52 protein-coding genes and 1 pseudogene (2 of these 53 cut by a window edge) are annotated in these 115,343 nt (G+C 71.6%); 32 read left to right on the top strand and 21 right to left on the bottom strand.

Going from position 1 to position 115,343, the window contains the following annotated elements; genetic code table 11:
* Together ABEA87_RS20230 and ABEA87_RS20225 are read right to left on the bottom strand one after the other, a co-directional pair.
* Nucleotides 1-794, bottom strand: the beginning of a protein-coding gene (locus ABEA87_RS20230; protein ID WP_345631679.1) for a VIT domain-containing protein. Its footprint begins 1,816 nt before the window's first position; only the first 794 of its 2,610 coding nucleotides appear in the window; the start codon lies at nucleotides 792-794; the stop codon falls past the left edge of the window.
* On the bottom strand, nucleotides 781-1,638 hold the full coding sequence (locus tag ABEA87_RS20225; protein WP_345631677.1) for a helix-turn-helix domain-containing protein: 858 nt from the start codon (nucleotides 1,636-1,638) through the stop codon (nucleotides 781-783). The genes ABEA87_RS20230 and ABEA87_RS20225 overlap by 14 nt, the downstream gene beginning before the upstream one ends.
* A gap of 77 nt (nucleotides 1,639-1,715) precedes the next feature.
* Between ABEA87_RS20225 and ABEA87_RS20220 the strand changes: the two genes are divergently transcribed.
* Complete coding sequence (locus ABEA87_RS20220; protein WP_345631675.1) at nucleotides 1,716-2,696, top strand: aldo/keto reductase; 981 nt, start codon at nucleotides 1,716-1,718, stop codon at nucleotides 2,694-2,696.
* A 50-nt stretch (nucleotides 2,697-2,746) separates the two neighbouring features.
* Here the strand turns inward: ABEA87_RS20220 and ABEA87_RS20215 are convergent, their stop codons facing one another.
* The 3 genes from ABEA87_RS20215 to ABEA87_RS20205 all read right to left on the bottom strand — a co-directional run bounded on the left by ABEA87_RS20215 (nucleotide 2,747) and on the right by ABEA87_RS20205 (nucleotide 7,541).
* A complete protein-coding gene (locus tag ABEA87_RS20215) occupies nucleotides 2,747-4,552 on the bottom strand; it encodes an ABC transporter ATP-binding protein (RefSeq protein WP_345631674.1) in 1,806 nt (601 codons plus the stop codon).
* Nucleotides 4,549-6,426 carry an ABC transporter ATP-binding protein gene (locus ABEA87_RS20210; protein WP_345631672.1) on the bottom strand — a complete coding sequence of 626 codons (1,878 nt, stop codon included), beginning with the start codon at nucleotides 6,424-6,426 and terminating at the stop codon, nucleotides 4,549-4,551. Before ABEA87_RS20210 ends, ABEA87_RS20215 begins: the two co-directional genes overlap by 4 nt.
* 119 nt (nucleotides 6,427-6,545) lie before the next feature.
* Nucleotides 6,546-7,541 carry a transcriptional regulator gene (locus tag ABEA87_RS20205; RefSeq protein ID WP_345631670.1) on the bottom strand — a complete coding sequence of 332 codons (996 nt, stop codon included), beginning with the start codon at nucleotides 7,539-7,541 and terminating at the stop codon, nucleotides 6,546-6,548.
* Nucleotides 7,542-7,651: 110 nt separating this feature from the next.
* Between ABEA87_RS20205 and ABEA87_RS20200 the strand changes: the two genes are divergently transcribed.
* Complete coding sequence (locus ABEA87_RS20200; RefSeq protein ID WP_345631668.1) at nucleotides 7,652-8,077, top strand: pyridoxamine 5'-phosphate oxidase family protein; 426 nt, start codon at nucleotides 7,652-7,654, stop codon at nucleotides 8,075-8,077.
* Between the two features lie 30 nt (nucleotides 8,078-8,107).
* Here ABEA87_RS20200 and ABEA87_RS20195 read toward each other — a convergent pair whose 3' ends face one another.
* A complete protein-coding gene (locus tag ABEA87_RS20195; RefSeq protein ID WP_345631666.1) occupies nucleotides 8,108-8,554 on the bottom strand; it encodes a nitroreductase family deazaflavin-dependent oxidoreductase in 447 nt (148 codons plus the stop codon).
* 73 nt (nucleotides 8,555-8,627) lie between these two features.
* Between ABEA87_RS20195 and ABEA87_RS20190 the strand changes: the two genes are divergently transcribed.
* Complete coding sequence (locus tag ABEA87_RS20190; RefSeq protein ID WP_345631665.1) at nucleotides 8,628-9,101, top strand: MarR family winged helix-turn-helix transcriptional regulator; 474 nt, start codon at nucleotides 8,628-8,630, stop codon at nucleotides 9,099-9,101.
* Nucleotides 9,102-9,116: 15 nt separating this feature from the next.
* On the opposite strand, the gene ABEA87_RS20185 is transcribed toward ABEA87_RS20190, so the two are convergent.
* The gene (locus ABEA87_RS20185; RefSeq protein WP_425570916.1) at nucleotides 9,117-10,127 is read right to left on the bottom strand and encodes an SDR family oxidoreductase; all 1,011 of its coding nucleotides are present in this window, start codon (nucleotides 10,125-10,127) and stop codon (nucleotides 9,117-9,119) included.
* Between the two features lie 82 nt (nucleotides 10,128-10,209).
* Here ABEA87_RS20185 and ABEA87_RS20180 point away from each other — a divergent pair.
* The 3 genes and pseudogenes from ABEA87_RS20180 to ABEA87_RS20170 form a co-directional block, all read left to right on the top strand.
* Nucleotides 10,210-11,193: pseudogene (locus tag ABEA87_RS20180) on the top strand (DNA topoisomerase IB); the annotation flags it as partial.
* Nucleotides 11,194-11,357: 164 nt separating this feature from the next.
* Nucleotides 11,358-12,089, top strand: coding sequence for an MgtC/SapB family protein (locus ABEA87_RS20175; RefSeq protein WP_345631660.1), 732 nt, complete (start codon nucleotides 11,358-11,360; stop codon nucleotides 12,087-12,089).
* 29 nt (nucleotides 12,090-12,118) lie between these two features.
* On the top strand, nucleotides 12,119-12,646 hold the full coding sequence (locus ABEA87_RS20170) for a DUF5709 domain-containing protein (RefSeq protein ID WP_345631658.1): 528 nt from the start codon (nucleotides 12,119-12,121) through the stop codon (nucleotides 12,644-12,646).
* 70 nt (nucleotides 12,647-12,716) lie between these two features.
* Here ABEA87_RS20170 and ABEA87_RS20165 read toward each other — a convergent pair whose 3' ends face one another.
* Both ABEA87_RS20165 and ABEA87_RS42665 read right to left on the bottom strand, forming a co-directional pair.
* Complete coding sequence (locus ABEA87_RS20165) at nucleotides 12,717-15,827, bottom strand: GH92 family glycosyl hydrolase (protein WP_345631656.1); 3,111 nt, start codon at nucleotides 15,825-15,827, stop codon at nucleotides 12,717-12,719.
* Between the two features lie 133 nt (nucleotides 15,828-15,960).
* The gene (locus ABEA87_RS42665; protein WP_425570915.1) at nucleotides 15,961-16,830 is read right to left on the bottom strand and encodes a winged helix-turn-helix domain-containing protein; all 870 of its coding nucleotides are present in this window, start codon (nucleotides 16,828-16,830) and stop codon (nucleotides 15,961-15,963) included.
* 348 nt (nucleotides 16,831-17,178) lie between these two features.
* Between ABEA87_RS42665 and ABEA87_RS20155 the strand changes: the two genes are divergently transcribed.
* The 12 genes from ABEA87_RS20155 (at nucleotide 17,179) to ABEA87_RS20100 (ending at nucleotide 28,704) form a co-directional block, all read left to right on the top strand.
* A complete protein-coding gene (locus ABEA87_RS20155) occupies nucleotides 17,179-18,156 on the top strand; it encodes a Gfo/Idh/MocA family protein (protein WP_345631654.1) in 978 nt (325 codons plus the stop codon).
* A 71-nt stretch (nucleotides 18,157-18,227) separates the two neighbouring features.
* Nucleotides 18,228-19,052: an SAM-dependent methyltransferase gene (locus tag ABEA87_RS20150; RefSeq protein WP_345631652.1), complete on the top strand. Its 825-nt coding sequence runs from the start codon at nucleotides 18,228-18,230 to the stop codon at nucleotides 19,050-19,052.
* Between the two features lie 233 nt (nucleotides 19,053-19,285).
* Entirely contained in the window at nucleotides 19,286-20,110 is an 825-nt protein-coding gene (locus tag ABEA87_RS20145) for an SAM-dependent methyltransferase (RefSeq protein WP_345631739.1), read from the top strand.
* Between the two features lie 479 nt (nucleotides 20,111-20,589).
* Nucleotides 20,590-21,402: an SAM-dependent methyltransferase gene (locus ABEA87_RS20140; RefSeq protein ID WP_345631737.1), complete on the top strand. Its 813-nt coding sequence runs from the start codon at nucleotides 20,590-20,592 to the stop codon at nucleotides 21,400-21,402.
* A gap of 246 nt (nucleotides 21,403-21,648) precedes the next feature.
* The gene (locus tag ABEA87_RS20135; protein WP_345631735.1) at nucleotides 21,649-22,458 is read left to right on the top strand and encodes an SAM-dependent methyltransferase; all 810 of its coding nucleotides are present in this window, start codon (nucleotides 21,649-21,651) and stop codon (nucleotides 22,456-22,458) included.
* A 100-nt stretch (nucleotides 22,459-22,558) separates the two neighbouring features.
* Nucleotides 22,559-23,551, top strand: coding sequence for an L-glyceraldehyde 3-phosphate reductase (gene mgrA / locus ABEA87_RS20130; RefSeq protein WP_345631651.1), 993 nt, complete (start codon nucleotides 22,559-22,561; stop codon nucleotides 23,549-23,551).
* Nucleotides 23,548-24,480, top strand: coding sequence for an NADP-dependent oxidoreductase (locus ABEA87_RS20125; RefSeq protein WP_345631650.1), 933 nt, complete (start codon nucleotides 23,548-23,550; stop codon nucleotides 24,478-24,480). Before mgrA ends, ABEA87_RS20125 begins: the two co-directional genes overlap by 4 nt.
* Nucleotides 24,477-25,103 carry a nucleoside/nucleotide kinase family protein gene (locus tag ABEA87_RS20120; protein WP_345631648.1) on the top strand — a complete coding sequence of 209 codons (627 nt, stop codon included), beginning with the start codon at nucleotides 24,477-24,479 and terminating at the stop codon, nucleotides 25,101-25,103. The genes ABEA87_RS20125 and ABEA87_RS20120 overlap by 4 nt, the downstream gene beginning before the upstream one ends.
* A gap of 253 nt (nucleotides 25,104-25,356) precedes the next feature.
* Nucleotides 25,357-26,121 carry a hypothetical protein gene (locus tag ABEA87_RS20115; RefSeq protein ID WP_345631646.1) on the top strand — a complete coding sequence of 255 codons (765 nt, stop codon included), beginning with the start codon at nucleotides 25,357-25,359 and terminating at the stop codon, nucleotides 26,119-26,121.
* Nucleotides 26,122-26,185: 64 nt separating this feature from the next.
* Complete coding sequence (locus tag ABEA87_RS20110; protein WP_345631644.1) at nucleotides 26,186-26,680, top strand: hypothetical protein; 495 nt, start codon at nucleotides 26,186-26,188, stop codon at nucleotides 26,678-26,680.
* 11 nt (nucleotides 26,681-26,691) lie between these two features.
* On the top strand, nucleotides 26,692-28,002 hold the full coding sequence (locus tag ABEA87_RS20105; RefSeq protein ID WP_345631643.1) for a cellulose binding domain-containing protein: 1,311 nt from the start codon (nucleotides 26,692-26,694) through the stop codon (nucleotides 28,000-28,002).
* A gap of 195 nt (nucleotides 28,003-28,197) precedes the next feature.
* Nucleotides 28,198-28,704, top strand: a complete 507-nt coding sequence (locus ABEA87_RS20100) for an RICIN domain-containing protein (RefSeq protein WP_345631642.1) — start codon at nucleotides 28,198-28,200, stop codon at nucleotides 28,702-28,704.
* A gap of 171 nt (nucleotides 28,705-28,875) precedes the next feature.
* Here ABEA87_RS20100 and ABEA87_RS20095 read toward each other — a convergent pair whose 3' ends face one another.
* Both ABEA87_RS20095 and ABEA87_RS20090 read right to left on the bottom strand, forming a co-directional pair.
* Nucleotides 28,876-29,610: a PIG-L deacetylase family protein gene (locus tag ABEA87_RS20095; RefSeq protein ID WP_345631640.1), complete on the bottom strand. Its 735-nt coding sequence runs from the start codon at nucleotides 29,608-29,610 to the stop codon at nucleotides 28,876-28,878.
* 67 nt (nucleotides 29,611-29,677) lie between these two features.
* Nucleotides 29,678-30,634: a hypothetical protein gene (locus ABEA87_RS20090; protein ID WP_345631638.1), complete on the bottom strand. Its 957-nt coding sequence runs from the start codon at nucleotides 30,632-30,634 to the stop codon at nucleotides 29,678-29,680.
* A gap of 200 nt (nucleotides 30,635-30,834) precedes the next feature.
* On the opposite strand from ABEA87_RS20090, the gene ABEA87_RS20085 reads away from it, so the two are divergent.
* The 5 genes from ABEA87_RS20085 to ABEA87_RS20065 are packed head-to-tail and all read left to right on the top strand — an operon-like array spanning nucleotide 30,835 to nucleotide 36,141.
* The gene (locus ABEA87_RS20085; protein WP_345631637.1) at nucleotides 30,835-32,478 is read left to right on the top strand and encodes an N-acyl-D-amino-acid deacylase family protein; all 1,644 of its coding nucleotides are present in this window, start codon (nucleotides 30,835-30,837) and stop codon (nucleotides 32,476-32,478) included.
* Nucleotides 32,475-33,293 (top strand): IclR family transcriptional regulator, encoded by an 819-nt coding sequence (locus ABEA87_RS20080; protein WP_345631636.1) that lies wholly within the window; start codon nucleotides 32,475-32,477, stop codon nucleotides 33,291-33,293. The genes ABEA87_RS20085 and ABEA87_RS20080 overlap by 4 nt, the downstream gene beginning before the upstream one ends.
* Nucleotides 33,290-34,477 carry a type III PLP-dependent enzyme domain-containing protein gene (locus ABEA87_RS20075; RefSeq protein ID WP_345631634.1) on the top strand — a complete coding sequence of 396 codons (1,188 nt, stop codon included), beginning with the start codon at nucleotides 33,290-33,292 and terminating at the stop codon, nucleotides 34,475-34,477. The genes ABEA87_RS20080 and ABEA87_RS20075 overlap by 4 nt, the downstream gene beginning before the upstream one ends.
* Before the next feature lie 45 nt (nucleotides 34,478-34,522).
* Nucleotides 34,523-35,161: a bifunctional 4-hydroxy-2-oxoglutarate aldolase/2-dehydro-3-deoxy-phosphogluconate aldolase gene (locus ABEA87_RS20070; protein ID WP_345631632.1), complete on the top strand. Its 639-nt coding sequence runs from the start codon at nucleotides 34,523-34,525 to the stop codon at nucleotides 35,159-35,161.
* Nucleotides 35,158-36,141: a sugar kinase gene (locus ABEA87_RS20065; protein ID WP_345631630.1), complete on the top strand. Its 984-nt coding sequence runs from the start codon at nucleotides 35,158-35,160 to the stop codon at nucleotides 36,139-36,141. The genes ABEA87_RS20070 and ABEA87_RS20065 overlap by 4 nt, the downstream gene beginning before the upstream one ends.
* A 129-nt stretch (nucleotides 36,142-36,270) precedes the next feature.
* Here ABEA87_RS20065 and ABEA87_RS20060 read toward each other — a convergent pair whose 3' ends face one another.
* Nucleotides 36,271-36,585 carry a type II toxin-antitoxin system PemK/MazF family toxin gene (locus ABEA87_RS20060; RefSeq protein WP_345631628.1) on the bottom strand — a complete coding sequence of 105 codons (315 nt, stop codon included), beginning with the start codon at nucleotides 36,583-36,585 and terminating at the stop codon, nucleotides 36,271-36,273.
* Nucleotides 36,582-36,830, bottom strand: a complete 249-nt coding sequence (locus ABEA87_RS20055; RefSeq protein WP_345631626.1) for a hypothetical protein — start codon at nucleotides 36,828-36,830, stop codon at nucleotides 36,582-36,584. Before ABEA87_RS20055 ends, ABEA87_RS20060 begins: the two co-directional genes overlap by 4 nt.
* Before the next feature lie 407 nt (nucleotides 36,831-37,237).
* Between ABEA87_RS20055 and ABEA87_RS20050 the strand changes: the two genes are divergently transcribed.
* From ABEA87_RS20050 to ABEA87_RS20040, 3 genes are all read left to right on the top strand, one after another.
* Entirely contained in the window at nucleotides 37,238-39,346 is a 2,109-nt protein-coding gene (locus tag ABEA87_RS20050) for a hypothetical protein (protein ID WP_345631624.1), read from the top strand.
* A gap of 281 nt (nucleotides 39,347-39,627) precedes the next feature.
* Nucleotides 39,628-41,043, top strand: a complete 1,416-nt coding sequence (locus ABEA87_RS20045; protein ID WP_345631622.1) for a cytochrome P450 — start codon at nucleotides 39,628-39,630, stop codon at nucleotides 41,041-41,043.
* Between the two features lie 175 nt (nucleotides 41,044-41,218).
* The gene (locus tag ABEA87_RS20040; RefSeq protein WP_345631620.1) at nucleotides 41,219-42,325 is read left to right on the top strand and encodes a terpene synthase family protein; all 1,107 of its coding nucleotides are present in this window, start codon (nucleotides 41,219-41,221) and stop codon (nucleotides 42,323-42,325) included.
* 159 nt (nucleotides 42,326-42,484) lie between these two features.
* On the opposite strand, the gene ABEA87_RS20035 is transcribed toward ABEA87_RS20040, so the two are convergent.
* The 4 genes from ABEA87_RS20035 to ABEA87_RS20020 are packed head-to-tail and all read right to left on the bottom strand — an operon-like array spanning nucleotide 42,485 to nucleotide 49,575.
* Nucleotides 42,485-44,818 carry a DUF3488 and transglutaminase-like domain-containing protein gene (locus ABEA87_RS20035; RefSeq protein ID WP_345631618.1) on the bottom strand — a complete coding sequence of 778 codons (2,334 nt, stop codon included), beginning with the start codon at nucleotides 44,816-44,818 and terminating at the stop codon, nucleotides 42,485-42,487.
* Nucleotides 44,815-45,957, bottom strand: coding sequence for a DUF58 domain-containing protein (locus ABEA87_RS20030; RefSeq protein WP_345631616.1), 1,143 nt, complete (start codon nucleotides 45,955-45,957; stop codon nucleotides 44,815-44,817). The genes ABEA87_RS20035 and ABEA87_RS20030 overlap by 4 nt, the downstream gene beginning before the upstream one ends.
* A 10-nt stretch (nucleotides 45,958-45,967) precedes the next feature.
* Complete coding sequence (locus ABEA87_RS20025) at nucleotides 45,968-46,939, bottom strand: AAA family ATPase (protein ID WP_425570914.1); 972 nt, start codon at nucleotides 46,937-46,939, stop codon at nucleotides 45,968-45,970.
* A gap of 14 nt (nucleotides 46,940-46,953) precedes the next feature.
* On the bottom strand, nucleotides 46,954-49,575 hold the full coding sequence (locus ABEA87_RS20020) for a fibronectin type III domain-containing protein (protein WP_345631612.1): 2,622 nt from the start codon (nucleotides 49,573-49,575) through the stop codon (nucleotides 46,954-46,956).
* 240 nt (nucleotides 49,576-49,815) lie between these two features.
* On the opposite strand from ABEA87_RS20020, the gene ABEA87_RS20015 reads away from it, so the two are divergent.
* Nucleotides 49,816-51,051 carry a type VII secretion protein EccE gene (locus tag ABEA87_RS20015; RefSeq protein ID WP_345631610.1) on the top strand — a complete coding sequence of 412 codons (1,236 nt, stop codon included), beginning with the start codon at nucleotides 49,816-49,818 and terminating at the stop codon, nucleotides 51,049-51,051.
* Nucleotides 51,052-51,157: 106 nt separating this feature from the next.
* On the opposite strand, the gene ABEA87_RS20010 is transcribed toward ABEA87_RS20015, so the two are convergent.
* Complete coding sequence (locus ABEA87_RS20010) at nucleotides 51,158-51,490, bottom strand: hypothetical protein (protein ID WP_345631609.1); 333 nt, start codon at nucleotides 51,488-51,490, stop codon at nucleotides 51,158-51,160.
* Here ABEA87_RS20010 and ABEA87_RS20005 point away from each other — a divergent pair.
* On the top strand, nucleotides 51,489-52,430 hold the full coding sequence (locus ABEA87_RS20005) for a hypothetical protein (protein ID WP_345631607.1): 942 nt from the start codon (nucleotides 51,489-51,491) through the stop codon (nucleotides 52,428-52,430). The two genes, ABEA87_RS20010 and ABEA87_RS20005, sit on opposite strands and share 2 nt — an antisense overlap.
* 66 nt (nucleotides 52,431-52,496) lie before the next feature.
* On the opposite strand, the gene eccCa is transcribed toward ABEA87_RS20005, so the two are convergent.
* Nucleotides 52,497-56,459 carry a type VII secretion protein EccCa gene (eccCa, locus tag ABEA87_RS20000; protein WP_345631605.1) on the bottom strand — a complete coding sequence of 1,321 codons (3,963 nt, stop codon included), beginning with the start codon at nucleotides 56,457-56,459 and terminating at the stop codon, nucleotides 52,497-52,499.
* 194 nt (nucleotides 56,460-56,653) lie between these two features.
* Between eccCa and eccD the strand changes: the two genes are divergently transcribed.
* From eccD to ABEA87_RS19980, 4 genes are all read left to right on the top strand, one after another.
* The gene (gene eccD, locus ABEA87_RS19995; protein ID WP_345631603.1) at nucleotides 56,654-58,057 is read left to right on the top strand and encodes a type VII secretion integral membrane protein EccD; all 1,404 of its coding nucleotides are present in this window, start codon (nucleotides 56,654-56,656) and stop codon (nucleotides 58,055-58,057) included.
* A gap of 7 nt (nucleotides 58,058-58,064) precedes the next feature.
* Nucleotides 58,065-59,486 (top strand): type VII secretion protein EccB, encoded by a 1,422-nt coding sequence (gene eccB / locus ABEA87_RS19990; protein WP_345631601.1) that lies wholly within the window; start codon nucleotides 58,065-58,067, stop codon nucleotides 59,484-59,486.
* 145 nt (nucleotides 59,487-59,631) lie between these two features.
* On the top strand, nucleotides 59,632-59,988 hold the full coding sequence (locus ABEA87_RS19985) for a WXG100 family type VII secretion target (RefSeq protein ID WP_345631599.1): 357 nt from the start codon (nucleotides 59,632-59,634) through the stop codon (nucleotides 59,986-59,988).
* Nucleotide 59,989: 1 nt separating this feature from the next.
* Nucleotides 59,990-60,286: a WXG100 family type VII secretion target gene (locus ABEA87_RS19980; RefSeq protein WP_345631597.1), complete on the top strand. Its 297-nt coding sequence runs from the start codon at nucleotides 59,990-59,992 to the stop codon at nucleotides 60,284-60,286.
* A 92-nt stretch (nucleotides 60,287-60,378) separates the two neighbouring features.
* On the opposite strand, the gene ABEA87_RS19975 is transcribed toward ABEA87_RS19980, so the two are convergent.
* Together ABEA87_RS19975 and add are read right to left on the bottom strand one after the other, a co-directional pair.
* The gene (locus ABEA87_RS19975; RefSeq protein WP_345631595.1) at nucleotides 60,379-61,713 is read right to left on the bottom strand and encodes a S8 family serine peptidase; all 1,335 of its coding nucleotides are present in this window, start codon (nucleotides 61,711-61,713) and stop codon (nucleotides 60,379-60,381) included.
* 116 nt (nucleotides 61,714-61,829) lie between these two features.
* A protein-coding gene (gene add / locus ABEA87_RS19970) for an adenosine deaminase (RefSeq protein WP_345631593.1) crosses the window boundary here: on the bottom strand, nucleotides 61,830-115,343 show its 3' portion. 1,014 nt of this gene lie beyond the right edge of the window; only the last 53,514 of its 54,528 coding nucleotides appear in the window; its start codon lies beyond the right edge, outside the window; it ends in the stop codon at nucleotides 61,830-61,832.

Genomic DNA, 115,343 nt, shown 5'->3' with positions numbered 1-115,343 from the left:
GTCAACGCCAGGGCCGAGGCCGACTCGTCGTAGGTCAGCCGCAGGATGAAGTCCCGGTTCACCCGCTCGCCCGGCCGGACCCGCACCACTGCGTCTGATTCGCTGACGGCGTGCAGGCTGGAGGCGAGCGCGCGCACCGGCAGGCCGGCCGGGTCGAGCCGCACCTCGATGGACAGGTCGACCGGGTTGGGGAAGCCCGGCAGCAGCACCGGCGGGGTGATCCGGGAGGCGTCCGGTACGGCGGCGGTGTCCGGCGCGTACCCGTCGCCCACCGGCTCGCCGGGCAGCGGCGCACCGGGGATGTAGCGGGGCGCGACCACGAGCGGGAAGCGGAACTCCGCCTGGCCGTCGGCGAAGGACAGCGGCCCGGCCAGCGTGAGCGCCACGGTCACCTGCTCGCCGGGCAGGATGTTGCCGACCCGCAGGGTGAACACGTCCGGCCGCTCCTCCTCGGCGATCGAGGCCCGCTGCCCGGCCGCGATGGCCTCGTCGTACCTCTGCCGGGCGCTGGCCCGCTCCTCCAGCACGCCCTCGATGACCCGGTCCCCCGCGGTCATCCTCAGCCCGGTCAGCGCGGCGCGATCCGGCAGCGGGAACACATAGGTGGCCTCCAGCGGGACGTCGTGCGGGTTGCGGAAGCCCTGGATCAGCTCGATCCCGGCGGTCAGCCCGGTGATGGTCGCCCGCAGGTCGAGGCGGTGCAGTGGCAGGTTGCCCCGCTCGGTGCGCAGCGCGCCGAAGCCGTCGTCCTCGCGACCGGCCGGGACGTCTCGCAGGTCATCAATGGTCGTCATTGCTGGGCTCCTCGGGTGTCAGCAGGCCACGCTCCGCCAGGAGGCGCAGCAGCGGCTGGGCGGCGGCGGTGATGTCGGCGAGGTCTCGGGAGGACGGGGCGGACGGCAGGTCCAGCGCGACGCCGGCCGGCAGCACCACGCGGTATCGCAGCTCGGTGGCCTCGGAGCCAGCTGGCAGGCCGGCTGGCGGGGTGGCTGGCAGGCCGGCTGGCGGGGTGGCCCAGAACCGGTCGCGCCGGGCGGGTCCGCCTCGGGGCGTCGGGCCGGGTGCGCGCGCCGGCGGGGCCGGCGGTGCCGGACGTGGGGTGCGCGCCGGCAGCGGGGCGAAGATCGCAGGAGCCGCCGAACCGGGCCGCACCGGCTGCTCCCCCTCGTCCAGAGTCGCCGGCGGAACCGGTGCGGGTGCGGACGGCCGGGCCACGGGCGACCCCGGAGGCAGGGGCGATGCCGGATGCGCAGGCGACGGCGACGGCGAGTGCGCGGGCGCCGCCGGAGGCAGCGACACCGGCGGCGGGGACGCCGGCGGGCGGCCGGGGATGCGCGCGACCCGGCGCAGCGCGGCGTCCGTGGCACCGGCCAGCTCGGCCTGGATCTCGGCCAGGGCCAGCCCCTGCGCCTGGCGCCGCTTGACCGCGACCACCTGCAGCAGGTGGCGCTCGCCGTAGAGGGCGGTCCGGCCGCGGAACCGGGCCGGCCGGTCGAGCAGGCCGATCGTCGTATACCACCGGATGGCGCGGGCGTCGGGCACCTCGCGGACTCGGCCGTTGGGCGCGCGGACCTCGTCCGCGGCCAGGGCATCCGCCACCCGCCGCACCAGTTCCTCCAGCGTCCATTCATCGGTCACCCGGTCATCGTGACACTGTCATATGACACTGTCAACGTCTGCCCCGAGCCGGAGTCGATCTCCGGTAGGCTCGCGGCGTGGAGCAGCGGACTTTCGGCCGTACCGGCCGCCAGGTGAGTGTGATCGGACTCGGCGCATGGCAACTAGGCGCTGACTGGGGCGAGGTGGACGAGGACGACGCGCTCGCCACTCTGTCCGAGGCCGTCGACGCGGGGGTGAACCTCATCGACACCGCCGACGTCTACGGCGACGGGCGCAGCGAGCGGCTGATCGGCCGGTTCCTGCGCGAGCGCGGCGGCGACATCACGGTCGCCACCAAGATGGGCCGGCGGGTGGCGCAGGTGCCCGAGCACTACACCCTCGACAACTTCCGGGCCTGGAACGACCGGTCCCGCGAGAACCTGGGCGTGGACACCCTCGACCTGGTCCAGCTGCACTGCCCGCCCACGTCGGTGTACTCGACCGACGCGGTGTACGACGCGCTGGACACGCTGGTGGCCGAGAAGCGGATCGCCGCGTACGGGGTGAGCGTGGAGACCAGGGCCGAGGCGCTGGCCGCCATCGCACGGCCGGGCGTGGCCACGGTGCAGATCATCCTGAACATGCTGCGGCTCGGGCCGCTGGCCGAGGTGCTGCCGGCGGCGCGCGAGGCCGGCGTGGGCATCCTCGCCCGGGTACCGCTGGCCAGCGGGCTGCTGTCCGGCCGGTACGACGAGCACACCACGTTCGCCGAGAACGACCACCGCAACTTCAACCGGCACGGTGAGGCGTTCGACGTCGGCGAGACCTTCTCCGGCGTGGACTTCGCCACCGGCCTGGAGGCTGTACGCCGGCTGTCCCCGCTGATCCCGGCGGGCGCCACCATGGCGCAGTTCGCGCTGCGCTGGATCGTGGACCAGCCGGGGGTCAGCGTGGTCATCCCGGGTGCCCGCAACCCGCAGCAGGCCCGGGCCAACGCCGAGGCCGCGAACCTGGCGCCGATCACCGCCGAGGCGGCGGCCACCGTGCGGCAGGTGTACGACGAGCTGATCGCCCCCCAGATCGCCGACCGCTGGTGAACCGCGGCCCGGCCGGACCGGGGTTTCTCCCGCCCGGCCGGGCCGACGCGTCACCGGTAGGCGCGGGCCTGCAGTTCGTGCAGTTCGGCGTACAGGCCGCCGGCCCGCACCAGGGTGTCGTGGTCACCGATCTCGACGATCCGGCCACCCGCCAGGACGATGACGAGGTCGGCCATGGTGGCGGTGGTGAACCGGTGTGACACCAGAAGGGTGACGGGCCGGTCGGCCGGGCCGGCGGACCTGACCTGTCGGGCGATGGTGTCGAACAGGGCGTGCTCGGTGAGCGCGTCGAGCGCCGCGGTGGGCTCGTCGAAGACCGCGACCAGCGGCCGGTCCCGCATGAACGCCCTACCCAGCGCCAGCTTCTGCCACTGGCCGCCGGACAGGTCGACGCCACCCCAGGCGGTACCGAGCTGGGTGCGCAGCCCCCGCGGCGGCAGGTCGGCCAGTTCGTCCGCGCCGGCCCGGCGCAGCGCCCCGGTGACCGCCTCCGGGTCGGCGACCCGCGGCAGGTCGCCGAGGCCGACGGATTCGTCGAGGGTGAACTCGAACCGGACGAAGTCCTGGAACGCCGGCCCGATCCGCCGCTGCCAGCCGGCCGCGTCGATGGTGGCGAGGTCGGCGCCGTCGACCCGGATCGCGCCGCCGGTCGGCCGGTAGAGCCCGAGCAGCAACTTGAGCAGGGTGGTCTTGCCCGATCCGTTCTCGCCGACCAGGGCGACGACCGAGCCGGCCGGAAGGTGCGCGCTGACGCCGTCGAGTACCAGCGCGTCGGTGCCCGGGTACCGGAAGGTGACGCCGTCCAGGTCGATGCCGTCGCGCAGCCGGGCCGGCGGTGGCGTGGCCTGGCCCGGGGGCGGGGTGGCGGTGGCCGCGTAGTCGGTGAGCCAGGCCAGCCGCCCGGCCGCGGACAGCACCCGGTTCAGGTAGCTGGCGTACTGCACGGCCGAGGCCAGCTGACCGTTGATGAGCGCGGCGAGCGACAGGGTCAGCACCAGGGTTCCCACGGTGGCCCTGCCGTGTGCCGCGGCCACGAGCACGAGCAGCACGGCCGCCACGTACCCGCCGGCGAACACCACGGCGGCCCCGGTGCTGGCGGCCAGCCCGCGCAGCGCCGCCCGCCGGCCGTCGCGCTCCATCCGCTCGCTGATCGCCCGGTGCCGGGCCAGCAGCTCGTCGATCAGGCCATAGACGCGCAGTTCCTTACCGGCCGACGGAGATGACGCGACCCGGTAGAGGTGGTTACGCAGCCGGGAGTCGGAGGCACCACGCTCGCGGGCGCGCTGGGCGAGTCCGGCCGAGTACCGGTTGGCCAGCAGCGCGGGGAGCCCGAACAGCGGCAGCAGGGCCAGGATCGGATCCAGGGTGGCGAGGATGGCCACCGCACCGGCCAGGGACGCCACCACCCGGAGGTTCAGCACCGCCGCGTTGAGCATGCCGGCCAGCGCGCTGCGCTCCTGCCGGATGAGGGTCAGCTGGTCGGCGTACTGGCGGCGTTCATGGTGCTCGATGGTCGGGATGGCCCCGGCCAGGTGCATGAGTCGGCCATCGATGTACCGGCCGGCCCGTTCGGAGACCGCGGTGGTCAGCTGCAGGTACCCGCGCCCGAGCAGCGCGGCGAGCCCGGCCGCACCGGCCATCAATCCGGCGGCCCCTATCGCCCGTCCGGTCTCGTGGTGCAGCGCGGCGTCGGTGATCAGCTTGGTGCCGTACGCGGCGGCGAGCGTGGCCCCGGTGGCCGCGAGCTGGCAGACGAACAGCGCGGTGGCGTGCCAGGGAGCGGCCCGGAAGCACACACCGAACAGGGTGCGTGCCCGCCGCCACCAGCCCGCGGGCGCGATGACCGGCTCGGTCATGATGCGGCCGGGGCGGACTGGGCGGACTGGGCGGCGAACATCTCGGCGTACCGGCCGCCGCGGCCGAGCAGGTCGGCGTGCGAACCGAGTTCGGCGACCTGACCGCCGTCGAGCACGCAGATCAGGTCGGCCCGGCGCACGGTGGCGAACCGGTGGGAGATCAGGATGGTGGTCACCGCCCGGGTGATGTCGAGGAACTGGTCGTAGAAGGCCGCCTCGGCGCGGATGTCGAGGTTCGCGGTGGGCTCGTCGAGGATGAGCAGCCGGGCTCCGGCGTCGACGGCCAGCAGCGCCCGCGCCAGCGCGACCCGCTGCCACTGCCCGCCGGACAGCTCCCCGCCCCCGTCGAAATGCCGGGCCAGCGGCGAATCCCAGCCGCGCGGCAGCGCCCGCAGCGCGTCCAGAATCCCGGCGCGCGCGGCGGCGTCCTCGATCGCGGCGCCGTCCCCGGCCAGGCGGAGCGCCCCAAACCCGATGTTGTCCCGGGCGGGCAGCTCGTAGCGGGCGAAGTCCTGGAACACCGCGGCGATGCCGCGCTGCCACCGGTACGGATCGAGGGCCCGCAGGTCGATCCCACCGGCGGTGATCGTGCCGGCATCGGGATCGTAGAAGCGGCAGAGCAACTTGATCAGAGTGGTCTTGCCGGCGCCGTTGACGCCCACGATCGCCAGCGACCGGCCCGCCGGGACGGTCAGGTCCAGCCCGTCGAGCACCGGCCGGTCGGCGCCGGGGTAGCCGAACCGCACGCCGCGCAGGACCAGCTCCAAGCCGTCGCCGGCCGGCGGCCCCTCGCCGGCCCGGTCGCCGTCGACCGGCTCAGGCACCGCCTTTTCGCGCGCCACCGCTGCCCGGGCCGCGCGCTCCACCGCCGTCACCGCGGGCAGCCCGGACAGGCCGTACTCGATCTGGAAGTCCTGCTGGCCCCGGGCGTTCAGCGAGGCGGCGAGCGTGACGGCCCGCAGGAAGACCACCAGCGCGCCGAGCCCGATGGCGTGCCGGAGCGCCGCGCCGGCCAGCAGCGCGTAGGCGGCGAAGTTCACCGCCACGACGCCGCCCAGCGCAGCGGCGAAGGCTCGGCGGCGGCCGTGCCGCGCGGCCCAGACCTTCTCCATCGCGGAGTCCCACTCGGCGCGGAACCGGTCGCCCAGCCAGCCGGTGAGCCCGAACAGCCGGACCTCCTTGGCCGGCCCCGGCGTCAGCACCAGGTCGCGCAGGTATCCCGCCCGGCGCATCAGCGCGGTCTGCCGGGCCACCACCTGGGTCTGCGCCAGGTAGCCGCGCCGGCTCTCACGGCCCCACCACACGTTCACGGCGAGCAGCGCGACCGCCAGCCACCAGTGGAAGAAGCCCACCACCACGATGCCGACCCCGCTGGTCAGGCTCTGGCCGGCGCGGGTGGCCAGGCCGGCGACCGCGCCGCCCGGGGTGTAGCCGCCGGCGCCGACCCCGGCCACCCGGGACAGCAGGTCGCGCACCGAGGGGTCGTCCAGGTGGGCGACGCCCGAGGGACCGTTGACCGCGCGGATGGCGCGGCGCTGCAGCGACCCGTCCACCCGCGCGCCCAGCGAGGTCGCGAGGGCGGCCGACAGCCGGGACCCTAGCTGCCCGGCCAGGAACAGCGCGGCCAGCTCCACGGCGGCCAGCACCGCCCGGTGGCCCGCCGGTGAGCCCAGGCCGCCTCGCGCGGCGGCCACCAGCTCGGTGGCCAGCCGGCCGGAGACCAGCACTGCCGCCGCAGGGGCGAGGCCGCTGATCACGATGGCGGCGGCCAGCCCGGCGACCGAGCCGCGCCCGGCGTCGGGCAGCAGCCGCAGCACGGCCAGCCGCGACGAGCCGCGCGCCCGCTCCCCCAGCCCGCGCAGCCGGTCCCTCACGCCACGAGCGTGGCCTCGCGCGCCGCGCGGCCGTTCCCCATCGCCATCGCCCCGAGGATGGTCCTTCCCGCCCCGTGGCCGGCCGGTGCCGGGGTTCCCGCCGCGCGGGGTCGGCGGCGTCATGACGGACTGTCGATCCCGAGCGCGACCGGGGTGGCATCCGCCCGCGGTACCACGGCGTCGTGCGGCGGCGCCGAGTCCTCCGCCGATACAGTGGCGTCGCCGGCCAGCCGGAGGGCGATCGGTTCCTCGGGTGCCAGCACGCGGAACTGGTCCCGGGCCAGCACCGCGGCCCGGTTCTCCACCAGGTGCGCGGCCTCGGAGACCCAGACGCAGGCCACGAACGGCCGCTGCGCCAGCCACACCACTGCCGAGGCCGCACCGTTCGCGCCGCCCGCGTCGAACCGGTACGCGCGGGCCTTGAGGAGGCCGGGCACGTGCGCCGTGGATTCGTCCAATGTGGACAGTATTGCGCGCGGGCCCAACGGGTCGCCCAGCTCGACCAGCAGTACGGCGGCCCGCCCGATCCCGTCCGGGTCCCGCCACCGGCGCACGTAACCGTCGCGCAGGTGGTGGCTCAGAAACGCCATCCGCTGCGCCTCGTAGCCCGGCCAGGGCCCGAAGCCCTCGGGCACCCGGAACCCGTCGCCCATCGGCCCCTCGGCCTCGACCGAGTAGCCGGCGTAGGTGTTCCGCAGGATCAGCTCCGCGCACCGGCCGGCCCGCGGCGGCGCGGCGGACGGCTTGAGAAGCGGCGCGACGAAGCCCGCGCTCCCGGCGGCGACCGAGGCGGCCCCGCCGCCGGCCGGATCGGGGCCCAGCGCGGCGGCCAGCACCGCCACCACGGCGCGCTCGGCGTCGACGGCGGCGCGCCCGGCGCCGGTCAGCGAGGCCCAGGTGCGTGGGCGCCGCTGCTCAAAGGTCTTCTCCACCAGCACATACCCCGCTTCCTCCAGCACCCGAAGGTGGCGGCCGAGCCCGCCGTCGGACTGGCCCAGCGTGTCGCGCAGGTCGGTGAAGCTGATCCGGTCGCACCGACTCAGCAGGGCCAGCACTCCCAGCCGGACGCGCTGGTGCGCCAGCTCGTCGATCCGCTGCGTCGGATGGGGTGACACGGACAGCTCTCCTCACGAAAGAACTCTCGGAACGAGAGCATCGTAGGACGCGCCGGCCCCGCCGCGCCAGAGCCCGGGCGGGTCACCCCGGCGAGGCATAGACTTCGGCGATGCCGCTGAACCTCGATGAGCGCCAGCGCTTCCTGGCCCAGCCGCACATCGCCGCGCTGTCGGTGACGGCCGGCGATCACCACGGGCCGCTGAGCGTGCCGATCTGGTTCCAGTACACGCCGGGCGGCGAGGCCTGGATCATGACGGGCGCCGCGTCGCCCAAGGCCCGGCTCATCGCCGCGTCCGGCCGCTTCACGCTGATGGTGCAGCGGCTCGCGCCGACGATGCGGTACGTCAGCGTGGAGGGGCCGGTGACCCGGACGGTGCCGGCGACCGACGCGCTGCTGCACGAGATCAGCGCGCGGTACCTGCCGGCGGAGAAGGTCGCGCCCTACGTCGAGGTGGCCAAGGCCGAGCACGGCGAGCAGGTGGTCATCTACCTCCGCCCGGAGCGCTGGCTGTCGGCCGATCTCGGCGCGGTCTGACCCCGCCGGCTCGGCCCACCCCGCCCGTTCTCAGGGGCGCCGGTCGAGCAGCACGACGGGGATCTCCCGCGCCGTGGCCGCCTGGTAGGCCACGAAGTTGGGGCTGTCGGCGACGATCCGTTCGATCAGCGCGTCACGCTGCTCGCCGGTGGTGAGCACGGCCGTTGCGGCGAACGTCTCGGCGCCCACCTCGACCGTCACCGCGGGGTGCGCGGTCAGGTTGTGGAACCAGTCCGGGTGCCGGTGCGCTCCCGCGTTCGCGGCCACGACGACGTAGCGCGCGCCGTCGGGCAGGTAGCGCAGCGCGGTGGTACGCGGCCGGCCGGTCCTGGCCCCGGTCGTGGTGAGCAGGAGCAGCGGCATGCCCGCGAAGTGCCCCCCGACCGTGCCGGCGTTGGCCCGGAACTCGTCGATCACCTGCCGCTGGCGCTCGGACCAAGCGGTGCGGTCGGACCTGGCAAGTGTGCCGTCGCCCATCGCGCGACTCCCTCATTTAATAGTGGTGTACCACCACTATATAGCGATCCGCGCCGGCTGGGATGATCGGCCTATGCGCGTACCCGACGACCTGCCCGAACCCGGCGACGAGCGACTGCGGCTGGTGCTCGAGGCGGACCTCGCCCTGCTGGCCACCGCCGCCCGCCTGCGCCAGCACTGGGCCGCCCACGCGGCGGCGGTGGGCCTGTCCACCGCCCAGGTGAAGGTCCTGCTGCTGCTGGCGCCGGGCGAGTCCGTCCCGATGCGCGGCCTGGCCGCCCGGCTCGACTACGACGCGTCGAACCTGAGCACCCTGGTGGACCGCCTCCAGCGGCGCGGGATCGTCGAGCGTCGCGCCGATCCCGCCGACCGGCGGATCAAGGGCCTCGCGCTCACCGCCGAGGGCGAGCGGGTACGGGCCGACTTCTGGCGCGGCCTGACCGGGGATCCGGGGCCGCTCGCCCCGCTCGGCGAGGACGACCTCCGGACGCTGGCCGCACTGCTCGGCACCGCGGAGGCGCCCGCCGGAGGGGTCAGCACCGTCTGACCGGGCAGCGACCGATCAGCGCCGCTTCAGCCCGGCAGCGGCGGCGGTCGCCGCGGCGGCCAGCCCGGCGACCCCGGCCGCGATCAGGCCGTGGTGCTGCGAGGCCCAGAGCTGGACGCTACGGGAGGTGGACCGGTCGTCGAACCGGCCGTGCGCCCCGTAGTCCGGGCCGTTCTCGTCGTCGACCGGGTGCCACAGGTTGGCCGGCTGGTCGTCCTCGCGCCGCGGCTTGTCCTGCTGCGAGGAGTACCCGGTCCGGGCCAGGTACCGGTCGAGGATGCCCGGCGCCACCGCATTGGCCAGCAGCGTTCCCGCCGTGGAGCCGCCGATCCAGTACTCGCGACGGCGCGGGTGGTCGGCGGCGTACGCGATGCCCCGGGCGGCGACCTCCGGTTGGTAGATCGGCGGTACCGGCTGGGCCTTGTTGGTCAGCCGCGACTTGACCCAGTCGAACTGCGGGGTGTTCACGGCCGGCAGCTGCACCATGGTCACCCGTACCGCGCTCTTGTCGTGCAGCAGCTCGCAGCGCAGCGACTCGTTGAAGCCCTGGATCGCGTGCTTGGCGCCGCAGTACGCGCTCTGCAGCGGGATGCCCCGGTAGGCCAGGGCGGAGCCGACCTGCACGATCGTGCCGTGATCGCGGGGCAGCATGCGGTCCAGCGCCGCCCGGGTGCCGTACACGTAGCCGAGGTAGGTGACCTCGGTGATGCGCCGGAACTCGGCGGGCGTGATCTGGGTGAACGGCGCGAACACCGACGAGAACGCGTCATTGATCCAGACGTCGATCGGGCCCAGTTTCTCCTCGATCATCGAGGCCGCCCCGTCCACCGCGTCGTAGTCGGCCACGTCGACCTCGATGGCCAGCGGGGTGCCGCCGGCCTCCATCACGTCCTCGGCGGCCCCGTCCAGTCCGTCGGCGCCGCGGGCGAGCAGCGCCACCTTGTCGCCCCGCCCGGCAAAAAGCCGCGCGACCGCCCGGCCCACCCCGCCACTGGCCCCGGTCACCACGATCACCCGTTGCGACACGTCCGCTCCTTCACCTCGAATGCCCTGCGCGTACCCAGTACCCGATGATTCGAGGCTGAAATCCTCGGGTACTGCTCGCGCCATGCGCCTGCGACGCAGCGCACCGGATGGCCCCGGCTACCGCCGCCGCCGGCGCGGATCCGGCTTCAGCTACGTCGATCAGCACGATCGACCGCTGACCGACCCCGCGGAGCTGGACCGGTGTCGTGCCCTGGTTATCCCGCCCGCGTGGCGCGATGTCTGGATCTGTCCCGATCCGGCGGGGCACATCCAGGCGGTGGGCACCGACGCGGCGGGCCGGCGCCAGTACCTGTACCACCCGCACTGGCGGCTGCGCCGGGACCGGCGCAAGTTCGATCGGGTGCTGGCGGTGGCCGCCCGGCTGCCCCGGCTGCGCCGGCGGGTCCGCGCCGACCTCGCCGACCGGGAGCTGACCCGGCGCCGGGCGCTGGCGCTGGCCGCCCGGCTGATCGACCTCGGCCTGTTCCGGGTCGGCGGGGACGAGTACGCCGACGGTGAGGACGCCACGTACGGCGTGGCCACGCTGGAGGCAGGGCACGTCACCCTCAACGGGGACACCGCGCACTTCCGGTACCGGGCCAAGGGCGGGATCCCTCGCGAGATCACCATCACCGACCCCCGGGTCTCGGCGACCATCCGGGCGCTGCGCCGCTACCGGCAGCGCAACCAGCGGCTGCTGGCGTACCGCAGCGGCAGCAGGTGGGCCGAGATCCGCAGCGGCGACGTCAACGAGTACCTGCGCGCCGCCAGCGGCGGCGAGATGACCGCCAAGGATCTGCGTACCTGGCACGCGACGGTGCTGGCCGCGTCCGCCCTGGCCCGGCTCGGGCTGCCCTCCTCGCCGACCGGGGCGCGCCGGACGGTGGCCCGGGTGATGCGGGAGGTGTCCGCGGAGCTGGGCAACACCCCGGCCGTGCTCCGCGCGTCGTACGTCGACCCGCGCGTGGTGGACCTGTTCCACCGGGGAACCACCATCGAACCGTCGCGGAGCCGCCGGACCGGCCCGGCGGCCGAGTCGGCGGTGCTCGACCTGTTGAGCGGTGCCGCGACCCGCATGCCCGGAGCGGCGGCAGCCTCCCGTTCGGCCGGAGCGGCGGCAGCCTCCCGTTCGGCCGGCGCGACGGGGGCCTCCCGTTCGGCCGGGGCGACGGCGGCGGCCCGGCGCGGCCGGCGCACCGCCTCGGGCCGCTCCGCCCCGGAGCGGTCGCGTTGACCGGGACCGGGCTGCTGCTCAGCGCGCCCGGGCTGACCACGCTGGCCGTCGACGGCGAGTCCCCGCGGGAACGCCCGCTGGAGGTGGTGGTCCGGCTGCTGGTCGCGTTCGTGCTGAGCTACGCACTCGGGTACGAACGGGAGCTACGCGGCTCACCGGCCGGTGAGCGCACCTTCGCGCTCATCGGGGTCGGTACCGCGCTGGTGGGCGTGCTGGCCGGGCACGGCAGCCCCAACGCCCTGGTGGGTGCCGTCACCGGTGTCGGGTTCATCGGCGGCGGCCTGGTGTTCCGGGTGGCCACCCAGGAAGGCGACGTGCTGCGCGGCATCACCACGGCCGCGGCGATCTTCGCGACCGCGACGATCGGCTCCGCGTGCGGCGAGGGCTTCCTGGTCGCCGCCACGGTCGGCTGCGCCCTGCTGCTGCTGGTGCTCGAATTCGGCCGGATACCCGGGCTGAAAATCCTCGACGCGCGCCGCTGGGCGGACCGGTTCGACGACGACCTGGAGTATCGGGGCCTGCCGGTCAAGGAGGGCGTGGACCCGGCGTCCGACCGAGGGCCGGGGCCGACGAAGGCCAAGCCCGCACAGGATCCGGGCGGCGACGGGCAGGGCAGCGGCGGACAGGGCAGCGGCGGCGGAGAGAGCGGCGACCGACAGGGCGGCGAGAATCCCGGCAATCCCGAAACCACCGACCGCGGCGGTGATGATCGCGGCCGGGGGGGTTGACCGGCCCGCCCCCGGGTACCCAACCGGACATGCGTACCGACGACACCTACCCTCGCAAGCTCGTCGACCCCGCCGCGGACGGCATCCCCGAGGTCGCCGACGACGACTCGACCGCCTACGACGAGGTCGACTCGCGCTCGGGGCGCATCGCCGAGGGCGAGGATTCGATGGCGCTGCCCGGCGACCGCGAGGACGGCCCGATGGCCCTGGACGAGTTCGGCCTCACCCCCGACGAACAGCTCGCCGGGCAGGACCTGGAGTCCCGGCTGGCCCGGGAGGAGCCCGAGGTGACCGAGGCCGGGCTGCCCACCACCCACTTCCAGGACAGCGACGCGGAATCACCGGACCCGCAGACGGGATCGCAGGTGTCGATGTACGACCGGCCGGGGCTGGACCCGCTCCAGGAGGGCCGGGTGGGCCGCATCGTCCAGCCGGACGAGGGCGGATACAACGACACCGAGAGCGACCAGATCGGCTACGACGCGGGCGCCGCGGGCGGTGGCGCCGCCGCCGAGGAGGCCGCGATGCACCAGTTCCGGGACGACCAGGTGACGTAGCGCCCAGCCGGTGGCTGACAGTTCTACCGGCCGGGGCGCCGTGGCGCGGCGCCCCGGCCGGTTCATCGGGTCAGGACGGCAGGTGCCACTGCTGGTTCGTGGCGCTCGAGCAGTCCCAGATTTCCAGCTGCGTGCCGTTGGCCGTGTTGCCGCCGGGCACGTCCAGGCAGCGGCCCGAGTTCGGGTTCAGCAGCGTCCCGCCTGACTGCGGCGACCAGACCTGCGCGCCGGTGTTGTTGCAGGTGTAGAGCTGGACCAGCGTGCCGTTGGCCGTGCCGCTGCTGGTCACGTCCATGCACTTGCCCAGCGCGGACAGGCTGCCGTTGGAATTGACCGTCCAGGTCTGCGCACCGGTGTTGTTGCAGTCGTAGAGCTGGACGTGCGTGCCGTCGGTCGTCCCGCTGTTGGCCACGTCGACGCACTTGCCGGCCAGGCCGGTGATCGGACCGGTCCCGGTGCCACCGCCGGTGCCGGTGCCACCGCCCGAGGCGTACACCTCCAGCTCGTAGATGCGGGCGGCGTTGTTGCCGTTGTTGGTGGGGGTGGTGGTGGTCAGCCGCACGTACCGGGCCGACCGGGCGGCGATCGGGTTGTAGGTGCGGCTGGCGCGGGATCCGGTCACCGTGACGGCCGTGCTCCAGGTGCTGTTGTCGGTACTGGTGGCGATCGTGTACGCGCCGGTGTTCCAGCCGGTCGACTCGCCACCGAGGCCGGCGTGCTTGACCACGAACGAGCCGACGGTCCGCGCCGAGCCCAAATCGACGGTCAGCGACGCGTTCGCCGTCGTGGAGCACCACTTGCTGTTGTTGGCCAGGGATCCGTCCACCGCGTTGGCGCTGCCCTCGGTCGACGCGCACGCCGTCGAGGCGGTGGTCGGCCGGCCCAGCGCCAGGTTCGTGCCCAGGTTCGGCGCGGCCGGTGGCTGCGCGGCCCCGTCGGGGAACGAGGGCGGCACGTCGGAGGCGCCGGTGCCCCACGAACTCGGCGAGGCGCCCATCGTGTACGACAGGGTGCCACCGGCCGCCAGGTCCGGGTAGCGCACGTAGTTGTGCGTGGTACCCGCACCGTTGACCGACAGCGACTGCACGTACGAACCGGAGCCGCTGGCCGTGATCGTCACGTTGCCGCTCGCGCGCTGGATCAGGATGGACGGGAACGACGGCCCGTGCAGCGCGAGGGTGTCCGCGCCCGGGGTGGCCGGGTACATGCCCATCGCGGCCCACACGTACCAGGCCGAGGTGGCGCCCAGGTCGTCGTTGCCGGGCAGCCCGCCGGCCGCGGTGTTGAAGCCCTGGCTCATCACCTTGTGTACCGCGTCGGCGGTGCCGGCCGGGTCACCGGCGAAGTTGTACGCCCACGGCACCCCGTGCTCGGGTTCGTTGCCGATGTAGAAGTACGGCGTGGTGAGGCCGCCGTTGACCTGGGTGAAGTGCTGGTTGAGCCGCTGGACGGCGGTGGGCGCGCCGCCCATCAGGTTGATCAGGCCGGAGAAGTCGTAGGTGACCATCCAGGTGTACTGGGCCGGGTTGCCCTCGGTGTACCCGCTGTTGCTGGCCGGGTTGACCGGCCACGCCCAGGAGCCGTCACTGTTGTGCGGGCTGACGTAGGAGGAGTCCGGGTTGAAGGTGTTCTGCCAGTACTGCGCCCGGGTCGAGTAGGTGTTGTAGAGGCTGGTGTTGCCCAGCGCCTTGGCGAACTGGGCGATGGCGAAGTCGGACGCGGAGTATTCCAGGGAGTCCGAGGGGTCCTCGCCGATGTAGTGCTTGGACAGGTACTCGCTCTCCCGTCCCCGCATCGAGCTGCCCTGCGTGGTGCCGCCGTTGCTGGACTTGTCCATCAGGGACAGTGCGGTGGCGGTGTCGAAGTTGCGCACCCCGAACTGGTACGCGCTGTCCACGATGATCGGTCCGGGATCGCCGGTCATGACGAAGTCCTCGGCGTTCTCCTGCGACCACTTGGGCAGCAGGCCGCCCTGCTGGCCGTCGAGCACCATGGACTTCACCACATCGGTCATCACGTCGGGCGCCACGAACGCGACCAGCGCCGACCAGGAACGGTAGATGTCCCAGCCGGAGTAGTTCTGGTAGACGGTCATGCCGCTGGCGGTGTGGGTGGTGTGGTCGAAGCCGGAGTACTGGCCGTTCACATCGCTGGCCACGTTCGGGCTCTGGAACACGTGGTACAGCGCCGTGTAGAACTTCTGCAGGTCGGCGGTCGCGCCGCCGGAGACCTGGACCCGGTTGAGCATGGTGTTCCAGGTGGTGTTCGCGTTGGCCCGTACGGTGTCGAACGGCGCCTGCTCGGCGGCGAGGTTGGCCTGCGCCCCGGCCACGCTCACGTAGGACAGCGCGATGGTGGCCTGCACGGTCGAGTTGCCGGTGGTGTCGAAGGTGACGTACGCGCCGGTGTTGGTGCCGCTGGTCGACCCGGAGCCGGCCGAGACGGTACCGCCGCTCCAGGTGCCGTGCGCGGCGGGCGCCCGGTCGAACTGGATGGCGAAGTAGATCGGGTACGTCTTGGACGAGCCGCAGAACCCGCCCGCCGTGGTGTTGCCGGTGACCGTCGAGCCGCTGATCGTCACCGAGCCGCTGCGGCTGCCGGTGGCGCTGCGACTGGTGTTGATGAGCAGCGTCGCGCTGGTGGTGGCGGGGTAGGTCAGCCGGGCCACCCCGGTGCGCGTGGTGGCCGCGAGCTCGACCGTCGTCGAGTACTTGTCCAGCCGGTTCTTGTAGTAGCCCGGCGCGGCGGACTCGTTGGCCTTGGTGTACCCGGACGCGTAGCTGGTCCACCCGGTGCCGGGCGAGGTGCCGATGCCGCCGGTGATGGGCAGCAGGTTCAGGTCCTCGTTGTTGGGGCAGCCGGCACCGTCGAAGTGCGTCAGGCTGAAGTCCTCGATGCTGGTGTCCGCGAACCGGTAGCCCGACGGGGACGCGGTCGGGGTGTCCGGGCTGAACTGCACCATGCCGAAGGGCACCTCGGCACCGGGGTAGGTGCTGCCGCCGGCGCCGCCCGGTACTGGGTTCGGGGCGTTGCTGTCGTCGGTACCGATGAACGGGTTGACGTACTGGGTGAGGTTGAGCGTGGCGGCGTGTGCCGCGGTGCCGGTGGCGGCCAGCCCGGCGACCACGAGCAGACCGGTGGACAGGGCACTGAGCAGGGCACGGGTCGGGCTTCGGGACATGTCGACCTCCTCAGGGAGCGACCGTTGACAACGTTGTCTCGAACCGACCGAAGCTCCCCCGGTTCGTCGCTGTGGGAGACAACGTTGACATCGATCTGTATCGACATATAAATAGTGGAGGTGATCGATGGTGTCAAGTACGGGCGGGCGCACCGTCCAGCACCGCCACCTGGCCGGCGTCGTCCAGCCGGTACCCGACGCCCCGCACGGTCGAGATGACCGGCCCCGGCTCGCCCAGCTTCATCCTCAGCCGGCGCACGTGCACGTCCACGGTGCGCTGGCCGCTGACCAGTTCGTACCCCCAGACCTGGCTCAGCAGTTGGGAGCGGCTGAACACCCGGCGCGGGTGCCGGCACAGAAAGGCCAGCAGGTCGTACTCGCGGCGGGTCAGCCGGATCGGCGCGCCGGCGCGCAGCACCATCCGAGAGTCGAGGTGGACGTGCAGGGAGGGACCGGGCGCGACGGCGCTCCCGGTCGCGCTGGCCCCCACCGCGCCGGCGGTAGCGACGGCACCGATCGGGTTGGCGGGGTCGGCGGCATCGGCCGGACCCCCGGGCGCCGTGGCGACCGAGGGGGCGCCGGTTGACAGGAGAGCGACGGCGGCGGGCGCGGCGCCGGACGCCGCCGCAATTGACGCGCCGGCCGGCGCCTCGTTGACGGCGCCGGTCCGCGCCTGGTTGGGTGCGCCGGTCCGCGCCTCGTTGCGTGCGCCGGTCGGCGCGAGGGTCACGGCGGCCGAGCCGGCGAGCCCGCGCAGGCTCTCGATGAACCCTGCCACCTCCGGCGGTATCGACCCGCCGGGCAGGTCGATCCGCACGGTGACCGCTATCGAGGCGGCCGGTGCCGCCGACTCATCCGGCGCGGAATCCGGCGCGCGGCGCGCATCGGGCTCGCCGGCAGCCGCGCCGCCGGGGCCCCACGCACCATGGCGGGCGGCGGTCAGCGCGCGGCGCGGGCGCGGGTGGACGGTGATGCTCAACGGGGATGGGACGGTTGCCAACACGATGAACTCCAACGGTGCCAAGGGCGCCGGCCGGGCCGGCAGCCCGAGCCGGCCGGCGGCCACCGGGGCAGGTGGCCTCACGAGGCCGAACGGCCACGGGACTGGGCGGCCAGGGAAAGGGGCAGCTACGAAGGGCGGGCGGTCAGGGAGTGCGAGAGGCCCGGACCGGACAGGCGCCGTCGAAGTGCTGCCCGCGACGGGAAATCCACATTGGATCCAGCAGCGCCGAGCTCATGGCCCCATCGTACCAGCAAAACCCATCGGAATAGTAGGTTTATTCGCGATCGGCGGTCCGAGTTCACGCGAGGCGCGCACCGGGTGCCGGCCTGACGGCGGTAGATTTCCGGCGTGACGACTCTACGGTTCGGTGTGCTGGGCGCGGCCCGGATCGCCCCGGCGGCACTGATCAAACCGGCCCGGGCGGTGCCCGACGCGATGGTGGCCGCCGTCGCCGCCCGGGATCCCGAGCGCGCCCGGGCGTTCGCCGCCCGGCACTCGATCCCCCGCGTTCATCCGGACTACGACCAACTGCTCGCGGACCCCGAATTGGACGCGGTCTACATCCCGACCCCCAACGGGCTGCACGCCCGGTGGACGCTCGCCGCGCTCGCGGCGGGCAAGCACGTGCTGTGCGAGAAGCCGCTGACCTCCAACGAGGACCAGGCGCGCGAGGTGGCCGACGCGGCGGACGCGGCCGGCCTCGTGGTGATGGAGGCGTTCCACTACCGGTACCACCCGGTGATGGCCCGGGTGCGCGGGCTGATCGACGAGGGCGCCATCGGCGCGGTGCGGCACGTGCGCGCCACGATGTGCTTCCCGCTGCCCCGGTTCTCCGACATCCGGTACCGGCTGGATCTGGCCGGCGGCGCCATGATGGACGCGGGCTGCTACGCGGTCAACGCGCTGCGCCTGATCGGCGGCGAGCCCAAGGTCAGTTCGGCGCGCGCCACCCTGCGCTCCCCCGGCGTCGACCGGGCGATGACCGCCCGGCTCGACTTTCCCGATGGCGCGACCGGCGAGCTGATCGCCAGCCTGTGGTCCCGGCACCTGCTCGGGCTGTCCCTGCGAGTCACCGGCGACGCGGGCTGGCTGCGCGTGTTCAACTACCTGATGCCCGGCATGTACCACCGGTTGACCTGGCACTCCGGCGGACGTACCCATCGGGAACGGGTGGCCGGCGAGTCGACGTACACGCACCAGCTGCGCGCCTTCGTCTCGGCGGTGCGCGAAGACGCCCCGGTGCCGACCTCGGCCCGCGACGGGGTCGCGAACATGCGCGTCATCGACGACATCTACCGCGCCGCCGGCCTGGCCCCCCGCAAGTAGCCGCCCGGGGCCGGCCCGGTCCGATTCCGGGCCGCGGCTATGCTGCCGGAACCGCTGCGAGAGAGGCACGGATGGACGAGACTCCGACCGGTACCCAGCCGGCCACCTCACGGATCGACACCAGTGTCGCGCACCCGGCGCGGCGCTACGACTACTTCCTCGGCGGCAAGGACAATTTCGCCGCCGACCGCGAGTCCGCCGACCGGATGATGACCGCGCTGCCGACCGCGCGCGTCTCCGCCCTGGAGAACCGACGGTTTCTGCGCCGGGCGGTGGAGCACCTGGCCGGCGAGGCCGGCATCCGCCAGTTCCTCGACATCGGCTCCGGCATCCCCACCAGCCCCAACACCCACGAGATCGCGCAGGGCATCGCACCCGACGCCCGCGTCGTCTACGTGGACAACGACCCGATCGTGCTCGCCCACGCCCGCGCGCTGCTGACCAGCGGCCCCGAGGGCGCCACCGCGTACGTCGACGCGGATCTGCGCGAGCCCCGGAGGATCCTGGAGCATCCCGACGTACGCGGCACCCTCGACCTGTCCCAACCGGTCGCGCTGATGCTCGTTGCCGTGCTCCACTTCATCCCCGACACCGATGACCCGCGCGGCCTGATCGCACCGCTGATCCAGGCCCTGGCGCCGGGCAGCTACCTGGTGCTGTCCCACGCCACCCTCGACTTCATGCCGGCGCGGGCGGCCGAGCACATCCGGAGCCTCACCAGCGCGGAGGGCTTCTACCCCCGCCCGAGGGCGGGGATCGAGACTCTGCTGTCCGGCCTCGACCCGGTGGACCCCGGCCTGGTGCCGACTCCCGAGTGGCGGTTGCAGCGGGAGCCGGCGCCCCGGCCGAGCGCCGCGGACGTGGCCGGGTACGCCGCGGTCGCCCGGGTGGCCTGACGGGCAGGTGGCCTGACAGGCGAGCGTGGGTTGCCCGGCCGCCCACCCCGGCGCCACGCCCTCGGACCCGCGCGGGTTCCCTACCGTCACCGCGCGCTGCCCCACGGCGAGCGGATTCGCCGCTACGATGGCCAGCGCCACAGCGCCGCGATCCGGGGGAGGCTCGGGTGGATGACCAACGGGTAGATGATCAGCGATCCGGGGCGAGGGATCCGCGGTCGGTCGCAGCGCGCATCGACACCTCGGCCGCGCACCCGCGGGGGCTCCATCCGCGCATCGACACCTCGGTGGCGCACCCCGCCCGGCGCTACGACTACCTGCTCGGCGGCAAGGACAACTTCGCCGCCGACCGCGAGTCCGCCGACCGGCTCATCGAAGCGTTCCCCACGATGCGCACCTGGGCCATGGAAAACCGCGCCTTCCTCCGCCGGGCGGTCACGCACCTGGCCGGCGAGGCCGGCATCCGCCAGTTCCTCGACATCGGCACCGGCATCCCCACCAGCCCCAACACCCACGAGATCGCGCAGGGCATCGCACCCGACGCCCGCGTCGTCTACGTGGACAACGATCCCATCGTGCTCGCCCACGCCCGCGCGCTGCTGTCCAGCACCCCCGAGGGCGCCACCGCCTATCTGGACGCCGACCTGCACAAGCCGCACGAGATCCTGGCTCACCCCGAGCTGCGCGGCACCCTCGACCTGTCTCAACCGGTCGCGCTGATGCTCGTTGCCGTGCTCCACTTCATCCCCGACAGCGATGACCCGCACGGCCTGATCGCACCGCTGATCCAGGCCCTGGCGCCGGGCAGCTACCTGGTCCTCTCCCACGTCACGTACGACTTCGTGCCCCGGGAGACCGCCGATCGGCTGAACCAGATCGTCGGCTCCGAGCCGTTCCGCGCCCGCAGCACCGCCGAGTTCGCCACGTTCTTCGACGGGCTCGACCCGGTGGACCCCGGCGTCGTTCCGGTGCAGGAGTGGCGCGCGGAGCACGAGCCGCAGCCCCGGCCCACGTCCGCCGAGGTCGGCGGCCTCGCCGGCATCGCCAGAATCGGCTGAGCACCGATCTCGACCGAGCCCCGATCTTGGCTGAGCCCCGATCTCGGCTGAGCCCCGACCGGCCGGACCCCGATCGGCCGAGCCGCAGTCGGCCGAGCCCCGATCGATCGAACCTGAACGGCTGAACCCGGGCGGCCGCATTCGATCGGCTGGGCCCGAAAGGCCGAGTGCGGGTCCGCCGAGCCCGGTGAACTGAGCCCGGTCGGCCGACCCCAGAGCCGAATCCCCGTCGCCTTCCGCCGCGTTTTCCCTGGCGAGAGGTTGGGCATGGCCGACCTGGAAGCGCTACCAGCCGCAGGGGTGGCGCGACTGCCGGGGCGAGCCCGCTGGAACGGTCAGGTCGAACGGGGGATCGGGCAAAGGGGGGAACAGTGAGCGCTCAGCAGCGGGAAGCAGAGGTCGAACCAGGCACTGCGGCGTCCCGGATCGACACCTCGGTGGCGCACCCGCGGGGGCTCCATCCGCGCGTCGACACCTCGGTGGCGCACCCGCGGGGGCTCCATCCGCGCGTCGACACCTCGGTGGCGCACCCGGCGCGGCGCTACGACTATTTTCTCGGTGGCAAGGACAACTTCGCCGCTGACCGCGAGTCCGGCGACCGGATCATCGCGGCCTTCCCGACCGTTCGGCTGTGGGCGACGGAGAACCGCGCCTTCCTCCGCCGCGCGGTCACGCACCTGACCGGCGAGGCCGGCATCCGCCAGTTCCTCGACATCGGCACCGGCATCCCCACCAGCCCCAACACCCACGAGATCGCGCAGGGCATCGCACCCGACGCCCGCGTCGTCTACGTGGACAACGACCCCATCGTGCTCACCCACGCCCGCGCGCTACTGTCCAGCACCGCCGACGGCGCCACCGCGTACGTCGACGCGGACCTGCGCGAGCCCGAGCTGATCCTGGCCGCCCCGGAGCTGCGCCAGACCATCGACCTGTCCCGGCCGGTCGCGCTCATGCTCGTCGCCGTGCTGCACTTCCTCGCCGACTCGGACGACCCGTCCGGCGTGGTCGACCGCCTGGTCGGCGCTCTCGCGCCGGGCAGCTACCTGGTCGTGTCCCACGTCTCGTTCGACTTCCTGCCGCCGAAGACCGTCAACCAGCTCAGCCGGGTCGCCCAGGCCGAGGCGCTGTGCCAGCGGTCAAAGGCGGAGCTGGGGTCGTTTTTCGAGGGCCTCGACCTCGTGGAGCCGGGCATCGTGCCGCTGGCCGAGTGGCGGGCCGAGCACGAGCCCCGGCCGCGTCCCACCGCCGCCGACGTGAGCTGCTACGCCACCGTCGCTCGCGTTCCCTGAGGGCTCTTCGCGGGTGATACCCGGTCGTGCCTTCCGTTAACATGGGAACGCTTACATAGACCGATGGCACCGCTCACGGGGGCGGGCCCTGGCGGGGACAGCCGGTGAGGTGGCCGGTGAGGGCGGCCGGCGTGGCCGGCGATGAGCGACCGGAGGGCGCGCGTGAGCAACGTCAGCGATCAGCAGGGAGAATCGCCGTTCGACGCGCATGGGCTCGATCCGCGGGTCGACACCACGGTCGCGCACCTGCGGGGGCTCGATCCGCGCGTCGACACCACGGTGGCGCACCCGGCCCGGCGCTACGACTACCTGCTCGGTGGCAAGGACAACTTCGCCGCCGACCGTGAGTCCGCCGAGCAGGTGCTCGCGGTGTTCCCCACGGTGCGCACCGCGGCGCTGGAGAACCGGCGCTTCATGCGGCGGGCCGTGACCCACCTGGCCGGCGAGGCCGGCATCCGCCAGTTCCTCGACATCGGCTCCGGCATCCCCACCAGCCCCAACACCCACGAGATCGCGCAGGGCATCGCACCCGACGCCCGCATCGTCTACGCCGACAACGACCCCATCGTCCTCGCCCACGCCCGCGCGCTGCTGACCAGCACCCCCGAGGGCGCCACCGCCTACCTCGACGCCGACCTGCACAAGCCGCACGAGATCCTGACCCACCCCGACCTGCGCGGCACCCTCGACCTGTCCCAACCGGTCGCGCTGATGCTCGTCGCGGTGCTCCACTTCGTGGTGGACGCGGACGACCCGTACGGCCTCGTCGCGCCGCTGGTGCGGGCCCTGCCCTCGGGCAGCTACCTGGTGATGTCGCACGTCACGTTCGACCACCTGCCCGTGGCCACCGTCGATCACCTGCACGGGATGATGGCCAGCGATCCGGAGCCGTTCCGGCCGCGCAGCAAGGCGGAGTTCGGGGCGTTCTTCGACGGGCTGGACCTGATCGACCCCGGCATCGTGTCGGTGGCCGACTGGCGGGCGCGGGACGAGCAACCGCCCCGGCCGACCCCGGCCGAGACCGGCTTCTACGGGGCGGTCGCCCGCATCCCGTGACCCGGCCCGGGGCACCGGCGGATGAAACAGGCACCAGCGCGACGAAGCGGACAACCGACCCCGGACCGCCGGGCCTCATCCGCCTACTAGGCTTTCAGTCGTGACCTTTACCGCGGCTGACGACCGGTATGACAGCATGATCTATCGCAGGTCCGGACGCAGCGGCGTCCGGTTGCCGGCGATCTCTCTGGGACTGTGGCACAACTTCGGGCACGAGCGCCCGCTCGGTGTGCAGCGCGAGATCTCCCGACGCGCCTTCGACCTCGGCGTCACGCACTTCGACCTGGCCAACAACTACGGCCCGCCGTACGGCAGCGCCGAGGAGAACTTCGGCCGCATCCTGGCCAGCGACCTCGCCCCGTACCGCGACGAGTTGATCATCTCGACCAAGGCCGGGTACGACATGTGGCCGGGGCCGTACGGCGAGTGGGGGTCGCGCAAGTACCTGACCGCCAGCCTCGACCAGTCGCTGCGCCGGCTGGGCCTGGAGTACGTGGACATCTTCTACTCGCACCGGTTCGACCCGGACACCCCGCTTGAGGAGACGATGGGTGCCCTGGACTCGGCGGTGCGGGCCGGCAAGGCGCTGTACGCCGGCGTGTCCAACTACTCCCCCGAGCAGACCACGCAGGCCGCCCGGATCCTGCGCGAGCTGGGCACCCCGATGCTGATCAACCAGCCGAGCTACTCGATGTTCAACCGCTGGGTCGAGGGCGGGCTGCTGGACGTGCTGGAGACCGAGGGGGTCGGCGGGATCGCGTACTCGCCGCTGGCGCAGGGCCTGCTCACCGACCGGTACCTGGACGGGATCCCGGCCGACTCGCGGGCGCGCACCAGCCGGTTCCTGAGCGAGCGCGACCTGACGCCGCAGCGGCTGTCCACCATCCGCGCGCTGAACGAGGTCGCCGGCCGGCGCGGGCAGAGCCTCGCCCAGATGGCGCTGGCCTGGACGCTGCGCGATCCGCGGATGACCTCGGTGGTGATCGGCGCCAGCAGCGTACGGCAGCTGGAGGACGGCCTCGGCGCGCTGTCCAACCTCACCTTCTCGGACACCGAGCTGGCCGAGATCGACGAAATTCTGGAGAAGGCATGAAGGCCATAGCGCTGGACGAGTTCGGCGGACCGGAGGTGCTGTCCCTGCGGGACCTGCCGGACCCGCTGCTCACGCCGGACGGCGTGCTCATCGACATGCGCGCGGCCGGCGTGAACCCGGTCGACTACAAGATCCGCGAGGGGTACCTGCGCGGCGCGTTCCCGCACCACACCCCGCTGATCCCCGGCTGGGACGTGGCCGGCGTGGTGGCCGCGGTCGGTCCGGCGGTGACCGCGTTCGCCGCAGGCGACGAGGTGTACGCGTACGCGCGCAAGGACAGCGTGCAGTTCGGCACCTACGCCGAGAAGGTGGTCGTCGCCGACCGGGCGGTGGCCCGCAGGCCGGCATCGCTGAGCCTCGCCCAGGCCGGCGCGGTACCGCTGGCCGGGCTGACCGCGCTGCAGTCCCTGCGGGACGTCGGCGTGCGTGCCGGCGACACCGTGCTCGTGCACGCCGCGGCCGGCGGGGTCGGCCACATCGCGGTGCAGCTGGCCGTCGCGATGGGTGCTGCCCGGGTCTTCGGTACCGCGTCGCCGGGCAACCACGACTTCGTGCGCTCGCTTGGCGCGCAGCCGCTGAGCTACGGTCCGGACCTGCCGGAGGAGCTGGCCGCGGCGGTCGGCGGGGACGGCAAGGTCGACGTGGCGCTGGACTACGTCGGCGGCGAGGCGCTGACCCAGTCCGCTCAGGTGGTGCGCGACGCCGCCCGGCACGGCTCGATCGTCGATGCCAAGACCGCGCTCGAGCAGGGCGGCCGGTACACGTTCGTGCGGCCGGACGGCGACGGGCTGGCGTACCTGGGCAAGCTGGCCGACGAGGGCAAGTTGCTGGTCGAGGTGCAGCAGGAGTTCCCCCTGGCGCAGGCGGCCGAGGCGCAGCGGCTGCTCGCGAAGGGGCACGTGCGCGGCAAGCTCGTCCTGACGGTGTGAGGATCCGCCCGGTCACCCCGGCCCGGCTGGTCGACGAGCTGGCCGGGCGGATCGACTCCACCACCACCGGCGGCTGGGTGCGGGTCGGGTTCGACGGGGCGCCGTCGGCCGCGCCCGGTGCGGTGGCCGACGCGATGGTGGATCCGTTGCGGGTACTGGGCCGGCAGGCGGTGCGGGTGGACCTGGGCGACTTCATGCGCCCGGCGTCGGTACGCCTGGAGTTGGGGCGCGACAACCCGGACTCGTACTACGAGCGGTGGTTCGACCTGGCCGCACTGTCCCGTGAGGTACTGGGACCGCTGGCGCCCGGCGGCTCGGGACGCATCGTGACCACGTTCTGGAACCCGGAAACCGACCGATCCAGCCGCCCGTCCTATGTGGACGTTTCGACCGGCGGCGTGCTGCTGCTGTCCGGCCCGCTGCTTCAGGGCGCCGGACTCGACCTCGACCTCGTCGTGCACTGCGCCCAGTCGCCGGCGGCGCTGGCCCGGCGGACCGGCGACGAACTGCGCTGGACGCTGCCGGCGTTCGACCGGTACCGGGACGAGGTGGACCCGGAGAGCCTGGCCGAGGTGGTGGTCCGGATGGACGATCCGCGGCACCCGGCCCTGGTCGAGGAGTAGCGCGCCGAGGAATGGCGCACCGGTTGGTGGCGCACCCGAAAATACATCGAAACTCTTGCATGTAAGGCGGGCTCCGGCCAGACTGTGGAAACCGGACGGACGCCGGGCCGAGCGCGCATGGGAGCCAGCATCGGCCGCGCCCGCCGTTCCCCGCAGGGCATCCCTGGTAGACGGCCCTGCCTCCACTTCGTGCCCGCCTCGCTGGGTCGCGACCGCCGGCGGCAGCGGTCGCGCACGCACCGGAGGATCTTCGATGAATCGCATCGCCAACCGGCGGCGACTGTCAAGCGCCGCCTTGCTGATCCGGCCCAAGTGCCGGCTCACGAAAGCCTTCCCGCTAGCGGCCGCCCTGCTCCTGCTCGTCACGATCGCCTGGCAGGTGGCGCACTCGGCCCGGGCCACCGCGGACGTGACCCAGACCACCGCGGTCAGCGCCGGGCCCGCCACCTTCACCCAACAGGCCCCGGCCGGGAACCCGTCTGACTACGGCAGCCAACTGGAGCGCTGCAGCCACGGGGTGGATTACCCCCTGTCCGGCGCCAACCCGATCCTGTCCGAGCCGCTGACCACCGCGTTCACCAGCAACGTGCCGCTGTCGGCGCAGGTGGCCTTCAACGGCAACCAGTGGTACGGCACCTACCAGCTCACCTTCACGAACAAGTCGAGCAAGCCGCTGAACGTGGACTGCGCGGTCATCATCTTCCGCGGGCCGTCCCACGCCGACCAGCACTACTACTTCAACCAGGAGGCGACCGGGCACCCGCAGTCGGACTACCTGGAGGTACCGCGCGGCGACGGCACCTCGTTCTACATCGTGCGCCTCGGCTTCCACGACGTGGCCGCGGCCCAGCAGACCGGGTACCCGAACGAGACCTTCGCCTGGCAGATCGGGGCGGCCCCGGCCGCGGCGCTGACCCTGGAACAGCTCCGCGACTCGATCCGCTTCACCGCCGACCTGAACCTGTCCTCGAACACGAGTCTCATCCAGCATTACGGCACCAACCGGCTGGCCAACTGAACCCCCGCGTACCCGGCCGGAGGCTCCCCCGGCCGGATACCGGCGTACCGATCGGAGAAGGCCCGTGCGCTCCATGCCCGTCCTGCTGTCCTGCGCCCTGCTGTGCCTCGCCGTGGTCGGGCTGTCCGGCTGCTCCGACGACCGGCCGGCCGGTGGCCCGGGTAGCGCCGCGTCCGCCAACCGGGCCGCCGCCGTGCGGAACCCGGAGGCGGCCACGGCCACCGCGCAGACCGAGTTCGGGCTGCTGGCGGGTGGCGACTACGGCGGGGCCTGGGACCTGTGGAGCCAGGCGGCCCAGCAGTCCATCTCCCGTGCCGACTTCGTCGCGCTGAACACGGACTGCCCGGCCAAGGGCGTGCCGGGCGAGGTGGTCGCGACGCACCCGGCGGGCGACGGCGAGGTGGACATCGACTGGAAGCGCGGCGCCCAGTCCGGCACCGCCAGCCTGCTCTTCACCGGCGGATCGTGGCGGTACCAGCCCAGTAAGTCCACTATGGACAGTTATCGACTCGGCGTGGACAAGCTGGTCGCTCAGCTGCGCGCCGCCCATGAGTGTTGAGGACGGATCCCATGCGAATCTCTCGACGCCGCCTGCCCGCGGCGGCCGCGGCCGTGGCCGTGGCGCTCGGCGCGGCTACGGTGGCGGTACTGGCCCCGGCGCAGGGTGCTGCCGCCGCCGGTGGCTGCCAGGCGACGTACCGGGTCAACCAGTGGACCGGCGGCTTCGTCGCGTACATCGACGTGACCGCCGGTACCAGTGCGGTGCACGGCTGGACGGTCACCTGGACGTACACCGCCGGTCAGCAGCTCACCTCCTGGTGGAGCGCGCAGGTCGGCCAGGCCGGCGGGTCGGTGACCGCGACCAGCCTGAGCTACAACGCCGACCTGGCACCGGGCGCCACCACCGAGTTCGGCGTGCAGGGCACGTCGGGCGGGAGCAATCCGACCCCGACCGACCTGACCGTCACCGGCTCCGGGTGCGCGGCCACCCCGGCCAGCCCCTCGGTCTCGCCGAGCCCGACCCGCTCGCCTTCGGCGAGCCCGAGCCCGACCCGCTCGCCTTCGGCGAGCCCGAGCCCGACCCGCTCCCCCTCGCCGAGCCCGAGCCCGACCCGGATGCCCTCGCGCAGCCCGTCACCGACCCCCACCGCCGTGCCGCCCACCAGCGCGCCGCCGACCAACCCGCCGGCCGGGTGCGGTTCGGCCGTGGTGTGCGACGGGTTCGAGGGCCAGACCGCCGGCGCACCCACCGGCGACTGGGCGGTCAGCTACCCGAACTGCTCCGGCGCGGGTTCCGCGACCATCGACACCACCACCGCGCACGCGGGTGGCAAGTCGTTGCGCGTCAACGGGGCCGCCGGCTACTGCAACCACGTGTTCGTCGGGCCCACCCGGAGCCTGACCGGCGTCGGATCGGTCTGGTACGCCCGCTTCTACGTCCGCCACACCACCGCGCTGCCGGCCGCGCACGTGGCGTTCGCGGCCATGCGCGATTCGGCCGACGGCGGCAATGACCTACGGATGGGTGGACAGAACGGTGCCCTGCAATGGAATCGCCAGTCCGATGACGCCACCCTGCCCGAACAGAGCCCGAATGGAGTGGCGCTGTCCGTGCCGCTGCCGGTCAACCAGTGGACCTGCGTGGAGTTCATGGTGAACGGCGCCAACGGCACCATGCAGACCTGGGTCAACGGCGCCGACGTGGCCGGGCTGCACGAGGACGGCACGCCGACGCAGGACGTCGACGGCCAGTGGCTGTCGCGCGGCAACTGGCGCCCGCAGCTGGCCGACTTCCGGCTGGGCTGGGAGGCGTACGGCGACGGCGCGGACACCCTGTGGTTCGACGACGTCGCGCTGGGAGCAGGCCGGATCGGCTGCTAACCCCTACGGAGCACGAGCCCGGCCCCGGCCGCCAGATCGCGGCCGTGGGCCGGGTTCAGGCGCCAGCCCACTGGCGGAAGACACGGTTACCCGGAGCACCGGCACCGCGTCGAGGTTAGGTTTGTTTACCGGTTCGTTGCCACGCCGTAGTGATCAAATAGGCGACACGTCATGCTCTCACTTCAAGATCCAACCGTGACGATTCGTACTCTCCTGCGTAAGCGCGTCAGCCTGGTCGCGGCACTCGCCACCGCCGCCATCGGCGCGACACTCTCCCTGTCCGCGTCGCCCGCCAGCGCGGCCACCACCTACTGGAACTTCAGGAATGACGCCACCGGCAAGTGCATCACCGCCGGCGTGTCCTCGGGCTCGTCGGTGTGGGCCGACACCTGCACCTACGGCAACTCCCAGGACTGGTCCTGGGTCAAGACCAGCTACACCGACGGATTCAAGCTGCTCAAGAGCCGGTCGTCCGGGAAGTGCCTGCACTACAGCTTCGGGCTCGCGAACAGCACCATGTGGCAGGCGCCCTGCGACACCAACTCCCCCAGCGAGATGTTCTACTACGTGGGCGCCACTCACTCGCTTCTCTCAGAGGCGGACTACTGGGACGTCACGATGGACCCCAGCAGCGCGAAGGGCGTCTACGTCAAGGCACTCCCGGCTGGCGGAAAGTACAGCTACTGGACCGGCTCCCACTGATCCGCCGACCGACCCGTCCGGGCTCGTCGCGCGGCGCTAGCCGCGCCGAGCCGGGCCCGTCGAGAGCACCGGTGTAGCGGACAGGGATTGTTATCGCCGAGGGCCCTTCGGCATGGCCCGGAGGATCCTCGGCGATGATTGCCTACTGCCATGCGTGCTTCGCGACGACGGTCAGACGTCGAGGACCTCGAAGGAGACGGCGTAGCGCACGCCCAGCCGGGCACCATCCGCGCGATTGACCGCCTCCAGGAACTCCTCCGGGTCGCTCATCGGGCCCGGCCCCAGGCCGCGCAGGTATTCGGTGTGGGCCTGGAGTGAGGCGACGCCGCGGACGAACGTCCCGGTCACGTCCACGCCGTGGGTCGACAGGGTGCTGTGGCCGACCAGGATCTTCGCGGCCTTCCACGGCTGCAGCCCCTCGTCCAGCAGCTCGCGGAACACCCAGCGGTTGGCGGCGTCCCGGACCCCGTCGATGGTCGCCCGGCCCACCGCGATGTGGTCGGCCTGGTTGTACGCGCCCGGCCGCCAGGTCTCGTGGTGGTTGCCGATGATGACGACGTCCGGCCGGTGCCGGCGCACCGCGCGGGCGATGTCGCGCCGCAGGTCCAGACCGTATTCGATCATGCCGTCCGGGTATCCGAGGAACTCGACCACGTCCACGCCGACCAGCGCCGCGCCGGCCCGCTCCTCCTCCTCGCGCAGCGGGCCGCACCGCTCGGGCTCGATGCCGTCGATGCCCGCCTCCCCGCTGGTGGCCAGGCAGTACACGATCCGCTTGCCCTGGTCCGTCCAGCGCGCGACGGCCGCGGCGGCACCATACTCCAGGTCGTCGGGGTGCGCGACGATCGCCAGCGCGGTCGACCAGGACTCGTCGATCGGCTCCAGGCCCGGATTCGGTTGAGTCATGGCCCGACGCTACCGATCGGCGCGTGGCGGCGCGATCCCGTCGTGGCGCGATCGCCACGCGGTCCGGTCAGGACCACTCCCAGAGGAAGCCGACGATGGCGCGCTCGACCACGTCGAAGCGGCGGTGCACCGAGCGCTGCTCGTCCAGGTCGACCTGCTCGCGTTCGAGGATCCTGCCCTGGTCCAGACCGTCCCAGCTGGCGGCCCAGACCCGCGCGGGCAGCCGCTGCGGGTGGAAGGTCACCCAGATGCTCACGTCCCGGGTGGGCCGGGCCAGGCCGCGGCGGAACTCGGCGGCCGGCTGCGAGTGGTAGAAGAATGTCGTGTGGTACTGCATGAGCGAACTTTCGCCCCTCGCGAGCGGACGGGTCAGCAGGATGTCCACCGCGTAGAGCGAATCGGAGACCCGGTAGACGTGCCGGCCGACCTGTCCGCCCCGGGTTACGTCCACGGTCAGCTCGTTGGTGTCGAACCGGTACGGGTAGGACTCGAGCCGGTCGGTCGTCGAGCGGATCACCTGAATGGTCTGGTGCTCGGCGGGCCGCCCGTCCGGGCCCAGGGTGTGCACCTCGTGCAGGGCGAGCGTTTCGTACCCGGGCTGGCCTCCGGCCCGGTACAGCTCGGTGGGGCGGACCGCGTCGCCGGTGATGACCCGGGTGGCGGCGGTGCCGCGCAGCACCTCGCGCAGCCGGTTCGCGTGCCGGTTGGTGAACCCGAAGGCGTCGATGAAGCGCTCCAGGGTCTCCCGGCTCAGCTCGACGCCGGTCAGCGCCCGGTGCACGGTATCAACGGAAATGTGCCACGGGCCGGGCTCGCCGCCGCGCAGCACCGCCGCGACCGCCGGGTAGTCGATGCGGCTGGACTCGGCGTCGCGGCCGGGGGCCGTCCGGGCGCCGGGCGCCGGCAACCGGACGCCGTCCATGGCCGGGACGGTGTGTGTCCACCGGCTCCGGTACTCGCCGGGGCGCAGCAACAGCAGGCGCAGATACGCGCATGCCTGCTTGACCCGGTCGTCCTCAGCCATGTCGGCAATCCTCCGTCATCGCCACGCGCGCGGGTATACCGCCAACGGCCAGCGTAGTCAGTCGATCCGGTGCGAGCGCGGTCACGGTACCCCGTCGGAGTCCACCGGACCGACGTTGTGCAACGCACAATGCTGTGCCGAAAATGTTCTCACCTTCGGCCGGAGGCGCTTAACCTCGTCGGCGGAGAGGGGCAGGCGGCGTGTTCGACCTGGTAATCCGGGGCGGTTCGGTGTTCGACGGCACGGGCGGGCCGCCGCTGCGCGCGGACGTCGCGGTCAACGGCGACCGGATCGCCGCGGTCATCAGCCGAGGCGACCCAGAGGCGCCCCGGATGGGGGCATCCGAGCGGCGGGACGAGCCGGCCGAGGCCGCGCGGGAAATCGACGCCACCGGGCGATATGTGACGCCGGGGTTCGTGGACGCGCACGTGCACGCCGACGCCGCGGCGTTCGACCCGGACACCCAGCGCGCCGCGCTCTGCCAGGGTGTGACCACGCTCATTCTCGGGCAGGACGGGCTGTCCTTCGCGCCCGGCTCACCATCCACTGTGGACTTCGTGACCCGGTACTTCGCCGCCGTCAACGGAGCCCACCCGCTGCTGGAGCCCGGTGCCGCGGTCACCGTTCGCGAACTGCTGGACGGGTACACCGGACGGACCGCGTGCAACACCGCCTACCTGGTGCCGCTGGGCACCGTCCGGTATGAGGTGATGGGCGCCGCACCCGGGCAGCCCGGGCCCGGGCAACTGGCCCGGATGCGGGCGCTGATCGAGGCCGGGCTCGCCGACGGCGCGGTCGGCCTGTCCACCGGCCTGGAGTACGCCCCCGGCGGGTACGCCACGACCGATGAGCTGATCCGGCTGTGCGAGCCGCTGGGCGGCCGGCCGTACGTGACGCACATGCGCGGGTACGAGGAGCTTGCCGGCACCGGGATGGCCGAGGCCACCACGATCGGACGCCGGGCCGGGGTACCGGTGCACGTGTCGCACTACCACGGCCCGGCGCGGCGGCTGGGTGCCCTGGTCGACCGGGCCCTCGCGGACGGCGTGGACGTCACCTTCGACTCGTACCCGTACCTGCGCGGCTCCTCCACCCTCGGGCTGGTCACGCTGCCCAGCAGCCTGCCCACCGCGGACCTGGCGGCGACCGCCGCCGCGCTGCGCGATCCCGGGGTGCTGCGCGGGCTGCGGGCGGGCTGGCCCGACGACCTGTGGCCGAGGATCACGCTGTCCTGCGTGGAGCATCCCGGCTGGTCGTGGACCGAGGGGCTCCGGCTGCCCGACGCGGCGGCCCGGGCCGGACTGCACCCGGCCGAACTGGCGGTCGAGCTGATGCTGGCCACCGGCCTCGGGGTGGGCTGTGTCTTCGACCAGCCGCAGGCCGTCGACCAGCCGCTGCCGGTCGACCAGCCGCCGGGGGCGAGCGAGGAGTCGGGGGCGAGCGAGGAGTCGGTGCGCGCCCTGCTGCGCCATCCGGCGCAGGTGGGCGGCTCGGACGGCATCTACCGGGGCGGCCGGCCGCACCCGCGCGGGTTCGGGGCGTTCGCCCGGCTGCTCGGGCGGCACGTGCGCGAGCTGGGTGACTGGGGCTGGCCCGAGGCGGTGCGGCACCTGGCGGGCGCGCCGGCCCGGCGCTTCGGGCTGACCGACCGGGGCCTGCTGCGGCCGGGCCACGCGGCGGACCTAGTGGTGCTCGATCCCGCCTCGGTCGCCGACCGGGCCAGCTACGAGCGGCCCCGCGACACCGCGGTCGGGGTGAGCACTGTGCTGGTCAACGGCGTGGTGGTGCTCGCCGGCGGAGTGCTCACCGGCGCGACGCCGGGCCGGGGACTGCGGGCGTCATGACCTCGCGCCTCGCGAATTCCGGCGGGCTGATCGACGGCCCGCCGGCCGCCCGCAACCAGAGCGCGTCGCTGCGCCGGGGCGTGACCCTGCTCGGGTACGTGCGCGACCATGCCGGCGCCGGCCGGGGGGTGAGCCTGACCCAGCTGGCCAACGACCTGTCGCTGAGCAAGAGCAGCGTGCTGCGCCTGGCCGCCCCGCTGATCGAGGTCGACCTGCTGGCCCGGGATCGGGAGACCGGCGCGTTCCGGCTGGGCCACGGCGCGCTGCGGCTGGGCCAGGCCTACCTGTCCCGGCTGGACCTGCGCACGGTCGCCGCCCCGCACGCGTACCAGCTGATGCGCGCCACCAACCACACCGTGCACCTGGTCGTGTACGACGCGCCGCACGTGGTCTACGTCGACAAGGTCGAGAACGAGGCCAACGTGCGGATGGCCTCGCGGGTGGGCAGCCGGGCGCCGGCGCACCGCACCGGGGTCGGCAAGGCGATCCTGGCGTGGCTGCCGGCGGCCGCGCTGGACGAGGCGCTGGCCGGGGAGCTGGCCGCCAGCACGCCGAACTCCATCACCGATCCGCGGCGGCTGCGCGCGGAGCTGGCCCGGATCCGGGAGCGCGGGTACGCGGTGGACGACCGGGAGAACGAGCCCGAGGTGCGGTGCGTGGCGGCGCCGATCTTCGACCACGCGGACGCGGTGGCGGCGGCGCTCAGCGTGTCCGGCCTGAGCTCCCGGCTGTCCACGGCGCGCGTGCGTGAACTGGGGCCAATGGTGGCCCGGACGGCCCGGCAGATTTCCTGGGAGATGGGAGCGACGCGATGACCATCGACAGTGGCCTGCCCGCCATCGAGAGCGGCCTACCCGACTGGCGGGACAAGGGATTCTGGGCGCCCGACACGCCCGAGGACCCGGTCGGACGGCGGCTGGTGGACGGGCCGTTCACCTGGCCGCTGCTCGTGGCGCGGGACGCCGCCCTGCGGCACAACGTCGCGACGATGGCCGGTTACCTCGCCGACCGCGGGGTGCTGCACGCGCCGCACGCGAAGACCACCATGGCGCCGTCGCTGATCGCCGCGCAGCTGGCCGCCGGGGCGTGGGGGCTGTCCGCGGCGACGGCCAACCACGTGCTGGTGTACCGGCGGGCCGGGGCTCGCCGGGTGCTGCTGGCCAACCAGCTGCTCGATCCCCGACCGCTGGGCTGGTTGGCGCGGTCGCTCGACGCCGACCCCGACTTCGAGCTGCTGTCCTATGTGGACTCTCTGGAGGGGGTGGCGGCGCTGGCCGGCACCCAGGGCGACCGCCCGTTGCGGGTACTGGTCGAGGTCGGGTACCCGGATGGGCGCACCGGCTGCCGGACGGTGCCGGAGGCGCTGGCCGTGGCCCGCGCGGCGGCGGCCAGCCCCCGGCTGGAGGTGGCCGGGGTGGCTGGGTACGAGGGCAAGCTGTCCACCGTGGACGAGGTACGGGACTTCCTCGGTACCCTGCGGGAGGCGGCCGAGACGTTGCGGGCGGACGGCTGCGCACCGGCGGACGGACCGCTGATCGTCAGCGCGGGCGGCAGCGTGTACTTCGACGTGGTCGCCGAGGAGCTGTCCGGGCACGGGCACGACGTCATCGCCCGACCGGGTGCGTACGTCGCGCACGACCACGGCTTCTACGCGGAGCGCAGCCCGCTGGCCGCCACCCTGCGCCCGGCCCTGGAACTGTGGGCGCAGGTGCTGTCGGTACCCGAGCCCGGGCTGGCCATCGTCGGCATGGGCCGGCGGGACGCCCCCTACGACGAGGGGCTGCCGGTGCTGCTGTGCCACGCGGACGGCCGGCCCGCCACCGGTGAGGTCACCGCGCTCAACGACCAGCACGCGTACCTGCGAGCCGACGGGCTGCGCCCCGGCGACGTGCTGCGCTTCGGCATCTCCCACCCGTGCTCGGCGTTCGACCGCTGGCGGGTGATCCCGGTCGTCGACGACGCCGACCGGGTGACCGACCTGATCCGCACCTACTTCTGACCACGCGCATCTGACCGCGCGGCCACTCTTGGAGCAAGGAGTTCCATGCCCTCACCAATCGCCGCCACGCTGCTCGCCGACGGGCTCATCGCGATCCTGCGCGGGCGCAACGCCGCACACCTCGACGGCGTGATCGACACTCTCGTGGAGTCGGGCGTGCGCACCCTGGAGGTCACCCTCAACACGCCGGACGCGCTGGGCGCGCTGCACCGGGCGAGCGCCCGGCTGGGCGGCGCGGCGGTGCTGGGCGCCGGTACCGTGCGCAGCACGAGCCAGGCCCGCGACGCGTTGGAGGCCGGCGCCCGGTTCCTGGTCAGCCCGCACACCGATGCCGAGATCGGCCAGGTCGCGATGGAGGCCAGGGCGGGCTGGCTGCCCGGCGCGTTCACCGCGACCGAGGTGTCGACCGCGTGGGCGGCCGGCGCTACCGCGGTGAAGCTGTTCCCGGCCAGGCTGGGCGGGCCGCGGTACCTGCGCGACCTGCGCGAGCCGCTGGACGACATCCCGATGGTGCCCACCGGCGGGGTCAGCGCGGAGTCGGTGGCCGACTGGTTCGCTGCCGGGGCGGCGGCGGTGGGCGCGGGCGGCCCGCTGGTGGGCGACGCCCTGGATACCGGCGACCTGGACGGCCTGCGCACCCGCGCCCGGGTGATGGTCGCCGCGGTCCGGAAGGCGAAGCCGTGACGGGCTCCCCCATCGCGAACGGACCGGCGGGCGCGCCGCGGGTCGACGTGGTCACCCTCGGCGAGACCATGGCGATGCTGCGCGCCCCGGGCATCGGGCTGCTGCGCCACGCGGCCAGCCTCGACGTGTCCACCGGCGGCGCGGAGACCAACCTGGCGATCGGGCTGTCCCGGCTCGGGCACCGGGTGGCCTGGATCGGCCGGGTCGGCGCCGACGAGTTCGGCGCGCTGATCTGCCGTACCCTCGCCGCCGAGGGCGTCGACTGCCGGGCCGTCGAGGACCCGGGCGCGCCCACCGGCCTCATGATCAAGTCACGCCGTACCGAGGCGGTGACCCGGGTCAACTACTACCGCAGGGGCAGCGCCGGGTCACGGCTGTGCCCGCGGGACGTGGACCCCGACCTGGTGACCCGGTCCCGGCTGCTGTACGTCAGCGGGATCACCCCCGCCCTGTCCGCCGACGCCCGCGAGGCGGTGCGGTACGCGATCGACGTGGCCCGCGCCGCGGGCGTACCGGTGTGCCTGTCGCTGAACTACCGGGCGGCGCTGTGGGGCCCCGAGGCGTTCCGCGCCGAGCTGACCGAACTGGTCGCGCGGGCGGATCTGGTGTTCGCGGGCGAGGGCGAGGCGCGGCTGGTCGTGGGCGGCGACACCGCCGAGGACGTGGGCCGGTCGCTGGCCGCCCTCGGCCCCGGCCAGGTGCTGGTCACCCGGGGTGAGTTGGGGGCGGTGGCGGTCGTCGAGGGCGAGGCGCTGGTGGCCCGGGCGTATCCGGTGCGGGCGGTCGACCCGGTCGGCGCCGGGGACGCGTTCGCCGCCGGCTACCTGAGCGGGCTGCTGGACGGCGAGTCAGTCGTGGACTGCCTGGACCGGGCGAGCCTGGCGGGCGCGTTCGCGGTCACGGTACCGGGAGACTGGGAGGGGTTGCCGAGCCGGGCCGATCTGGCGCTGCTGAGCGCGGAGGACGCGGTACTGCGCTGAGCCGACCGGGGCCAGTCATGGGCCAAGATCGGGCTATCCGGCCACCGCGCCGAGAAACTCTCAAATCTTGGAGGCTTTCCTACCCTAGAGAGCGTGAAAGCCACCAAGATTTCGCATTCTGCGGTGGGGTCAGGGCAGTTCGAGAAAATCCCGAAGCGCTTCCTCGATGAGTTTCATGGTCTGGTGTGAGACGAAGCCGTGGTTGTCCCGCAACGCGTTCCGGTCGAGTATCTGCACGACGCTGTGGATCCTGACGAACGCGCCGGCCAGGGGATCGGACTCGGTGAGCCGGACCGAGAGCTGATTCGGATGCGGGACCTCACGGGCGACGGTGAGTGCCCAGACCGCCAGCTCGTCGACGCTGTTGTACTCGTCATTGCTGATCACCAGCACGCGGTACTGGCCGCCTCCGCGCAGCAGGGTCCAGATCTGGCCCCGTCTCACCACTGGGCGTCACGCAGAGCGATGTCGTTGCTGCTCTCGACCAGGATCCGGTCGTCGGCGGCCTGTTGCGCGGTCCTGTGGCGCAGGTACTCGCCGTATGCCTGGGCGGCGGCCCGTTGACGAGCGCGACGGGCCTCGGGAAGCACCTTGCGGACGGCGTCGGTCACCGCGGCCGAGACATTGTCCTGGCTCTGCAGATAGGCGGCGACATCGTCGGGCACGCTGATGCTGAGCTTGACAGTCATACTTTCATCCTACCAACGGTACGATGGCGCCGTACTCAGCGACGCGAGGCCCCCGGTTCCACCCGTGCTCCGTGTTCGACGGGCGACTGGGAGAGGCTGCCAAGCTGGGCGGACCTGGCGCTGCTGAGCGCGCAGGACGCGGTTCTGCGCTGAGCCGTGAGATCCGTTCTGTGCGTGTGATCCGTGCTGTGCGCCCCAGGGACGGAGCGGCGACCTACGCAGTTCATCCGTACGTCACGCTGGATCGACACGATGACGCCATTTACGCCCCTCTTGGTCACCTCCGCCGCCGTAAGGTCTCCCGACCCCGGCGGCGGTCCCACCTTCGGCGTTGAAAGGCAACCCGTTCCGTGAATGGCAGAAGCCCCCAGGTCGGTCGGCAGACCGCGCGCCCCGCACCCGCCCGAATGAGCCGCAGGACCACGATCGGCGGCGCCCTCGCCGGCGCCCTGGTGCTCGGCACGCTCGTCGTTCCGATGGTCGCCAACGCGACCACCACCACCGCCTTCACCGCCGGAGACGTGGTGGTCTACCGGGTCGGCGATGGAAGCACCTCCCTGAGCGACAACGCCGCGCCGGTATTCCTCGACGAGTACGCCTCCACCGGCACGCTGGTACGTTCCATCGCCCTGCCGGCCAGCGACAGCGGCAGTACCCACGAACTCACGGCCTCCGGCAGCGCCACCTCGGAGGGGCAGATCACACTCTCGGCCGACGGCCGCTACCTGATGGCGCCCGGCTATCACAAGTCAGTCGGCACGGACAGCGTCGCCTCGACGGACGACGTCACCATCGCCCGCGTCGGCGCCGACGGCGCCGTGAACACCACGACGATGCTGGACGAGTTCGCCGACGACAACAACGTGCGCGGCACCGCCAGCACCGACGGCACTCACATCTGGGTTTCCGGTGCCAACGGCGGCATCGGGTACACCACCCTCGGCTCAGGCACCTTCACCCGGCTCACCGACGAGAACGTGCGCGAGGTGCAGATCGCCGGCGGCCAGCTGTACGTCTCCTCCGACAAGGATGACGTCGGTATCTCCAGGGTGGGCGCCGGCACACCTACCACCTCCGGGCAGAAGCTGGCCAACCTCCCGGGCAGCCCCGAGAGCAGCGGCGACCCCTACGGCTACGTCCTGCTCAACCTCTCCGGCGGAGCCACCCCCGACACTTTGTACGCCGCGGACAGCAGCGCCGGGAAGATCAACAAATTCAGCCTGGTCGGCGGCGCCTGGAAGGCCGAGGGCAGCAAGAGCGTGTCTCACGTCGTGGGTCTCACCGGCTTGGTCGACGGCGGTCGAGCCGTTCTTTACGCGACGAGCAGCGGCTCCTCCGGCACCAGCGGCACGCTCTACACGCTGACCGACCCCAGCGGTGCGGCCGCCGCCATGTCCGGCTCGGCGACCACCCTCGCCACGGCCGGCTCCAAGAAGGCATTCCGGGGTGTCGCCCTCGCCCCCAGCACCGGCGGTGCGCCCAGCCCCAGCGCCTCTCCCTCGGCGAGCGCCACACCCACCGGCTCGCCCAGCCCGAGCACCTCACCCGGTCCCAGCACCTCACCCTCCACCAACCCCCTCACCCCCGTCGCCTGGCCGGGCAGCAGCTCGATCGCCAACGCGGACGGATCGAACGTCTTCGGCGAGGACCTCAGCGGTCTCTACCAGGAGGGCGACTACCAGAACGGCGGCGTGATGTGGGGTGCGCAGAACAGCGGCACGCTGTGGCGCCTCGTCCCGAACGGCTCCGGCGGCTGGAAGCCCGACACGGCCAACGGCTGGGCCTCCGGCAAGACCCTGCGGTACCCCGGGGGCTCCGGCACTCCCGACGACGAGGGAGTCACCCTCACCGGCTCCGGTTCGGCGGGCGGCGTGTTCGTCGCTAGTGAGCGCAACGGCGACGCGTCCGACAGCAGCCGGCTGTCCGTCCTCCGCTACGACGTTTCCGGCACGGGCACCACGCTGACCGCCACGAAGGAGTGGAACCTCACCTCGGACCTGCCGTCCGTCGGCTCCAACCTCGGCTTCGAGGGCATCACCTGGGTACCCGACAGCTACCTGACCAGCGCCGGGTTCAGGGATGCGTCGACCGGCGCGGCGTACAACCCGAACGGCTACGGCGCGCACGGAGGCGGTGTGTTCTTCCTTGGTGTCGAAGGCACCGGCATGGTGTACGGCTACGTCCTCCAGGACTCTGGCGCCTTCACCCGGATCGCCTCGATCAGCAGCGGGATGGCCGGCGTCATGGAACTGCAGTGGGAACCGCAGGCCTCGCGCCTGTGGATCGTCTGTGACGACACCTGCAACGGCCAGCACAGGACCATGCAGGTCAACGCCTCCGGGGCGTTCGCCACCACCGCCGTCTACAACCGGCCCAGCGGAATGCCCAACTACAACAACGAGGGTTTCTCGGTGGCCGGGGGCGGCGAATGCGTGAGCGGTTCGAAGCCCGTGTACTGGGCCGACGACAGCGACGACGGCGGCCACGCGGTCCGCAAGGGCAGCATCACCTGCTGACCGGGTGGAGCCAACCCAGCTAGAACACCAGCCACAATCGCCGCTTCAGAGGCCGTACCCGCGTCGGCGGGTGCGGCCTCTGATACTTCGCGACCGTGGCGCCAGCCTGCCAGCGCCCGCGTGCGCGAGAGCGCCGCGAGTGGAGTGGGATGCGGAGGCTGACCGCGTAGCACCCCAACCACAACCCCAACGTCTCCACGAAGCGTACGGCTACTGTCCACTCGCCGGATCCGAGACATCTACTACAAGATCGCAATAAAGGCTACAGTATCCCGAGCGCGATGATCAGGTTCTCCAACGGACCCGGCGCCTCATTGTCCTGTCTCGTGAAGCTGCACTTGGAGAAAGTCATGGAGATCGCGACGAAGCCTCTCACCGCGCCTGGTGCACTGCCTGTGTTCGGCCACGTCCTGCCGCTGCTGCGCGACCCGCTCGCATTCCTGGCCTCGCTTCCGGCCTCCGGTGATCTGGCCAGGATCCGGATCGGTCCGTTCTCGGCGGTCGTGGTGTGCGACCCGGAGCTGACCCGGCAGGTCCTGCGCGACGATGCCAGTTTCGACAAGGGCGGCCCGCTGTTCGACCGCGCACGGGAGATCGCCGGTGGCGGCGTCGCCACCTGTCCGCACGGCCAACACCGCAGGCAGCGCAGCCTGGTCCAACCCGCCTTTCACCACGATCGCATTCCGGGCTACGCGCAGACGATGACCGCTCAGATCGCCGCAGTCGCTGGAAGCTGGCGCGATGGTCAGGTCCTCGACATCCCCGCCGAGACGCTGAAGATCACTATGGGGGCCGGCGTGGAGACCATGTTCTCGGGCGAGCTGCCTCCGACGGCCTTGCGCGAGACCCTGGACGACCTCGCCACCGTCTTCGCCGGCATGTACCGGCGCGCGATCATGCCACCGGCGTTCAATCGCCTGCCCACGCCCGCCAATCGTCGCTATCACCAGGCCCGCACCCGCCTGCGTCACACCATCGACGCTCTCATCGCTGAACGCCGGGCCCATCCCGCCGACCGCGGTGACCTGCTCTCGGCGCTCCTGACCGCCCGCGACGTAGATGGCGATGGGGGCGGCCTGGCCGAGGCTGAGATCAGCGATCAGGTCATCACGTTCTTCCTGGGCGGTCCGGAATCTACCGCCAACGCCCTAGCTTGGGCATTGCACCTGGTAGCACAGCACCCTCATGTCGAAGAACGCCTCTATGCCGAGCTGGACAGTGTGCTCGCGGGCGCGCTGCCCACCCTGGACCATCTGCCACGGCTGGCGCTGACAGGCCGCATCATCACCGAGACGCTGCGTCTGTACCCGCCGCTGTGGATGCTCACCCGCGTCACCACCGCTCCCGTCCAGCTAGGCGACCATCGCCTCCCGGCCAACACGACCCTCGTCTACAGTCCCTACCTGCTCCACCACCGCGGCGACCTGTTCGAAGACCCCGAACGCTTTGATCCCGAACGCTGGGACGGCGACCACCGGCCGTCGCGCCGCGGCGCGTTCATCCCGTTCGGCAGCGGCCCCCGCAGATGCGTCGGCGACCAGTTCGGCATCACGATGGCCACCCTCTCGCTAGCCGCCATCACGGCCCGCTGGCGCCTTCAGTCCCTGCCCAGCCACCCGCCACGCCCCACTGCGGCGCTCACCCTTCGACCCCGCGGGCTGCAGATGCGCGCCACCGTGCGGGCCACCCACACGTAAATGCTCGCGACTGCGACCCGACTGCTCGTAGTCCGCGCCGCGTTTCACACCGTCGCGGCGGGCATCGGCCAAGTGATCGGCGCAGCGCTGCCCGACCCGTCCGCATGTGCCGCAGAAGCCTGCTGATTCTCTCGCGCATCACCTCCACCGGCGGCATTCCGAGGTGATGAGTGTGATGGGCATCGTCTACCAGGCCGCCGCCCCTGTCGCCCTCCGCGCGAAAGCGGAATGGCACGCCCGTAACCCACGCCCAGACCCAGGGGGCCCCGCAATGCCGCAGGACGTCAACTTCTACATGCCCATCCCCAGCCGCCGCAGCCCCGACTGCGAGCGCGCCCGCACCGATCACCTGGCTTGGCCGAGCGCCCTTGGCCTCATCACCACCGAGGCCGCCGCCGAACGCCATCGCACCGCCGACTACGCCGATCTGGCCGCACGCTTCTACCCCTCGGCCACCGGAGCCGACCTGGACCTGGGCGTCGATCTGATGACGTTCTTCTTCCTCTTCGACGACCTCTTTGACGGACCACGCGGCGCCGACCCCCAGCAGGCCAAGCAGCTCACCGATGTCGTCGCCGCCGCACTCGACGGGCCCCTTCCCACCACCGCACCCCCGATCGCCCATGGATTCGCCGATACATGGCGGCGCACCTGCCAGGGCATGTCCCCCGCGTGGCGTGCCCGCGCCGCGCGCACGTGGCGGGGCTATCTGGCCGGATACGTCGACGAAGCCTCCAGCCGCCACTACGACACCCCCTACGAGACGGCCGGCGAATACCTCGCCATGCGCCGGCGCACCATCGGTGCTCAGCCCACCGTGGACCTCGCCGAGCGTGTGGGCCGCTACGAGGTCCCCCAGCGCCTCTTCGACAGCGCCATCCTGACCGCCATGCTCCAGATCGCCATCGACACCAACATCATCGACAACGACATCGCGTCCCTGGAGAAAGAAGAGGCCCGTGGTGAGCAGAACAACATGGTCCTCATCCTCATGCGCCAACACGGCTGGACACGGAGCCAGAGCATCACGCATATGCAAGATGAAGTCCGCACGCGCCTCGAACAGTTCCTCCTGCTGGAGACCTGCCTGCCGAAGGTCTACGACACATTCAGCCTCGGCGCGAAGGAGCGGGAGGCCGTCGAGGAATACCGCACCGACGGGATCCGCGCTCTGATCCGGGGAGCCTACGACTGGCACCGGCGCTCGAAACGCTACACCACCGACTACGCCATTCCCGCCGGCCGACTCGGCTACCTCGAAGATCTCGGCACCGTTCAGTGAACGAAACGGCGCGCCAGGGAATGCTCCCCCGGCGCCCGCCGATCGATCACGCGGTTCAGGACGCGGTGTACGCCCGGATGATGGGACTGGTCGATCCCGCTACCGGCGCTGCCGGTCGCCGAGACCCGAAGCGACACCGGCTGACCGACGAGCCCGCGTTCAGCGACGCGGGGCCGCCGGGCGCAGCGTGCCCGGCCCGGTCTGCGCGGCGCTCGGGGCGGCCGGCTCCGGGAACGAGGCGTTGGTCCAGCGCAGCGGGCCGGGACGCAGGTCCCACAGCACCCGGCGCCACAGCGGCTGGGTGCGCCGCAGGCCGCGCACGTAGGCCACCGCCCCGGAGACCGCCGTGGCCGCGTCCCGCTCGTCCGCGAACTCCGGTGCGAACGCCACCAGGTTGGCCAGCTCCACCAGCACGTCCAGCGAAGGCAGCGCGGCGCCCGGCCCGTCCGGCGGGCGGGCCGCCCACTGGGCCACCTCGGTAGCGGTCAGGTGCCCCGGCGGCCGGCGGCCGGCCAGCCGCAGCGCGTCGAGCACCTCCAGCCAGGCGCCCCGTACCCGGTCCGACGGCGCGCCCCGCGACAGTCTGGCGTGGCGCTGCGATCGGCGGGTCAGCACCACGCCCAGCTCGGTGAACAGCACGAGCAGCACCACCACCCCGACGACGACCCACGGCGTCCAGGGCGGCAGCCCGCCGGCGGCGGACTGCGCGGCGGCGCTGCGGCTGGGATGCGGGCTGGCCGAGAACGACGGCAGCTTCGGCACCGGCGGCGTGGCGGAGTCGGACGGCGCCGGCGGGGTCGGCGTCGGCTTGTAGTCCTGCTCCAGCGAGCGGTGCTGAGTGCCGTTGCCGGGCATCGGGTCGAACGGCACCCAGCCGACGCCCGAGAACAGCACCTCGGGCCAGGCCGTGGCGTCCTTGCCGACGACCGTGCTGTGGCCGGCCGGCACGTTGAAGCCGACCACCACCCGGGTGGGCAGGCCCATCAACCGGCCGAGCGCCGCGTAGGAGGCCGCGAACTGCTCCGAGGTGCCCCGCTGGCCGCCCTGTTCGACCGGGGCGAGCAGGAAGAACTGCAGGTTCGCGTAGTTGTGGCCGCTGGGCGCGTCGGGGGCGAAGGTGTAGTGCTCGGCGATGAACTGCTGGAGGGCGTACGCGCGCTGGTAGGCGCCGCCGCTGCCCTGCTCGATGGACTGGGCGAGCTTCTGCATCGGGGCCGGCACGTCGCCGCCGGTGTCCAGGTACCTGGCGACGTCCGGCCCGCTGGGCACGGTGGCCATCGGCAGCACGTTCGGGTTCGACCTGGGCACCTCGGAGGTGACCGAGTAGCTGGTACCCGGGGGCAGCCCGTTCGGGCGCAGCAGGGTGCCGCTGCCCTCGTCGTACGCGACCCGGATGCCGTCGATGTCATGCGGGACGCTGACCGCCGGCACCAGCGAGCCGCCCAGGTCGCGCACGGTGAACTGCTCGGTGACCTGGCTGACCGAAATCGGGGCGGCGGCGCCACCGGGCGGCGGGGCCAGCGGCGGCAGCTGCCGCCCCGCGTCGCGGTACTGGGCCCCGATCGTCCAGGTGGCCCCGTCGAAGTCGCTGAGCACGGCCAGCTCGACCTTGCTGGCGGCGGACATGGTCGCGTCGAACAGGGGCTCGCCCGGGTTGGCCATCCAGCCGGAGATGCGGGCCAGCGGGTCCTGGTCAAGGAGGTCGGACTGCGGTGGAGCGACCGCGCTGCGCGGGTCGATCGGATCGTCCGGCAGGCTCACGGTGAGCACCGGGACCAGGGCCGCGGCCAGCGCGACGAACACCGCTATCCCGGCCGCCGCCCGTACCCGCAGCTGAAGGCGCCCCGGCGCGGCAAGCTCGGGCATGGGCTGTGGCCCGGCCCCCGGGCCGCCGAAGGTGACCGGAGCGGGCCCACCCGGCACCGGCCTGTCCACCGTCCGGCCGGAGGCGGCGGTCGCCAGCGCACCGGCGGCCAGCACGACGTAGGCCAGGGCGCGCCACGGCTCCACCCCGCCGTGCGGGCCCGCCATGATCAGCGCGCCGGCGTAGATGGCGGTCGGCGGGATCAGGGCCAGCGGGCCCCGCCGGGCACGCACCCCCAGCTCGACGCAGATCAGCCCGCCGATCCAGACCAGCACCACCGGCACCAGCACGGTGTCCGGCTGTGCCTCGACCGGGATGAGCGCGGTCAGCAGCTGTGGGCCGCCGTTGCGCACCGCCTCGGACAGCAGGGCGGGCAGCGCCCCGGACACGCCGGAGGCACCCGCCGAGTACCAGACGGTGAAGACCACGTACCCGAGCATGGCCACCACCGAGACCGGTGCGGCTGTCCACTGTGGACTACGCAGGAGCAGCAGCCCGATGCCCACCGAACCGACCGCCGCACCCGCCACCAGCAGGGCGAACAGCGAGCCGTCGTAGATCCTGCCGGCGGCACCGGCGCCGAGCGCGAGCAGCCCGGCGTAGCACAGCGCGGCGATGACCCGCCTCACGCCCAGACCTCGTCCCACATCCGTACGAAGTCGGCGGCGTCCCGAGCGGTGATCACCTGGAGCCCCGCGCCGCTCACCGGCATCGACTGCGGCCCGAACACCCCGATCATGATGGCGGCGTAGGTGCCGCCAAGGCCCATCATGGTGCCCAGATCCTCCGGCGTGGCCTGCCCGGTCAGGCAGATCAGCGTGTCGCCGGCCCGCATCTGCCGGGCCCGCTCGGTGATCCCGCCCAGGCCGGTCTTGCCCAGCTCGTCGTCGATGTGCGGGCGCGCCTCGGCCAGCACGTCCAGGTACCCGGTGCTGTCCGGCGCCACCGGCACGCTGGCGCCGCTCGTGGTGAGCAGGTGCACGGCCAGCTCGGACCGGATCGCCGCGTTGATCAGCGAGGCGGCCGCCTCGCACGCGTCCTCGAAGGTGTCGCCCCGGTGCACCACCTGGCGGTCGTCCAGCAGCACCACGAGCCGGGGCCGGCTGGTGTCCACCCGCTCACGCACCATCAGCTCGCCGATCCGGGCGCTGGTGCGCCAGTGCACGTGCCGCAGGTCGTCGCCGGGCACGTACTCCCGCAACGAGTCGAAGGTGCTGCTGCCGTGCGGTACCCGCTCGGACAGCCCGTCGGGGTTGCGCGACGAGCCGGACGGCACCGTGGTCACCGGGTGCAGGTACGGGTAGACCCAGACCTGCGCCGGGTCGCCGTACGGGCGCTGGGCCCGGGCCAGGCCGAACGGGTCGCGCCGGCCCACCCGCATCGGCCCGAGCTGGACCACGCCGCGACGCCGAGTGGGCACCGGGTACGTCACGGAGGTGCCCCGGCCCGGCCGCAGCCGCACCGGCGGGATCGGCACGGCACTCTCGCCGCAGGCGTCCTCGCCCACCACGGTCAGCGCACCCCAGGACCGGCCGTTGGTGACCGTGAGCGTCACCTGGCAGGGGTCGCCGCGCATCACCCGCTCCGGCTCGACCTGGCGCCGCACCTCCAGCCGGGGCCGCAGCAGGCCGGCGACCAGGGACAGGACGACCGCGAGCACGCCGGCCGCCCCGACCGCGGCCAGCTCCGGATAGCCGAACCCGTCCCCGCCGACCAGCAGCAGAACGCCTGCGATGAGCACGCCGATGCCCCGGCGGGTGATCCTCACGCGGTCATCCTCACGCGGTCGCCGGGGTGGGCACCGGAACGGTGTTGAGCACGTCGTTCAGCACGTCATGCGGGGTCGCGCCGCGCATCTGCGCGTCCGGCATCAGCAGCAGGCGGTGGGCGAAGACCGGGGCGAGCAGTTCCTTGAAGTCCTCGGGCAGCACGTACCCCCGGCCGACCGTGCAGGCGTAGGCGCGGGCGGCCCGGGTCAGCGCGATGACGCCCCGAGGGCTGACCCCGACCCGTACGTGCGGGTGGTTGCGGGTGGCGGCGGCCAGCCGGACGGCGTACGCGTACAGCGGGTCGGCCAGGTAGACCCGGGCGGTCAGCCCGATCAGGGTGCGGACTATCTCGGTGTCGGTGAGCGCCCGCAGCTGGTCGGGCGAGTGGCCGGCGCGGGCCGCCCGGACCACCTCGACCTCGACGGCCTCGTCCGGATATCCCACCGACAGCTTCATCAGGAACCGGTCCAGCTGAGCCTCCGGCAGGCGGTACGTGCCGTCCATCTCCACCGGGTTCTGCGTGGCCACCACCAGAAACGGTCGCGGCACCGGATGACGCACCCCGTCAACCGTCACATACCGCTCCTCCATCACCTCCAACAACGCCGACTGCGTCTTGGGCGACGCCCGGTTGATCTCATCCGCGATCACGATGTTCGCGAACACCGGACCCGGATGAAACTCGAACCCCCGGGTCGCCTGGTTGAAGATCGTCACCCCCGTCACGTCGGACGGCAGCAGATCCGGGGTGAACTGGATCCGACGCCACGCCCCCTGCACCACCGCCGCGATCGCCCGCGCCAACGTCGTCTTACCAACCCCCGGCACATCCTCGACCAACAGATGGCCCTCGGCCAACAACGCCGTCAACGCCAACCGCACCACCGCGGCCTTGCCGAACACGACGGAGCTGACGCCCGCCGCGATGCGGTCGAACGCGTTGGCGAACGACCGCACCTCGGCGGGCGACAGCGGCTGCATCGGTTGGACCATAGTCAGCTGCAGCTCGGCAGCAGGCTGAGGTCGTCGCCACCGTCCAGGTTGAACCAGGCGTACGGGATGTATTCGGCACTCGTGGAGATCTTCACCCACTTGGTGCTCTTCTTGTTCTTGTTGTACTGCGCGGAATTTACGGTCGTGGTGTTGCTGGTCTGCTTGTTCACGCCACCGGCGATCTGGCAGTACGCCTGGTACCTGGTGCCGTTGGGCGAGGTCTTGACGGTGTACTGCGTCTGCTGCGCCGGATGGTTGTAGATGCCGATGGTGGTGCAGTAGGTGTCACCCGGGGGGTTGATGCAGGTAACCGTCCCTTTCAGCACCGTGGTCTTCGCGGACTTGCTCCTCGTGCCGGTGCCGGCCACGTTCTTGGCGCTCACCGTGGCCGTGTACGACACCCCGGGCGCCAGGCCCGCGACGGTGAGGCTGGTGCAGGAGCCGCTCTTGGTGCCACCGCCGTTGCTGAGGCTCACGCTGCAGGTCGCCGTGTCACCCCCGTCGTTGACGGTGAAGGCCACCTTGAGCTGGTTGTAACCGGGAGTGATCGTGCCGATGGTGACTGCGGGCGCGGCAATCGTCGCGGCGGCCTTCGCCGGGCCCTTGGCGCTGGTGCCGGCGTCGTTGATCGCCGCCACCTGCACCGACACCGACTTGCCGTTGCCCAGGCCGGTCAAAGTGAGGCTGGTGGTGCTGCCGGACACAGTCTTGCTCGTGCCGTTGTAGTACACCTCGTACCCGGTCAGCGCCCGCCCGTTGGTGGCCGCCGCCGACCAACGCACGAGGAGCTGACCCGCCTTCCCGTTGGGCGCGACCGTGATGGACCCGGGCGCGTCGGGCTTGCCGTACGGCACCACCGAGGGCGACATCGGCGACGCCTTGGAACTGGCCCCAGCGTCGTTGACGGTGCTGACCGTGAACGCGTACTGGGTGCCGTAGCTCAGCGCGCCGGCCGGCGTGGTGAGGCTGGTCTTCGTGCCGTCGACCTGCCAGGTCTGCGCCGGGCCGCCCGGCCCGTTGGCGGTCACCTGGTAGCTGGCCACCTTGTGGCCCTGCCCGTTACCGGCCGGCCAGCTCACCGACACGCTACCGTCGGACTTCGCCTCCGCTGCCACGCTCGTCGGCGGCGACGGCACCTCGTTGGTGGGCACGACCGGGTTGGACTGGGCCGTGGGGCCGTTGCCCTTGGCGTTGACCGCGTACACGCTGAACGTGTACGTCTGGCCGTTGGTCAGGTTGGAAATGCTCGCCGCGCGCTGGTCGGCGCCGAACGTGAGGTTCTGGCCGCCACCGCTCACGACGTACTTCTGGATCGGCGAACCGTCCGACGGCGCCGCTCCCCAGCTCAGCCGCGCCGAGGCGTTGCCGGCCGACGCGACCACACTGGTCGGCGCGCCGGGCGGCCCGGCCTGCGGCGGCTGCGGCGACGACGACGAACCCTGGTCGGACCCGGGGTTGGACGAGTTGGAGTGGCCGGACGAGCCGGGCTGGTGAGACTTGCTCGACGAGTGCCCGGACGACGGCGCACCCTTCGTGGGCGTGACGGTCGGCGGCGCCAGCGGCGGCGGGGCACCCAGCACGCCGCCGGGGTACTTGTTGACGGTCGAAGCCTTGTGCGACTTGTCGACCACGACCGCGGTCCCGCCGCTCGGCGCGTTGATGTAGAGGTGGTCGCCCTGGATCTGCAGTTGCAGGTCGCCGGAGCCGGCCGGGAACTGGATCTTGTTGGTCAGCGCGCCGGTCTGGTCGAGCACGTAGACCAGGTTGGCCGACTTGTCGGGCACGTAGTACCAGCCGGCGAAGGACACCGCGGGGCTCAGGGTGTTGCCGTTGCCGGGCACGGAGAACTGCGACACGGTCGGCGGCGTCACGCCGTCCACCTGACGGCTGCCGGGCACGGTCACCGCCACGCTGCCGCCGCCGTCCTGCGAGGCGAGGAAGCCGGGCCCGGTCAGGTTCAGCGCGGTCCTCGTGATCTGATTGCCACGCACCGTCACCAACTGGTCGGCGGTCTCGTCGAGCACCGCCGCGCCCTTGTCCAGCACCGAGAGCTGCAGGTCGTGGCCGGGCTGCGCGACCGACTGAGTCTGCACCGTCGGGGGGTCGCCCGCCTTGGCACCGGGCGTCAACGAGACCACAGTGCCCTGGGTGGTCAGCGCGAGCCACAGCTTTCCGTCGCTGTCGAAGCCCCCGTCCACCATGCCGGGCGACAGGTTGAGCACCGCGCCGACCGGCTTGAGCGTCGTCGGGTCCACCTGCCGGACCTGGCCGTGTACCTCGTCGAGCACGAACGCGGTCTTGCCGTGTACGAGCACCCGCACCCCGGCGCCCGGCGGCGTGGCCAGGCTGGCCGCGATCTGCAGCGTGGCCAGGTCGAGCGAGCTGACCATCCCGGTGTCATCGTCGCGCACGATGAGGTACTGGTCGGTCTGGCTCACCTCGACCTTATGGCCGATCGTGCCCTGCACCTTGACTCTGGTGTCCACCCGTGCCGTGTCACCGTTGACTCGACCCAGCTCGCCCTTCGACTGGCTGAACAGCCAGGCGGTCGGGTCGTACGTGGCCACGGCGCGGTCGAACGCGCCAAGCCCGAACAGGGTGACACATGCCGCTGCCAAAACCACGAGAACTGTACCGACAGTGATGTACGGTCCTACCCTGCGCGATCGTCCAATGTGCTCAGTCGCGGTCATACCGTTCCCTCGCGCTCCGATCCTCCCCTGGAAAACGGACTCATCATAGAGGGTTGATCGCAAGTCGGACGTCGCGTATGTGGCCATACTCCCGCCGCTCGCGCCGCTCCCTATGATGTGTTGCGAAATACGGGGCGACACGGGGCTTCGGCGGAGAGGTGCGGCAGCGCAATGACGGGATCGCCGTTACACATCCGGGCCACCGCCCGGGTTGGCGCCGACGCGCCGAAGCATCCGGGGCCGGCGACTCTGCTGCCCCGCCGCCGGCCGGGCCACCTCGGCTCGGTACACGTGCTGCGGCTGTTGCTGGCCGAGGCCGCCATCGTGGCTATCGTGGTCGCGTTCGGCCGTGACCTGGTGGTGCTGGTCGCGTGCGTGGTGCTGGGCGTGCTGGTGCTGTTCGTGACGCTGGGCCGCCAGCGGGGCCGGTGGTGGCTGGAGCGCCGGGTGCTCAACTGGCACTTCCAGCGCCGGCGCGGAGCCCGGCCGGTCGCCCTGCCGGAGGACGCCCGGCTGGCCGCCCTGCAGTGGCTGGCGCCCGGCCTGATGGTGGAGGACGTGGCCACCCAGGACGGCTCGCAGATCGGGGTGGCCCGCGACGACGCCGGGTGGTATGCGGCGGCCATCGTGTCGCCGAGCGCGCCGCTGCGCGACGATGCGCGCCCTCCGCTGCCGCTGGACACGCTGGTCTCCGCGCTGGCCGAGGCGGAGCAGCCGGGTGCCGTGCTGCAGGTGCTCACCCACACCGTGCCGGCCCCGTCCCATCAGGACGCCTCCGGCCAGTCCTACCGTGAGCTGCTGCACCGCTACGGTCCGGTGGCGGTGCCGGTCGACCGGGCCACCTGGTTCACCGTCCGGCTGGACGCGCGGGCCCTCGCCGAGGTCGGCGCCGACCTGCCGGAGCAGTCCGAGAAGGCGCCCGCCGTGGTGGCCGCGCTGCTGCGCCGGCTGGTCAAGGCGCTGCGCCGGGAGGGCGTCGCCGCCGCACCGCTGGATCGCGGGGCCCTGCTCGACGCGCTGGCCCGCTCCTGCGACCTCACCCCGCCGGACGCCGGGGCGCCGGTGCAGCCGCGCGAGGACTGGAGCGTCTGGTATTCGGGCCGGCTGGCCCACCGCAGCTACTGGCTGCGGGACTGGCCCTCGGTCGCGGAGGCCACCGCCCTGCTGGACTGGGTGGCCACCGTACCCGCCGCGTTGAGCAGCGTGTCGCTGGTCCTCGCCCCGCAGCCGGACGGCGTCGACATCCGTTGCCTGACCCGGGTGGCCGCGCCGCCCGAGCAGCTCGCCTCGGTGTGCCAGGAGGTCATCCGGGGCGCCGGCCTCGCCCACGCGCACCTGTTCGAACTCGACGGCGAGCAGGGGCCGGCCGCGTACGCGACCGCCCCGACCGGAGGTGGCCCGCGATGACCCGGCCGGAGGACGAGGAAACCCGGTACGGCAGGCAGCCGGGCGTGATCGGTGCGCACCAGTACGGCACCCCGCCTCCCCCGCCGCCGCCCGGCGAGCCCCAGCATTACAGCGGGGCGGCGGCGGTGCCAATGCCGCCCGCGCCGATGCCGCCACCGACCGCACCGGGGCAGCCAACCGCGCCAAGGCAGCCGGCCCCGCCCCCGCAACTTCCCCCGTCGCCGTACGATCCGCGGGCGCAGGTGGCGCCGTCCAGGCCGGTGGCGCCGCCGACGGTCGGCAGGCCGGGGTACAACCCGTATCCGCCCGGCGCATACGGGGCCGCCATGCCCCCGCCGGCCCCGCTGCCGGCCGCACCCAGGTCGGGCGTGCCCATGCCGGCCGCACCCGCGCCGGGCCCCATGCCAGGGGTTCCGATGCCGGGCACTGTGCCGGCCATGCCCGCGCCGCGGCCCGGGCCGGCGCTCGCGCACCCCGCCGGTACCCCCGGCGAACCCGTGGGGCTGATGAGCCCGGCCAGCCGAGCGGCGCAGCGCGCCGTGGCGACGGCCGGCGCCACAGCCCTGGCCACCGGCGGTGCCACGGTGCTCGGCGCCCCCCAGCCCGCGGCGGCCGCCACGGCACCGGCCCCGGACGGCCCCCACCACGGCACCGTCTACGGCGGGAGACGCACCGACGACGACCGGCCGGTCCTGGCCGGCCGAATGCCCCGGCTGCGCATCGGCTGGCACTCGGCCACGCTGCGCGCCCTGGAGATGATCGGAGTCTCCTCCCCCGGTACCGGATTGATCCTGGGCGCGGACGTCGACCAGCGGCCGGTGCCGGTGCGCTTCTTCCGGCCGGAGCCGACCCGGGTCACCATGGTCGGTGGCGCCTGGGCCGCCCAGCTGGTCGTGTTCCGGGCGCTCGCCTTCGGCGCCAACGCGGTGGTGCTGACCGGCGACCCGGGCGCCTGGCACGGCTTCGGCGAGCGGGCCACGGGTCGGCCCGATCGGGTGTCCGTGCTGCACGGCGAGCGGCCGGTGTCGACCGAGGGCACGGCGCAGCAACCGGTGCTGGTCGTCTACGACCTGGGCACGGCCGGCCCGTCGGCGAGCGTTGACCTCGGCCCGTGGCAGACGCAGCTGACCGTGCTGCGCCAGCTCGACGAGCGGGGCGTGCCGGCGCTGCAGGAGGGTCAGCTGGTGATGATGCAGCGGCTGGCGTTCGGCGAGGCGACGCTGGCCGCGACCGCGCTGCGGCTGACCGGCGAGAGCACCCAGCTGCTCCAGCAGATGGAGGACGAGATGCTGGCGCTGATCGGCGGCGGGGCCGACCGGTACGTGTGGATCAGCCCGACCGGTGTGGAGCGGCAGCAGGGCGGTCCCGCCCGGCGGTAGGTCTGGCCACGAGCCCACCGCCGGGATCGGCCCGGCATCGCGGCCGCGACGCCCGGACCGCGCCCGTCACTGCGCCGGCGGCGACCACGCCAGCTGCACCAGCCTGGAGCCCTCCCGACGGGTGATCAGCCAGGCCCGGCCCGGCGGCAGCAGCTGCGGCTTGATGTTGCCGAACAGCGCACCCTCATCCCTCGGCCCGGACATCATGATGCCCGGCGAGGCCAGCTCGCGGATGCGCGCGATGACCGGGTCGAACATGGCCCGGCTCGCGCCGCCGATGCGCCGGGTGATGACCACGTGCAGGCCGATGTCCCGGGCCTGGGCAAGGTAGTCCAGCAGCGGCGAGAGCGGATTGCCCGCCCCGCCGGCCACCAGGTCGTAGTCGTCGACCAGCAGGTACAGCTCGGGCCCCTTCCACCAGCTGCGGTTGCGCAGCTGCTCCGGGGTGACGTCCGGGCCCGGCAGGCGCTCCTTCATCACCTCGACCACCTGCTGGATCAGGTCGTTGGTGACCTGCACGGAGCTGCCGTACCCGATGAGGTGGTCGGTGGTGACGCAGCCGAGCAGGCTGCGCCGGTAGTCGATCAGCATCACGCGGGCCTGGCTGGGCTGGTAGCTCTCGGTGACGCTGCGGGCGAGGCTGCGCAGGAACGAGCTCTTGCCGGACTCGATGTCGCCGAACAGCAGGGCGTGCGGCTCCGCGCCGAAGTCCAGGTACACCGGCTGCAGGTCCGCCTCGGCCACACCGATCGGCAACCGGCCACCGGAGGTCGGCCCCGGCGCCGGCAGCGCCGAGTAGGGCAGCTCATCGGGCAGCAGGCGCACCCGGGGCGCCGGCGAGGCCGTCCAGTCGCTGGCCGCCAGCTTCACCAGCTCGGCCACGGCGTCGGCCAGGTCCTCGGTGCGCTGCGCCCCGTCGATGCGCGGCAGGGCGGTCAGGAAGTGCAGCCCGTCCGGCGTGAGGCCGTGCCCCGGCGAGCGCTCGGGCACGTTGACCGCGGACCGGCGGCTGATGACCGAGTCGCTCGGATCGCCGAGCCGCAGCTCGACCTTCGTGCCGAACGAGTCACGCTGCGCCGGCCGGATGTCCATCCAGCGGTTCCCGCTGGCCACCACGTGCACACCGAAGCCGAGGCCGCGGCTGGCCAGTTCGGCCACCACCGGTTCCAGGTCCTCGAAGTCGCCGCGCAGCGTCGCCCAGCCGTCGACCACCAGGAAAACGTCGCCGAACGGGTCGTTGGGCAGCTGGCCCGCTCGCTTGGCCCGGCGGTACGTCGCGATGCTGTCGATGCCGGCCGAGGCGAACAGCTGCTCCCGCTCCTGCACCAGCGCGTACAGCTCGGCGACCGTGCGGCGTACCCGGTTGATGTCGCGCCGGGTGGCCACGCTGCCCACGTGCGGCAGGTCCCGCAGGGTCGTCAGCGCGCCACCGCCGAAGTCCAGGCAGTAGAACTGGGCCTCGACCGGGGTGTGTGTCAGCGCCAGGCTCACGATGAGAGTGCGCAGGAACGTGCTCTTGCCGCTCTGCGGCCCGCCGATCACCGCCAGGTTGCCCGCGCCGCCGGACAGGTCCAGCCACATCGGGTCGCGGCGCTGCTCGAACGGCTTGTCGATGACGCCGACCAGGCCGTGCACGGCGCCCAGCACGGACGCCTCATTCGCGGTCAACCCGCGCTGAGCGGTGTGCGCGAGGGCGGGCAGCAGCTGGTCCAGCGTGGCCGGGTCGGACAGCGGCGGCAGCCACACCTGGTGGGCCGGCGTGCCGCGCCCCTCCATCCGGCCGACCAGCACGTCCAGCAGGGTGTCCCCGCCGACGGTCTCCACCTCGGCCGGAGCCTGTTCGGGCTCCTGGGTCACCGGGGCCGCCACGTAGTGCGTGGTGTAGGGCCGCACCACGTCGGCGGGCTGCCCGGAGAGCTTGGTGCGCTGGCCCTCGCCGTGGTACACGCCGGAGACGTACGCGGCCCGGAACCGGATCAACCCCTCGGTGCCGGCCTTGATGTACCCGTTACCCGGCGAGCGGGGCAGCTCGTACGCGTCGGGTACGCCGAGCACCGCCCGGCTGTCCATGGACGAGAAGGTACGCAGGCCGATCCGGTACGACAGGTGCGTCTCCAGGCCGCGCAGCCGGCCCTCCTCCAGCCGCTGCGAGGCGAGCAGCAGGTGCACGCCCAGCGACCGGCCGACCCGGCCGATCTGCACGAACATCTCGATGAAGTCGGGGCGGGCGGTCAACAGCTCGCTGAACTCGTCGACGATGATGAGCAGGCTGGGCAGGGGGGCCAGCGGCACCCCAGCCGCCCGGGCGCGCTCGTAGTCGCGCTGCGACGCGTAGTTGCCGGCGTGCCGCAGCAGCTCCTGGCGGCGCATCAGCTCGCCCTGGATCGCGCCGAGCATGCGGTCGACCAGCGACAGTTCCTCTTCCAGGTTGGTGATCACCGCGCTGGTGTGCGGCAGCCGGTCCAGCTTGGTGAACGTGGCGCCACCCTTGAAGTCGACCAGGACGAAGTTGAGGATCTCCGAGTCGTGGGTCGCCGCGAGCGCCAGCACCAGGGTGCGCAGCAGCTCACTCTTGCCGGAGCCGGTCGCGCCAACGAGCAGCCCGTGCGGGCCCATACCCTCCTGCGCCGACTCCTTGAGGTCCAGCTCGATCGGGCGACCGTCCAGGCTGACCCCGATGGGTATCCGGAGCCGGTCCCGGTTCGGCCGGCTGGTCCAGCCCTTGGCCACGTCGAACTCGTACGGGTCGCCGAGCTCCAGCAGCTGGGACAGGCCCAGATCGGTGATGGCCGACGACTGGTCGCTGACCGAGGTCGCCGACAGCCGCAGCGGGGCCAGCTCGCGTACCAGCGCCTCGGCCCCGTTGTTGGCCAGCCCGTCGGCCTTCCCGACCTCGGTCGCGCCGTCCATCGTGGTACCGGTGATGGTGCCGTCCTCGGCGATGTCCAGCACCACCGCCGACTCGTCCAGCAGCCGGGGCGGCGAATTGGACAGGTCGATGAGCGTGACGCCCTCGACCCCGCCATCGGTCATCAGATGGTCGGAGCCGACCGTCGCGCCCCCGTCGATGAGCACCACCACGTGCGGCCCGCCCGAGGTCGCGCGCGCCGACGGGTTGAATCGCGGCCGGTTGGCCAGCACGTCATCCAGCATCGCCTCCAGCGCGGTGATGGCCGGGGCGAGCAGCCGCACCGACCCGACCGCGTCGGTCTTGGTGGGGTGCAGCGCGTGCGGCAGCCACTTCGCCCACTCCCACTGCGCGCGCCGCGCGTCCGACACGCAGAGCACCACCAGCAGGTCGTCCGGGGCGTGGAAGGTGGTCAGCTGGGCGATCACCGAGCGCACCAGGCCGCGTACCGTGTCGTCCGACCCGCGCAGGTACACGTGCGAGAAGTCGCGCAGCGCGATGGCCACCGGCAGGTCCGGCACGACCGAGTAGGTGGATACGAACTTGCGCAGCGCCACCGCGCACAGCGGTTCGAGCTCGTCGACCGGGCGAGTCTGCGGCGGCACCAGCGGCGTGGCGATCTCCTGCGGCCCGAGGCCGATGCGCACCACCCCGAAGTCCGGGTCGGCCCGCCGGCGCTCCCACAGCCGGCCGCTGGCCGTGGTCGACCACAGCGCGCTCGGATCCGGATGCCGGTAGTACACGGCCTCGCGCTGCTGCCGGATGGTGGCGCGGACCTGCGCGCGCAGCTGGCTGAGCCGGCGCATGTACTGCCGGCGCGCGTCGATCATGTCACGCTTGCTCTGGCCACCCACCTGGCCGGCCACCTGAGCGGCGATCATCCCGAGAGTGGAGACGCCGTACATGCCGCCGGCCACATACGACAGGGCGCCGCCTCGCTGCACCCCCATCATCAGCCCCATCGCGGCCGCGCCGGCGGCCATGGGCATGATGGTGAGCATCCGGCCCCAGCCCTTGCCGGCGGCGTTTGGAATCTCCGGGGGCGGGTCGAGGACCACCTCCCCGGACGGGATCGCCGGTGCGAGTCGGCGCGGTGGCCGCCTGACGACTACCAGTCCCACGCGCCGTCTCCTTCCAGAACCCGCGCCATCCTAAACTAAGCGATCACGGGGCCCGGACGCGCGAGCGCCCGGACGCGCGAGCGCCCGGTCGACGCGCACGCGAACCGGCGCGCTGGTGATCGCATGCTAGGTTGGCCCCCGGATCGGGCCGGTTTGTGTGCCGTGCCTTGAACTGCCCGGGAGGTGTGAGCAGCGTGACGGCCCCGGTTGGCGTCGGTCTTGCCCGGGTTACCGTGGCGACGCCCAAACGCCGGATCGATGTCGCGTTACCCGAGAACGCGCTCGTCGCCGAGCTGCTTCCGCACCTGCTGCGGCACGCCGGCGACGAACTGCCCGACGACGGCGAGCGGCACGGCGGCTGGACCCTGCGCCGGGCCACCGGCGCCGAGCTCGACCCGGCGCGCAGCCTGTCGGTGCAGGGGGTCCGCGACGGCGAGCTGCTGAACCTGGTGCCCCGGCGGATGGACTGGCCGGAGCTGGCCTACGACGACATCGTCGAGGTCATCGCCGGGGGCGCGAGACGGTCCGGACGGTCCTGGGGCGGCGCTGCCACCCGCCGGTGCGGCCTGGCCGTGGCCAGTGTCGTGTTCGTGCTCGGCCTGTCCGACGTGCTGCTGTCCGGGCCGCCCTGGCCGCTGCCGGCCGGCTGCGCCCTGGCCGTGGCCGCCATCGCCGCCCTGATCGGGATCGTGCTGTCCCGGGCGGCGTCCGACGCCTCCGCCGGCGCCGTGCTGGCCGGCTGCGCCCTGCCCTACGCGTTCGCCGGCGGGCTGCTGCTGACCGCGCCGGCCGGTACCGCGCTGGACCGCCTCGGCGCACCGCAGCTGCTGCTCGGCTCGGCCGCGCTCACCGTCTTCGGCGTCATCGGGTACGCCGGGGTGGCCGCGACGCTGCGCGTGTTCGTGGCCGGGATCGGTGCCGGCCTGGCCGGGATGCTCGCCGCGCTGTTGTGCTTCGCCGGTACGTCACCGGCCGGTGCCGCCGCGATCACCCTCACCGTCGCGCTGGGGCTGCTGCCCGGCTACCCGCTGATCGCCGGCTCGTTGGGCAAGCTGCCCGTACCGGTCCTGCCCGACCGGCCGGAAGACATCCTCGAAGACCGGCCGATGCCCCCGCGCGAGGGGGTGTTCGCCGCCGTGGCGCGGGCCACCGAGCTGCTGTCCGGCATGCTGCTGGGCGCGGCGGTGATCGGCGTGTGCTGCGCGGTCGTGCTGGTCCTGGACGGCTCCGCCACGGACTACGTGCTCATCGTCGTCGCGGCCGCCGCCCTGCTGCTGCGCGGCCGGCTGTTTCCCACCCCTACCCAGCGCATCCCGCTGATGGTAAGCGGGATAGTACTGCTGGCGCTGACGGTGTTCGGGATGACGCTGCGCTCGCCGAACATCGGGGTGCGGCTGTTGTTGCTGTTCGTCGTCGCACTGGTGGCCGGCCTGGTGCTGGCGGCCGGGATGGTCTACAGCAAGCGCTCCCCGTCGCCGCGCGTGGGGCGGATGGCCGACATCGTGGACGTGCTGGCCATCATGGCGCTGGTACCGCTGGCCTGTGCGATCACCGGCCTGTACCACACCATCCAGGGACTGTTCGCGTCGATCGGCTGAGGTAGACATGGCGTCGCGTCGGGACCAGCTGCAGTCCTACCAGTTCCTGACCCAGCGGGTCATCTCCGCGTTCGTGATGCGGGAGACCGACCCCGCGCAGTCGCCGCTGCGCCGGGGCATCGGGGCGGTCTTCGCCGGGCTGATGATCGCGGTCATGGTTGGCGCCGCGTTCGGCGTGTACGGGCTGCTCACCAAGATGGGCAGCGACACCTGGAAGACCGACGGCGCGATAGTGGTGGAGAAGGAGACCGGCGCCACCTACGTGTACAGCGGCGGCCAGCTCCACCCGATGCTCAACTACGCCTCCGCGCTGCTGGACACCGTGGGCGCCACCTCGAGCGGCACCCCGTCGGTGTTCCAGGAGTCGTCGTCGTCCCTGGTCGGGGTGCCCCGGGGCGTGATGCTGGGCATCCCGAACGCGCCGGCGTCGCTGCCCGGCGCCTCGAACACCGCCGGCGCGCCGTGGACGTTGTGCACCGCGGCGACCGCCGCCACCGGCGACGCCACCACCACGACGCTCGCGCTGTCCGTGGCGCCGGCCGGCGCCCAGCCGCTGGGCGACAAGAGCCTGCTGGTCAGCGACCCGGAGACCAACACCACGTACCTGATCTGGCACGGCACCCGGTATCAGATCGACAAGCAGGTGGTGCCGGCACTGTTCGGCATCGTCAGCCCGATCCCGGGCGGAACCGCGTGGCTCAACGGGCTGCCCCGGGGCGCCGACATCGGCCCCATCACCATCTCGGGCAACGGATCGCCGTCGCCGGCCGTCGACGGGCACCGCATCGGCGACCTGCTGGTCACCCAGGTCGGTAACGGAGGCGTCGATTACTGGCTGGTCTTGAGCGACGGCCTGGCGCCCATCACCGAGCTGCAGAAGGACATCGTGGCGGCCGGACAGAGCGGGCAGCAGCCGCAGCAGATCAGCGTCAGCGACTCGACCAGGCTGCCGCAAAGCACCCAACTTCAGCCCGCGAGCGGTGCCGCCGCGCCGCCCGAGCGGCCGCCGGCGCTGGCCCAGTTGACCGACCCGACCGACCCGCTCTGCGCCGCGTTCACCGGCGCGAAGCAGCCGCCCGCCGTGTCGATCGGCGGGAAGCTGCCGGTGGCCGGCACCGGCACCCCCACCGGGTCCGGCGCCTCGAACGGCGCGGTGCTCGCCGACCGGGTGGTCGTGCCGGCCGGGCGCGCCGAGGTGGTCCGGGTGATGGCGTCGGCCACCACCGCCGCGGGCGGCTACTACCTGGTCACCGACCTGGGCATCCGGTACGCGATCGCCTCGGATGACGTGCTGAAGGCGTTGGGATACCAGCCGTCGGCCGCGGTCGCCATGCCGGATGACCTGGTCCGGCTCATCCCGGCCGGCCCGGCCCTCGACCCGGCGGCGGCCAAGACCCCGGTGTCCGGCGCAAGCACCGGCGGCTCATGACCGACGCCTCATGGTGAGGTGTGCGGCGCGTTGATAGCCTCGGTTGACGATCAACATCGGAGTTTCGCCCGGCACCAACCTTCGCCGGGCCGGCGGCAAGCGAATCCACCCCGGCGGTGGACGATGAGGAAGTGGGTGAAGCGACGTGACGAGCCCAAATGGTGGCGTCACACAGGGCGACCCGGTCCTGATGCAGAAGGCGGCGGACTCCGCGACCGGGGCCGGTGAGGGCATCGCGCTCAACCTGTCCCGGCTGCTGGACGAGGTCCAACTGGCGGCGCCCGGCTTCGTGGGAGCCGCCGGCAGCGGCTTCCAGGATGTCGTCAGCCATCTCGAGCAGGACCTGCAAGGGATGCTCAAGGCGCTGAACTACATGGCCGACAAGGTGAACCAGACCGGGAGGGTGTTCGACGCGACCGACGCCGGTGCCCGCGCCGAAATCATGAAGGTGCAGCAGCAATCCGGCGCCTTCAGCGCCGCCCAGGCTCTACGGGGGAACTGAGATGACAACTTCCGGTGACGGCATTGTCTACAACTTCGCCCACATCGAGACGGTCGGCGGCGCCATCGACGCGTTCATCAGGCAGATGGATCAGCACCTCGACGACGTGGACGCGGCTTTCAAGGCCCTCAACTGGACGGGCGCCGCGAAGGACGAGTTCACGACCTACCGGAACAAGTGGCGGGCCGAGGCCGACGACATGGCCGCAACCCTGCGGACGCTGAGCAAGACGGTCGGCGACGTGCGGGAGAACATGGCGGCGGCGGACAAGGCCGCGGGAGCCCAGTTCAGCATCTGACCGCGTCGAGTCGGTCTTTCTCAGGGCGGGCATGGAGTCTCAGGGCCCCATGCCCGCCCCGTTTACTCTCGGCGTTGCCAGCCGGGGGCGGGTCAGTGTGGGTGGCCGGGCGGGGTGGCGGCGGGCGACAGCTCCCCGAACAGCAGGGCCGGCGGCGCCGGCTCGTCCGGCTCCTCGCGGGCGGGCGGCGACGCGGCGAGGGCCGGGCGCCAGGCGCGGCGCCGGGCCCGGGGCACCCCGACCGCAGCCACGGCCACGACCACGAGCAGGCCGATCCCCACGGCGGTCAACAGGATGGCCAGCCGCCGGCTGTGGTTCAGAGTCGCCCGCCGGGCCAACTCCTGGGCGCTCGGCCCGTGCGGGGCGAACGCCGACATCGGCACCGGCGCCCGGTCCACCAGGTCGTCGGTGACAGCGCCGTACGGGTTGACGATGCCGCTGCCGTACTCGGGGCCGTCCTGCCCGCCGGCAGCCGGAGTAGCGGTGCCCAGCAGCCGCCCGGTGAGCTGTGCGGTGCTCAGGTCGGTCCAGCGGGCCCGGGTCAGCGCGGCCGCTCCGCTGACGAAACCGGCCGCGAGCGCGGTGCTGCCCTGCACGTTCACCAGGCCCTGGTCGCGTTGCAGGGCCGGCACGCCGGCGCCCGGCGCGACCAGGTCAACGTAGCCGCCGTGCCCCGAACTCGGCCACCACGTGCCGTCCTGCGCGATGGCACCCACGCCGATGACGCCGGGGTAGTTTGCCGGGTACGGGGTCGGGTTGCCGCCGTTGGAGTCGCCCAGGTCGCCGACCGCCGCGACGACCGTGATGCCGGCCGATACCGCGCCCGCGATCGCGTCCCGCACCGAGGCGCTGTCGGTCGAGATGGCCACCGAGATGTCCAGCACGTCCACGTGCTGGTCGACCGCCCAGTTGATGCCGCGCGCCAGCACGGTGGCCGAGACCGGCGTGGTGGAGTCGTCGCCGGGCTCGCCGGTCACGCGTACCGGAACGATGGTCACCCCGGGGGCCACGCCGTAGATGCCGGACGAGCCGGCCTGCTGTGCCGCGATGGCGCCGGCCACCTGGGTACCGGTGCCGGCGCAGTCGGTGTCGGCCGAGCCGCTGTTCCTGACCGCGTCGTACCCGTTGCTCACGTGGCCGCGCAGCTGCGGCTGGTCGGCGTCCACACCGGAGTCGAGGACCGCTACCTTCTGACCGCTCCCCTTGGTGAACGACCAGGCCCGCTCCGGGGCGAGCAGCTGCTGTGCCCACAGCGCGGGCGTGAGCGACTGCCCGGCCGCGACGCAGTTGTCGTCCGCCGCCGCGGCGGGTGTGGCCGGTGCCGCCACCAGCACCCCGGCCACGAGCACGGATGCCGCGCAGCCGATCGCGAGTAGGGCGCCACCCACCGCACGGGCTCCGGCCCGCCTCCCGCCGTCGCGACGCACCACGCTCTCCCTCACCAGGTCGACAAATCGTGGGGTCAGTCTCCCCCGCCCCGATGCCGGCCGGGCCGCCGCCCTCACCGCCGAGCGGGGCGCTGCCCGCGCGATCATAGAACCGCTTAGGCGCCGGATACCAGGATCACCCGCATCCACGCCTCGACGCGGGCCTCGTCCGCGTCGAGGCGCGAACGCAGCTCCCGCCAGAATGCCCAGCCGTCGGCGAAGTTGTGGCCGCGCCCCAGCCGCTCGCTACCCCATTTCAACGACAGCTCGGCCATGTCGTAGGCGGGGTCGCCGGTGGACGGTCGGGGATCGATGGCGTAGATCCGGTCATCGAACAGGACCAGGTTGCCGGGGTGCAGGGTGCTGTGCGTCCAGGTGTCCCCGGCGCTGTCCACCAGGTCGCGCAGCAGCGCCTTGGCGTCGGCGACCTCCTCCGGCGAGGGCGCCGCCGAGCCGTGCAGCCCGCCGCCGCGTGGTTGGTCGAGCCGCCGACCGAGCGGTACACCGAGCGATTCGAGCGGCACGTCGAGCGGCTGCCGGCCGCACCCTGCGAGGCGGCGCAGCGCGTCGGCGAACATCGGAGCGGGGATCGCCGGCTGGTGGCGCTGCCGCAGCGAGGCGCCGTCGCCGAGAAGCTCCAGCAGCATCACGGCCGATGGGCCGGCGACGCTGTCCTCCTCCCAGTAGTCGAGGACCCTCGGCCCCACGCCCGCGCGATGCATCGCCTCGAGCGCCGCCCGCTCCCGACGGCTGCGGACCACGTCCGGCGCGAGTTTGAGAACCCGGTTGGCGCCGGATACGTTCACGGTCACCACCGTGGAGGTGAGGCCGCCGGTCAGCCGTTGCCGGGGGCTCCAGTCGCGCCTGGAGAGCATGCGATCCATCAGTTCCGGAATATGGTTCACCCACTCCACGCCGTAGCGGTCGGACAGCCCCTGCCGGGTCGCGTCGTCCATGAAGTCGAAGTCGCGCAACGACGAGCCTCGACGATCGGGGCTCGCGCCCGCGAACGACGGGTCATCGCGGCCCGGGTGCGGCGCCGATGGGAACCCTCGCCGCTCACGGCCGAGCAGGGCATCGCCGATGGCCCGTCCGATGTCTGAGGCATCGCCGCCCCACAGGGCCTGACGGACCGCGCGCAGCGAATTCTCCCAGTCCGCCGAGCGCAGCTGCAGGCGCAGCTCGCTGACGTGCCCGCCGAACTGCACGTTCAGCCGGAGGTCGCGGTCGCCGTCGGGTCGCGGATCCAGAAATCCGTCGTCGAACCCCACGACGTTCAGCGCCGTCAACTCCTTGATCCGCTCCAGGGCGCGGTACAGGTCGGTGGGGTTGTCGTAACCGATCCTCACGGTCACGAGATCGACCAGCCGCGCGGCGTCGTTGTCGAACAGGTTTTCGATCTCGTCCTCGGCGCGCCGGCGGTCCTTGCGCTCGGTGGCCACCTCGCCGCCGCTCTCGGCGGCTAGGTGCTCCGAGAACCTGATCAGCAACTCCTCGGCCCCGTCCCGGCCATACGCGTCGGCATAGAGCTTGTCGAGGTACGCACCGCGGTAGGCCGCGTCGTCCTTGCGCCGCGCGTCGAAGTCGGGCTGCCGGGCGCGCTGTCCTTGCCGTCGCATAGACCGGCTGAGTTCGCGCTGCGAGGAAGAGATCTCGGCCGGAACGCCGCGCCCGGCAGGGGCCTCGGCACGGTCGCCGCGCTGGGCCTGCTCCACCGCCTCGCCCAACACGTCCAGCGCCCGCTGGTGCGTCGCCAGGCGGTCGAGCGACACCGGGTCGCCCAGTAGGGGCCGCCGCAGCTCCGGGACGTCGTGCAGCATCGTAACGAGGTCGGGGTGCCTGCCGAGCCGCTCGAGCAGCGACTCGGCGAGGATGGTCGGATGGTGGCCCGGCCCACCCCAGCTGTCCCCGAGCGCCTCCATGACCGCCGGCTCGTGCAGCAGTGCCTCGAGCCTGGCGCCCTCGGCCGGATTCAGGTCGAAAACGCGCCGCAGGTCCCGGGAGTCGGCCGCCGCGGCGATCTCGTGCGGCTCGATGCCCTCCCGGTACAGGTCGTCGAGGCGCGACGCCCGCCGTACGGACTCTTCGATCCGGCCACCGGAGCGGTCGAACTCCGCCCGGGCCCGGATGCGCCCGACCCGGGCCAGATCCTCCCCGGTGAGCGCCGGCCGCTCGGCGAAGCCGCGCACCGGCTCGGGGAGCAACTCGCGCCGCCGGGACTTCACCGGGCCATCCCCGATCAGGCCATGGCGCTCCGCGATCGCGTACGCCTCCGCCTTCGCGCGGCCACGCTCGCTCGCTGGCAGGTCCGGACGGCGTACCGCGTCGAGGAGTTCGGCAAGGCGGCCCTCGGCGTCGGGGTCCAGCGGAGCCGGCTCGCCATCGTGCCCGACGTCGCCGGGATTGGACTCGATGCCTCGGGTCTGGGAGGAATCGCGCGGTCCACGGTCGGGAACCGGCAGCTCATCCAGGCCGGTCACGGTCAGATCCGCGCCGATCTGGCGGAAGCGGAGGGCCTCCTCCGGCCTTTCCGCGAGACCGACGGCCGGTATCCCGGCGCGCCACGCCCTCAGGATGTCCGCAGAAGTGCGTCCGATCACCAGGCACTCGTCCGGAGTCACCCCGAGCCGGCTCATGGCCGAGTCGTAGAACTCTGGGTTCGCCCCCTGGTTCAGCCGGCCATGCGCGCGCCCGATGAGGTCACTGATGTGGCTGCCCAGACCACGATCCACGAGCCAATCCCTCGTCGCCTCGGTCGAGGTATCGGTGACAACCACGATCCTGGTGCCTGCCGCCGTGGCGGCCCTGATGAAATCGTCGGCCCCCGGCCGGGACTCCGCGAATCGCATGGCCCGCGCCTCGGCCGCGGAGTAGACCGCCTCCACCGCATCCCGAATCGATTCGAGACCCTCCGCCCACGGCGAACCGGTGTCGGCGCCGAGCCGGCTGAGAGTTCCGGGGCGTGAGGTCGGCTCCGAGACCTCCTCGGGCAGCGGGCCCGACAGACGCAGGACGTGATCGAGCTGGTCGCCGACGTCGCCGCCCGTCAGGCAGCGATCGGGCAGGTCGCACACAACGCCATCGAAGGCGAGGAAGACGACCTCGGCATCGGCCATCGCACTGTTCAGATCGGCGGCCGTCGGAACCTCGACGTGGGGAAGGACGACGTCGCGTAGGCGACGGACGAGAGCGTTCCGGGGCGCGCGGTCGTCCTCCGGCGTGAACCAGTCGTAACCGCTGACCCGATCCGTGCCCACGGCGAAGCCGTTGAGTGACGGATGCCGGTCCCCGTCGAGCCGCTGCTCCAGCTCCACCGGCTCGGTGACGCCCTCCCGGCGCAGCGAATCCAGGTCCGCCGCCCGTCGCCGCGAGCGGTGGAGCTCGGCGGCCAACGAGACCATCTCCGCCGGCTCCTCGAGCGACTCGTGTGCGATGTCGAAGACACGCGCGAAGGCGTAGTCATAGGCCAATTGCATCCGACCGAAGTCGTCCAGATGCCTGCCGAGGAAATCCTCGATGCTCTGCCCGGTCTCCGCGTGGTACCGCTGGTACACCCGCAACAACGCCCGAGGCAGGTCGAACCGCAACTGTGCCTGCAGCGAGGGCAGCAGGGCGTCCACCAGTGCGCGGGCGGTCTGGTGCGAATCCAGTTGGCGGCCCATCCGCTCGGCCATCCGCAGCGCGGGCCGCCAGTTGGGGTCGACGTCCTCGTGCCGCCCCTCCGCCCACGACAGAAGGTTCTCGTGAAACGTGCGGTACACCTCGTCGAACAGCCGCATCATCGTGACGGGGTCGTCGAACATCCGCTGCAACAGCCTGTCGATGTGCCGAACGCTGACCAACTGGTACGCGTGGGCGAACCAGAACTTGCCGTCGCCCCGCAGCGCACGCGCGATCTCCGCCAGTTCCTCGTTGTTGTCCCACACCTCGCGGTACAGGTCGAGGTACGGCGCAACGTCTCCGGGCTCGATCCCCTCCGGCAGCCGGACCTCGGGGTCGTGTCGGGCCCCGACCCGGCGGGGCCGCATCCCAGCGCCCGCATCGCCGCCCGCCGAGTCACCGCCTGCCGGGGCACCGCCTGCCGGGTCGCCGCCGGATGGATCGCCGTCCGGAGGTGATTCACCGGATGCGTCGCCCCCGGGGTCGTCGTCGAGCCGGGACCAGTCGTACTCGGAGATGGCCCGGCCGGCGACGGTGAGCGGGTCGGCCGACGACGAGTGCCTCAGCCGCGCGCGTTCGGCGACTCGCCGCGCAAACGCCGCCGGATCCGTGATCCCGTCCCGATGCAGGGACACGATGTCCGTCGCGCGGTCCCACGCGCGCTCGATCTCGCCGGACCGCTCGGGCTCCCCGGCGGGCCCGTGCGCCGCACGCGCGTCGGCCCAGAGCCGCTCGTAGGCCGACCCGATGCGCAGGAAGTCGGCCCTGAACTCCTCCAGGTCCTTACCCGTGTGCGCGTGGTACCGCTCGTACAGGTGCGCGAACGCCCGCGGCAGATCGAAGCGGACCAGCGCGTGCGCCGAGGGCGAGACGGCATCGGGCGCCTCCGGGTGCCGGGCCGCGTCGAACGCGACCAGCCAGTTGGGTTCGACGGCCGAGGTGTGTCCGTCCATGAACTCTCGCAGGCTGCCGCCGTACCCGGCGTCGATCGCGAGCAGCAGCGCGATCGACATCGCCCGGTGCCGGTACTCGCCGGTCTCCACCAGCTCGAGCTCGTGGCTGATCAGCCGGTGGTACTCCCGGGCGAAGTCCTGCTTGCCGTCGCCCTCCAGCCGCGCGACGAGCTCCGCCCGCTCGTTCACGACACGTGTCAGCTCGGCGTGCAGATCCCGGTACAGTGCGGCGTCGATGGCGTGCCCGTCGTAGTTGGTCACCGCCGGAACCGGGAGTTCGGCCTGCCGGTCGCGGAGCCCGGCAAAGTCGAAGTCGAGCCCGTAACGCTCACCGATCCGCTCGTAGACCGGGTCGGTCAGCAGCCCATCCGCCCGGCCCGCGACCGCCGCGGTGCTCGCCGCCGTGAACCGCGCGAGCACGGACTCGGGGGCCTCGACGGGAGGCCGGTAGGTGTCCAGCAACTCGCCGGTCGATCGCCAACCGAACTCGGGCCTGCGCTCGATGTACTCACCGAGCACCCAGGCGCGCAGCTCGCTCGGCGTCATCTCCGCGAGCCGCCGGTACTCGGCAGGCACCTCGGGCAGGTTGCGGACCAGGTGCTGGATGACCGTGTGCGCCTCGTACTCCCGCCCGTACGTCAGCCAGGCGAGGATCCTCTGCTCTTCCGCCGCGAAGTAACCGCGGCTGGCGGCCCAGGCTCGGACGTGCCCGACGACCGAATGCCAGTTCGGCTGCAGCCGGTGCAGCACCGACTCGCGCAACACCGTCGCCGCCACCGCGCCGGACGGTCGCGGCCGTCCGTGACCGTCGACCACCTGAACCAGGCTGAGATCCCGCGCGGGCAGGTAGTAGCCCCGGGCCGGATCGTTCACGAGCGCGTCCAGCTCGGCGGCGACCTCGGCGCCGAGCCGGTCCCGCGCCGAGGTCGGGTCCTTGGGCACCAGCCGCGCCCACCCGTCCCGCACGAGTCGCGCGGCGTCCGATCCGAGGGTGCCCTCGACCGCCGCCTCGGTGACCAGTTGGGTGAGCACGTCGAGGTGACCCGTCGCGGGATCGACCTCGGCCGGACGCGCCAACCCGGCCGGGTCCAGCGGGTCCACGCCGTCCAGGTCCGGCCCCGCGCCGAAGTCGTCCGCGTAGGAGCGGATGGCTTCGCTCAGCCGCTTTACCGCTAGGGCGGCGTCCGGGTCGCTTACGTACCCGGACGAGCGCGCCGCGTCCATGTGGCGCGCAACCTCGGACGCCAGGCCGTCGATCCGGTCCAGGACGGCGAGCTGCTCCGCGAACCGGTCGGGGTCCCCGACCAGCGCGCCCCGCGCCCGGTCGACCAGCCCGTCCACCTGGTCCAGCAGGCTCCACCCGAACGCGCGCTCCAGGTCGGACCGGCTGCTCGTCTGCACAGCCGAGGAGAACGCGTCGGGGCCGGGCTGCGCCGGGAGCCCACCGGTCGAAGGCTCCACCGTCGGGTTGGCCGGCTCGGGGCCGTAGGGCCCGTCACCCAGGGGCTGGTCGTCGTGGACGCCGAGACCGGGGGCCACGCTGACCCGGTCGGGGGGACCGTGCGCCCGGTCGACCAGGTCGTGCAGGTGATCGAGCGGGCCGGGCCGGAGGCCGTGCCGCGCAATGGGCGCCGTCCACGGGGCCGCGTCGGGACCGGGCTGGGACTCGATCGTGGAAGGGCCGTCGACCGGATCGGTCTCGTCGAGGTGGTCGGCGCGGCCGGCGCCGGGTTCGGGGTCCGGGTCCTCGCCGTCCGGCTCGCCCGTCCCCGGGCGGCCGGAGCCGTCGCGCCCACCCGAGTCTCCATCGCCACGACCCCCAGAGGTCACATCCCCGGCGCCATGCGGTTCGGGCGCCCCGCCTCCACCCGGGCGTGGGCCACCCGAGGGCCCCGGCCTCGGCGACCCGCCGGTATCCCCACCGTCCGAGCCGTCGTCCGGATGCTTATCTGCGAACCCGCGGCGGACGGCCCTATCACCCCCGTCGTCCGGGTGCGGGGGCATGTCAATGAGCGGGCTCGACACGGCGGAGCGTCTGGTTCCGGAACCACTGGCGGACTGGCCATCCCCTTCGCCATCGTGCCCAGGGTCCGCGCTACCGTCCCCCCCGTCCGGGCCCGTCGCGCTGGACACCCGGACCGCCCCCATGGCCACCGCGTCACTATCGACGGGATGGCCGGACGTCGCGTCGGGTTCCTCCTCGCCGTGCTGATCGGGAAGGGGCGCGTTGGCGTCCGCGGGCGACGTAAGCGATGGGCGAGACTCCGGGTCGCCGTCTCGGTCCCAGGCCACCGGAGAATCCGGCTCTTGACCGGTTCGCGGGTTGGACCAGGTGGACAGCCGCTCAAGTCGGAGGAGGTGAGTTCGCACCGAGTCCCCGCCCAGTGCTCCGGCGACTCCCGCTTGGTAAGTCCGCGCTGGATCAAGGCCGAGCGACCTGGCCAGCTGGTATTCGGCGGTCACGTCCGTGCCGAACAGTGCGGGATCGTCGGTGCTGATGGATATCGCGACCCCGGCGGCGGTCAGCACGCGCAACCGCTGCGCGAGATCGTCGTGATCCCGTACCGTACCTGTGCGAAGGTTCGAGGTCGGACAGACATCGAGGACCACGCCCCGCCTGGCAAGCTCGGCCATCAACCGCAGGTCCTCGCTTGCCCTGATGCCGTGTCGGATCCGAGCCGGGTCGACCGACAGCGCATCCCAGATCGAAGCCGGCCCAACGGCTTCGCCGGCGTGTGGCACCACCCCTAATCCGCCGTCCGCCGCGATCTGGAACGCGGTGGCGTAGGCCGACACCGGTCCCCTGGTCTCGTCACCCCCGATCCCGATGCCCACGACGCCTCGGTCGCGGTACCTGACCGACTGGCGAGCCGCTGACTGTGCCAGGTCCACCGGTGCGCCCCGATATATCTCCGGAGTCAGGCGAATGATTACCCCGTAACGCTCCGCGGCCTCGGGTATCGCTGCGGTGTATCCGTCGAACATCTCTTCCCACGGGATGCCGTCTTGATACGCACCGACCGGGGAGAAGATGCCTTCGATATATACGACGCCGTGTGCCGCTGCTTCCTGCGCATAGTCCAGCAGGATCTGCCGGAAGTCGGCTTCATGTTGAAGTACCTGCGTAACCTGGCGCCACACCTGGATGAAATGCGGGAAGTCCCGAAACCGGTACAGCTCGTGCAGACCCTCCACAGTATTGACAGGTAGCGCTATTCGATTGCGGTCGGCGATGTCCAGTAGCGTGGCCGGCCGCACGGTGCCCTCGATGTGTACGTGCAGCTCGATCTTGGGCTCATTCGTGAACACATGCTGGCTTTTCTGGATGTCCACGGCGCCCTCGTGCGGGTCGCTGAGCGGATTCGGCCGGGCTGACCGGTTGTCGCCGTGGTCGACGGGAATCGCGTGGACGACCCCATCGCCGCCCGAGTCGCCGGCATCCGGTGGACGCCGGCCCCGCACGTCGCCGGCGGTCGACGAGGGATCTGCACTCGGACCACCGTCGCCGGGGCGCGAGTAAGGCCCGCGCCGCGGGCCCCCACCGGAATCCCCATCGTCCGGGCCGCCGTCCGGGTGCTCATCCGCGGGCCCGCCACCGGTATCCCCACGCCCACCCGAGTCTCCGTCGCTACGACCGCTGGAGGCCACATCCCCGACGCCGGGCGCCCCACCTCCACCCGGCCGTGGACCACTCGAAGGCCCCGGCCGCGGCGACCCGCCGGTGTCCCCGCCGTCCGGGTCGTCGTCCGGGTGCTCATCCGCGGACCCGCCACCGGAGGAGTCCCCGCCGCCGTGCCCCGCGTCGGCGTCCATATCCGCGGTCTGGGGGAGACCGAGCCGGTCGCGTACGAAGTTCATGACGCTGGTCTGGATCTGCTGCGCTTCACTGACCGACTGATGGTCGGCGTTGTGACCACCATCGAACATGAGTGGTTTGAGCGTTTCCCCGGAAACGCCCGCGCGCGCCGCCCGATCCAGGAAAACCTCGTTCTGCCATACCGGACAACGCGCGTCGTTCCGGTTGTAGATGAAAAGTATCCGGGCATCCGGCCGAATGTTCGCCACGTGCTCCGCCGGCGAACCGGCCTTCCATGCCTCGGGATTGTCCCGCGGTAGCCCTCCATAGCGGTTGATGAACATGTCGTGCAGTTCGCTTCTGGCATCGATGATGAAGTGGGCCGGGCTGGCAATCGGTGCGAGAGCGACGATCGTGTCGAGCAGTTCTGGATATTTGGTAGCCAGGAGGAGATTGATGTAGCCCCCGTATGATCCCCCCAGGCCGGCCATCCGGTGAGGGTCGACGTTGTATCGTTGACTGCCCTCTTCAGACTTGAGATACCTGATCACCGCCGCGACGTCCTCGGGCTCCACGACGCCGCTGTGACCGTAGTTGGCATCCCGCCACGCGTTCCCATTGCCGAGCGAACCGCGGTAGACGGGATACACCATCTGACAGCCCAGCCTCAAATATCCCGCGCCGATCGGTTCGTCACCGACTCGAATCCGGGGGCCGCCGTGCGGGACGAAGATGGTCGGATACCCTCCCGGAGGAGGCGGCGTCGACGGTTTGACGATGAGCGCGGGAACGGGACCAGCCGGCCCGTCAACGAAGATCTCCTCATACGTCAGACCCTCCAATCCCGGATCCGGGGGAGGCAATGTCCCACCGTCGTCGGACCCTCGATAACGCCAGTAATGCCTCAACGACCCCCACGAGTACGCCACCCTGCCGTCCGCCTCGACGCGGACCTCATTGATAGTCCCGGGGGGCGTCGGGACCCTTGACAGGGCACCGGTGGAAACCTCGAGCCGATAAAGAACCGTATTGGGGCCGTCGTCGAACGCGAACACCACGTGCCGCCCCGTCGGGTCCCACCGAGCGAGCATGTCGTAATGGTCGATCGCCCAACGATTCGCCAACTCACCCGGAACATCGATCGGCAGACGCGTTTCCTCGCCGGAGGCCACATCCCAGATCAGCAACGACCGGCGACCCCGCTCGTCCTCATACTGCACCAACAGCCGCTCGTCAGCAGTAACCGGCGAGAATTCGATGGGGACGACCTCTTTGCCATAGCCGTGATCCAACACGACGGCCGGATTGTCGCCGGAATCCCCGGACAAGCGGATCACCCGCGTCTGAGGACGCTCCGCATCGGCGTGATAGGAGGATTCCTGGAACGCCACGAACCTCTCATCCGCGGAGAGCGAGCGCACGATCGCGGGCTGGTCCGAATCCCACAGCGATCTGGGGACACCGTCCGGCGAGACCACGACGACCTCGTAATGTTGCGCCCGACTGATACCCGCGACCGTTACGGTGTCCCCCACCGCAATACCCTGCGTGAAGTGCGCCGACGATAAATCGGCCGCCGCAGCGGAAGGGTCGGCGACAGACGTCACCAGATGATCATCGCCAGGAGCGCTGTCGAACGGCTGCTCACGCCACCAGCCCGTCTCACCGCCGACCGGATCGTCGAACCACAGCACCCGGTGACCATCGGGGGAAAGCGCGAAGTAGTTCACCCCGTGCGGCTGATCCGTCAGCCGCGTCATCGTGCCTGCTTGCTTATCCCAGGCATACACCTGCCGACCGAACAAAAACGCCGACCGACCTGGGTTACGTGACGCCGAAGTCAACCAACCAGCCCCAGGTGGCGGCTCCACCCCGTCCGGGCCGGACTCGCCCCGCGGCGGGGCGTCACCGGGCCCGGTCTCCGCAGGGGGCTCGACGTCAGCGGGCCGGCTCCCATCCGCACGACCGTCGCCGGGCTCGCGGTCCGGGTCCTCGCCCTCGGGCTCGCCCGTTCCCGGGCCCCCGGAGCCGTCACGCCCGCCCGAGCCCCCGCGACCACCGGAGGCCGCATCCCCGGCGCCGGACGTCTCCGGTGCCCCACCTCCACTCAAGCGCGGACCAGTCGAAGGCCCGCGCCGCGGGCCTCCACCGGAATCCCCATCGTCCGGGCGGTCAGGCTGGTCGTCGTCCGGGTTCTCGTCTGAACCGGCGTCGGGAGAGCCCGGGTCATCCACCGGCTCATCGCCCGGAATCCCCGCATCGCCCAAAGTCTCGGCGCCGCCCGGGATGTCGCGGTCGGGCACCTCGTCGCCAGGAACTTCGACGTCACCGAGTTCGACCACGGACGACTGGTCCGGCTCGCGCCGATCGAACAGCCGCGGAACCCTCGTTACCGCCGGTTCGTGCCGGGCGAAGTGCACGTCGAACACGCGGCCGGACTTCGGGTCGATCCAGCGGGTCCCGACGGTGCGCCAATCACCGTCCTCGGGTGTCACGTCTATCCGCTTGAACTTTCGCAACAGAAGACTGTCCATCCGGTACTGGACGTCGGCGAGGAAGTCCTTGTCGGACACCTGGACGACGTAGCGCATCGTCACCGGCGTGTCCCGGGCGACGTCCTCCCACGGCCGTTCCGTCGCGCCGAGCGCGATGGCCGCGGCCAGTCTCCGCTTGTAGACCTCGTCGGGCTCGACCGTGGTCCCCCAGCCGGACATCAGCTCACCGCGGCGCTGACCGATGCCGCCGGACGTCAGGGCCAGCCGGATGGCGGGGTCGGCGGCTCTCGCCGCGGCCAGATCCCGATCGGCGTAAGCCGCCGGCTCGTCGGTCAGCTCGGCCTCGCCGTTGGGCGACGGCCACTCGACCACCGCCCGAGCGCCGGAGTCCTCGTCACCGTCCGGGACCTCATCGAGCTGACCCGCGGGATCGGACGGGTGCCACCCGTCCGCCCCGAACCCCTCGACGATTTCCGGAACGTCGGGCACCGGCGCGCCGCGAGCAACCACGTGCAGGTCGAAGGTCGGCCAACCCTGCGTGTGGCGCCAGCGGGCGCTCACGGTGCTGCCATCATCGCCGTCCGGCCACGCCGTCTCCTCGTAGCCCCGCACGATCAGGTGTTCCCTCAACCGTTGGAGGTTCGCCTCGAATCCCTCCGGAGGCAGGTCGACGACGTAGCGCAGCGCCGGCTCCGTGCGGTTGGCGACGTCCTCCCACGGCCGACCCGGATCCGCCGCGTCGAGGGCATCGGCCAACCGTCCCCGATAGGCATCCTGCGCCTCGACCGTGTCATCCCAGCCGGGGACCGGCTCGGCGCCACCGCGGCGCAGGATCGAAATGATCGTCTGGTCATTCTCCCAGGCGGTGACCAGCTTCGCGCCCGCCAGCGCGTTCGGCCCGAGGGCCAGCGTGCGCCGGCCATCCGTCCAGCCGCCGTCGTCCTCGGGCCGGGCGCCGGCGGGCCCGTCCGGGTGAGGCTCGGCCGCCGGCGATCCGTCCGATCCATCCGGTGCGGCATCGGCCAGCCCCGGGATCCACCGCACGAAGTCTCCACGCTCGGCCACGTGGATGTCGAAGACCTCGCCCGCGGCCGGGTCCCGCCAGCGGCTGCCGGTGGTCTCCCAGTCGTCCTCCTCCTGGACCACGTCGATCCGCTCGAACCCGCGCAGGACGAGCTGGTCGGCCAGGTGCTGGACGTCGCCGCCGGGCACACCGACGACGTACGGCTGGATCCGGGGGACGACATCGAGCGAGGCCCCGGGCTCCGCCGTGACCATCGCCTCGGTCGCCCGACCCCGGTAGCTGTCGGGCGACTCCATCGTCTGTTCCCACCCGGGAAGGATCTGCCCGCCGGCATCGCGGATGGCCGCCCGAACCTTCCCATCACGGTGGGCGGCGAGCTGCCTCGCCCGCTCCGCGTACCGGACGGCCTCATCCGGACCGACCAGCTCCGCGATCGCCCGCACCGGTGTGCCGCGCTCGGCGACGTGTAACTCGAATTCGCGGCCGCTCGTGCGATCCCACCACCGGGTGCCGAACGTGGGTACGCCGGTCTCCCGATTGATCGCTGGCACCCGCTCATATCCGAGTCGGCGCAACCGGCCCAGCAACGCGTCGAGGTTGTCGGCGAAGCCCTCGGCGGGCACATCGACGACGTACCGCAGCAGCGGCCCCGACTCCACGCCGATCTCCGACAGCGATCGCCAGGACCCGGCCTTGGTGACCGCCGCCAGGAAACGCTTGCGGTAGGCGTCCAACTGCTCCACCGTCTGTTCCCAGCCGGGCAGCAGCCGCGCTCCCGCATTCAGGATGGCGTGGGTGACCCTTCCATCGACCACACGCGCATCGTCCATCGCCGCATCGGCGTGGGCCTCGTACCCACGCCAGTCGACGAGGTCCGATATCAGCCCGACGGCTTCATCGCGGGCACGGACGTGAATGTCGAACACGCGACCGGTGCGGGGATCGCACAGGCGGCTGACCGGATAATGTTCGCCGCCGTCGGCGGCGCGTACCGGTACCCACTCGTAGCCCCGCTCGATCAGCTGGGTCGACAGCCGCCGAGCGTTGTCATCGAGATGCTCCTCGGGCAGCACGATGACGTACCGCCGGATGGCGGGCGTCCGCGCGACCACGTCCTGCCACCGGGTCTCCGGCCCGGCGCCGTCGATGGCGTCGGCCAACCGGGAGCGGTAGTCGTCCGGGTGCTCCACGACCTCTTCCCAGCCGGGCGCCGGCTCACCGCCGACGGCCCACATGGCCGCCCTGACATCGGAGTCGCCCTCGGCGGCCTCGCGCAGCTCGGCGCCCGCGGCCCTGTCCTGCTCCCCGGTCAGGTGGCTGCGCCCGTCCGTCCACCCCGATTCGGGCACCGGCCCGCCATCGTCGACCAACGACGGGACCGACCACACCACTCGCCCGCGCTCGGCGACATGCACCTCAAACTGGCGCCCGTCCGGCGTGCGCCACAAGGAACCCTCGCTGACCCAATCGCCCGCCGCCCGATGCCCGGGGACCTCCTCGAACCCCCACGACGTCAGGAAGCCGTGCACACCATCGACATCGTCGCCGGCCACGACGTACCGCTGCACCACCCTGATGTCGGGAACGGCCGGCTCTGAGGCCGACTCGGGATCGCGAACCGACTCGGCATCGCCAAGCACCGCCCACCGCCGCAGGTACGCGTCCGCGGTCTCCACCGTCCGCTGCCAGCCCGGCACCGGCTGGGCGCCACCGAGCCCGAGGGCCATCCGGACGTCCTCGTCGAGAGCGGCCGCCCTCCGCAGCTCCGCTGCGGCCAGTGCGGTCTGCTCGCCGTCCAGCTCGAACTCGCCGTCGCGCCAACCCCACTCGCCCACCGACCCGCCGCCGTCGAATCCACCGGCCGGACGCGCCTCGACCAACGACCCGTCCGGCTCGCTCCGGACCTCGACGTAGTCCGGAATCGTCGCCACCGCATCGTCCTGCCAGGCGAGGTGTACGTCGAAGACCTGCCCGGTGTCCGGGTCACGCCATCGGGTCCCGATGCCGGACTGTTCCCCTCGGGGGCGTAGCGCTATCCGTTCGTAGCCGAGCGAGGTCAGGATGCCGGCCAACCGGTGGACGCTGGCGGGGCTGGCTCCCTCAGGGGAATCGACGACGTAGCGGAGGCCCACCCGCGCCTCTTCGAGGACCTCCTCCGGCGACCGCATCGGTGCGGCACGGCGCACTGCCTCGTCCAGCCGCCGCAGGAACACCTCCCGCGGCTCCACCGTTACGCTCCAGCCCGGCTTCAGGCGTAACCCGTGGGATCCGAGGGTCAGCCGGATGGTCTGGTCGACCGTCTCTGCCTGGGTCCGCTTCGTCGCGACGGGGTCCTCGCCGTCGTCGAAAACGCCACCGTCGTCGGCCACGCCATCGCCGCCGGAGTCCCCGCCGCCGGCCGCGTCTGCGCCACCGGCGGGACCGTGCGCGGCCGGATCGTGCCCCGCTGAGTCCTCGGGGGCCGGACCATCCGGATGGGAAGCACCATCGGCCGTGGACTGTTCCGGAGCGCCCTCGCCCTCGGATTCGGATTCAGCCTCGGGGTGGGCATCGCCCTCGGGGTGGGCATCGCCCTCGGGGTGGGCATCGCCCTCGGGGTGGGCATCGCCCTCGGGGTGGGCATCGCCCTCGGGGTGGGCATCGTCCTCGCCCCGCAGCAGCGGCCCGAGGTCCGGGTGGCGCCAGCCGCCGTCCGCGGGCACGCCGCCCGGCTCGCCATCGGGCACGAGCCGCAGCTCGAAAACCTGATTGGTATGCGTGTCGACCCAGAGAGACTCGGTGGAGTACCGGTCCGGCCCCTCGGGGCTTACCGGCTCGAAGCCTCGCTGGGGAAGGGCGTCGACGAACTCCCGAACGTTGTGGTCGAATCGATCCGCCCGCAGCCCGACGACGAACCGCAGCTCCACCCGCGCATCGCGGACCGCACCGATCTCGTCAGGCATCGACCCGGCTGCGGTGATCGCCGCCGCCAGGCGCCGCTTGAACCGGTACCGGGGCTCCACCCGGCCGTTCCAGTCGGGTCGCTCCGGGTCCGGGAGCAGGCGGCCACCGGCATCGGTGACCGCGTCGCCCATCCGGGCATCGGTGAGGTACGCGTGCTCCAGCAGGGTCCCGGCGTAGTCGTTGTCGGTCGGCGACAGCGTCAGCCCGGCCCCGGACCAGCCCGGCGCGCCGACCGGCTCGGACTCGTCGACCAATGTCGGGATCTCGTCCGGCGACGGCTCGTACACGTCGTCGACCAGGTGCACGTCGAAGACCAGGCGGGTCTGCGGGTGGCGCCAACGGGTACCCACCGTGGCCGCGTAGCCCTCCTGGCGCACGGGTATCTCCTCGTACCCCCAGGCACGAAGGTGGGCCCTCATGCCCTCGGCGTCGCCTTCGGAGCCCTCGACCAGCAGGTCGACCACGTATCCGATGCGAATATGCTGCTCCGTCGCGACGTCCTGCCACGGGCGCTCCGGCCCGGCGTCACCTATCGCGTCGGCCAGCCGTCGCCGGAAGTCGTTCAGCGGCTCCACCGGAACGCTCGACTCCAACACCCTCCCGTGGACGCCGAGTGCCGGCGCGAGCTCCGCGTTCAACGCGTGGGCGGCGATCCACCTGCTCCTCGCATGCTCGTCCTGCTCCCCGGTGAGCACGCGCCCGCCGCCGGACCAGCCCGGTGCCGTTCCGGCAACCTCGTCGGCCGGGGCCTCGGCCGCGACCGGGGCTTCGGCCGGAACGTCCGGCTCGGGTCGGGCGTCGTCCAACTCCTGGATCCTGCGCACTTTTCCTTCCGGGGCGAAGTGCACGTCGATGATCTGCCCGGTACCCGACTCTCGTTCCCGCCAGCGGGTGCCGACCGAGTCCCAGTCGCCCTCCACCCGGCGCACCGGAACCTGCTCGAACCCCAGGTTCCTCAGCGCCTGCATGATGCCCTCGACGTTCCACATGAAGGACTGGCGCGGCAGGTCGATGACGTATCGCATGCGGACGTAGGTGTTCTCGGCGACGTCGTCCAACGACTCGTCGTCCCCCGCCGCCTCGATAGCCGCGGCCAACCGCCGCGAGTAGACGTCCCTCGGCTCTATCCTCTGGTTCCAGCCGTCCGCCAGGTGTGGCCTGAACGGGCGGATGCCCCCCATGACCAACTCGTCGATGGCATCGGCGAGGTAGTAGTTGTCGTCGGCGAGCTCCTGGTGCTCGTCGTGCAGTTCACCGCCGTCCGGACCGTCCCATCCGTTCGCCGGTTCGGCGTCCCGGGCCTCCATCCGGGCCCAGAGCTCGTCGTCGCTGAGCTCCGGCTCAGGCTCGTCGGAGAAGTGCTCCATGGGCGGCACGTACTGACCGTGCGCGGAGAGGTACAGGACGACGACCTGGCCGGTGTCCGGGTCACGCCATGGGCCGTCGTAGGGGACGCCGTCCTCGGGCGGGGAGACCCGCTCGTACCCCTGCTCCCTCAGGCCCTTCATGAGCCGCGCGGCGCGGGTGGAGTAATCCTCGGCGGGCAGGCCGACGAAGTGCCGCACGACCACGTCCGACTCGCCGGCGACCGCGCGCCAGTCGCGCCCCGGCTCCGCGGCGATCGCCGCCGCCAACCGCTTCCGGAACTCGTCCGGCGACTCCATCACCTCTTCCCGGCCGGGCAGCAGGTCTCCGCCGGCATCGCGGATCGTCGCGGTGAATCGGGAAGCCGACTCGCCGGCGGTCTCCAGCCGCTCGTCGGCATAGCTGGCCTCGTCGACCGTCAGCGCCAGCCGACCGTGGGACCAGCCCCAACCGCTCGCCGGATCCCCGGCCGGGACCTCACCCTCGGGCCGGTCGGCGTCTCGAGTGGATACGGACTCCCCCTCCGGCCCCTGCCGATCGACATCGATCAGCTCCGGAACGCGGGTCACGAGCTCTCCCCGCCGTCCAAAGTGGAGCTCGAAGACCTGGCCGCTGCCCGGCTCGCGCCAGCGGGTCCCCACCGTCGCCCAGTCGCCCTGCTCGGGGCGTACCGGGACCCATTCGTAGCCCTGCGCGACCAGGTTGCGGATCAGGTGCGGGACCTCCTCGTCGAAGCCCTCGGCGTCGACCCCGACGACGTGCCGGATCCCGACCGTGGTCCGCTCGGCGACATCGGCCAGGGTGCTGTCGTCCCTCGCGTGGAATGCCTCGCGGAAGCGGTCGATGTAGGCCTTCGGCGGCTCCACCGGCGCGTCCCAGCCGGCGTGGAGCGGCTCCAGGCCCAGACCGTCGAGGGTCGAGGCGATGTCCTTCCCGGCCGCCTGCGCACGTGTCGCTATTGCCGCGGCCTCGTCGACGCACGACTGCTCGTCGATCAGCTCCGGGATCTCCACCACCGGCTGCCCACGCCGGACGAAGTGCACATCGAACGGTTCGGTGATGGCGCGCCGCCAGCGAAGGCTCACCGTGGCCGAGTCACCGTCTCCGCGCCGTGACGGCACCACGCGATTCTCCTGCGCGAACAGGCTCTCCACGACGCGCCTGACCTTCGCGTCGAAGTCCTCGGCCGGCAGTTCGACCACGTACTGCCGGCGGACCGGCGTCTCGCCCAGGACGGTCTCCACCGAGGAATGAAACGGCTCCGCGGTGGTGATCGCGTCGAGGAAGCGCTTCCGGTAGCTGTCCGCGTCCTCCACCGTGTCGTCCCAGCCGAACGCCAGGGCCCCGCCGGCCTCGCGAATGGCGGCGATGGTCTGCGCGTCGACGGCGCGAGCGCGCTTGAGCTGGGATTCGATGTGCTTGTCGAGGCCGCGCCAGTCGACCAGGTCCGCCACCCGCGTATCCCCGCCGCGCCGCACCTGGTGGACGTCGAAGACCTGACCCGTCTCGGGATCGCGCCAGCGGGTGCTGGTCACCCCGCGAGCGGAGAGGCTCACCGCGCGCCGGGCCGGTATCACCTCGTACCCCAACCCCACCAGGTATTGGACCAGGCGCAGTTGCTGTTCGCCGGAAGCGTCCTCCTCCGGCGGGTGGACGATGTACCGCTGCGCCACGGGCGTCCGCGCGGCAATGTCCTGCCACCCCGGCCCCGGCTCCGCGTCCTGGACGGCGTCGGCCAACCGGGCCCGGTACTCGTCCGCGGACTCCACCGTGCCCCGCTCGCTGGCGCCCGGCTCCCAGCCAAGGTCCCGGAGATCATCCAAAACCTTGGAGTCCAGCTCGTCGGCGACCGTCACCGCGGCAGCGGCGTGCCTGTCCTGCTCCCCGGTCAGCTCGCGGTGTCCGTCGGACCACCCGGACTCGAGCACCGGCCCGCCGTCACCGAGCAGCTCCGGGACCCACGGCACCGTCCGCCCGCGCTCGACGAAATGCACCTCGATCAGCCGGCCGTCCGCCGCCCACAACGAACCCTCGCTGCCCCAGTCGCCCGTCGCACCGCTGTCCGGCACCTCCGTGAAGCCCCACAGGGCGAAGGCGTTTCGCACCCCGTCGGCCTCGTCGCCGGACACCCCCACCACGTACCGCTGCGCCGCGGCCGGCTCACCGGCGGACTCCTGCGCCGGTTCACCGTCCGGGTGCCGCGTCAGCCGCCGCAGGTACGCGTCGGAGGGTTCCACCGTCCGGCGCCAACCGGGCAGCAACTCCCCGCCGCCAACCCCGATGGCCATCCGCACGTCACGGTCCAGGCCGGTCGCCGCCGCCAACTCCTCGGTGGCGCGCCCGACCCGCCCGGCGGTCAGCGCGGACTCGCCGTCGGACCAACCCCAGTCGCCCGCGGCCCCGCCACCCGTGGCTTCCGGCGTGTGCTCCATTTCCATGTCGGGTGGAAACTCACGAAGGTCTGGGATCCTCTCGACGGATGTTCCACGCCCGATGACATGGACATCGAGGTTCTGGCCGGTCGCCGGGTCGTGCCATCGGCTACCCAGGGTCTTCAAGTCCCCGGGCCCATGCCAGACCGGCGTCACCTCTAGCCGCTTGTACCCCAGCCCGGCCAGATGGTCGTACAGCCGCCGGCCGTAGAGGCGATGGTCCTCGTCGGGCACGGAGACCACGTACCGCTGGCGCACCCGCGCTCCGTCGAGGGCGTGCGGTCCCGGCCGCCCAGGCGCTGTGGCGAGCCGCCGCAGGAGCACCTCCGCCGGCTCCACCGTGGCCTCCCACCCCGGGACCAGGTGCCCGTCGCTGTTCGCGATGGCCGATCGGATGTCTCCGTCGAGCGCCTTCGCGGCGACCAGCTTCGCGCCGAGCGGCCCCTCCTCGCCATCGTCCGAGGTGCCGCCATCACCCGCGGCCCCACCGCCGGAATCCCCGGCGCCGCCGGCATCCCCGCCACCGGCAGGCACCGGGCCACCGCCGGCATCGTCAGCGCCGCCGCCATGGTCACCGGCGCCGCCCGGGTGACCGCCGTCCTGGGGATCCCCACCATCGGGCCGGCCTTCCCCGGCGGGCGGCCCTTCCGGCCCGGGCTCGTCGCGCAGTTCCGGGACCCATGGCACGGATTCTCCACGCCGGGCAAAGTGCACCTCGAAGGTCCGGCCGTCCGGGGTGCGCCACCGGGTACCCGTGGTGTTCCACTCGCCCTCGGCCTGGTCCACGGCCACCTGCTCGTACCCAAAGTCGCCGAGGCGGGTCTTCACCTCCGTCACGCCGGCATCGAAATCCATGCGGGAGACCCAGACGACGTGCCGCACCACGACATCCGTCTGCCGCGCGACGTCCTCCCACGGCCGATCGGGCTCGGCTCCGCGGATCGCGCCGGCCAGCCGCCTCCGGTACACATCGGGGGGCTCCACCGAGCCGCGCCAGCCCGGTGCCGTGCCCGCTCCGCCGAGCCCGGTGGCTATGGTCACGTCCACGTTGAGGCGATAGGCGGCCCTCAGCTGCTCGCGCGCGTAGTCGGCCTGCTCATCCAACGGCCCAAGCGCTCCGAGCGGCCGGTCCGCCACCAAGAACTCGTTGGGAGTGGGTTCACGAAGCTTACCCATCCCGCGCCACGGGACTTGCGAGCCCTCCGGTGCGGGGCGCTCGACCAGTTCGGGGACCTCCGGCACGTGCTGACCGCGCCGCACGAAGTGCACCTCGAAGACGTGGTCGTTCGCCGCCCGCCACCGGGTGCTCACGACGGATTCGTCGCCGGTCGGCTCGATCGGTACCCGCGCGAATTCCCTGGCAACCAGATGGTCCGTCAGATCCTCGACGTTGTCGTCGAAGCGCTCGGCGGGCACCTCGACGACGTGCCGCACGGTCGCCGGGGTCTCGGCGGCGACCTCCTCCCACGGCCGCTCCGGCGCGCCGGCGATCGCTTCGGCCAACCGGCCGCGGTACTCGTCCGGCGACTCCATGGTGAGTTCCCAGCCGGATGCCGGGCGCGCGCCGCCAGCCTCGATGGCGCGCCCGACCTCGGCGTCGGTCTCCTCGGCGCGGCTCAGCTCGAGGACCGCGTGCGCCTCCTGATCGACGGTCAGCCCTCGCCCGTCGCCGGACCGGCCCCAGTCGCCCGACGCGTCCGTAGCGGCGTCGACGGCATCGGCATTGTTGGTGTCGTGCTCCGCGGATTCCGGGGCGACCGGGCGCTCGGCCTCTTTGGGGCTCAGGCGAGGGATTCTCGCCACGGGCTGTCCGTGCGCCGCGTAGTGCACCTCGAACACCTGGGCGGTAAGCCGCTCCCGCCAGAGAGAACTCCTGATCAGCGAGCTACCCGGCTCCTGATCGCTCGGGAGCAGCTCGTACCGCTCCTTCAGGCTCTCTTCCACGCGGACAATGTGATCGTAGAAGCGCACGGGCGGCACGCCGACGACGATTCGCAGGTCGACCCGCGTGCTGTTCACCGCGTCGCGCGCGGTCCACCCCTCACGCGTGCCTGCGAGGTCTGCCAGCCGCCCCTTGTAGGCATCCGGGTCTTCGACCGTCTGCTCCTCCCAGCCTGGAAGCAGATCGGCGCCAGCATCGCGGATCGTGGAGACCGCCTCCGAGGCGGTGTCGCTGGCGAGCCGCCACCTCAGGTCGGCCTCCGTGGCCTCCTCGGGGGTCAGCACCCGCCCGTCACGGGACCAGCCCCAGACCGGCTCGCCCTCCGGCGCCTCGACGGTCCGCGACCGCGGACCGTTCCCTGCGCCCGCGTCGTCGGCGGCGATCAAATGCGGTATCTCGGGGATGGGTCCGTCCGCCGCGACCACATGCACCTCAAAGGCCAGGTCGTTGCGCGGGTCACGCCACAAGCTACTGCTCACCGTCGAGCGGTCGCCGTCGACCGGCCCGGTCGGTACCCACTCGTACCCCGCCGCGACCAGTTGATGGCTCAACCGCTCGGCCTGGTGGTCGAGGCCCTCCCCGGCGGGCATCCGGACGATGTGCCTGAGCACCAGGGGCCCGTCGTCGAGGACGTCTTCCCATGACCGCCACCGGTCGGAGGCGAGCCGCACGGTCAATCGGCCCCGGTAGGCGACCAGTTGGTCCTCGACACCGTCCGGCGCACCGGTGAGCAGCTCACCGCCGCCGCCCTCGACGGTCGACCGGAGCCGTTCGCTGGTCTCGACGGCGCGACGGGTCATGGCGACGCGATGTGCGGTGATGTCCTCGTCGCTGATCAGCTCCGGCAGGTCCGACACCGCCTCTCCGGACCGGACGAAATGCACGTCGAACGTTTCGCCGCTCCGCGGTTCGCGCCAGCGCAGGCTCACCGTCGGCCAGTCACCCGACCGCGGCCGGACCCACACCGACTCGTACTCGTTCGCTTCCAGGTGGGCAGCCATGCGCGCCACCGCGCCATGGAAGTCCTCGGCCGGCAGTTCGGCGACGTACCGGGAGGCCACCCGGGGGGTGGCCCCGACGATGTCCGCCACCGACAGCCACGACGGCTCGGCCCTCGTGATCGCTCCGAGCAGCCGCCCCCGGAGCGCGTCGCCCTGCTCCGCCGGGCGTTCCCAATCCGGGACCAGCTGACCGCCGCCGTCCGAGATGACCGACGCGAACCGCTCGCGGATGGCGGGCAGCTCGTCCAATGTCTCGTCGATGTACGTGCGGTAACCGCGCCAGTCCAGCATGTGCGGCACGTCCGGCGTGGGCTCGCCCTGCTCGACAAGGTGCACGTCGAAGATGTGACCGGTCTCCGGGTCGCCGAAGCGGAAGCTGTTCGAGTCGGGCCAGCTACCCCACTCGGGGCGCGCCGGTACGGTCTCGAACTGCCATGCGGCCAGGTGATGCAGGATCCGCCGAACCTGCGGCTCATAGTCCTCGCCAGGCACACCGATGACGTACCGCAGCCTGACTTCCGTCTCCTCCGCGGCCTCCTGCCACGGCTGCTCCGGACCGGCCTCGGCGATCGCGGTGGCCAATCGGTACCGGTACACATCCGGCGGGTCCATCGTCTCCGAGCCGGGCGCGAGATCCCCCGCGACGCCATAGGCCCTGATGGCCGCGACGACCTCTCGATTCAGCTCGTCGGCTCGCCGAAATTGCTGGCGCGCGTACCGTTCCTGCTCGCGGGTCAGTTCGCGCCCTGCATAGGACCAGCCCGGTTCGTCCGCCGGCGCGTCGCCCAGAACCTCGCCGCCGGGTTCGGGCGTCGCCGACCCGTCCTGCCCGCGCTCGTCGAACAGCTCGGGAAGCCGCTGCGGCGGCTCGCCGGCGCGGGCGAAATGCACGTCGAAGACCTGGCCGCTGCGCGGGTGTCGCCAACGCGTGCCGTCGGTGGGCCAGTCACCGTCCTCGGGGCGTACCGGGATCCAGGTGAGGTGATAGCTGACCAGTTCGTCCTTCAACCGCTGGACATTGGCGTCGAAGCCCTCGGCATCCACAGAGATGACGTAGCGCAGGCGGACGTCGACGTCATCGGCGACCTCTTCCCACGGCCGATCCGGCCCGGCGCCGTTGATAGCGTCCGCCAGCCGCGCCTTGAACTGGCCTGGCTCCACCGCGAATTCACGGTGGGGAAGCACTTCGCCGCCAACGGGTTCGACGACGGCCTCGATCCAGGCGTCGAACCCGGTGAACTCGGCCAGCCGCCGCTCGGCGTACCTGTTCTGCACGCGGGTGAGCCCGAACTCATCCGCGTCAGCCGACCAGCCCAGCCGGCGGACGCCGGCCCGAAGCCACTTGCGCCACGAGCGTGCGGGGTGCGACGGCGAGTCCGAGGCGGCACCGGCATCCTCGGGCTCCTCCGGACGTGTCTCCTCCGGACGTGTCTCCTCCGCCGGTGGCTCCTCCGGGGAATCAGCGCCGCCGGCCGGCGGCGTCCGGCCCTCCGGCTCCGTCCCGTCAGGCCCGAGGTCGTCCGGCCCGAGGTCGTCCGGCCCGAGGTCGTCCGGCCCGAGGTCGTCCGGCCCGAGGTCGTCGATGAGCTCCGGCACCGCCGACACGGGCTCCCCGCCCCGGGCGATGTGCACATCGAAGACCTGGCCATCCGGCAGGCGCCAGCGGGTGCCCACAGTGGACCACTCGCCGTCCACCTGGCGCACCGGACGCCACTCGGCCAACTCCGACAGCAGGCCGGTCAGCTGCTCGACCCGGCCGAGGAAGTCGTCGGCCGGCACCCTGACGACGTACCGCAGGCGGGCGGGGGTATCGCGGGCGACCTGCTCCCACGGCCGCTCCAGCCCGGCGACGTCCAGCCCGGCGAAGTCCAGCGCCGCGACCTCCAGCTCGGCGACGTCCAGCGCCGCGGCCAACCGCCTGAGGTAGACATCCTCCGACTCGAGCGTGGTCTCCCAGCCGGGCACCGGTTCCGCCTCGCCGCTGATGATCGCCAGGCGGATCTCCAGGTCGGTGATGGCAGCCTGGTTCAGGCGCTCACCGGCGGCCGCCTTCTGCTCCTCGAGCAGCTCCCGGCCGCTGTCGGGCGCCTCCCACCGACCCGTCGGCCCGAGGTCGGGGACGTCGCCGGGATGGTCAGGAACGCTACCGTCCGGCCCGACCAGGTACGGCCCGTCCGACCCCGGCTCCTCCGGCTCGACCTCGACCAGGTCGGGAACGTCGAGCGCCCGGGCTCCGCGCTCGACGAAGTACAGGTCGAAGACCTGACCGGAGGCCACCTCACGCCAGCGGGTGCCCTGCGTTCCCGACAGGTCGTCGACCGGGCGCACCGGTACCGGCTCGTACCCGGAGCCGGTCAAATGCTCCACCAGCTGCCGGACGTTGTCGACGAACCCCTCGGGCGGAAGGTCGACGACGTAGCGCATAGCCACGGGCGTCTCCGCGATGACGTCCTGCCACCAATCCTCCTGCCGCGGCCCCTCCTGCCGCGTCCCCTCCTGCCACGACCGCTCCTGCCCGGCGTCGAGAATCGCGCCCGCCACCCGCGCCCGGTACTCCTCGGGCGACTCCATCGCGACCTCCCGGCCGGGCGCCAACTCCGCCCCGCCGGCCTCGATGGCCGCGATCACGCGATGGTTGAGCGCCTCGGCGGCGTCGAGGTTCTCGCGAACGAGCCTTTCCTGCGCGTCCGGCAGTTCGTCACGCCGATCGGGCCAGTCCGAGGGCCGCGCCGCCGAGCCGTCGTCGGCCCCGTCCAAGGGCCCGGCCCCGGCAGGCTCATCCGCGGCATGCACTTCGGTCAGCTCGGGAACCCGGGACACGAGCGTCCCGCGCCGACCGAAATGCACGTCGAAGACCTGACCGTTGCCCGGATCGCGCCAGCGGGTACCGACCGTGTCACCCGGCTCGGCACGCACCGGGACCTGCTGATACCCCAGGTGGGCCAGGTGGTCGATCGTCTCCCGAACCTCGCGGTCGAATTCGTCGGCAGACACCCCGACGACGTGCTGGATCTGGACGCCGTTCTCGCCCACGACGTCGTCCCAGGTCTGGTAGCCCGACGCGGCGGACTCGAACGCGGCGGTCAACCGCTCCTGGTAGTCCCACACCGGTTCCACGGGCCGGTCCCAACCCACGTGCAGCGGGCCGACGCCACGGCGCCGCAGCGCCAAGGCAACCCGCGACGCGGTGCGGGTGGCGCCGCGCACCAGCGACGCGGCGTGCCGGCCGATCTCCTGCTCGCCGACCGGCTCCGGCATCCGCGAGAGGGTTGCGTCGTCCAGGATGAAGTGCACGTCGATGACTTGACCATTGCCGTCGCCGCGCCAACGAGTGCTTACCGTCGGCCCGTCGTCGTTCCGGCCGAGCACCCGTTCCATCAGGTAGTGCTGGCCATGAATGGTCCGTGTGACCCGGTCGAAGACCTCGGCGTAGCCCTCGGCGGGCAGCCGGACGACGTAACGGAGGTGGACGTTGGTCTCGCGAGCGATCTCGGTCAACGCCAAGTACGGCGCGGCCGTCGCGATCGCCTCGCGGAAACGCCGGCGGAAGTCGCCGGGCGACTCCACTGTGGACTCGCCGGGCACCAGCTTCCCGCCGTTATCGCGAATGATCTTGATAATCGTCGAATCGAGGGCGTTCGCGCGCCGCGACAGGAACTCGGCGTAGCTGTCGTACCCGCGCCAATCCGCCAGGTCCGGTGTGCCCCGGGAGCGCCCGTACCGGATCAGGTGCACATCGAAGACCTGCCCGGTGGCGGGGTCGTGCCAGCGCACGCTGACCACGTCGGGCTGGTAGTGATCCTCGTGACGCACCGGGATCCGTTCGTAGCCCTGCCCCTCCAGACGGGCGGCGAGCCGCGCCACCTGGACGGGGATGTCGTCGCCGGACAACTCCACCACGTACCGCAGGCTGACGCGCGTCTCGGCGGCGGCCTCCGACCCGAGTTCGGCTCCGTCGACCGCGTCGGCCACCCGCCTCAGATAGCTGTCCGACGACTCCACCGTCTGCCAGTCGGGCGCGAGCGACGCGCCGCCGTCCAGCAGGGCCCGGGTGAACTCGGCGTCGCTCTCGGCGGCGGCGCGCAGCTCGTCGACGGCGTTCCAGTGCTGCGCTCCGGTCAGCTCGCGCTCGCCGTCGGACCATCCCGACGCGCCGACCGTCGCGCGGCCATCGACCAACCCCGGGATCCATGGCACCCGCCGCTCGGGCTCGGCGAAGTGCACCTCGAACAACCGGCCGTCCGCCGTGCGCCAGACGGTGCCCACGACGCCCACGTCGCCCTCGGTGGCGCGCTCCGGCAGTTCCTCGAATCCCCACGAGGTCAAGGCATCCTTGACTGCCTGGGTCCCGTCGGAGGTCCACACCACGTACCGCTGCACCACACCGATCTCGCTGGCGGCCGGCGCCGCGGACCGCCGCAGGTACGAGTCCGGCGACTCCACCGTCCGGTGCCAGCCCGGCGCCAACTGTCCGCCGCCGACCCCGATGACGATCCGGAGATCGCCATCGAGGGCCGCCGCCTCGCTCAGCTCCGCCAGGGCCGACCGAGTCTGTCCACCGGTGAGCCTGCGCTCGCCATCGGACCAGCCCCATTCGTTGGCCGACCCACCGCCCGAAGCGGCACCCGGATGAGGTTCGGTCACCTCGACGTACGACCCGTCCGGCCCACGCTGATGGATCAGGTCGGGAACCTCGTCGGGTGTGTCCGCTCCGGAATCGACGAGGTGCACGTCGAAGATCTGGTCGGTCTCCGGGTGCCGCCAACGCGTCGCATCGGTGATGAAGCCCTCCTCGGCCTCCTCCACCGGAATCGGCTCGTAGCCCCACGAGGCCAGGTGGTGGTTCAGGAAATCGAGCTCGTGACCGAAGGTCTTTCCGTTGACGCGCACGACGTACCGCATGATCACGCGCGTCTCGTCGACAACCTCCTCCGGCGACAGCCTCCGTGCGGCGTCCTCGATCGCCGCTGCCAGCCGCCGCCGGTACACGTCCTCCGGCTCGACCGTCGTCTCCCAGCCCCGCGTCAGGCGGGCAATGGGAGCGAGAGCCGCCCGGACCTCGCCATCGAGCGCGGCGGCGGCATCCAGCTTCGCGGTGGCCCGGCCCTCCCAATCACCGCCGGGCGCCTCACCACCGGCCACACCGCCGCCATCGGAATCCCCACCACCGGCCGAACCCCCGTCGGAGGCGGGCAGCCCGTCGTGCGCTTCCGGCGCGCCATCACCGGGCGCGGCGTTGCCCGGGCCCGCATCACGCGAACTCGCATCGCCCGAACCCGCATCGCCCGAACCAGCATCGCCCGAACCGGCATCGCCGTGCGCCGGGCGCGGCCTCGTCGCGACGGCTCCATCACCCGTCGCCCCGTCACGCGTCCCCCCGTCACGCGTCGCCCCGCCGAGCGTCCGGGTGAAGCCCCGCTCAACCGCCGCGCCGACCAGGTTCCGGCCCAGTTCGTCGTGGGCCTCGGCGCGGCCGTCCCGCTCCACGGCCGGACCCTCGCCGGACGAGTCCCGAGCATCCGGGGGCACGGGACCCGAATCATTCCGAGTCCCCGGCTGCCCGCCCGGCGGCTCATCCGGATGTGGTTCGTCCGCGTAGTCGCCCGCCGCCGCCGAACCTCGATCGCTCCTGTTGTTCGGAGCGGACGGGGTGGACGGGCCGCGTTCGGAACCATCCGCACCGCCCGTCGGCCGCAGTCCGTCCGGCTCGGGGCCGTTACGCTCCGGGCCGCGTGGGGCCGGCCCATCCGGGCCGCGTTCGTCGAAGAGCTCCGGCACCGCCGACACGGATTCCCCACGCCGGGCAAGGTGCACATCGAAGACCTGGCCGTCCGGCAGGCGCCAGCGGGTACCGACGGTGGGCCACTCGCCATCCTCCTGGCGTACCGGGACCTTCTCGTACCCAAGCTCCGTCAGCCAGTTGCCCAGTCGCTCCAGCCGGCCGAGGAGACGGTCGGCTGGCGCGCTGACGACATACCGCAGGCGAGGCCGGGTTTCGCCGCCCTCCAGTCCCGACGCGGCGGCATCCGGCCCCGCCGCCAACCGCCGCCAATAGACATCCTCCGGCTCGACCGTGGTCTCCCAGCCGGGCACCGGCTCCGTCTCGACCCCCGCGATCGCCAGGGTGAGCTCCAGGTCGGCGAGGGCGGCTCGGTCCAGATTCCCAGCGGCGACCGCCTTCTCCTGCCCCGTCAACTCCCGGTCGCTCTCGGGCGCCTCCCACCGACCCACCGGCCCGTGCTCAGCGACCTCGATCAGGTCTGGAACCCGGGTCACCTGAGATCCCCGCGTGACGACGTGCACATCGAAGACCTGGCCGGATTCCGCGTCACGCCAGCGGGTACCCATCATGGTCGAGACCCCGTCGGCGGGGCGCACCGGTACCAGTTCATACCCGGAACGGCTCAGGTGCGCCACCAGGCGATCGAGGTTGTCGGCGAACCGCTCGGCCGGCAGGTCGACGACGTAGCGCAGCGCCACGGGCGTCCGCGCGACGATGTCCTCCCTGGACCCGTCGAGGCCGGCGTCGAGAGTCTCGGCGTCCACCCGGGCCTGATAATCCTCGGGCGACTCCACCGCGTCGTCCCAGCCGGGCATCAAACGCGCCCCGCCGGCATCGAGGGCCGAGGTCACGCGGCGGTTCACCGCCTCGACGGCGTCAAGCTTGTCGCGAACGACCCCCTCCCGCTCGGCCTGCGGTTCGTCGGGCCGATCGGGCCAGTCCGAGAGGCGCGCCGGCGAGCCGCTCTCCGTCCCGCCCCGGTGCTCGAACCCGGTCGACCCGCTGGGCCCGTGCTCCTCGAACAGCAACGGAACCCGGGACACGACCGACCCGCGGCGGCCAAAGTGCACGTCGAAGACCTGGCCGGTAGCCGGATCACGCCAGCGGGTACCGGCCGTGAGCCCGTCACCCGGCTCGGCGTCCACGGGGATCCACTCGTACCCGAGGCCGGCGAGGTGTTCAACGACCGCATCCAACTCGCGGTCGAACCCGTCGGCGGACAGCCCGACCACATGGCGAACCTCGACGGCGTTCGCACCGACGATGTCATCCCAGGTCTGATGCGGCCCGGCGTGGTCGAACGCCATGGTCAGTCGCGCCTGGAAGGCGTCCAGCGACTCCACCGGCCGGTCCCAGCCAACGTGCAGCGGGCCGGCGCCCCCGCGCCGCAGCGCCGCGGCAACCCGCGAGGCGGTGCGGCTGGCCCCGCGTACCAGCGACTCGGCGTGCCGGTCGATCTCCCATCGGCTGACCAACTCCGGTGTCCGCGACAGCGACTCGCCGGGCCGGACGAAGTGCACCTCGATGAGCTGACCGTTATCCGTGTCGCGCCAACGAGCGCTCAGCGCGGCGCGATCGCCGTCCCGGCCGAACGCCTGCTCCCGCTGGTAACGCAGGCCCTCCATGCCGCGCGTGATCCGGTCGACGACCTCGGCGCCGCCCTCGGCGGGCAGCCTGACGACATACCGCAGGTGGACGTTGGTCTCCCGGGCGACCTGGCTCAGCCCCCAGTGCGACGGGGCCTTCGTGGTCGCCCGCAAGAACCGCCGACGGAAACCATCCGACGTCTCTGCCATGCGTTCACCAGGCACCACGTCCCCACCACTGTCGCGGATGAACTGGACGATCGTCGGATCGGTGACGAACGCCCGCCGCCACAGGGAGTCGGCATACCGCTCGTACCCGCGCCAGTCGACCAGATCCGCGGCCTGGCCTTGGTAATCCTCCCGACCGATCGGCCTCCACGCTGAACGGTGGTTCCTCGGCGGGATGTGGTGCACATCGAAGAGCTGGCCGGTCTCGGGGTCGTGCCAGCGCATACTGATGACGTCGGGCTGGTGCTCCTCCTGGCGTACCGGGATCAGCTCGTACCCCTGCTCGCGCAGGTGCTCGGTCAGTCGCGCCAGCTGGCCGCGCACATCCTCGCGGGGCAGGTCCAGCAGGTACCGCAGGCGGACGTGCGTCTCGTCGGCGGCGGCCTCCCATCCCTGGGTAGCCTCATCGACCGCGTCGGCCAACCGCCCCAGGTAGCCGTCCGGCGACTCCACCGTGCGCCACTCGGGCACGAGTGATCCGCCGCCGTCCCGCAGCGCGGTGGTGAACTCCGAGTCGCTCTCGGCGGCGGCGCGCAGCTCGTCAATCGCGTGCCTGTGCTGCGCCCCGGTCAGCTCGTGAGCGCCATCGGACCACCCCGACTCGCCGACGATCCCGCCGTGGATCAGCCCCGGAACCTCCGGTACCACCCGCCCGTGCTCGGCGAAGTGCACCTCGAACAGCCGGCCGCCCGCACCGCGCCACAACGTACTCTCGACACCCGCCACACCCTCGGTGCGGCGCTCCGGCACCTCCTCGAGTCCCCACGAGACCAGAGATTCCTTGACCCCCTCGGCTCCGTCGGACACCCACACCACGTACCGGTGCGTCACTTCGAGCTCGCCGGCGTACCGCTGCTGAAGGATCCCCGACTCCTCGGGAGGGTGCGCCGCGCGTCGCCGCAGGTATGAGTCCGGTGACTCCACCGTCCGGTGCCAACCCAGCACCAACTCGCCGCCGCCGACCGCGATGGCCGTCCTCAACTCGCCATCGGTGAAGGCCGCATCCCACACCTGCGCATGGGCGAGGGATACGTCTTCGCCGGCCACCCTCAACTCGCCATCCGACCAGCCCCACTCGACGACCCGTCCGCCACCCGAAGCGCGGTCCTGACGGAGTTCGGTCACCTCGACGTACGACCCGTCCGGTCCACGCTGATCGATCAGATTGGGAACCTCCTCGGGTATGGGGAGACCGGTGACGGGATCCGGGTCATCGTCGGACGCGCGGGGATCGGGATCGACGAGGTGCACATCGAAGACTTGGTCGGTCGCCGGATCCCGCCAACGGGTGGATTCGACGAATCCGCTTCCTCGGGTGCGTCTGACCGGTACCGGCTCGTAGCCCAGGGACATGAGGTGTCCGCGCAGGGAGTCGAGCCCCCGGTCCGGGACCTTCCCGCTCAAGCGCACGACATATCGCAGGATCACGCGCGGATCGGTGACGATCTGCTGCGGCGACCGCTCCGATACGTCATCACCGACCACGCCGGCCAGCCGTCGCCGGTACACGTCGTCCGGCTCTACGGTCGTCTCCCAGCCCCGCATCGGGCGGGCGATGGGAGCGAGGGCGGCCCGGACCCGGCCATCGAGCTCGGCGGCGGCGTCCAGCTTCGCGGTAGCGCGACCCTCCCAATCACCGTCCGGCACGTCGCCACCGGACACTCCACCATCGGAGTCCCCACCATCGGCCGAACCCTCGCCACCGGCGGCCGGGAAGCCGTCGTCCGCAGCCGGAGCATCGTCGCCGCGCGGCCCGCGATCGGGGCCATCCGCACCGCCGTCCCGCTCCGGCCCGCCCGACTCCGGCCCGCCCGACTCCGGCCCGTCCGGGGACGGCCCATCGGGTCCGCGGTCGTCGGGTCCGCGGTCGTCTGGGCCGCGGTCGTCTGGGCCGCGGTCGTCTGGGCCGCGGTCGTCTGGGCCGCGGTCGTCTGGGCCCCGCTCGTCGAAGAGCTCCGGCACCTCCGACACGGTCTCTCCGTGCCGGGCAATATGCAGATCGAAGACGTGACCGTCCGGCAGTCTCCACCGGGTGCCCACGGTGGACCACTGGCCATCCGCCTGGCGCACCGGGATCCACTCGTACCCCAGCCGCGTCAGCGAGCCATTGAGCTGATCCACCCTCAACAGGAATTCGTCGGCCGGCAGGCTGACAACCTGCCGCAGCCGCGGCGGGGTTTGGGCGGCGACCTCCTCCCACGGCCGATCCGGCTCGGCGACATTCAGCGTCGCGGCCAACCGTCTCAGGTACACATCCCCCGGCTCGAGCGTGGTCTCCCAACCGGGCACCGGCTCCGCCCCACCGTCGATGACCGCCAGGCCGATCTCCACGTCGGGAAGGGTGGCCCGGGTCCAGGCCTCACCGGCTACTGCCGTCTCCTCCTCGGTCGGCCTCCGGTCGCTCTCCGGCGCCGTCCACCGACCCACCGGCCCACGAGCATCGGCCCCGCTCGCGATCAGGTCTGGAATCTCGGGTACATGGGAGCCGCGCCTGACCATGTACACATCGAAAACCTGGCCCGTCCCCGGCACCCGCCAGCGGGTGCCCGTCATCGATAGGCCCTCGACGGGATGCACCGGCACCGATTGGTACCCGAGGCCGGTCAGGTATTCGCTCAGGCGATCGACGCTGTCGGTGAACTCGTCGGGCGGCAGCTCGACAACATAGCGCAGCGCCACGAGCGTCCGCTCGACGACGCTTATCCACCACTGCTCCGGACCCGCGTCGAGGACCGCGCCCGCCACCCGCGTCCGATACTCCTCGGGCGGCTCCATCGTGGCCTCCCGGCCGGGCGCCAACTCCACCTCCGCGGCCTCAAGGGCCGAGGTCACGCGGTGATCCAACGCCTCCGCCGCGTGGAGCATCCCGCGAGTGGCCGCGTCCGCTCCGGTCAGCAACTCCTCGCGCCGATCCCGCCAGTCCGAGGGGAGGGCCGACGAGTCGCCCTCTGTCCCGCCCCGGGGCAACCCGTCCGGCCCACGTTCGTCGGTGAGCACCGGAACCCGCGACTCGAACGTCCCGCGCCGACCAAAGTGCACGTCGAAGATCTCGCGGGTCTCCGGATCGCGCCAGCGGGTGCCGACCGTGTGCCAACCCGGCTGAGGGCGTACCGCTATCCGCTCGTACCCGAGGCCGGCCAGGAACTCGACCGTCTCCCGCAGTTCGCGCTCGAACCCGTCGGCGGGCAACCCTACGACGTGCCGCATCCCGATGGCGTACTCGCGAACGAGGTCATCCCAGGTCTCATCCTCGTCGGCGAGATGGAACGCCATGGTCAGCCGGTCCTGGAAGCTCTTCAGTGGTTCCACCGGCCGGTCCCAGCCCACGTGCAGCGGTCCCACACCACGGCGTTTCAGCGCCAGGGCGACCCGCGAAGCGGTGCGGTTGGCCCGGCGGGCCAACGATTCGGCGTACCCGCTGACCCGCTCCTGACCGACAAGCTCCGGTGGCGCCGAGACGGGCTCGCCCGGCCGGACGAAGTGCAGATCGACGATCTGGCCGCTGTGCGGGCCGCGCCAACGCATACCCGGTGGCTGCGGGTCGCCGTCCCGGCCGCGCACCCGCTCGGGGTCGTAGTACAGGTCGTCCATGCCGCGCGTGATCTGGTCGACGACCTCGGCGTGGCCCTCGGCGGGCAGCCTGATGACGTACCGCAGGTGGGCGCTGGTCTCATGGCCGACGTTGGCCAATGGCACGGACAGCGGGGTCGCCGCGAGCGCCTCGCGGAAATGCTGGCGGAACTCGTCCGGCGACTTGGCCATGGGCTCGCCGGGCACCAGTTCCCCGCCGCTGTCATTGATGATCCGAACGATCGCCGGATCGACGGCGGTCGCGCGCCGCAGCAGCGCGTCCGCGTACCCGTCGTATGCCCGCCAGTCGACCAGGTCCGGTGCTTCCAGGGCGCGTCCGGGTTCGACGTAGTGCACATCGAAGATCTGACCGGTCTCGGAGTCATACCAGCGCGTGCTGACGATGTCGGACCGGCCGTCCTCCTTGTGGCGCGTCGGGATCAGCTCGTACCCCTGCTCCCACAGGGACTCGTACAACCGCGCCGCATGGTCGTCAGCGGCGGTCGCTGGCCTCTCCAGCAGATACCGCAGACTCACACGCGTCTGACCGGCGGGGGCCTCCCACTCCTCCCCAGCACCGTCGACCGCGTCGGCCAACCGCCCCAGGTAGTCGTCGGACAACTCCACCCTGCCGTACCAATCGGGAAGGAGCGTCCCGCCGGCAGCCTCAAGGCCGCGGGCGAACTCCACATCGCTGTCGGCGGCGTGGCGCATCTCGTCGACGGCGTACCGGTGCTGCGCCCCGGTCAGCTCACGCTCGCCCTCCGACCACCCCGACTCGCCGACCGCCCTGCCGTCGAGCAGTCCACGAACCCACGGCACCCGCTGCCCGGGCTCGGCGAGGTGCACCTCGAACAACTGGCCGTCCGTCGTGCGCCACGCGGTGCCCTCGACACCCGCCTCACCCTCGGCGGCTAGCTCCGGTACCTCCTCGAACCCCCACGACGTCAGGGCATCCTTGACCCCCTGGGCCCCGTCCGACGCCCACACCACGTACCGCTGCGTCGCAGCGAGCTCGCTGGCGTCCGGCTCCCCCGCGCTCGCCGAGTCATCGTGAAGGCGCGCCGCGAGCCGCGGCAGATAGGAGTCCCGCGGCTCCACCGCCCGATGCCAACCCGGCGCCACCTGCCCGCCGCCGACCCCGATGGCCATCCGCACATCCGGATCGAGGACTTCCGCGTCCCCCAGCCTCGCATCAGCGAACTGGATCTCGTCGCCGCCCAGCCGCGAACTGCCATCGGACCAGCCCCACTCGGCCACCCAACCGCCACCCGAGCCGCGATCCGGGCGGGACTCGGTCGCCTCGACGTGCGGCCCGTCCGTCCCACGCTGATCGGCCAGGTACGAAGGGCGCTGCGACCCGTCTGGCCCACGCGGATCGATCAGGTTAGGAACGCGATCGACCTTGACATGCGGGGCGGCCAGATGCACGTCGAAGATGTCACCGGTATCCGAGTCGATCCAGCGTGTCGAGTGGGCGATGCCGTAATACGGGTCGGCCGGCGTTACCGGGACTTCCTCATAGCCCCGGGAGGTCAGGTGCTGGCGCAGATAGTCGAGGTCGTGGCCGGCCGTCTCTGGGCGGACGCGCACGACATACCGCATGAGCACCCGGATCTCGTCGACGACTCCTTCCGGTGACCGCCGCGACTGGGCCTCGCGGATCTTCACGTCCAGCCGCTGCCGGTACTGCTCCTCCGGCTCGACCGTCATCTCCCAGCCCCGCACCGGACGGGCGATCGGAGACAGGTCCGCCCGAACCCGACGATCCAGCGCGGCGGCGGCGATCAGCTTCGCGGTGGCCCGGTCCTCCCAATCACCACCCGGCGCATCACCACCGAACACACCACCACCGTGCGAATCCCCACCACCGGCCGAGCCCCCGTCCGCCCCCGGGAAACCATCGCCCGCCCCCGACTCCCCATCGCTGGACGCGGCACCACGCGAACCGGCATCGCCCGATCGACCCCGGCCCTCCGAACCCGCCGGGCCTCGGTCGGCAGCGGCCTCCGGTGCCGTCGAACCTGGGTCGCCGGAACCGTCCGGGGCCGTCGGGTTCCCTCCGCTCCTGGAGTCGTCGTCGGGGGCAGGGGTTGTCGGTGTCCCGCCGTCGGGGTCGTCCGCGCCACCGTCCGGCTCGGAGGGCCACACGAAATCCGGCCCGGGCTCGTCGACCTCGACCAGTTCGGGAATCGCTTCTACATGCTCGCCGAGCCGGGCGACGTGAACGTCGATGATCTCAAAGGTCTCTGGGTGGTACCAGCGGCTGCTGATGATCCGAGGATCGGGCTCCGCGTGCCGCACCGGTATCGGTTCGTACGTCCGACCCAGGCCCTCCATGAGGTCGGCGACCTTGCCGTCGAAGCCTTCGGGGAACAGGCCGATGAAGTGCTCCACGCGTGGCGCCGTGTGCTGGGCGACGAGCGGCCAGGCGAGATCCGACCGGTCCTTCTCGATCGCCTCGGCCAACCGCGCCCGATAGTGGTCTGGCGGCTCCACGCGCTCGGACCACCCGGGCAGTACCTCGCCGCCGACCTCTCGGGCGGCCGCCATGACGTCGGCCCCGGCGCGGGGAGCCTCGCGCAGCCGCCGGCCGGCGTACGCGCGCTGGTCCTCGGTCAGCACATGACGGCCGTCGGTCCAGCCCAGGTCGTGCGCTGGCGAAGCGCCCGGGTCCTCACCATTGTCGGACCCGGCTTCGGGCTCTTCCTGCGGCGCGGGCTCCTCGGTCAGCCTTGGCAGCGTCTCGACGTGCTCACCGGCCGCGACGACGTGTACCTCGACGATCTGGCCGGTCTCCGGGTCGAGCCAGGCGGTCCCCACGGAGGGCCCGTCGCCGTCTTGCTGGCGCACCGGGATCCGCTCGTAGTTCGCCTCGGTCAGGTCGCGCACCAGCCGATCGAACTGCGCGTCGAAGTGCTCACCGGGCACCTCGACGAGATACCACGGCCCGGGGGGCGTCAGAGCGCCGACCTGCTCCAGCGAGCCTTCCGGCCCAGCCACGACGAGTGCGGCGCCCAACCGGTACTGGTATGATTCCGCCGGTTCGACTCCAACCCGCTCGTCCAGGTGCCGATCGCCGAGCCGCAGGATCCGCTCGATCTTCGCGCCGGTCTTGGCGGCCAGCCGGGTCATCTCCCGGGCGTACGCGTCATACTCGTGCGGGTCGACCAACTCGGGGACCACGGACAGTCCCTCGGATAGCGCGCCGACGTGCACGTCGAAGGTCAGCCCCGATCCAACGTCCCTCCAACGGGTACCTACGGTGGTCCAGTCTTCGCCGGTTCTCGGGCGCACCGGAATCGAGCGGTATTTCGAGTTGAGGTGGTCGTACAGGCGCTCGTAGTCGCGGTCGAAGTTCTCGGGATTCAGCCGGACGACGTACCTCAGGGCGGGTGTGGAGCGGGCGATGTCATCGATCGTCCGCTCGGGCAAGGACTTCGTCAGCGCCGCGCGGAACCTGTCCACGAAACCGCCCGTGTCCGGGTGGACCCGCCAGCCGTGATATTCGGTGCCGCCGCCTCGACGAATCTCCTCGGCGATGCCCGGCCCGAGCCGGCTCGCTTCCTCCACCTGATGCTCGGCGTACCTGTTCGCCTCGTGCCAGTCGGCCAGTGTCGGCACCCACGACGGCTCCTCCCATGGCGGAGCGAGGTGCAGATCGGTGACCTGTCCGGTGCGCGGGTCGCGAACCCGGACGCGGATGGCGCCCCCCGGGTCGCGGAACCTTATCCGCGCCGGCACCCGCTCGTACCCCTGATCGATCAGCCGCCCGATGAGGTTGCGGGCGTCGTCCTCGAAGCTCTCGCCCTCCACCCTGACGACATGCCGCACTTGCACCGGGCTCTCGTCGGCGATGGTCTTCCACGACCGCCGGAATTCCGGGACAGCATCGATGCTCGATGCCAGATCCCTCTTGTAGCTGTCCGGTGTCTGTATCCCGTCGGGACGGTCCCACGGGAGATCCTCGCCCAGTTTTCCGCCGAGATCGCGGATCGCCGAGGCTAGCCGCGCGTCGCTCTCGGCGGCGGAGGCCAGAATCTCGTCAGCACGGGCGTTCTGCGGAACGGTCAGCGTGACCTGACCGTCGGACCAGCCCGAACTGGCGGGCCCGTCACCGACCTCGGTCAGGCCCGGAAGCGTCCACACCGAGTCCCCGTTGGTGAGATACACGTCGAAGACCTGGTCGGTCGGCCGATCGCGGAAACGCAGGCCGGTGATGCCGCCACCCTCCACTGGGTGTACCGCCACCGGTTGGAAGCCCCGCTTGATCAGGTGGTTCGTCATGTCCTCCGCGGAGCCGTCGATGTGAACGACGTAGCGCAGGGTCACCTTGGTCTCGTTCGCCACCTCCTCGACCGACCGCCCCGACTCCGCCTCATGGACCGCCCCGGCCAGGCGCTTCGCGTACACCCACGGGGGCTCCATCTCGTTTGTCCAGCCGTCCGGCCATCCCGGAACCCGGATCAGCCTCCCATCGCCGGCCTCGATGGAGGCGACGATCCAGCCATTGGTGTCGCGCGCGCTCTCCCACATCCGCTTGGCCGGGTCGTGCAATTCGTCGGGCAGCCCGATGCCGCCGTCGAACTCGCCCGGGACGCCCGGTCGCCCGGCGCGCGGGTCGGTCCCACCGCCCAACGCCAGCGGTCCGGACGGATCACCCGGCCGATCGATATCGATCAGATCCGGAACGCCGGAGACCGAGTCTCTCGTGGTGAAGTGCACGTCGAGGATGTCGCCGGTGTTCCGATCCCGCCATCGGCTACCTTGCGTCGGCCAGTGGCCCTCGGGTTGGCGTACGGGTATCTCCTCGAACCGCATACCCAACTGGATCTTCATGAGCTCGACTTCGTCGTCGAAACGCTCGGCGGGCAGCCGGACGACGTAGCGCGGACGGGGCTGCGTCCGCTCGGCGATATCCGCGCGTCGCTGTCCCGGATAGGAATAGGTATTGTTCAGGGCCTCGGCCAGGCGTGCCCTGTAGTGGCGGCCCCACGGCGTGTGCCTCGGTTCGGCGCCGTAGGGCGTGTCGGTCTCGTGGCCCCAGCCGGGAAGCAGCTCCCGACCGGCGTTCTGGACCGTTACGCGGAGCAAGCCGTCGGTGCCGGCGAACAGGGCCAGCCTTCTATCCGCGTAGGCGTTCCAATCGTCGGGCAGTTCGTCGGCCGGCCCGCGCCAGTCACCGGCGAATCCGCCGCCCGGAGCCTCGGCGAAAATGGGCACTGGTGACTCGTCCAGCCGGGGTGCGGCCTCGGACGGATCGGGGATCTGCCACACCTGCTCCCCTATTTGGCCGATGTGCAGGGAGAAGTACTCATCGAAGACCGGGTCGCGCCATCGACTGCTGGCAATGGATGAATCGGCCGTGGACGAAACCTCGATCCGCTGGTACCCCTTGCCGGCCATGTGGCGCAGCAGGCGGTCGACGTTGTCGTCGAAGCCCTCCGCCGGCACGCCGACGACATGCCGCAGGGTCACCCGCGTCCGGGCCGCGATGTGCTGCCACGCCCAGGCCTTCCCGGCCCGGTCGATGTTGCCCGCCAACCGCCACTTGTACATCACCGTCGGCTCGACCGTGGTCTCCCAGCCCAGAAGCGGCCTCGCACCGCCCATGACGAGATCGGCGGCGATCCGCCCGCTATGCCGGGCCGCGTTCTCCACGGTCTCAACGGCGAAGGTGTTCCATTCCTTGGTCAGCTGCGGCGGATCATCGGGAGCCCGCCACCGTTCGCGACCGAGATGCCGGGCGAGCCATCCACGTACCGTGTGCGCACGCTGGATAGCCGCGACCTCCGCGGGACTCTGCTGATACGGCGGCACCGCAAGCTCGGGCAGCTTGGCGCCATCCGCGTCGCCCTCGGTGCCGCCGTCCTCAGCGCTGCCGTCCCCAGCCTTGGGAGCGTCTTCGACCTGGATCAGGTCGGGGAGCCGCGGCACGGGCTGCTCGCCGCCCTCGGTCACCCGGACGAAGTACACATCGAACTCGTCACGACTCGGTCCGTCGCGCCAGCGGAAAGCCCGCAGCGACGAGTCGGGCTCCGGCAGGCGCACCGTCCGCTGTTCGAAACTCCACCCGTTCAGGTGGGCTACCATGCGATCGACATCGGCGTCGAAGGTCTCGTCGGGCACGGCGATGACATGGCGCGCGCGGACCGGCGTCCGGCCGGCGACCTCTCTCCACTTGTCCGGGTCGGCCCTCCTGATGGCCGCCGACAACCGCCTGTTGTAGTCGCGCAGCGGCTCCAGGGAACGATCCTCGGTCCCGGGAAGCGATTCCAGCTCTCGATCGTTCTTGCTGATCGCGAAGCGAACCCAGTCATCGGTCGCCGTGGCGCTGTCCCACCGGTCCTTCGCGTACGCGATCTGCTCGTCGGTCAGCCCGAACCTGCCATCGGACCAGCCTTGGCGCTCCGCATCGAACTCGACGAGATTCTCGTTGTCGGCCGACAGGCGCGTCCGCGGCCCCTTGGCCTCGACCGGTTCCGGCGAGCCCAGCGGATCCGTCGACACCGCAGGCTCGGGCAGCTTGCGGCCATCCGCGTCGCCCTCGGTGCCGCCGTCCTCGGTGCCGCCGGCCCCGGCCGCGCCATCCTCAGCCCTGGAAGCGTCTTCGGCCTCGATCAGGTCCGGGAGCCGCGGCACGGACTGCTCACCGCCCTCGGTCACCCGGACGAAGTACACGTCGAACTCGTCACGGGTCGGCGTGTCGCGCCAGCGGTAGGCCCGCAACGACGGGTCGGGCTCCGGCAGCCGCACCGTTCGCTGCTCGAACCTCCACCCGTTCAGGTGGGCGACCATGCGATCGACATCGGCGTCGAAGGTCTCCTCGGGCACGGCGATGACGTGACGCGCCCGGACCGGCGTCCGACTGGCGATCGACTTCCACTTGTCCGGGTCGGCTCCCTTGATGGCCGCCGACAACCGTTTCTTGTAGTCGCGCAGCGATTCCTGGGTACGATGCTCGGTCCCGGGTAGCGGTCCTAGCTCTCGATCGTTCTTGCCGATCGCGAGGCGAACCCAATCATCGGTCGCCTTGGCGCTGTTCCACCGCTTCTCGGCGTATGCGATCTGGTCGTCGCTCAGCCCGTACCTGCCATCGGACCAGCGTTGGCCATCGAACTCGTTGTCGCTCTCGTCGGCGCTCGGCTCGGGCGACTCGTGCGAACCCCGTTCCTCGAGCTCGACCGGTTCCGGGATCGCCGACACTTTCTCGTCGCCCCGGACGAAGTGCACATCGAATTCCTGCTCGAGCTCCGGGTAGCTCCAACGGGTACTCCAGATCGGCGAATCACCCTCGGGCTCGCGCACCCGGATCTGGTCGAACCCGCCGTGCACGGCGAGTTCGATCTCCATGCGACGGACGTTGTCCGTGAAGTCCTCCGCGGGCAGCCGGACGACGTACCGCAGTCGGGAAGGCGGTGGCTCATGCTCGACTGAATTGAGGCCTGAGAACCGCTCCAACAAGTTCGGACCGCGTCGGAAATTCGTACGCCACCCGTACGCCTGCGGCGACTCGACCGTGTAGGCCTCGGACTCCGGAAGCAGCTCCATCATGTGGCTGGACTGGATGACCAGGCGAACCCAACTGTCGGTGCCGCCCGAGCTCGCCACCACCCGTCTCGCATCCCGCATCATGCCTCGGGGCAACCGGGAGTCCTTATCAGCGGGGTCGCCCCACTCGCCGACCCGACCGCCACCGCGGAAAGTGCTGCGGGGATTCCGCACGGGCTTCCCGTCCGGCTCGACCTCGACCAGGTCGGGAACCCTCAGCACGAAGTCTCCTCGGCGGGCGAAGTGTAGGTCGAACGTCTGGCCGTCCCTGCCGATCCAGCGAGTGCTCACGATGGAGGAGTCGTCCACGGCGCGCACCGATACCCGCGTGTACCCGAAGGTCCACAGCTTCGTCTCGATACCGTGGGTCGCTTCGTCGAACCCGTCGGCGGGCACGCCGACGACGAATCGCACGGCTTTCCGCGTGCGCAGGGCACCCTCGTTCCACGGCCGCCCCGGCTCGGCATTCTTGATCGACTCGACCAACCTGTCCCGGAACGCCCGCTCCGGCTCCACCGTCGCGGTCCAGTCCGGAAGCAGTCCGGCACCATGCATTGCCGTGGCGAGGACCACCTCACCCAGCGCATCGGCGGCGGAGAAGGGACCAAGCATCTCGACCATGTAGTCGACGAAAGCGTTCTGTTCGGCGGTCAGCTCGCGATCGTGAAGGCCCCACCATTGGGGAGCGTTCGATCTCGCGCGGGCCCGGAGCATGGCAGCGAAGCCCCGCGGGTTCCTCGCGACCTCGATCTCGGTGGATGCCGGCGGGTTGGCCGACTCTGGCTCCGGCGCCGGTTCGCTTGGCAACGCCTCCACTTCCGCGCCACGGCCGACGAGACCATGCTCCTCGCCTGCACGCGGCGAGTCGCCGTCTGACCCCCCCGGCTCGCCGTCCGGCACCCCCGGTTGGTCGTCCGGCACCCCCGGTTTGTCGTCCGGCACCCCCGGTTCGCCGATCGACCCCTCGGGCTCGCCGACCGACGCGCTCGGCGAGCCATCCTCGGCGCCACGACCGGCGGACCCGCGCCCCTGGCCGGCACGCGGCGAGTCGGCGTGTGACGCCTCCGGCTCGCCGTCCGGCACCCCTAGCTCGCCGTCCGGAACCTCCGGCTCATCGACCGACGCGCTCGGCTCGCGATCCTTCGCACCATCACCGGCGGGACCATGCCCCTGGCCGGCACGCGGCGAGTCGTCGTCCGACGCCTCCGGCTCATCGGCCGACTCGCTCGGCTCGCCGTCCCGGCGCTCCCGCTCGTCATTCCGCGGTTGGCCGGCCTCCGGCTCGGGTCGGGGCCCGGTGGGATCCGAGACACCGTCGCCCGGCAACTCATCATCGCCCGGCAACTCATCATCGCCCGGCAACTCATCATCGCCCGGCAACTCATCATCGCCCGGCAACTCATCATCGTGCGGGAACTCATGGTCAGGGAAGTCGCCGAATTCCGGCAGGCCACCGTCCCGGAACCTACCGCGTCCTGTGTCATTGACGATGTCGAGGTTGAAGACCAACCCGGACTCCGGGTCGCGCAGGCGGGCTCGCACGAGCAGGCGACCATCCATCGCCTGGTGTACCCGGAGCGGCTTGTATCCCCAGTGCCTGACCATGGTGGCCAACACGCCGAGAGCCTTGAGATCGAACCGCTCGGTGGGCACCTCGACGACATAGCGCATGCCGACGCTCGTGCGCGCCGCCACGTCCTGCCATGAACGATCCGGTTCGGCATCATCCGGCGAAGCCGGGTGCCGGGCTCGGTCTACCCCGATGGCCGCGGCCAGGCGCCTCCGGTAGTCATCCGACGCCTCGATCGTGTGTTCCAAGGAGGAGTAAGGCACATACCCACCGCTGGACCTGAGCGCCTCGATGACGTTGGCGTTGAGCTGGCTGGCGTCGTCGAGCCTCGCCTGGGCGTACAGCTCCTGCTCGTCGGTGAGCTCATTCGAGCCGACCGACCAGTCCCACCGCAAGGTCATCGCATCGAGGGACAACTCACCGGCATCGGCGGCCCCCGGTGCGGTCGCGCGCCTCCCTTCCGGCGGAATCTCGGCCTCGATCAGCGCCGGAAGCTCCGAGACGACCGTCCCGCGTCGAGCTATGAACAGGTCGAAGACCTGGCCCGTCGGCCGGTGCCGCCATCGACTGGAGTGGACGACGCCGTCCCCCTCATCGGCGATCGCTACCGCGACCTGCTGGTAATCCTCGTGCTCGCCCAGCCGTTCCAGCACCCGGCGCCGGGCGATCTCGTAGTACTCGGCCCAAACCTCGACGGCGTAGCGCTGCGACACCTTCGTCTCATCGACGACGGTCTCCCACGGCAATCCCGGTTCGGCATCCGCGATCGCCGCCGCCGCGCGCTGGCCATAGTCCTCCTCCGACTCCACCGCCTGCTCCCGGCCGGGGATCGGCTCGGCGCCGGCATCCCGAAGGATCGAGGTGAGCTCGTCATCGATGCGACCCGCGGCGGTCAGCTTGTCGCTGACGTAACTCTGCTGATCGTCGTCCAACCCGAGCTGGAGCGGCTCGACGGATCTGTCCGCGCCACGGTCCTCGACCAACTCCGGGAGGTCCCGCCCAGAGTCTCCAAGACGCAGGGCGTGCACCTCGAAGTCCTGACCGCTGATCGGGTCGCGCCAGCGGGTACCGATCGTCGGCCCCTCGCCCTCCCCGGGCCGCACCGGGACCTCCTCGTACCGCCCGGCCAGGTGGTCTCTGAGGCGCCGATAGTTGTCCTCGAAATCCTCCCTGGGCAGTTCGGCGACGTACTTCAGCATGACCTTTCGGTCATCAAGGATGTCGTTCCACGAGCGGTCCGGTGCCTCGGCTCGGAACGCCTCCACCAAACGCGCTCGGTAATCGTCGCGGGTCTCCAGCACGTGGGGCTGCCACACGGATACGGTTCCGCCACCGCGCTCGATCGACTTAATGAATCTCCCGCTGAGGGAGGTGTTGGCCCGCTTCCATGCCAGCTGGGCATCCCGGTCGGCCTGGCTCAGATCGACCAGCTCCGGGTGGGCGGGCAGGCGCGCGCCGTCCGGGGCAAAGTGCACGTCGAACCCTTCGCCGGTGACCCGGTTGCGCAGCCGCACGAAGGCGAACGGCCCGCCGGCCTCCCGCGGCCGTACCGGTACCGGCTCGTACCCCGGCGCCAGGGACGACAGCCGCCCCAGCATGCGCTCGACGTGCCCCGGGTAGCCCTCGGCCGGCAGCCGGACCACGTACTCCAGGCGGGCCGGTGTCTGTCTCACGACGTCTTCCAGCGACACGTGCGACGGGATCGTCCGGGTCGCCGCATCGACGCGCCGACGATAGTCGACCGGTGACTCCACGTTCCGCTCGACCAACTCTCCGCCGTCGGAGAGTAGGGCGGTGACTTTCGCGTCGGTCTCGACGCGGGTACGCATCACCACGTCCGCGTACCGCTCGTACTCTCGTGGATCGGCCAGCTCCGGAATCACCGATGCCGGCTCGCCGTCCGGAATCCAGTGCATATCGAAGATCGCGCCGGTCGAGCCGTCACGCACCCGAGCGCTGAAGGCGGACGTCGATGTACCTCGCCGGGAACGCGTCGGTATCCACGAGTATCCGGAGCCCGAGAGGTTGTTCAGCATCCGCTCCGCGGTCTCGAACAGAGCGTGGGAAGGCGGCGTCCGGATGATGTACCGCGACCGGACGTAGGTCTTGACGGCAACGTCATCCCACGGCTCGTCGGGCGCACGGTCGATCGCGTCGGCCACCCGGCCGCGGTACTCATCCGGCGGCTCCAGCTGCACGTCCAGGCCCGAAACCTGCGCCGTGCTGGCTTCCCGGACGGCCGAGGCGAACCGTGACGCAACGTCGACGGTGTCATCCAACGCCCTTTCGGCGAACCTTGCCTGCGGCCCGGTCAGCGTCCGGCCGGCAGCCGACCAGCCGGACTCCTCCACGTACTCGCCGCCCGGAGCCTCACCACCGCTCGACGGGCGTTCCGACCCGGCCTCGTCGACCAGGACCCGAACCCGGGGCACGGAGTCCGCGCTCGAGAAGTGCACCTCGAACACCTGACCGGTCTCGAGGTGACGCCACAGGGTACCGACGGTGGGCAGGTCGTCGTCTCCGAAACGGGTCTCGAGCTGCTCGAATCCCGCCCCACCCAGCTGCCGGCGCAGCTCGCGGACGCTGCCCTCGAACCCCTCCGCGGACAGTCGAACGACATACCGCAGGTCCACACGGATCTCAGCCGCAGCCTCCCGCCACGACTCCTCCCCGACGCCTTCGACGGCTTCCGCCAGGCGCCCCAGGTAATCGCCCGGGTTCTCCATCGTCCGGCGCCAGCCGGGCATCAGCTCCCCGGCGCCGCGTTCGATGACGGACTTGATCTGGTCATCGAGGTGCTCGGCGCCGTCCAACATCTCGCCGGCGTACCCGGCCCGCTCGGGGGTCAGCTCACCCCGGTCACCGGACCAGCCCCAATCGCCCAGCACGCCACCGCCGGGGAAGTAGCTGTGGCGCTCGTAGGCCAACCGGCCGTCCGGGGCGACGTCCAGCAGACCCGGAACCTCCCCCACGGGGTCTCCCCGTTTGGCCAAGTGCACGTCGAAGAGCTGCCGGGTCTCTCGGTCGCGGAAACGGAAACTCAACACGGACCAGTGGCCGTCCGGCTCCCCGGGAAGCCCAAGGCGGCGAACCTGCCTCGTCGGTACCGACTCGAAGTCCCACTCGGTCAGGCTCGCGAGCAGGTTGCCGGCGTGTTCATCGAAGCGGTCGGCCGGCACGTCGACGACGTACCTCATCGCGACGCCGGTCCTCCCGACGGTCCGTTCCCACGCCCGACCGGCATTGTCGGCGCTCTCGGACAACCGCTGCCGGAAAAGGCTGTCGGGCTCGACGGTGCGCTCCCAGCGGGGTACCAGACGGGCGCCGCCCAACGTGAGTGCCATGCGGACCCGGGGGTCGACTGCGGCGGCGGTCTCCAGCCGCTCGGGCACGCGCGGGTCCGTATCGACGTCCAACCGCTCCGGCCCGCGCGGCTCGACGCCGTCCGACCCGACGCCATTCGGGTCGCTCCCGTTCGGGTCCCTGCCGTTCTGGTCGCTGCCGTTCGGGTGGACGCCGTCCGGCTCCGGTACCCCTGGCGCGGCTTCTTCCGGCTGAGTGCTGTGCGATTCGAGCGCCTGGTTGCCGTCCGGATCGACCCCGTCGGAGTCCGCCGTGGCCGACCCATCCTCCGGAGCCTGCTCCCCTTCCTCCTCGAAGGGCACGTCGATGATGTCCCCGTCGTCAGGCCCGTCGGCGACGTCCCCATCGTCAGGCAGGCCGATGAAGTCGTCGTAGGAGACCTCGATGACTTCCTCATCGTCGGGCACGTCGGTGACGTCCCCTCCGTCGGGCACCTCCGCGACGTCCCCTCCGTCGGGCTCGGTGACGTCCCCTCCATCAGGAGCGTCGGTGGTGTCCCCTTCGTGCGGCACTTCGGTGGCGTCCAGTGGCGGCACGGCCGTCTCGCCCGTGGCCTCTCGCCACAGGTCGGCCTCCCAGGGGGAGGGATCCGACCCGGGCGTCCGGCGCGGCTGGTTGTACACCTCCGGTAGGTCCAGGGCGGACTCGCCCCTCGGCACCAGGTGCAGATCGAAGACGTCGCCGTTGCGCCCGCGCCAGCGGCTACCCCAGACGCGGAAATCTCCCCCGCGGTTGAGCGCCGGCATCTGCTCGTAGTCCAGGCCGCGAAGGTGCTCGATGACGCGCTGCTGGGCGCGTTCGAGGTTCTCGGAGTCCACGGCGGCCACGTACTTCAGGGCCGGCGTATCGTCGGCGATGCCCTCCAGGGTCTGGTCCCGGGCGGCCGTGCTGAACGAGTCGAGGAAACCCGCCCTGAACTCATCCTCCGGCACCGACGGATCGGAGACCAGCTCCGCGCCGCCCTCCTGGATGTGCCCGCCGATCTCCGTCGCCGAGGCCGCTGCCTTCTCGAACAACGAATCGGCGTACTCGCCGGCCGCGCGCTCATCACGCAGCTCCGGAAGCTCACCCCGCAGGCCACCCTCATAGACGGCGTGAAGGTCGAAGACCTGCCCGGTCCCCAGATCCCGGAGCCGAACGCTGACCGATTCCTCCGGCCACTGTCCCCCTTCGCGGCGTACCGGTATCCACTCGTACCTGTGCGGATCCCCGGCGAGCAGGCTCTCCCACAGGCGCCCGACGTTCCGCTTGAAACCCACGAATGGCAGTTCGACGACGTACCGCATCGCCAGCGGCGTCTCGTCGGCCACTTCCCGCCACGGCCGGGTTGAGCCGGCGGCGCGGATCGCCTCGTTCAGGCGCCCACGGAAGGCCGCCGGCGGCTCGATCGCGTCTTCCCGGCCGGGCTGCAGTGTGCCACCGGCGCCCCGGACCGCGGCGAGGACGTGGGCGTGAACGTTGGCGGCGGCCTCGATTCGTTCGTCGGCGTAGATGTCGTGGCCTACGGTCAGCCGATCCCCGCCACCGGACGACCCCGGATCGACCAGCGACGCACCTTCCGACTCGCTCCCGTCGGCCTCGACCAGCGTCGGAAGGTCCAGCCGGGACGCGTGGGCCGCGTCGCTGACGAAGAACACATCCATGTCCTGCTGGGTCGGTCCGTCACGCCACCGAGTCGCCGTGACCTGCCGGTTGCCCTCCGGCTGGCGCACCTCCACCTGTTCGAAGCCCCACTGGTCCAGGTGCCGTTTCATGCCGTCGACGTCAAGCTCGAAGGTGTCGGCGGGCACCCGGATCACATACCGCAGGCGGACGGGAACCCCCTTGGCGATTTCTTCCCACGTCCGGCCCTGCCGGGCCTCCTCAGTCGCGCTGTCCAGGCGCTGCCCGGCGTCCTCCAGCGCGCTGGCCAGGCGCTGCCGGTAGCCATCCGGCGACTCGATCGTGTCGTGTTCCCAGTCGGGGTGCAGTCCCAGGCTCCTGCCGTTCCCGATCGATCGGAATCTGTCGATGGCCAACTGCATCCATTTGTCGGTGGCGGAGACGTCTTCCAGCTTCCGCTCGGTATGCGCGAACTGCTCGTCGGACAGCCCGTAGCGCTCGTCGGTCGGACCCTGATCCGCGTCTCCCCGGGCCTCCGGCGAGCCACCGCCCACTCCGTGCGCGGCCTCGCGCCTCGGCGCCCCGTCCGGCTCTACCTCGGTGAGACCGGAGATCCCCGACAGGGTCCTATCGCCCGGAACGATATGCAGGTCGAATGCCTGGCCGCTCACAGAATCGACCCAGCGCGTCGCCCTCGTGCGCACCTCGCCCTCGGGCTCACGCACCTCGACCTGGTCGAACCCGCCGGCCGTGCCGAGACCGAGTTCCACGTGGGCGACGTTGGACGCGAAGTCATCAACGGACACGCGCACGACAAATCTCAGGCGAGGCTTCTCGTTCGGCCCGAGTCCGTCGGTCTCGCCGGCCAGGCGCGCCGCGTAGGCGTCCCGCGACTCCACCAGGTGGTCTTCCCATTCGGGGACAAGCTCTCCCCCGTTGGACTCGACGACCGAGCGGATCCAGCCGGCGGTAGCGGAGGCCGACCTCATCGCCTGATCGAGGTGTTCCCTCTGCTCGTCGTTGAGCCGGGACTCGGCATCTGACCCGCCCCACTCGCCCAACAAGCCGCCGCCCCGCGGCTCCCCCACAATCGACCCGTCCGGCTCGACATCGACCAGGTCTGGCAGCTCCCGCACGAAGTCGCCCGGCCGGGCGAAGTGCACGTCGAACACGCGCCAGGACTTCGGATCCCGAAATCGGGAACCCGAGGTGATCCAGTCACCGTCCACGGCACGTACCAGACGCGACTGGTACCCGAGCCGAGTCAACCGATAACGGGCCGAATCCACTTGCGCGTCGAACCTGTCGGCGGGTAGCCGGACGACGTATCGCATGGCTCGCCGCGTCCCGGCGACGACCGCCGTCCACGGCTTATCCGGCGCTTTCGCTATCGCCTCCGCCACCCGCTGCTTGTAGACGTGCTCCGGCTCGACCGTGACCTGCCAGTCATCGAGCAGCTGGATAGCCCGGTTATCGCGCATCAGCCCGGCGAAATCACGGACGGTCCCATCGAGATTGGCAATGGCGATCTGGTCCGCCGCCAACTGGCGATCGACGTACTCCTCCTGGTCCGGAGTCAGGCTCGGCTGCTCGAACTGGTCTACGGATGAAGGTCTGGACTCGCCGACCTCGACCGGCCGCCCCTCGTGGTCAACCGCCAAGGGCTCGATCGCCGTGCCAGCCGCCCCGAACTCACCACCCTCGGTCAGCGGGTCGGCGAGCTCACTCAACGACTCATGCGCGCCGTCGGCGTCTAGACTCGGCAACCCCTCGAAGTCGCCCTCCCCATACGCATCCCCGTATGCGCCAAGCGCCTCCAACAATCCACCAACCGACTCATCCAACTCATCCCCACGACGACCCGCCGCAACATCACCCACCACATCGTTTGCCGACACCTCAATCCGACCAAGCCGCCAATACTGATCCCGAACCGCGGGATCAGAAAGCCGACCAAGCAAACCCGCCTTAATCTCCGCGACCCGCCCCAACACCTGATCCGCCAACTCCGCACCAGACACCCACCGCGGGTCAACGTCATCAGCGGCCGGCGCACCACCCGAACCGTCTGGAAGCGACCCACCACTCTGTACGCCCTGAGGTTCCAGCGGCTCCGCAGGACCACCACCCTCATCAGCCAGACCAGAGTCACCACGACCAGCCTCACCACTCGGCTCCGCCAACCCATCGGTCAGGTCGCTCGACGACCTCAGACGCCCCGACCCTTCGCCCTGGCCGATCCCCTCACCCGACCTCGACGGACCCGGCTCTTCCGCCTCCCGCCGCTGCTCAGGCTGCGACGCAACACCATCCTCGGCCAGCGGCCGCTCCTCCACGACCGGCCCCACCGGCTCCGACGCCCCGCCACCCAACTCATGCCCATCATCGGCACGCAGACCCGGCAACCCCTCGAAGTCGCCCTCCCCATACGCATCCCCGTATGCGCCAAGCACCTCCAACAACCCGCCAACTGACTCATCCCCGCGACGACCCGCCGCAACATCACCCACCACATCATTCGCCGACACCTCAATCCGACCAAGCCGCCAATACTGATCCCGAACCGCGGGATCAGAAAGCCGACCAAGCAAACCCGCCTTAACCTCCGCGACCCGCCCCAACACCCAATCCGCCAACTCCGCACCAGACACCCACCGCGGGTCAACGTCACCAACAGCAGGCACATCACCCGAACCATCGGAACGCGACCCACCAATCGACTCACTCAGCCGCTCCAGCGGCTCCGCAGGACCACCACCCTCATCAGCCGGACCAGAGTCACCACGACCAGCCCGCTCCTCGCCCGAATCATCGGGACGCGGCCGACGCGCCTGCCTCTTCAGACGATCCAGCGAATCCCCGGAACCCCCCTCACCACCCAAACCGGAGTCACCACGACCAACCCCACCACTCGAATCCGTCAACCCGTCAGCCACATCACCCAACGACGCCGGACGCTCCGACCCGTCTCCGCCAGCTAGACCCAGCAAACCCTCAAAGTCGCGCTCCCCATACAGACGCCCATAATCACCGAGCACCCCCGACAACCCACGAACCGACTCCTCCACCTCAACACCAGGACGACCAGCCCTAACCTCACCCGCCAAACCATCAGCCCACGCCTCAACCTGACCAAGCAACTCCCACTGATCCCGAACCCCAGAATCAGACAACCGACCAAGCAAACCCACCTTGATCTCCGCGACCCGCCCCAACACGCCATCCGCCAACTCCGCACCAGACACCCGCCCCACATCTCCGCCAGCCGCCGGCACGTCACCCGAGTCATCCGAACGCGACCTACCACTCTGCACGTCCTGACGCTCGAGCGAATGACCGAAACCGCCCTCACCACCCAAGCCGGAGTCACCACGACCAACCCCACCATCCGGCTCCGCCAACCCACCAGCGACATCACCCAACGACACCAAACGCTCCGCCGGCTCCCCCGGACCGACCTCTTCACCCGACCCCGATGGATCCGGCTCCTGCGTCTCCCGGCTCGCCTCGGGTTGCGAAGAGAATCCGCCGCTGGCGGGCTCCGAGTTCTCCGCCACCGGCGGGAACGATGGATCGGCCGAGCTCAACGGATCCTCGTCGCCCGGATGCGGCGTGAACATGCTCGACCAGATCCCGAAGTCATACTCCCCGAACTGGTTGCTGTAGCCCTCTAGCACTTCACCCAGTCGACGGACCCCGTCCAGCACGCCCCGCAGGTCGCCGCTCGGCCAATTGTGAGTGACCAGATCGGCCAGGTCAGCGGCTTGCTTGTCCACCACGTCCGAAGCGTCGAGTTGGTCCGGCGCGCCCTCCTCGGCTATTCGACCAGCCAGACCGCCCTTCACTTGAGCGACCCGCATTCGAATCTGCTGGGAAAGCTCCCATGCCGTTTGCAGCCGCAGCGGCTGCCAGTTCGTCGGGCGGTCGCTCATCTGCTCGGGGCCGACGCCGAATCGCCGGGCGTAACGCTCGCTGAACGGGCCAACAAGGGTACCTTGCATGCGCTCGGCGTCAGCGGACCCGATGATGGCTCGCAAGGTTCGCCCGAGAACCGCAGCCGTTTGCAACTCGGGCGTCGTCGACAGCAGATCCCTGGTACCGAGGACGTCCTCCGCTCTGCCCCAGAACGCTAAGTTATCGTCGAAATACAGATGCATCAGGTCTTCTTGCAGCTCGAGCTCGTTCTCAAAGTCGAGTTCGGTGTAGGACTTGAGTAGCCGAGAGTCGGTTGACGATCCGATCAGGCTGCGGAGGACCTCGGTTTGCAAAACAAACGCATCCCACTCCTCGCCGAAAAGGAGCTCCCCTTTCATCCGGGCCGCGTCCCCGGTCGAGATTTCTCCCATCACGCACTGGTCGTCGATCGCATTTGCGATCGGGCGCCGGTCCGACTGCAGCACGTGGACGTAGCCCTCGTGCATCAGTGTTCCGATCACCGATCCGATCGATCGGGACCCGCTGTAGTCGTCCGGTGCCATCAGGATGACGTTGTCTGGCCAGATATGAGTGCCGAGCGGTTCCTCTTCAAACTCATGCCAGACGGTGTCTCGAAGACTACTGGGCACGAGCAATCGCGAGATCGAATTCTCGTCTAGAGGGATCAGCCGGTCGGTGAGCCGTAGGACGTGGTCTTCAAGCCTCGACGTGAGCAGCGCTTCAAGCTCCGGACCAGTCCTTTCCCCGAAGACTGAGGCCAGCGTTTCCTCGAACTGAGAGCCGAGCACTTTGCGAAACGCGGAGACGAGCGCTTCGGGGCCCTTCAAAACAAGAATCGCTCGGGTGAACGGGTCGAGTTCCCCAGTCTGGGGGTCGACGCTCAACCCACGTGTGGCCACTTCGATCGTGCCCAGAGGATCGACCTCGTTGAGGTCCTCCGGGAACCGATCGTTGTGATCGCGGATTTCCATGCTTAGTTCACGGAGGCGACGTATCAGCGGGCGCAGCTCGCCATCCCGCCGGGCCAGCTCAACATCCCTGAGAATCCCGTCGACCAGCCGGCCGATGCGGTCCAGGCCATCGATCCTCGATGGGTCGGCGTCGACGTCGCCCGCGAGCCGACTCCTTGCCTGCTGGACCTGGCGCTGAAGCTCTGCTGGCAGATCGGCGCTGGCCCCCGTCACCACGCTGGGCTCTGGAGGCTCCTCGTCGCCCTCCTCCATCGCGAACTGCGTCTCATCGCGCTCGGGGTCGTCGTAAGAATCGTCGCCCGGCTGCTCTCCTCGACCCCACTCGTGTGCTCGCTGCGCCCTGATGAGAACGGGGTCGGTGGAGACACCGTCCGGGTCCGGAAGATCGCTGATGATCGTCGCAAAGGCCGCGTCGACGGCTTCCTGATCGAGATCCGGCGGCATGTCCGGCAGCGCGAGCTCTTCGGCGAGGAGTTCGTCGGGGCGTATCGGTGGGGCGGGGTGCACCGGACCGGGTGGCAAAGCCTCGTCGTCGGGACCCTCGACGCCGCGATGCTCAGGGTGCGGACCGACGGAATCGCCGTCCGTGGTCGGCGGCCGCTCGCCGTCGACCGTCCGGCCCGGCTCCGGCCGCTCGGGCCCGAAACTCGAATCGTTCGACCATTCAGAGTCGGGACGAGAAGTCTCCGGGTGCGACGTCTCCGGACGAGAGACCTCCGGGCGCGTGGCCTCCGGGTGCGACGTTTCGAGGTGCGAGGCGTCCTGTTCCGACGCCCGCGAATGCTCCTGTCCGGTGGACGGGTCGTGCTCCGCCGAGGAACCGGCGTGCTCCGAGGGTGTCTCGGCATGGGCGTGCGCCGGCTCCGGATCCGTGGGCTCTGGATCCGGGTGGGCTCTCGCTAGGCTCCCGTCAGGCGCAACGGCGCGGTCGTGCCGCGTCGAGGTATCCGCCGACGCCTCGTCCGGGTGCGCCGCCGCCTCGTCCGGACCTGCCGCCGTCGCGTCCCGGCCCGCCGTCTGCTCGTCCGGACGTGCACCGCTCCTGGGCTCCACTGTGGACCGCTTAGTATCGGACGATGTCCCCTCGCGGGTGGACGCTCCGTTGCGGGCGGTCGATCCGTCGCGAGTAGCGGTCGCTCCGTCGCGGGTAGTGGGCGCATCGCCGCGAGTAGGTGTCCGGGCGCCCGCGGACGTCCCCTCGTCTTGCGCGACGAGATCGAGCGACCTCTGCTGCCCCAGTTGCGTCTGGGCGCTCAGGTTCAGCATCTCGCTCGTCGAGGGGAGGCCGGAGTCGGCCGCCATCAGGTTGGTGTCGGAACCCGGCTCCGGCGACCTCGGGACCTCGGCACCGGTCGCCTCCGGTGGCGGTAGTTCTCCCCTGCCCGGCATCGGCTCGCCCGCACGCGCATCGAGCAGGCGCTCGGCCCTGTCTGCGATCATGCGGGTGCCCAGCATGCCGGGCCCGTGCTGGGCTCCGCCCATCGCGCCGAAACCGGCGGCGCCGACCATGCTCTTCAACCACTCGACGTGCACGCCGGCGGCCTGCTCGACGGCGTTCACCGCGGCGGTTCCGGCGGTCATCGACGCAATCTGGCCGACCACCCCGTGGCCCACCAGGTTGCCCAACGGGCCGCCGACCGCACCCATGGCTATCGCGGACCCGGTCTCCTCGAGCAGGGAGACGATGTTCAGCTCCGGGTGGTGCCCCTGCAGCGCCTCCAGCAGGTCGGTGCCCAGCGTCGTCGCGCCCTGGAACGCGGCGAAGCCGATCGCTCCCTGGATGGCGGACGGTAGCGTCTTGGCGAGCAGGTCCTTGCCGACGAACTTCCAGACCTCACCGGCGCTCTGGCTGCTGAGCGC

The organism is Rugosimonospora acidiphila, from assembly GCF_039543385.1.
In the GTDB taxonomy this organism is placed as follows: domain Bacteria; phylum Actinomycetota; class Actinomycetes; order Mycobacteriales; family Micromonosporaceae; genus Rugosimonospora; species Rugosimonospora acidiphila.
Note: the sequence above shows the minus strand (reverse complement) of the source record. Positions and strands in the feature narration are given on the sequence as shown.

Excerpts from the sequence above, each read along its gene's own strand:
- ABEA87_RS20090 (WP_345631638.1), bottom strand. The coding sequence starts at position 30,634 with ATGGCTGAGGACGACCGGGTCAAGCAGGCATGCGCGTATCTGCGCCTG.
- ABEA87_RS20005 (WP_345631607.1), top strand. The coding sequence starts at position 51,489 with ATGCCCGCGCCGCGGCCCGGGCCGGCGCTCGCGCACCCCGCCGGTACC.
- ABEA87_RS20165 (WP_345631656.1), bottom strand. The coding sequence starts at position 15,827 with ATGTCCCGAAGCCCGACCCGTGCCCTGCTCAGTGCCCTGTCCACCGGT.
- ABEA87_RS20055 (WP_345631626.1), bottom strand. The coding sequence starts at position 36,830 with ATGACTGTCAAGCTCAGCATCAGCGTGCCCGACGATGTCGCCGCCTAT.
- ABEA87_RS20015 (WP_345631610.1), top strand. The coding sequence starts at position 49,816 with ATGACGGGATCGCCGTTACACATCCGGGCCACCGCCCGGGTTGGCGCC.
- ABEA87_RS20070 (WP_345631632.1), top strand. The coding sequence starts at position 34,523 with ATGCCCTCACCAATCGCCGCCACGCTGCTCGCCGACGGGCTCATCGCG.
- ABEA87_RS20080 (WP_345631636.1), top strand. The coding sequence starts at position 32,475 with ATGACCTCGCGCCTCGCGAATTCCGGCGGGCTGATCGACGGCCCGCCG.
- ABEA87_RS20075 (WP_345631634.1), top strand. The coding sequence starts at position 33,290 with ATGACCATCGACAGTGGCCTGCCCGCCATCGAGAGCGGCCTACCCGAC.
- ABEA87_RS20195 (WP_345631666.1), bottom strand. The coding sequence starts at position 8,554 with ATGGGCGACGGCACACTTGCCAGGTCCGACCGCACCGCTTGGTCCGAG.
- ABEA87_RS20010 (WP_345631609.1), bottom strand. The coding sequence starts at position 51,490 with ATGGCCGGCACAGTGCCCGGCATCGGAACCCCTGGCATGGGGCCCGGC.
- ABEA87_RS19980 (WP_345631597.1), top strand. The coding sequence starts at position 59,990 with ATGACAACTTCCGGTGACGGCATTGTCTACAACTTCGCCCACATCGAG.
- ABEA87_RS20105 (WP_345631643.1), top strand. The coding sequence starts at position 26,692 with ATGCGAATCTCTCGACGCCGCCTGCCCGCGGCGGCCGCGGCCGTGGCC.
- ABEA87_RS20215 (WP_345631674.1), bottom strand. The coding sequence starts at position 4,552 with ATGACCGAGCCGGTCATCGCGCCCGCGGGCTGGTGGCGGCGGGCACGC.
- ABEA87_RS20150 (WP_345631652.1), top strand. The coding sequence starts at position 18,228 with ATGGACGAGACTCCGACCGGTACCCAGCCGGCCACCTCACGGATCGAC.
- ABEA87_RS20025 (WP_425570914.1), bottom strand. The coding sequence starts at position 46,939 with ATGCAGCCGCTGTCGCCCGCCGAGGTGCGGTCGTTCGCCAACGCGTTC.
- ABEA87_RS20200 (WP_345631668.1), top strand. The coding sequence starts at position 7,652 with ATGCCGCTGAACCTCGATGAGCGCCAGCGCTTCCTGGCCCAGCCGCAC.
- ABEA87_RS20095 (WP_345631640.1), bottom strand. The coding sequence starts at position 29,610 with ATGACTCAACCGAATCCGGGCCTGGAGCCGATCGACGAGTCCTGGTCG.
- ABEA87_RS20050 (WP_345631624.1), top strand. The coding sequence starts at position 37,238 with ATGAGCCGCAGGACCACGATCGGCGGCGCCCTCGCCGGCGCCCTGGTG.
- ABEA87_RS20040 (WP_345631620.1), top strand. The coding sequence starts at position 41,219 with ATGGGCATCGTCTACCAGGCCGCCGCCCCTGTCGCCCTCCGCGCGAAA.
- eccB (WP_345631601.1), top strand. The coding sequence starts at position 58,065 with ATGGCGTCGCGTCGGGACCAGCTGCAGTCCTACCAGTTCCTGACCCAG.
- ABEA87_RS20125 (WP_345631650.1), top strand. The coding sequence starts at position 23,548 with ATGAAGGCCATAGCGCTGGACGAGTTCGGCGGACCGGAGGTGCTGTCC.
- ABEA87_RS20190 (WP_345631665.1), top strand. The coding sequence starts at position 8,628 with ATGCGCGTACCCGACGACCTGCCCGAACCCGGCGACGAGCGACTGCGG.
- ABEA87_RS20170 (WP_345631658.1), top strand. The coding sequence starts at position 12,119 with ATGCGTACCGACGACACCTACCCTCGCAAGCTCGTCGACCCCGCCGCG.
- ABEA87_RS20045 (WP_345631622.1), top strand. The coding sequence starts at position 39,628 with ATGATCAGGTTCTCCAACGGACCCGGCGCCTCATTGTCCTGTCTCGTG.
- ABEA87_RS20115 (WP_345631646.1), top strand. The coding sequence starts at position 25,357 with ATGAATCGCATCGCCAACCGGCGGCGACTGTCAAGCGCCGCCTTGCTG.